107 protein-coding genes (1 of these 107 only partly in view) are annotated in these 115,343 nt (G+C 35.1%); 47 read left to right on the top strand and 60 right to left on the bottom strand.

Annotated features, from left to right (window positions below; translation table 11 throughout):
• Both I5M07_RS08790 and I5M07_RS08795 read left to right on the top strand, forming a co-directional pair.
• Window positions 1–141, top strand: partial view of a SulP family inorganic anion transporter gene (locus I5M07_RS08790; RefSeq protein ID WP_200105933.1) — the end only. Its footprint begins 1,392 nt before the window's first position; only the last 141 of its 1,533 coding nucleotides appear in the window; the start codon falls outside the window, past its left edge; its stop codon occupies window positions 139–141.
• A gap of 2 nt (window positions 142–143) precedes the next feature.
• Window positions 144–818 carry a hypothetical protein gene (locus I5M07_RS08795; RefSeq protein WP_200105941.1) on the top strand — a complete coding sequence of 225 codons (675 nt, stop codon included), beginning with the start codon at window positions 144–146 and terminating at the stop codon, window positions 816–818.
• A 149-nt stretch (window positions 819–967) separates the two neighbouring features.
• On the opposite strand, the gene I5M07_RS08800 is transcribed toward I5M07_RS08795, so the two are convergent.
• Window positions 968–3,982, bottom strand: a complete 3,015-nt coding sequence (locus I5M07_RS08800; RefSeq protein ID WP_200105943.1) for an SbcC/MukB-like Walker B domain-containing protein — start codon at window positions 3,980–3,982, stop codon at window positions 968–970.
• A gap of 11 nt (window positions 3,983–3,993) precedes the next feature.
• Complete coding sequence (gene sbcD / locus I5M07_RS08805) at window positions 3,994–5,205, bottom strand: exonuclease subunit SbcD (protein WP_200105945.1); 1,212 nt, start codon at window positions 5,203–5,205, stop codon at window positions 3,994–3,996.
• Between the two features lie 204 nt (window positions 5,206–5,409).
• Between sbcD and I5M07_RS08810 the strand changes: the two genes are divergently transcribed.
• Window positions 5,410–7,839: a TonB-dependent receptor gene (locus tag I5M07_RS08810; protein WP_200105947.1), complete on the top strand. Its 2,430-nt coding sequence runs from the start codon at window positions 5,410–5,412 to the stop codon at window positions 7,837–7,839.
• A gap of 59 nt (window positions 7,840–7,898) precedes the next feature.
• Here the strand turns inward: I5M07_RS08810 and fumC are convergent, their stop codons facing one another.
• Window positions 7,899–9,284, bottom strand: a complete 1,386-nt coding sequence (gene fumC, locus I5M07_RS08815; protein ID WP_200105949.1) for a class II fumarate hydratase — start codon at window positions 9,282–9,284, stop codon at window positions 7,899–7,901.
• A 265-nt stretch (window positions 9,285–9,549) separates the two neighbouring features.
• Between fumC and I5M07_RS08820 the strand changes: the two genes are divergently transcribed.
• On the top strand, window positions 9,550–9,723 hold the full coding sequence (locus tag I5M07_RS08820; protein WP_200105951.1) for a hypothetical protein: 174 nt from the start codon (window positions 9,550–9,552) through the stop codon (window positions 9,721–9,723).
• 66 nt (window positions 9,724–9,789) lie between these two features.
• Here I5M07_RS08820 and I5M07_RS08825 read toward each other — a convergent pair whose 3' ends face one another.
• Together I5M07_RS08825 and arsC are read right to left on the bottom strand one after the other, a co-directional pair.
• Window positions 9,790–12,285 carry an outer membrane beta-barrel family protein gene (locus tag I5M07_RS08825; RefSeq protein ID WP_200105959.1) on the bottom strand — a complete coding sequence of 832 codons (2,496 nt, stop codon included), beginning with the start codon at window positions 12,283–12,285 and terminating at the stop codon, window positions 9,790–9,792.
• A 98-nt stretch (window positions 12,286–12,383) separates the two neighbouring features.
• Window positions 12,384–12,731 (bottom strand): arsenate reductase (glutaredoxin), encoded by a 348-nt coding sequence (gene arsC / locus I5M07_RS08830; protein WP_317191318.1) that lies wholly within the window; start codon window positions 12,729–12,731, stop codon window positions 12,384–12,386.
• Between the two features lie 104 nt (window positions 12,732–12,835).
• Between arsC and I5M07_RS08835 the strand changes: the two genes are divergently transcribed.
• Complete coding sequence (locus I5M07_RS08835) at window positions 12,836–13,759, top strand: CPBP family intramembrane glutamic endopeptidase (RefSeq protein ID WP_200105961.1); 924 nt, start codon at window positions 12,836–12,838, stop codon at window positions 13,757–13,759.
• Between the two features lie 14 nt (window positions 13,760–13,773).
• The gene (locus I5M07_RS08840; RefSeq protein WP_200105963.1) at window positions 13,774–14,826 is read left to right on the top strand and encodes an AMP-binding protein; all 1,053 of its coding nucleotides are present in this window, start codon (window positions 13,774–13,776) and stop codon (window positions 14,824–14,826) included.
• A gap of 34 nt (window positions 14,827–14,860) precedes the next feature.
• Here the strand turns inward: I5M07_RS08840 and I5M07_RS08845 are convergent, their stop codons facing one another.
• From I5M07_RS08845 to ald, 4 genes are all read right to left on the bottom strand, one after another.
• On the bottom strand, window positions 14,861–17,362 hold the full coding sequence (locus tag I5M07_RS08845; protein ID WP_200105965.1) for a heavy metal translocating P-type ATPase: 2,502 nt from the start codon (window positions 17,360–17,362) through the stop codon (window positions 14,861–14,863).
• Between the two features lie 86 nt (window positions 17,363–17,448).
• Window positions 17,449–18,009 (bottom strand): helix-turn-helix domain-containing protein, encoded by a 561-nt coding sequence (locus tag I5M07_RS08850; protein ID WP_200105968.1) that lies wholly within the window; start codon window positions 18,007–18,009, stop codon window positions 17,449–17,451.
• Window positions 18,010–18,846 (bottom strand): DUF3347 domain-containing protein, encoded by an 837-nt coding sequence (locus tag I5M07_RS08855; RefSeq protein WP_200105971.1) that lies wholly within the window; start codon window positions 18,844–18,846, stop codon window positions 18,010–18,012.
• A 148-nt stretch (window positions 18,847–18,994) separates the two neighbouring features.
• Window positions 18,995–20,116 (bottom strand): alanine dehydrogenase, encoded by a 1,122-nt coding sequence (gene ald, locus I5M07_RS08860; protein ID WP_200105973.1) that lies wholly within the window; start codon window positions 20,114–20,116, stop codon window positions 18,995–18,997.
• Between the two features lie 202 nt (window positions 20,117–20,318).
• Between ald and I5M07_RS08865 the strand changes: the two genes are divergently transcribed.
• On the top strand, window positions 20,319–20,777 hold the full coding sequence (locus I5M07_RS08865; protein WP_200105975.1) for an Lrp/AsnC family transcriptional regulator: 459 nt from the start codon (window positions 20,319–20,321) through the stop codon (window positions 20,775–20,777).
• 70 nt (window positions 20,778–20,847) lie between these two features.
• Here I5M07_RS08865 and hemL read toward each other — a convergent pair whose 3' ends face one another.
• Genes hemL through I5M07_RS08885 form a run of 4 tightly spaced genes read right to left on the bottom strand, consistent with a single transcriptional unit; the run spans window position 20,848 to window position 24,285 of the window.
• Window positions 20,848–22,134, bottom strand: coding sequence for a glutamate-1-semialdehyde 2,1-aminomutase (gene hemL / locus I5M07_RS08870; RefSeq protein ID WP_200105977.1), 1,287 nt, complete (start codon window positions 22,132–22,134; stop codon window positions 20,848–20,850).
• Window positions 22,135–22,164: 30 nt separating this feature from the next.
• Window positions 22,165–23,058: a glucosaminidase domain-containing protein gene (locus I5M07_RS08875; protein ID WP_200105979.1), complete on the bottom strand. Its 894-nt coding sequence runs from the start codon at window positions 23,056–23,058 to the stop codon at window positions 22,165–22,167.
• Window positions 23,051–23,947, bottom strand: coding sequence for a 1-aminocyclopropane-1-carboxylate deaminase/D-cysteine desulfhydrase (locus I5M07_RS08880; protein WP_200105981.1), 897 nt, complete (start codon window positions 23,945–23,947; stop codon window positions 23,051–23,053). Before I5M07_RS08880 ends, I5M07_RS08875 begins: the two co-directional genes overlap by 8 nt.
• A gap of 11 nt (window positions 23,948–23,958) precedes the next feature.
• Window positions 23,959–24,285: a hypothetical protein gene (locus I5M07_RS08885; protein WP_200105983.1), complete on the bottom strand. Its 327-nt coding sequence runs from the start codon at window positions 24,283–24,285 to the stop codon at window positions 23,959–23,961.
• A gap of 99 nt (window positions 24,286–24,384) precedes the next feature.
• Between I5M07_RS08885 and I5M07_RS08890 the strand changes: the two genes are divergently transcribed.
• The 7 genes from I5M07_RS08890 to I5M07_RS08920 all read left to right on the top strand — a co-directional run bounded on the left by I5M07_RS08890 (window position 24,385) and on the right by I5M07_RS08920 (window position 31,323).
• Window positions 24,385–24,561, top strand: a complete 177-nt coding sequence (locus I5M07_RS08890; RefSeq protein ID WP_200105985.1) for a DUF5522 domain-containing protein — start codon at window positions 24,385–24,387, stop codon at window positions 24,559–24,561.
• Window positions 24,562–24,588: 27 nt separating this feature from the next.
• Window positions 24,589–26,574 (top strand): urocanate hydratase, encoded by a 1,986-nt coding sequence (locus tag I5M07_RS08895; protein ID WP_200105987.1) that lies wholly within the window; start codon window positions 24,589–24,591, stop codon window positions 26,572–26,574.
• A 36-nt stretch (window positions 26,575–26,610) separates the two neighbouring features.
• Window positions 26,611–27,156, top strand: coding sequence for a DUF4136 domain-containing protein (locus I5M07_RS08900; RefSeq protein WP_200105989.1), 546 nt, complete (start codon window positions 26,611–26,613; stop codon window positions 27,154–27,156).
• A gap of 195 nt (window positions 27,157–27,351) precedes the next feature.
• Window positions 27,352–28,596, top strand: a complete 1,245-nt coding sequence (gene ilvA, locus I5M07_RS08905; RefSeq protein WP_200105991.1) for a threonine ammonia-lyase IlvA — start codon at window positions 27,352–27,354, stop codon at window positions 28,594–28,596.
• A 2-nt stretch (window positions 28,597–28,598) separates the two neighbouring features.
• Window positions 28,599–28,988, top strand: coding sequence for a group III truncated hemoglobin (locus tag I5M07_RS08910; RefSeq protein WP_200105993.1), 390 nt, complete (start codon window positions 28,599–28,601; stop codon window positions 28,986–28,988).
• Between the two features lie 91 nt (window positions 28,989–29,079).
• Window positions 29,080–30,846: an aromatic amino acid hydroxylase gene (locus tag I5M07_RS08915; protein WP_200105995.1), complete on the top strand. Its 1,767-nt coding sequence runs from the start codon at window positions 29,080–29,082 to the stop codon at window positions 30,844–30,846.
• Window positions 30,847–30,957: 111 nt separating this feature from the next.
• The gene (locus I5M07_RS08920) at window positions 30,958–31,323 is read left to right on the top strand and encodes a SpoIIAA family protein (protein WP_200105997.1); all 366 of its coding nucleotides are present in this window, start codon (window positions 30,958–30,960) and stop codon (window positions 31,321–31,323) included.
• 127 nt (window positions 31,324–31,450) lie between these two features.
• Here the strand turns inward: I5M07_RS08920 and I5M07_RS08925 are convergent, their stop codons facing one another.
• Window positions 31,451–32,851, bottom strand: coding sequence for a trypsin-like peptidase domain-containing protein (locus I5M07_RS08925; RefSeq protein ID WP_200105999.1), 1,401 nt, complete (start codon window positions 32,849–32,851; stop codon window positions 31,451–31,453).
• Between the two features lie 132 nt (window positions 32,852–32,983).
• On the opposite strand from I5M07_RS08925, the gene dapF reads away from it, so the two are divergent.
• The 4 genes from dapF (at window position 32,984) to I5M07_RS08945 (ending at window position 36,427) form a co-directional block, all read left to right on the top strand.
• Window positions 32,984–33,766, top strand: coding sequence for a diaminopimelate epimerase (gene dapF, locus I5M07_RS08930; protein WP_200106001.1), 783 nt, complete (start codon window positions 32,984–32,986; stop codon window positions 33,764–33,766).
• Window positions 33,767–33,780: 14 nt separating this feature from the next.
• Entirely contained in the window at window positions 33,781–34,311 is a 531-nt protein-coding gene (locus tag I5M07_RS08935; RefSeq protein WP_200106003.1) for a GNAT family N-acetyltransferase, read from the top strand.
• An 11-nt stretch (window positions 34,312–34,322) separates the two neighbouring features.
• On the top strand, window positions 34,323–35,363 hold the full coding sequence (gene mltG, locus I5M07_RS08940; RefSeq protein WP_200106010.1) for an endolytic transglycosylase MltG: 1,041 nt from the start codon (window positions 34,323–34,325) through the stop codon (window positions 35,361–35,363).
• Window positions 35,364–35,785: 422 nt separating this feature from the next.
• Entirely contained in the window at window positions 35,786–36,427 is a 642-nt protein-coding gene (locus I5M07_RS08945; RefSeq protein WP_200106012.1) for a peptidoglycan-binding protein LysM, read from the top strand.
• Window positions 36,428–36,477: 50 nt separating this feature from the next.
• Here I5M07_RS08945 and I5M07_RS08950 read toward each other — a convergent pair whose 3' ends face one another.
• From I5M07_RS08950 to I5M07_RS08975, 6 genes are all read right to left on the bottom strand, one after another.
• Window positions 36,478–37,158: a hypothetical protein gene (locus I5M07_RS08950; protein ID WP_200106014.1), complete on the bottom strand. Its 681-nt coding sequence runs from the start codon at window positions 37,156–37,158 to the stop codon at window positions 36,478–36,480.
• A gap of 59 nt (window positions 37,159–37,217) precedes the next feature.
• The gene (gene scpA, locus I5M07_RS08955; protein WP_200106021.1) at window positions 37,218–39,323 is read right to left on the bottom strand and encodes a methylmalonyl-CoA mutase; all 2,106 of its coding nucleotides are present in this window, start codon (window positions 39,321–39,323) and stop codon (window positions 37,218–37,220) included.
• Between the two features lie 38 nt (window positions 39,324–39,361).
• Window positions 39,362–40,729: a methylmalonyl-CoA mutase subunit beta gene (locus I5M07_RS08960; protein ID WP_200106023.1), complete on the bottom strand. Its 1,368-nt coding sequence runs from the start codon at window positions 40,727–40,729 to the stop codon at window positions 39,362–39,364.
• A gap of 23 nt (window positions 40,730–40,752) precedes the next feature.
• Window positions 40,753–41,079 (bottom strand): FtsB family cell division protein, encoded by a 327-nt coding sequence (locus I5M07_RS08965; protein ID WP_200106025.1) that lies wholly within the window; start codon window positions 41,077–41,079, stop codon window positions 40,753–40,755.
• A 175-nt stretch (window positions 41,080–41,254) separates the two neighbouring features.
• Entirely contained in the window at window positions 41,255–41,863 is a 609-nt protein-coding gene (gene udk / locus I5M07_RS08970) for a uridine kinase (RefSeq protein WP_200106027.1), read from the bottom strand.
• A 138-nt stretch (window positions 41,864–42,001) separates the two neighbouring features.
• Complete coding sequence (locus tag I5M07_RS08975; protein WP_200106029.1) at window positions 42,002–42,505, bottom strand: DUF6702 family protein; 504 nt, start codon at window positions 42,503–42,505, stop codon at window positions 42,002–42,004.
• Window positions 42,506–42,568: 63 nt separating this feature from the next.
• Here I5M07_RS08975 and I5M07_RS08980 point away from each other — a divergent pair, with 63 nt between their 5' ends.
• The 3 genes from I5M07_RS08980 to I5M07_RS08990 all read left to right on the top strand — a co-directional run bounded on the left by I5M07_RS08980 (window position 42,569) and on the right by I5M07_RS08990 (window position 47,319).
• Window positions 42,569–43,144, top strand: coding sequence for a HupE/UreJ family protein (locus tag I5M07_RS08980; protein ID WP_200106030.1), 576 nt, complete (start codon window positions 42,569–42,571; stop codon window positions 43,142–43,144).
• A gap of 93 nt (window positions 43,145–43,237) precedes the next feature.
• A complete protein-coding gene (locus I5M07_RS08985; RefSeq protein WP_200106032.1) occupies window positions 43,238–45,607 on the top strand; it encodes a M1 family metallopeptidase in 2,370 nt (789 codons plus the stop codon).
• A 191-nt stretch (window positions 45,608–45,798) separates the two neighbouring features.
• Window positions 45,799–47,319 carry a carboxypeptidase-like regulatory domain-containing protein gene (locus tag I5M07_RS08990; protein WP_200106033.1) on the top strand — a complete coding sequence of 507 codons (1,521 nt, stop codon included), beginning with the start codon at window positions 45,799–45,801 and terminating at the stop codon, window positions 47,317–47,319.
• A 154-nt stretch (window positions 47,320–47,473) separates the two neighbouring features.
• On the opposite strand, the gene I5M07_RS08995 is transcribed toward I5M07_RS08990, so the two are convergent.
• The 5 genes from I5M07_RS08995 to dnaA form a co-directional block, all read right to left on the bottom strand.
• Entirely contained in the window at window positions 47,474–48,355 is an 882-nt protein-coding gene (locus tag I5M07_RS08995; RefSeq protein ID WP_200106034.1) for an SDR family oxidoreductase, read from the bottom strand.
• 76 nt (window positions 48,356–48,431) lie between these two features.
• Complete coding sequence (locus tag I5M07_RS09000; RefSeq protein WP_200106037.1) at window positions 48,432–49,559, bottom strand: methionine aminotransferase; 1,128 nt, start codon at window positions 49,557–49,559, stop codon at window positions 48,432–48,434.
• Window positions 49,560–49,597: 38 nt separating this feature from the next.
• Entirely contained in the window at window positions 49,598–50,311 is a 714-nt protein-coding gene (locus I5M07_RS09005) for an SAM-dependent methyltransferase (protein WP_200106039.1), read from the bottom strand.
• A 67-nt stretch (window positions 50,312–50,378) separates the two neighbouring features.
• On the bottom strand, window positions 50,379–50,846 hold the full coding sequence (locus I5M07_RS09010; protein WP_200106047.1) for a low molecular weight protein-tyrosine-phosphatase: 468 nt from the start codon (window positions 50,844–50,846) through the stop codon (window positions 50,379–50,381).
• Between the two features lie 8 nt (window positions 50,847–50,854).
• The gene (dnaA, locus tag I5M07_RS09015; RefSeq protein WP_200106049.1) at window positions 50,855–52,282 is read right to left on the bottom strand and encodes a chromosomal replication initiator protein DnaA; all 1,428 of its coding nucleotides are present in this window, start codon (window positions 52,280–52,282) and stop codon (window positions 50,855–50,857) included.
• A gap of 183 nt (window positions 52,283–52,465) precedes the next feature.
• On the opposite strand from dnaA, the gene I5M07_RS09020 reads away from it, so the two are divergent.
• Window positions 52,466–52,870: an acyl-CoA thioesterase gene (locus I5M07_RS09020; RefSeq protein WP_200106051.1), complete on the top strand. Its 405-nt coding sequence runs from the start codon at window positions 52,466–52,468 to the stop codon at window positions 52,868–52,870.
• 31 nt (window positions 52,871–52,901) lie between these two features.
• On the opposite strand, the gene I5M07_RS09025 is transcribed toward I5M07_RS09020, so the two are convergent.
• From I5M07_RS09025 to ribD, 3 genes are read right to left on the bottom strand one after another with little or no spacing between them, the layout of a single operon-like run.
• Window positions 52,902–53,534 (bottom strand): IMPACT family protein, encoded by a 633-nt coding sequence (locus tag I5M07_RS09025; protein ID WP_200106053.1) that lies wholly within the window; start codon window positions 53,532–53,534, stop codon window positions 52,902–52,904.
• 10 nt (window positions 53,535–53,544) lie between these two features.
• Window positions 53,545–54,147 (bottom strand): HAD family hydrolase, encoded by a 603-nt coding sequence (locus I5M07_RS09030; RefSeq protein WP_200106054.1) that lies wholly within the window; start codon window positions 54,145–54,147, stop codon window positions 53,545–53,547.
• Window positions 54,140–55,186, bottom strand: a complete 1,047-nt coding sequence (gene ribD / locus I5M07_RS09035) for a bifunctional diaminohydroxyphosphoribosylaminopyrimidine deaminase/5-amino-6-(5-phosphoribosylamino)uracil reductase RibD (RefSeq protein WP_200106055.1) — start codon at window positions 55,184–55,186, stop codon at window positions 54,140–54,142. The genes I5M07_RS09030 and ribD overlap by 8 nt, the downstream gene beginning before the upstream one ends.
• Before the next feature lie 179 nt (window positions 55,187–55,365).
• On the opposite strand from ribD, the gene I5M07_RS09040 reads away from it, so the two are divergent.
• Both I5M07_RS09040 and prmC read left to right on the top strand, forming a co-directional pair.
• Entirely contained in the window at window positions 55,366–55,647 is a 282-nt protein-coding gene (locus I5M07_RS09040; RefSeq protein WP_200106056.1) for a hypothetical protein, read from the top strand.
• Window positions 55,648–55,799: 152 nt separating this feature from the next.
• A complete protein-coding gene (gene prmC / locus I5M07_RS09045) occupies window positions 55,800–56,663 on the top strand; it encodes a peptide chain release factor N(5)-glutamine methyltransferase (protein WP_200106057.1) in 864 nt (287 codons plus the stop codon).
• 95 nt (window positions 56,664–56,758) lie between these two features.
• On the opposite strand, the gene I5M07_RS09050 is transcribed toward prmC, so the two are convergent.
• Together I5M07_RS09050 and I5M07_RS09055 are read right to left on the bottom strand one after the other, a co-directional pair.
• Window positions 56,759–57,880: a GTP cyclohydrolase gene (locus tag I5M07_RS09050; protein ID WP_200106059.1), complete on the bottom strand. Its 1,122-nt coding sequence runs from the start codon at window positions 57,878–57,880 to the stop codon at window positions 56,759–56,761.
• A gap of 76 nt (window positions 57,881–57,956) precedes the next feature.
• Window positions 57,957–58,919 (bottom strand): transporter, encoded by a 963-nt coding sequence (locus I5M07_RS09055; protein WP_200106061.1) that lies wholly within the window; start codon window positions 58,917–58,919, stop codon window positions 57,957–57,959.
• A gap of 122 nt (window positions 58,920–59,041) precedes the next feature.
• Here I5M07_RS09055 and I5M07_RS09060 point away from each other — a divergent pair, with 122 nt between their 5' ends.
• From I5M07_RS09060 to I5M07_RS09090, 7 genes are all read left to right on the top strand, one after another.
• Window positions 59,042–59,338: a DUF4834 family protein gene (locus tag I5M07_RS09060; RefSeq protein ID WP_200106062.1), complete on the top strand. Its 297-nt coding sequence runs from the start codon at window positions 59,042–59,044 to the stop codon at window positions 59,336–59,338.
• A gap of 47 nt (window positions 59,339–59,385) precedes the next feature.
• Entirely contained in the window at window positions 59,386–61,821 is a 2,436-nt protein-coding gene (locus I5M07_RS09065) for a YfhO family protein (RefSeq protein ID WP_200106066.1), read from the top strand.
• Between the two features lie 4 nt (window positions 61,822–61,825).
• Window positions 61,826–63,118, top strand: coding sequence for a glycosyltransferase family 4 protein (locus tag I5M07_RS09070; protein ID WP_200106067.1), 1,293 nt, complete (start codon window positions 61,826–61,828; stop codon window positions 63,116–63,118).
• A 23-nt stretch (window positions 63,119–63,141) separates the two neighbouring features.
• Entirely contained in the window at window positions 63,142–64,614 is a 1,473-nt protein-coding gene (locus I5M07_RS09075) for an oligosaccharide flippase family protein (RefSeq protein ID WP_200106069.1), read from the top strand.
• Window positions 64,615–64,704: 90 nt separating this feature from the next.
• Window positions 64,705–65,163 (top strand): SRPBCC family protein, encoded by a 459-nt coding sequence (locus tag I5M07_RS09080; RefSeq protein WP_200106070.1) that lies wholly within the window; start codon window positions 64,705–64,707, stop codon window positions 65,161–65,163.
• Between the two features lie 57 nt (window positions 65,164–65,220).
• Window positions 65,221–66,864: a mechanosensitive ion channel family protein gene (locus tag I5M07_RS09085; RefSeq protein ID WP_200106071.1), complete on the top strand. Its 1,644-nt coding sequence runs from the start codon at window positions 65,221–65,223 to the stop codon at window positions 66,862–66,864.
• A 251-nt stretch (window positions 66,865–67,115) separates the two neighbouring features.
• A complete protein-coding gene (locus I5M07_RS09090; RefSeq protein WP_200106072.1) occupies window positions 67,116–67,415 on the top strand; it encodes a hypothetical protein in 300 nt (99 codons plus the stop codon).
• Window positions 67,416–67,425: 10 nt separating this feature from the next.
• Here I5M07_RS09090 and uvrA read toward each other — a convergent pair whose 3' ends face one another.
• A complete protein-coding gene (gene uvrA / locus I5M07_RS09095) occupies window positions 67,426–70,212 on the bottom strand; it encodes an excinuclease ABC subunit UvrA (protein ID WP_200106371.1) in 2,787 nt (928 codons plus the stop codon).
• A 364-nt stretch (window positions 70,213–70,576) separates the two neighbouring features.
• On the opposite strand from uvrA, the gene I5M07_RS09100 reads away from it, so the two are divergent.
• On the top strand, window positions 70,577–71,161 hold the full coding sequence (locus I5M07_RS09100) for an RNA polymerase sigma factor (RefSeq protein ID WP_200106073.1): 585 nt from the start codon (window positions 70,577–70,579) through the stop codon (window positions 71,159–71,161).
• 48 nt (window positions 71,162–71,209) lie between these two features.
• Window positions 71,210–71,353, top strand: coding sequence for a hypothetical protein (locus I5M07_RS09105; RefSeq protein WP_200106074.1), 144 nt, complete (start codon window positions 71,210–71,212; stop codon window positions 71,351–71,353).
• 98 nt (window positions 71,354–71,451) lie between these two features.
• On the opposite strand, the gene I5M07_RS09110 is transcribed toward I5M07_RS09105, so the two are convergent.
• A complete protein-coding gene (locus I5M07_RS09110; RefSeq protein ID WP_200106075.1) occupies window positions 71,452–72,114 on the bottom strand; it encodes an endonuclease III domain-containing protein in 663 nt (220 codons plus the stop codon).
• An 85-nt stretch (window positions 72,115–72,199) separates the two neighbouring features.
• Between I5M07_RS09110 and bcp the strand changes: the two genes are divergently transcribed.
• On the top strand, window positions 72,200–72,652 hold the full coding sequence (gene bcp, locus I5M07_RS09115; RefSeq protein ID WP_200106077.1) for a thioredoxin-dependent thiol peroxidase: 453 nt from the start codon (window positions 72,200–72,202) through the stop codon (window positions 72,650–72,652).
• Window positions 72,653–72,712: 60 nt separating this feature from the next.
• Here the strand turns inward: bcp and I5M07_RS09120 are convergent, their stop codons facing one another.
• Window positions 72,713–74,164 carry a TonB-dependent receptor gene (locus I5M07_RS09120; RefSeq protein WP_200106079.1) on the bottom strand — a complete coding sequence of 484 codons (1,452 nt, stop codon included), beginning with the start codon at window positions 74,162–74,164 and terminating at the stop codon, window positions 72,713–72,715.
• Between the two features lie 93 nt (window positions 74,165–74,257).
• Here I5M07_RS09120 and I5M07_RS09125 point away from each other — a divergent pair, with 93 nt between their 5' ends.
• The 3 genes from I5M07_RS09125 to I5M07_RS09135 are packed head-to-tail and all read left to right on the top strand — an operon-like array spanning window position 74,258 to window position 75,996.
• Window positions 74,258–75,022, top strand: a complete 765-nt coding sequence (locus tag I5M07_RS09125; RefSeq protein WP_200106082.1) for an MBL fold metallo-hydrolase — start codon at window positions 74,258–74,260, stop codon at window positions 75,020–75,022.
• Between the two features lie 12 nt (window positions 75,023–75,034).
• Complete coding sequence (locus tag I5M07_RS09130) at window positions 75,035–75,535, top strand: hypothetical protein (RefSeq protein WP_200106083.1); 501 nt, start codon at window positions 75,035–75,037, stop codon at window positions 75,533–75,535.
• 35 nt (window positions 75,536–75,570) lie between these two features.
• On the top strand, window positions 75,571–75,996 hold the full coding sequence (locus I5M07_RS09135) for a hypothetical protein (RefSeq protein WP_200106085.1): 426 nt from the start codon (window positions 75,571–75,573) through the stop codon (window positions 75,994–75,996).
• Between the two features lie 39 nt (window positions 75,997–76,035).
• On the opposite strand, the gene I5M07_RS09140 is transcribed toward I5M07_RS09135, so the two are convergent.
• Genes I5M07_RS09140 through I5M07_RS09155 form a run of 4 tightly spaced genes read right to left on the bottom strand, consistent with a single transcriptional unit; the run spans window position 76,036 to window position 80,274 of the window.
• Entirely contained in the window at window positions 76,036–76,680 is a 645-nt protein-coding gene (locus I5M07_RS09140) for an alpha/beta hydrolase (protein WP_200106087.1), read from the bottom strand.
• A 49-nt stretch (window positions 76,681–76,729) separates the two neighbouring features.
• Window positions 76,730–77,056, bottom strand: coding sequence for a hypothetical protein (locus I5M07_RS09145; protein WP_200106090.1), 327 nt, complete (start codon window positions 77,054–77,056; stop codon window positions 76,730–76,732).
• Window positions 77,057–77,062: 6 nt separating this feature from the next.
• Window positions 77,063–78,316 (bottom strand): dihydroorotase, encoded by a 1,254-nt coding sequence (locus I5M07_RS09150; RefSeq protein ID WP_200106091.1) that lies wholly within the window; start codon window positions 78,314–78,316, stop codon window positions 77,063–77,065.
• Window positions 78,317–78,345: 29 nt separating this feature from the next.
• The gene (locus I5M07_RS09155) at window positions 78,346–80,274 is read right to left on the bottom strand and encodes a vWA domain-containing protein (protein ID WP_200106093.1); all 1,929 of its coding nucleotides are present in this window, start codon (window positions 80,272–80,274) and stop codon (window positions 78,346–78,348) included.
• A 137-nt stretch (window positions 80,275–80,411) separates the two neighbouring features.
• Here I5M07_RS09155 and I5M07_RS09160 point away from each other — a divergent pair, with 137 nt between their 5' ends.
• Window positions 80,412–81,539: a lactonase family protein gene (locus tag I5M07_RS09160; RefSeq protein ID WP_200106095.1), complete on the top strand. Its 1,128-nt coding sequence runs from the start codon at window positions 80,412–80,414 to the stop codon at window positions 81,537–81,539.
• Window positions 81,540–81,586: 47 nt separating this feature from the next.
• On the opposite strand, the gene I5M07_RS09165 is transcribed toward I5M07_RS09160, so the two are convergent.
• The 8 genes from I5M07_RS09165 to I5M07_RS09200 form a co-directional block, all read right to left on the bottom strand.
• Window positions 81,587–82,933: a DEAD/DEAH box helicase gene (locus I5M07_RS09165; protein WP_200106097.1), complete on the bottom strand. Its 1,347-nt coding sequence runs from the start codon at window positions 82,931–82,933 to the stop codon at window positions 81,587–81,589.
• A gap of 87 nt (window positions 82,934–83,020) precedes the next feature.
• A complete protein-coding gene (locus I5M07_RS09170; protein WP_200106099.1) occupies window positions 83,021–83,386 on the bottom strand; it encodes a response regulator transcription factor in 366 nt (121 codons plus the stop codon).
• A gap of 25 nt (window positions 83,387–83,411) precedes the next feature.
• Window positions 83,412–85,538: a DUF4838 domain-containing protein gene (locus I5M07_RS09175; protein WP_233622001.1), complete on the bottom strand. Its 2,127-nt coding sequence runs from the start codon at window positions 85,536–85,538 to the stop codon at window positions 83,412–83,414.
• A 57-nt stretch (window positions 85,539–85,595) separates the two neighbouring features.
• Entirely contained in the window at window positions 85,596–86,861 is a 1,266-nt protein-coding gene (locus tag I5M07_RS09180) for a YaiO family outer membrane beta-barrel protein (protein ID WP_200106106.1), read from the bottom strand.
• Window positions 86,858–88,297, bottom strand: coding sequence for a glycosyltransferase family 2 protein (locus I5M07_RS09185; RefSeq protein ID WP_200106107.1), 1,440 nt, complete (start codon window positions 88,295–88,297; stop codon window positions 86,858–86,860). The genes I5M07_RS09180 and I5M07_RS09185 overlap by 4 nt, the downstream gene beginning before the upstream one ends.
• A complete protein-coding gene (locus I5M07_RS09190; RefSeq protein WP_200106108.1) occupies window positions 88,294–89,358 on the bottom strand; it encodes a HEAT repeat domain-containing protein in 1,065 nt (354 codons plus the stop codon). The genes I5M07_RS09185 and I5M07_RS09190 overlap by 4 nt, the downstream gene beginning before the upstream one ends.
• A gap of 117 nt (window positions 89,359–89,475) precedes the next feature.
• The gene (locus I5M07_RS09195; protein ID WP_200106109.1) at window positions 89,476–90,240 is read right to left on the bottom strand and encodes a TIGR02757 family protein; all 765 of its coding nucleotides are present in this window, start codon (window positions 90,238–90,240) and stop codon (window positions 89,476–89,478) included.
• A 61-nt stretch (window positions 90,241–90,301) separates the two neighbouring features.
• Entirely contained in the window at window positions 90,302–90,967 is a 666-nt protein-coding gene (locus tag I5M07_RS09200) for an ABC transporter ATP-binding protein (RefSeq protein ID WP_200106113.1), read from the bottom strand.
• A 131-nt stretch (window positions 90,968–91,098) separates the two neighbouring features.
• On the opposite strand from I5M07_RS09200, the gene I5M07_RS09205 reads away from it, so the two are divergent.
• Window positions 91,099–91,392: a hypothetical protein gene (locus I5M07_RS09205; protein ID WP_200106114.1), complete on the top strand. Its 294-nt coding sequence runs from the start codon at window positions 91,099–91,101 to the stop codon at window positions 91,390–91,392.
• 56 nt (window positions 91,393–91,448) lie between these two features.
• Here the strand turns inward: I5M07_RS09205 and I5M07_RS09210 are convergent, their stop codons facing one another.
• The 7 genes from I5M07_RS09210 to I5M07_RS09240 form a co-directional block, all read right to left on the bottom strand.
• A complete protein-coding gene (locus I5M07_RS09210; protein WP_233622002.1) occupies window positions 91,449–94,223 on the bottom strand; it encodes a T9SS type A sorting domain-containing protein in 2,775 nt (924 codons plus the stop codon).
• Window positions 94,224–94,438: 215 nt separating this feature from the next.
• On the bottom strand, window positions 94,439–94,741 hold the full coding sequence (locus tag I5M07_RS09215) for a DUF6787 family protein (protein WP_200106118.1): 303 nt from the start codon (window positions 94,739–94,741) through the stop codon (window positions 94,439–94,441).
• A 33-nt stretch (window positions 94,742–94,774) separates the two neighbouring features.
• Window positions 94,775–95,203: a DUF6146 family protein gene (locus tag I5M07_RS09220; RefSeq protein WP_200106120.1), complete on the bottom strand. Its 429-nt coding sequence runs from the start codon at window positions 95,201–95,203 to the stop codon at window positions 94,775–94,777.
• 80 nt (window positions 95,204–95,283) lie between these two features.
• On the bottom strand, window positions 95,284–95,841 hold the full coding sequence (locus I5M07_RS09225; protein WP_200106122.1) for a hypothetical protein: 558 nt from the start codon (window positions 95,839–95,841) through the stop codon (window positions 95,284–95,286).
• Window positions 95,842–95,943: 102 nt separating this feature from the next.
• Window positions 95,944–96,894, bottom strand: a complete 951-nt coding sequence (locus I5M07_RS09230) for a D-2-hydroxyacid dehydrogenase (RefSeq protein ID WP_200106124.1) — start codon at window positions 96,892–96,894, stop codon at window positions 95,944–95,946.
• A 204-nt stretch (window positions 96,895–97,098) separates the two neighbouring features.
• Complete coding sequence (serC, locus tag I5M07_RS09235) at window positions 97,099–98,169, bottom strand: 3-phosphoserine/phosphohydroxythreonine transaminase (protein WP_200106125.1); 1,071 nt, start codon at window positions 98,167–98,169, stop codon at window positions 97,099–97,101.
• A 95-nt stretch (window positions 98,170–98,264) separates the two neighbouring features.
• Complete coding sequence (locus I5M07_RS09240; protein ID WP_200106127.1) at window positions 98,265–99,332, bottom strand: acyl-CoA reductase; 1,068 nt, start codon at window positions 99,330–99,332, stop codon at window positions 98,265–98,267.
• A gap of 135 nt (window positions 99,333–99,467) precedes the next feature.
• On the opposite strand from I5M07_RS09240, the gene I5M07_RS09245 reads away from it, so the two are divergent.
• The 5 genes from I5M07_RS09245 to can all read left to right on the top strand — a co-directional run bounded on the left by I5M07_RS09245 (window position 99,468) and on the right by can (window position 103,933).
• Entirely contained in the window at window positions 99,468–99,818 is a 351-nt protein-coding gene (locus I5M07_RS09245) for a 4Fe-4S dicluster domain-containing protein (protein ID WP_200106129.1), read from the top strand.
• A gap of 182 nt (window positions 99,819–100,000) precedes the next feature.
• Window positions 100,001–101,095, top strand: coding sequence for a redox-regulated ATPase YchF (gene ychF, locus I5M07_RS09250; RefSeq protein ID WP_200106131.1), 1,095 nt, complete (start codon window positions 100,001–100,003; stop codon window positions 101,093–101,095).
• Between the two features lie 155 nt (window positions 101,096–101,250).
• Window positions 101,251–101,541, top strand: a complete 291-nt coding sequence (locus I5M07_RS09255) for a hypothetical protein (protein WP_200106133.1) — start codon at window positions 101,251–101,253, stop codon at window positions 101,539–101,541.
• Window positions 101,542–101,618: 77 nt separating this feature from the next.
• Window positions 101,619–103,271 carry a SulP family inorganic anion transporter gene (locus tag I5M07_RS09260; RefSeq protein WP_200106135.1) on the top strand — a complete coding sequence of 551 codons (1,653 nt, stop codon included), beginning with the start codon at window positions 101,619–101,621 and terminating at the stop codon, window positions 103,269–103,271.
• A gap of 26 nt (window positions 103,272–103,297) precedes the next feature.
• A complete protein-coding gene (can, locus tag I5M07_RS09265) occupies window positions 103,298–103,933 on the top strand; it encodes a carbonate dehydratase (protein WP_200106138.1) in 636 nt (211 codons plus the stop codon).
• A gap of 25 nt (window positions 103,934–103,958) precedes the next feature.
• On the opposite strand, the gene I5M07_RS09270 is transcribed toward can, so the two are convergent.
• On the bottom strand, window positions 103,959–105,161 hold the full coding sequence (locus I5M07_RS09270) for an LETM1-related biofilm-associated protein (RefSeq protein ID WP_200106139.1): 1,203 nt from the start codon (window positions 105,159–105,161) through the stop codon (window positions 103,959–103,961).
• A 111-nt stretch (window positions 105,162–105,272) separates the two neighbouring features.
• Window positions 105,273–105,800: a superoxide dismutase family protein gene (locus tag I5M07_RS09275; protein ID WP_200106140.1), complete on the bottom strand. Its 528-nt coding sequence runs from the start codon at window positions 105,798–105,800 to the stop codon at window positions 105,273–105,275.
• A gap of 208 nt (window positions 105,801–106,008) precedes the next feature.
• Here I5M07_RS09275 and I5M07_RS09280 point away from each other — a divergent pair, with 208 nt between their 5' ends.
• The 3 genes from I5M07_RS09280 to I5M07_RS09290 all read left to right on the top strand — a co-directional run bounded on the left by I5M07_RS09280 (window position 106,009) and on the right by I5M07_RS09290 (window position 107,527).
• The gene (locus I5M07_RS09280; RefSeq protein WP_233622003.1) at window positions 106,009–106,428 is read left to right on the top strand and encodes an META domain-containing protein; all 420 of its coding nucleotides are present in this window, start codon (window positions 106,009–106,011) and stop codon (window positions 106,426–106,428) included.
• A gap of 17 nt (window positions 106,429–106,445) precedes the next feature.
• Window positions 106,446–106,961, top strand: coding sequence for a DUF4251 domain-containing protein (locus I5M07_RS09285; RefSeq protein ID WP_200106142.1), 516 nt, complete (start codon window positions 106,446–106,448; stop codon window positions 106,959–106,961).
• Window positions 106,962–107,041: 80 nt separating this feature from the next.
• Window positions 107,042–107,527, top strand: coding sequence for a hypothetical protein (locus I5M07_RS09290; protein ID WP_200106143.1), 486 nt, complete (start codon window positions 107,042–107,044; stop codon window positions 107,525–107,527).
• A gap of 45 nt (window positions 107,528–107,572) precedes the next feature.
• On the opposite strand, the gene I5M07_RS09295 is transcribed toward I5M07_RS09290, so the two are convergent.
• The 6 genes from I5M07_RS09295 to I5M07_RS09320 all read right to left on the bottom strand — a co-directional run bounded on the left by I5M07_RS09295 (window position 107,573) and on the right by I5M07_RS09320 (window position 115,322).
• Window positions 107,573–108,667, bottom strand: coding sequence for a glycoside hydrolase family 18 protein (locus tag I5M07_RS09295; protein WP_200106144.1), 1,095 nt, complete (start codon window positions 108,665–108,667; stop codon window positions 107,573–107,575).
• A gap of 149 nt (window positions 108,668–108,816) precedes the next feature.
• Complete coding sequence (locus tag I5M07_RS09300; protein ID WP_200106146.1) at window positions 108,817–110,628, bottom strand: acyl-CoA dehydrogenase family protein; 1,812 nt, start codon at window positions 110,626–110,628, stop codon at window positions 108,817–108,819.
• A gap of 48 nt (window positions 110,629–110,676) precedes the next feature.
• Entirely contained in the window at window positions 110,677–111,027 is a 351-nt protein-coding gene (locus tag I5M07_RS09305) for a four helix bundle protein (RefSeq protein WP_200106147.1), read from the bottom strand.
• A 125-nt stretch (window positions 111,028–111,152) separates the two neighbouring features.
• Window positions 111,153–112,334, bottom strand: a complete 1,182-nt coding sequence (locus I5M07_RS09310; RefSeq protein ID WP_200106149.1) for a thiolase family protein — start codon at window positions 112,332–112,334, stop codon at window positions 111,153–111,155.
• An 85-nt stretch (window positions 112,335–112,419) separates the two neighbouring features.
• Window positions 112,420–114,810: a 3-hydroxyacyl-CoA dehydrogenase/enoyl-CoA hydratase family protein gene (locus I5M07_RS09315; protein ID WP_200106150.1), complete on the bottom strand. Its 2,391-nt coding sequence runs from the start codon at window positions 114,808–114,810 to the stop codon at window positions 112,420–112,422.
• A gap of 44 nt (window positions 114,811–114,854) precedes the next feature.
• Window positions 114,855–115,322, bottom strand: coding sequence for a MarR family winged helix-turn-helix transcriptional regulator (locus I5M07_RS09320; RefSeq protein WP_200106373.1), 468 nt, complete (start codon window positions 115,320–115,322; stop codon window positions 114,855–114,857).
• Between the last annotated feature and the right edge of the window lie 21 nt (window positions 115,323–115,343).

Below are 115,343 nucleotides of genomic sequence, written 5' to 3' on the forward strand. Positions count from 1 at the left end.
GCGCGTTATGCCAAAGAAAATAAAACCGTGCATTTACGTCATTTAAGTGCCGATTGCCGACAACTTTTAAAAAATGCCGAAGGAATTATCGAAATCAACATACTCGAAGATCCTACGTATAAAGTTGCGGTTAATCCGTAGTTATGCCTTATTTTGAAATGAAAGAGAATACAGAAAAATATTCGACAGAAGAAGTTCTTGAAATTTTCAAAGAACAACATAGACTTTGTAGTCCGCTTGACTGCGAAGCAGACCCGTGGGCAGAAATAACAGCCGAAATGACAATAAGGGAATGGAGATGGGCTAACGACTTATTAGAATGGAAGAAATTAGGTGAATTTCTTAATCAAGAATTCCGAATTGACGTAAGCGAAAAAGAATGGTTTGAAAATTTAGAACCCGCAAAAAGCAGAAAACTAATTGGTATTTGTAAACTAATTTCCAATCACGCAATAAAAGACGATTATGAACCAAAGAAACTATTTGGACAACCTTGTATTAAAGCAGGTGTATTTTTGACGATAAAAAGAAACTTAAAACAAAAAGGTGTTGATGTTTCGGAACTCAAACCTTCTTCAAGTTTGGTTGAATATATGGATAAATATTTTTCACCAGTTTTGGAAGAAATTACTTTGACAGGGACAAGACCAATAGAAAAAATTGAAACGAAAATAAGAGCTAAAACAAGAACAAAAGGATTTTGGAAATCAATTAACATTTTTGAACCTGAAAGGCAAGAATTACTTATCGGAGAAGTGAAAACGTTCCGAGATTTAGTGGAAAAAATAATTGAGGAGAAAAAGAAAAACAAGGCATAACAGCGTTTGGCGATATTGGGGTTTTAGGCTGAATTTAAAAATGGTTTTGTACTTGGAAAATTTCTGTTTAACCGAAAAATCTCGCATCTTTATTCCCCAACCTCGCCAAGCGCCGGAACGTTTAAACAGCTTTTTAAACAAAAATTTCTTTATTCAATTTCCACTTTACTAAAACCGGCACTGGTACGGATGAGTTTTATTTTGGCGCCAATGCGTTCTTTGAGTTCGCCTACATGCGAAATAATTCCGATGGATTTATTGCTGCTGTGCTGCATGTTTTCGAGCAAGGAAATGGCCTGATCCAACGATTCGGGGTCGAGTGTTCCAAAACCTTCATCGATAAATAACGATTCGATGTTGACATTTTTGGCTGCTAAATCGGCTAAACCAAAAGCGAGAGCCAAACTCAGCTTAAACGTTTCACCACCCGACAACGACGAAACGGCGCGTTGCGTATTGCCCATATACGTGTCAATTATCTTTAAATTATCGGCATTGGCATCTACCGCCATTAGGTAACGATCCGAAAAACCTTCTAAACGTTTGTTTCCAAAAGCAATGAGTTGTTTTAAGGTTAAATCTTGCACAAAATTTGAGAATTTTTTACCCGTTGCATCTCCAATTAAAGTGTTCATTTGCAACCATAAATGATAGTCTTTATTGAGTAATTCCAATTGCTCTAACGCTAGTTTTTGTTTTGTTAGGTTGTTTTGGTTGTGTTTTAATTTGTTTTGGTTTTCCCAAATGGATTTTTTTATTTCTTCAATTTCTTTGAAAAGCAAGGCTTGTTGCTGTGTGACTTCTTCCAAATTTAAAGTAGAATCATCGCTTGCTTCGAACTTTTTTAATTCCTCTTGAACGAATTTTTCTTTCGTTTGTAAAGTAGTTTCTTTTTGGTCCATTTCGTTCAGTTGATTTCGAATAGAATTAGCCTCAACTTCTGGAATCAATAAGGCTTCCACTTCTAAAATGTTCGTGTTTAAAGGTTCCAAAATAGCTTTTAAAGCGGCTTCTTGGTTTTTTAATTGCTCAGAAAGACTTTTTTGTTCTTCAAGCAATTGTGATACATCTTTGACTTCCTGCTCAATATTGGTCTCTATTTTCTTTATTTGAACCGCAAACAAATTGCAGTCTTTGTTAAGGTCGTTTCCGTTATAATACTGCTTGCGTTCCTCGGCAACTTCTCGGTGTTTTTGAAGTAAATTTTCTCTTTTTATCAAGTTGTTTTTCAAACCTTCCAATTCGGGTTGTGCCACCATAAAACGTTCCAATTGGTTAATTTGCTCCAACTCAGTTTCAATTTCTTTCAACTTGTTTTCCCAATTTTCAATAGTTTCGAGCTTGTTCCATTGTAACGATTCGCACTTTTCTACAATTTTATTTTCAACTTCGTTAATTTCATTTTTTAGCTGTTGTAACTCTAAAATTTCTTTTTCAAGTAATGAATTAATCGTTTCGTTTGTGGCTTTGAGTTCGGTGTTTTGTCTCTCAATTTGTTTGAATTCGTGTTGTAAATTTTCAAGTTTTTCTTCGAGTAAATCCACTACCAAATGCTGCGGCTCTGCTTGATATGGATGATTTAAAGCACCACAAAGCGGGCAAGGTTCATTGTCTTGTAATTCGGCACGATATGCTTCTAAACTTTTTATTGTTCGAGACGTTTCCCATTTTTGTTTAATGACCGTAATTTCGGGCTCCAATTGCTGCAATTTTTTTTCATTAGCCGTTATTTGCAAACGATTGGCTGCTACATTTTGCTGCTGTTGGGTAATTTTAGTTTCGGAATTTTTAAAATTGCGTGATTGACTATCCCATAATTGGCGATGCACGATTAAATTCGAAGCTTCACTTTTTTGAAGGTTTAGAGTTGTTTTTTTAAGTTGAATTTCCTCGGCAGTATACAAACCGAGTTTTTCACTTTGGACTTTAATTGCTTCGATTTTTTCAACAATTTGTTCCGAAAGAGAGTCGTTTTTTAAAAGAGAAATTCCATTGCGCTGAAGAGTTTGTAATCGTAAATTAATTTGTTCACTTTCGTTTTTTCCATCGTTGATGATTTCCTTTTCTTTTTCAATTAAGAGGTTGACTTTTTGTTGAAAAAGTTCCATTTCCTCGGCAAAATGGGTTTGGTTTATTTCTTTTTGAATAAAAGTAGAAACGGTTTCTAGTGTGGCTTTTAGATCGTTTTCATACGTAGAAAGTTGTGTTTTTTTAGAAATGCTTTGCTTTACATTTAGCTCAAAGTTTTTCTCTAAGATTCGAAAATTGGCAATTTGCTCTTTGAAAATTACAAATTCATCGTGTTTTTTTAAACGGGTTTTAACGGCTTCAAAATGACTTTTTTCGCCATCTAATTGTTCTCTTTCTGCAAATAATATTTTACTATCGGTTTGTAATTTGAGTATGTTTTTTTTTATTTGTTCTTTTTCGTCTACAATCCGTTTTAGGTTGTTTTTTTGTTCCAGTTCCGGTTGTAATTTTGCAATTGTGGTTTCAATTTCGATTACGGCAGCCTCTTCCAACAATTCAATTTCGCCCATTCTAGTTTTCTGATCTTGCACCGCTCTTTCGGCAATTTTAAATCGTTCATAGGTTTTTTTTCCAATATTTCGGTAAATCTTGGTGCCTGTAATCTCTTCTAAAAGGGCATTTCGTTCGTCTTTTTTGGCTAATAATAATTTAGAAAATTGACCTTGAGCCAGTAAAATAGATTGTATGAATTGTTCGTAATTTAAGCCAATAATGCGTTGGTTTTCTTTTGGAACTTCTGAATTACTAGAGGAAATCATTACATCGTTCGTTACATCAAACAATTCGTGCATTCGTTTGGACAAAGTGCCGGTTCGTGTGCGTTTGATGGACCAATTAGAACGATAACGAACGCCGCTTACGCGGTATTCCACTTCTACAAAACAATCGGACGTATTTTTGGTTAACACCACGCCTTCTTCTTCAATAATGGTTTCGGTAATGCTTTTGTCAATTCGAGGAATACGGTTGTATAAAGCCAGTGTTATCGCGTCTAAAAGAGTTGATTTTCCAGAACCTGTAGGTCCTGTTATAACAAAAAGTCCGGCATCGGCTAAAATACCTTCGGTAAAATTTATCGTATGTTCGCCTTTTAGGGAGTGAATGTTTTTAAGCGTAATGGTATTGATTTTCATGTCTTTCGTTTTTAATTTTCCGATTCGTCTAAAGCCGTTAAAAGGGTTTTAAAAGCCGCTAATAATTCGGTTTTATTGGTTAAAGCCGTGTCTTGTTCGAGTCTTTTTTCAAACATTTCGATGGGCTTAAAATCGGTTATTTCTTCTCCATTTCGCAATAACGAACCTGTGTTTTGCAAACTGTTTGTAAAGGATATTTTTCCTTTAACGATTTGGTAATCGGCGTGGTTTTCTTGACTTAACAATTCTTCTAAAGCATTAATTAAAACCACGCTTTCGTTTTCTTCTTCAATTTGAATTTCGATTAAATCGGTTAACGGGGTTTGACTTTGGTAGTCACTTAATTTTTTTTGAACTGCTTCCAATGTTCCCGCAAGGGTAATTAGTTTTCGGAAACTCGGAATTTCTTTTGTTTCTATTTGAAGTTCATTATTCGCTACTTCTATAAGTATTACTTGTTTTTTATCTTCGCGTTCACTAAAACTAAGCGGAATAGGGGAGCCGCTGTATCGTGTGTTTTGGTTGCCAATTTGTTGCGGTTTGTGAATATGTCCCAACGCCACATAAGCTGCATGAGTACCGAAAATTCGGCTTTCAATTCCGGCTTGATTCCCAATTTGAATTTCTCTTTCGCTCTCACTGGTTTCGGCATTTTGAGCAAATAAATGTCCCATAATGATCAACGGAACATTCGGATGATTTTCCAGGTAATGCTGGTTCACTTGCTCAAAATAGGATTCCATTCCTTTTTTAATTTGCATGATTTTATCGTCATAGGATTCGCCTGCTATGGTTTCGCGAATGTCTTTATCTCGTAAATACGGAATGGCCGCAACAACCACTTTTTGATTATCTTTTTCAAAAGTGATAAAAGCATCCGAAAGTTCTTCGGGCGCTCCACCTATAACATGTACATCGAGCACGCTCAAAAGGGCTTTTGGCGCATTTAAAACAGCGGTACTATCGTGATTGCCTCCAGTAATAATTACTTTGCATTGCAGCGGTAAAAGCGATTTTAAAAACTGATAGTATTGTGTTAAAGCGGGTTGCGAAGGATTGGCCTGATCAAACAAATCGCCCGACATTAGCAGGATATCTACTTTTTCGGAAACGAGGGTTTCCCGTAACCAATCAAAAAATAAATCCATATCGGCATGTAAATCTGTTTTTAATAATTGTTTACCCAAATGCCAGTCGGAAGTATGTAAAATTTTAATACTCATGTTGTTTTAAGTTGAAGTGCCCTTTTTTTTCGGTTAATGCCTTGTGAAAAATAGGGTCAACAAGGTAGCTAATTTTAGAATTAATAGTCAAATAGAAACCCGATTTTTTAATTTATTCTTTTATTTATTTAGAATAATTAAAAATAATTTGCACGTATGAAAACCACCACTTACTTTTGCACAGAATTTAAAACCCAACCAAAAATGAAATTAGTTTTTAACCTTCAAAAGGTCTTTTTAGTCCTTTCTTTATTTATATCGTTAACTGTTTTAGGGCAGGGAACGGGTAAAATAAATGGAAAAATCTTATCGAGTGATAACGCTCCGGCAGAAAGTGTTGCCATTGCACTTAAAGGCACTCGATATTCGACTTTTACCAATGCATCAGGACAATACGAAATAAAAAATGTTGCGCCTGGCAATTATACCTTGGTCGTGCAGGGTATGGGAATCAAAAATATTACCGAAAGTATTTCTATTAAAGCAGGTCAAACACTTACCAAATCATTCACTTTGTCTGCTAACCAACAAGAATTGAATGAAGTGGTTATTTCCAAAAACAAATACAAACAAGACAAACCTTCGGTGTCTTTGCGTTTGAATACACCCGTTTTGGAAATTCCACAAAACATTCAAATAGTAAGTGCCCAAACATTAAAAGACCAGCAAATTACCAGTATGAGCGATGGCGTAATTCGTAATGTGAGTGGTGCAGTACGATTGGAACACTGGGGCGATTTATATACCAATATTACCATGCGTGGCTCTCAAATTCAGGCTTTTAGAAATGGTTTTAATGTGGTTTCTTCTTTTTGGGGACCTTTAACCGAGGACATGAGTTTTGTAGATCATATTGAATTTGTAAAAGGACCAGCTGGCTTTATGCTTTCGAGTGGAGACCCAAGCGGTTTGTATAATGTAGTGACGAAAAAACCAACCGGAATTAGCAAAGGCGAGGTGAGTTTAATGGGAGGAAGCTTTGATTTTTACAGAGCCAGTGTGGATTTAGATGGAAAATTGGATAAAAAAGGAAAACTGTTGTATCGTGTGAATGCGATGGCTCAAAACAAAGGCTCGCACCGTCATTTCGAACACAACGATCGTTATGTAATTGCACCTGTTTTGTCTTATCAATTAAATGATAAATCTAAAATAACGTTAGAATACAACGGTCAGTTTGCCAACATGACCGAAGTTGGTTCGTACTACGTTTTTGGTCCAACCAATGATGGGTACGCTACGATGCCTGTTGATTTTACGATGACGCAGCCTGGATTACCCGATACCAAAATTAGTGATCACAGTGGGTATTTGATGTTTGAACATAATTTTGATAGTAATTGGAAATTGACTGCACAAACCAGTTATTTTAAATACTTACAAGACGGTTATAGCTCATGGCCATCGGCAGTTGGTCCGGTTAGCGTGGATACGAACAACGATAATGAAGTGGATACCGAAGTATTATCTTCGGGCGAAATTATTCGTAATGTTGGCATTTGGGATGCCGAAAGTAATATGTATTTGGGACAGATTTTCTTAAACGGAAAATTTAATACCGGATCGGTTTCGCATAAATTTTTAGGAGGAATTGATTTAGGAAGCAAAGATTATATGGCCGATTGGAATCAATCTCATGATTTGGATACTCTTGATAACCCTTTTAATGTTTTAAACCCTTATTATGGTACACCTGCGAACGGACTGCCTAATTTTGATGAAACCACTCCATTAAGCCAACGTGCGAGAGGTATTTACGGCTCGCAATATGCCGCTGGCTATGTGCAAGATGAAATCGGGTTTTTAGATAATAAATTGCGTTTGACACTTGCCGGACGTTTTACATGGATTGAGCAAACAAACTATTACAGCGATCCCGCTTCAGATAGTCATTTTACACCTCGTGTTGGTTTGAGTTATTCTATTATGCCTTCTTTTGCCGTTTATGGTTTGTACGATCAAGCTTTTATACCCCAAACAGGTGCTATTAAAAATGGCGAAAGCGTAAAACCATTAACGGGTACCAATAGAGAAATTGGAATTAAAAAAGACTGGTTTAATGGAACTTGGAGCACCACGCTTTCGGCTTATAGTATTTTAAAACAAAATGAATTAACCTCAGATCCAAATAATTCGCCCAATCAAAATTACAGTGTGGTTTTGGGTGAGAAAAAAGCAGAAGGTATCGAAGTGGATTTAAGAGGAAAAATTGTTGATGGATTGAATTTAATTGCCAATTATGCTTTCACCGAATCTAAAGTAACCGAATCGAATGTCGATTATATTATTGTAGGGAGTACTGTTCCAGGTTTTTCGAAACATACAGCTAATGCTTGGTTAAATTACACCGTTCAAGGTGGGGTATTAAAAGGTTTTGGTGCTTCGATTGGTGGAACTTATTTAGCAGGTCGCCAAACCGATACTTGGAGTGTAGGATTGGAAAAATTACCTAATTATTTTAAAATGGATGGTGGTTTATCTTATGAAACAAATAAATTTAAAGTAACGGCGAATGTCTTTAATTTGTTGGATGAATACTTGTACAGCGGTTCATATTATTCTTATTTAAAATCTTATTATTGGCAAACAGAAGCTCCACGTAATTTCAGAGTTGGAGTTACTTATAAATTTTAAAACGAAGAACGACATAATCAAAAAAAAGAAGCCTGCGAGAATATCGCAGGCTTCTTTTTTTAAACCATATCTTCGGGTTTTACCCATTCATCAAATTCTTGTGGGGTTACGTAACTCAAACGTACCGCTTCTTCTTTTAAAGTAGTCCCGTTTTGGTGTGCGGCTTGCGCTATTTCGGCGGCTTTGTAATACCCAATTTTAGTATTTAATGCCGTTACAAGCATTAAAGAATTAGCCACCAATTCGGCAATTCGTTTTGGATTGGGCTCGATGCCGCTAGCGCAATGTTCTTCAAAAGACAAACACGCATCGGCCAAAAGCTCAGCCGATTCTAAAAAATTAGCAGCCATTACAGGTTTGAATACATTTAGTTCAAAATGACCTTGCATACCGCCAATAGTAATGGCAGTATCGTTTCCGATTACTTGTGCACAAACCATCGTTAAGGCTTCGCATTGGGTTGGGTTGACTTTTCCAGGCATAATAGATGAACCCGGCTCGTTTTCTGGAATGAAAATTTCGCCAATTCCAGAGCGTGGGCCCGAGGCTAATAACCGTATATCGTTTGTTATTTTGTTTAACGAAACTGCGATTTGTTTTAAAGCACCGTGCGATTCCACAATAGCATCGTGAGCGGCTAAGGCTTCAAATTTGTTTTTGGCGGTGACAAAAGGATGTCCGGTAAATTTGGAAATGTATTCGGCTACTTTTTTAGCATATCCTTTTGGCGTGTTCAAACCGGTTCCTACAGCAGTTCCTCCTAATGCTATTTCGGCAAGATGAGGTAAGGTGTTTTGCAAAGCTTTTATTCCGAAATCGATTTGGGCCACATAGCCCGACAATTCTTGGCCGAGTGTAATGGGAGTTGCATCCATTAAATGGGTTCTTCCAATTTTGATTACATCCTGAAAAGCAACCGCTTTTTGATGCAGGGTATCGCGTAAATGTTGTAACGACGGAATTGTATGTTCTGCGACCGCTTGATAAGCGGCAATGTGCATGGCAGTGGGAAAAGTATCGTTAGAGGATTGCGATTTGTTGACGTCGTCGTTGGCTTTAATAAAAGAGTCGGTTGCGCCCAAAGTTAATCCTTTAAGAACTTGTGCTCGGTTGGCAATGACTTCATTTATATTCATATTGCTTTGGGTACCCGAACCAGTTTGCCAAATAACGAGTGGAAATTGATCATCGAGTTGTCCGGTTAAAATTTCATCGCAGACTTGGGCAATAGCATCTCGTTTTTCGAGTGGTAAAACGCCTAATTCGTGATTGGTATACGCTGCAGCTTTTTTGAGAATGGCAAAACTGTAAATGATTTTTTTGGGCATGGAGGCGGCTGGACCAATTTTAAAATTATTTCGGGAACGCTCGGTTTGCGCTCCCCAATATTTATCGGCTGGGACTTGTACTTCGCCTAGGGTGTCTTTTTCTATTCGGTAATTCATTTTTGTTTGTTTTATGGATTTTTTGAAAAAGCTTTCTATAAAATGCAAATTTCTAGCCCTGATAGCAGCGGAATCCTTTTGTGGCTTTCTTTAAGCCATAAAAGATAGAGCGGATAGCAGGAAATAGCTTCTGATATCAAAAAAAGTATTTTTAATTACTTTAAATATACGGATAAATGTATTTTTATAAAAATTGAGTGCTATTTTATTGCTAAGAAAAAAAAATCGGTTTACATTTGTGGCTACATTCAAAATTCCGGAAAACATGTTTGAATTTTCACAGTATTTAGGCTTCTTACTTTTCTTAACCATCCTTACTATGGGATTTTGGTTGATGTTTTTCTTAGTAAGCTTCGTATCGTATTGGGTAGGAGGTGCTACTTGGGAAATGTACAAGGAAAAAAGAGCAAAAAAGAAAGCAGAAAGAGAATCAATTTAATTTGATTTTTTGCTATAAAAAAAGGACCCGTTATACGAGTCCTTTTTTTTGTTTGTTGGTGATGGGTTATCCAGGGAAACCACCACCATCGTCATTATTTTCTCTTGGTGCATTTTTATCTCTATCGGTTTTTTTCTTGTTGAAACGATAGGTAAACGATAAATTAAATTGTCTTTTACGCCATTGAAATTCGCTATACGATTCTACTGTTGGTAAATAGGTTTCGTTTTTCATTTTACGCGAATTGAAAACGTCGCTAATGTTAAAAGCAATAGTGGCTTTGTCTTTTAAAACGTCTTTGCTTAGAGCAGTATTAATTCCGATTTGACCTAAGCTTTTTCCCTGCGCGGTATTGCGAGGTCCCATATACATGGCGGTAGCTTGCCAATCAATTTTAAACGGAAGGGTTAAACGCGAATTCACACGTGAAAACCATGAAAAAGCATCGTTATCTAAATCTTGTGTAATTACTTCGCCAGCAGTGTTGGTGTACGTATTTTCTCCAGTGGTATTGCTTTGTGCTAAGTTGAAACTAGCATTTAATTTCCATATTTTAAACGGGTTGTAATTGACATTAAACTCAAAACCAAACTGATCTTGTTCGGCTAAATTGATTGGTGTATTTAAAATTACTGGAGTTCCATTTACAAACTCGCCTGTTTCCAATCGCACAAACGAGAAAACATCGGTAGTATGTTCGTAGTAAAAAGAAGTGCTTAACGTAAGTTTATCCCAACGTTTTAAATAACCCAAGTCAAATTTATTACTAAAAGAAGGATCTAAATCGGGGTTACCTCTAAACAAGTTAATGTTACTCGAATAGTTGGTTGCTGGGTTTAAGAAACGACCTCTAGGGCGCGATAAACGTTTGCTGTAACTTAAAGAAAGACTGCTTTCGTCCGACAATTCATAATTGATGAAGGCACTTGGAAATAAGTTGTTGTATTTCTTTTTGTTAAAATCTTGCGTGTCCAAAAGGTTTACATCAATATTGGTGTCTTCCCAACGCAATCCAAATAAATACGAAAATTTATTCATTTTAAAACCATATTGCGCATACACCGCATTGATGCGTTCTATATAATTTAAAGTATTGGTCAATAAATCATCAATGGCATTTCCGTTTTGATCGGTTGTTACATTGTAACGGTTGTCTAAGTTGGTGTAGTTGCCTTTATAACCCGCTTCAAACTGACTGCCTTCGCCTAATGGCAATACGTAATCGGCCTGAAGTTGCATTTGTTTTTGGTATTCGTTGTTAAAGGTTGTGTTGATAACGGCGGGATCGCTGCTTCCAATAGTTTCATCGGTGATAACTGAATTTTCGAAATCGTCATTACTAGTTACCGAAAAATCGACTGTTAACTTATGGCCTTCGTCGTTAAAGTTTTTTAAGAAATTCGAGTTGTACTCAAAATCAGAACTATTGTCATCGCCATTACTCAAACGGTAACGCGTTGAAGTAAAGATATTATTGGCATCGAAATTATTGTAAGTAACCAAATCTTTATTTGTTCCGCTATTATCTCGATAACTAATAGAGTTGGTCCAGTAAGTATTTGGGGCAATGGTCCATTCGAATCCGGTTTTAGTGGAAAAGCCTTTGCGCAAGCGTTCGGTATCACGATCCTCGTTGATATAGCCCGTAATGGCACGAGTATCTTTATCTAGATAGGTAGAGTTGGTTAAACCCGTTCCTTCGGTTGTACGGTAATTGTAACCCGAGTTCGTGAAAAAATTGATTTTTTTGGTTTTGTAATTCAAATCGGCACTCAAACCATAGGTTTCGGGAATTCCAGTCGAAGCAATTACCGAACCGTTAAAACCTAAGTTTTTACCTTTTTTCAAGATAATGTTCAAAATACCAGCACCTCCTTCGGCATCGTAACGAGCCGATGGATTGGTAATTACTTCCACTTTATCAATAGCATCGGCTGGAATTTGACGCAAAGCTTCGGCCATATTTAAAGCATTTGAAGGTCGTCCGTCAATAAAAATACGCACGTTTTCATTTCCGCGTAAGCTTACATTTCCTTCTACATCTACCGAAACCGAAGGCACATTTTCAAGCACGTCGCTTACAGTTCCTCCTTTTACCAGCATATCTTGTCCTACGTTGTATACTTTTTTATCCAATTTGATTTCGACCGTCGATTTTTCGGCACGAATAACAACTTCGTTCAATTCATTCGCATCCTCAGATAAACTAATATCTCCTAAATTGGTGTTTTCAGTAATCGATTTTCCTTTAATTTCAAGCGCTTTAAAAGAAATGAATTCGATTTTTATATCATAAGTTCCTGGAGCTGTCTCTACACTAAATTTACCTTTTTCGTCCGAGATTCCGCCCGAAATGGCTTTAGGATTTTTAACGTTGGTCAACGTAATGGTGGCATAACCAAGGGGCTGTTTGGTTGCTTTTTCGATAACCGTTCCCGTCACTTTTAGCTTGGGTTGTGTGTTTGGATTTCCGTTTCTTCCTCCTTGTGGTTCTCCTTGTGCGAAAGTAAATACAGTCGCTAAAAGAAAAAGTAAAGTTAGGATTAAGTGGTTTTTCTTCATTAGGTGGTCTTTATTATGTTTGTGCTTTTAGACCACAAATGTAGTGCTAGGTTTAACGGGTAAACTCACAAAAAAATGTTAATTAAACCTTTTTTACTTTAACCCAAAAAAGACTCCAATTGCTCTAAATCTCTACCAATAATGGCTTTGTTGTTTTTGATAACGATAGGTCTTTCAATCAAAATAGGGTTATCTGTCATGGCCTGAATGATTTGCGAATCGGTTAAAGCTTTGTTCTTGTAATTTTCTATCCAAATTTTCTCTTTCGTACGGACTAATTCGATGGGTTTTATGTTTAATTTTTGAATTAAATTTTCAATGTCTGTATACGATGGATTGTCGGTTAAGTATAAAACGGTTTCGTAAGGGATATTTTTAGCCTCTAAAAAAGCCAAACAATTCCTTGATTTTCCGCAACGAGGGTTGTGATAGACAGTGAGCATCATTTTATTTGAATTTTTGCGTGGTACTTTATTTAAAAAAAATGTAATTTAGAGAAGTAAAAATACAGTTTATTGCTCGGAATGAGTTAAAATTAAACACAAAATTTATGTTTTTAGAACAAGCCATTAAGCCCGAAAATCATTTTGTAAAATACATTTTAGGTCTTTTTATCATTTTTTTAGCCTCGCTAATTGGGCAAATTCCGCTTTTGGTTGCCATTCAATACAAAACGATGAACAGTGATATGGCTAGCCCAGTAACACAAGAGGATCTTTTTAAGGTATTCGATTCGAATATTATGTTGGTTTTAATGTTGCTTTCATTTGTTTTTGTGTTGGTAGCCACGCTTTTGGTTGTTAAATATTGGCATCGTCAACCGGTACTTACAATTATAACGAGTCGGAAAAAAATCGATTGGAAACGCATCCTTTTTTCTTTTTCAATTTGGGGATTTTTAACCACTTTTTTTCTAGTTCTATCCTATTGGATGGAGCCTTCTAATTTTATCATCAATTTTGAATGGAAGCCTTTTTTAATTTTAGTGGTTGTTGGTGTAATTTTTATTCCCATTCCAACCACGGCTGAAGAATTGGTTTTTAGAGGGTATTTGATGCAAGGTTTTGCCAATTGGGTTCCTAATCGTTGGTTTCCGTTGTTGATGACATCGTTGGTTTTTGGTGCTTTACATTTTTATAATCCAGAGGTGGCCAAAACCGGAAATGTAATCATGATTTATTATATAGGAACCGGATTGTTTTTAGGAATTCTGACTTTAATGGATGAAGGAACCGAGTTAGCACTGGGTTTTCATGCTGCTAATAATTTATTTGGTGCTTTGCTGGTTACTTCAACTTGGACGGCATTTCAAACACATTCCGTTTTAAAAGCAATAGGGGAGCCTTCCCTAATTTGGGATATTTTAGTCCCGGTTTTAATCATTTACCCAATTTTGTTATCTATCTTTAACCTAAAATACGGCTGGAAAAGTTGGAAAGAAAAACTAACCGGAAAACTTTTTTTGAATAAATAAACACACGAACTACTATGACTACAACACAAACTATCACTAATAAAAACGTACATAACAAATTTAAACTGAATGGTTTTCATTTAAATGCCGCCGATTTATCGCGAGTGGCTTACAGTTACATCAAAGAAGGCGATGACTTTGAAAGACCAATAGGCGAATTTTTGTTGGATTGGCTGGATCAAAAAAGTTATGTCAATATTACTACTTCGGGTACTACCGGAACACCTAAAGAAATTCAATTACCAAAACAAGCCATGATTGCCTCTGCTTTGGCAACGGGTGATTTTTTTGGATTACAACCTGGAGATAAAGCTTTACATTGTTTGTCGGCTGATTTTATAGCCGGAAAAATGATGATTGTACGTAGCTTGATTTTGGGTTTGGATTTGGATTTTGTCAATCCAAGCGCAAAGCCTTTGGATAAAAATACTACCGTTTATGATTTTGCGGCAATGGTTCCGTTACAGGTACAAAATTCTATTTCGGCTTTAAAAAATGTCAAAAAAATGATTGTAGGAGGTGCCGCAATGAGTCCCGAATTAATTGAAAAAACCAAGAATCTTAAAACCGAAATTTACGAAACCTACGGTATGACCGAAACCATCACGCATGTGGCTGCCCGCAGGGTTTCGGAAAAATATTTTACGGTTTTGCCCCATATTCAAATTCATAAAGATGATAGAGGTTGTTTGGTTATTGAAGCGCCAAGTATAACCGATTCTGCCGTTGTCACCAATGATTTAGTTGATATTGCCAACGAAAACCAATTTTTGTTTTTAGGTCGAATTGACAATGTAGTTAACAGTGGAGGTGTAAAATTGATTCCGGAAGTAATTGAGAGCAAATTATCTGGTAAAATTAACGGCCGATTTTTTGTAGTTGGAATTCCTGACAACACCTTAGGCGAAAAATTAATTTTAGTCATCGAGGGAGTGCAACAAGAAATAGACCCTACGATATTTGATATTTTAGACAAATATGAAAAACCCAAAGAAATTCGATTTGTTACTAAATTTAAAGAAACCGAAAACGGAAAAATAAAAAGAAAAGAAACTGTTTTGAATTAACAAAAAAGAGGCTGAAAGAAGCCTCTTTTTTTATTTATAAAGTTGTATTTCGTAAACGGAGTGCATTTAAAATAACCGAAACCGAACTAAAACTCATGGCTACTGCTGCCAACATGGGCGATAATAAAATGCCGAAAAAAGGATATAAAATACCTGCTGCTATCGGAATACCTAATGCATTGTAGAAAAACGCAAAAAACAGATTTTGTTTGATGTTTTTCATCACGGCTTCGCTTAATTTTTTTGCTTTTACAATACCTTGTAAATCGCCTTTTACCAACGTTATTTTGGCGCTTTCTATTGCAACATCGGTACCGGTTCCCATTGCAATTCCGATATCCGCTTGAGCCAAAGCAGGTGCATCGTTAATTCCGTCTCCCGCCATAGCAACAATTTCTCCTTTTTCTTGTAAATCTTTAATAAAAGATTGTTTGTCCTGAGGCAAAAGTCCCGCTTTAAAATCGGTTAAACCCAATTGTTTTGCTACCGATTGGGCTGTGTTTTCGTTATCTCCCGTAAGCATCATAACTTGCATGCCTTCTTTTTGTAAATTTTGAATGGCCGATATACTCGTTTTTTTAAGGGCATCTACAATGGTAATAAACCCCACCAATTTTGTATTTACCGCGATATACGAAACCGTTTTGCCTTGTTTTTGTTCGGTTTCAATTTGCGTTTTTTGAGCGCTTTCAATTGTAATTCCCAATTGCGACATGAGTTTTTCGTTTCCTAAAGCGATTGTTTTATTTTCAACATTTCCCGTAACCCCTTTTCCGGTGATGTTTTCAAATTGAGTAGTAGAAGAAAGCGCACTATTTTTTTCTTTTGCAAAATGGACCATGGCAGCTGCCAAAGGATGTTCGCTCGATTGATTTAAAGAACCAATAAGTTGAACTAAATCTAGAGGCTGATTTTCTTCAAATGTGACTATTTTTTCCACCACAGGTTTACCTTCTGTAAGGGTTCCGGTTTTATCGGTTACCAAAACAGTTGCTTTGTTTAGAGTTTCTAATGCTTCGGCATTTTTAATTAAAATTCCAGATTGCGCCCCTTTACCCACACCCACCATAACCGACATTGGAGTTGCCAAACCCAAAGCACAGGGACAGGCGATAATCAAAACGGCAATGGCATTTACCAATGCGTAAACAAAACGCGGTTCGGGTCCCCAAAATTGCCAGACTACAAAAGTCAGAATCGCAATTAAAAGAACAATGGGAACAAAATATTTTGCAATTGTATCGGCTAATTTTTGAATGGGTGCGCGCGAACGGCTGGCATCACTTACCATTTGAACAATTTGTGATAAAAGTGTTTCCGAACCCACTTTTTCGGCCATCATTACAAACGATTTATTGCCGTTAAGTGTTCCGGCACTAACCAAGTCGCCTTCCTTTTTATCAACGGGTATTGGCTCGCCGGTAATCATCGATTCATCTATTGCGCTGTTTCCTTCCTTTATTTTTCCGTCAACCGGAATTTTTTCGCCTGGTTTCACTCGAAGTAAATCGCCTTTTTGAATTTCTTGAATGGCAATAACTTCTTCTTTTTGGTTTTTTAATAAGGTCGCTTCTGTTGGGGCTAATTGTAGTAAGGACTGAATGGCGCCACTGGTTTGTTGGTGTGCTTTTGCTTCGAGCAATTGTCCTAATAAAACCAAAGTTAAAATGACAGTTGCCGATTCAAAATACAAGTGAATATTGCCGTGATGTGATTTGAATTCGTCCGGAAAAATTGCTGGAAAAAACAAGCCAACTAAGCTAAAAATAAAAGCCACAGCCGTTCCAATTCCGATTAAAGTAAACATGTTGAGTTGTAGCGTGACAATAGATTTCCAAGCTCTTTTGAAGAAAATCCATCCCGCATAAAACACAACCGGCAGCGATAAAAGCAACTGAATCCAATTCCATTTTTCTAAAGGTAAAATCTGGTATAATGGATTATTGGGGAGCATGTCGCTCATGGAAATAATAAATATAGGAAGCGTGCAAGCCACCGCAATTTTGAATTTTTGTAGTAGGTTTTGATAGGTTTTATTCTCGGTAGTTGCTGTGGGTTGTTGCGCAACTAAATCCATTCCGCATTTTGGACAACTTCCCGGCGAATCGGAAGTAATTTCTGGATGCATCGGGCAAGTGTAAATGGCTTTTTGATGCAAAATAGGTTGTTGTACCAAGTCCATTCCGCAAACAGGACAATCTCCAGGTTGGTCGTAGACCTTTTCTCCTTCGCAAAACATGGGACAGTAATATTTTCCTTCGGGAACAGCAGGGTGGTGGTGATGAGATGTATGTTGGTGATGGTGATCCTTGATTTCTGTCTCTTTTTTGAGGTCATCTGTAATCGAATACGAGCCTACGGAATGCAGTTTTTCCTGTAATTCTTCCAACTGAATTTCGTGGCTCATGCTAAGTTTGGCCACAGGTGGCTCTAAAGTGACTTCGGCCTCATTACCCTCTATTGCATTAAGTGCTTTTTCAACTTTTGTTCTGCAACCGTTGCAAGACATTCCGTTTATATGATAGCGTTTTTCCATTACTTTTCTTTTTAAGATTAGTAATACAAAATTACGCATTAGATAACGGGTAGCTATTGTAAAATTTTGGGAATGAGTTGTAAAATTTACAAAGTATCAATTTGTTGTCGTTTCTTTTCTTTCAGTTTTTTGTAGTAAGAAGGAGAGAAACCGGTGACTTTTTTAAATTGATTACTTAAATGAGCCACACTGCTGTAGTGTAATAAATCGGCAATTTGGCTTAAAGTAAGCTCATCGTAAAGTAGCAATTCTTTTACTTTTTCGATTTTTTGAGCAATGAAGTATTTTTCAATCGTAGTGCCTTCTACTTCCGAAAAAAGATTGCTCAACGTATTGTAATCTTGCGGAATATGTTGCGTGAGATAATGGGATAAGTTCAGCGATAAAGCATTATTTTTATGGTGAACCAAATCGATAATTAAGGTTTTAATTTTGTCGATGAGCTTGCTTTTTTTGTCATCCATTAATTCGAAACCCAAAGCCTGTAAACCATTACTTAATTCGGTTTTTACAAGATCAATGTTATTTTCTTCTAATTCTATTTCACCTAATTCGACCAAAAGAGGGTGAAGCTTGTGTTTGGCTAACTCTAACTTCACCATCATTTTGCAACGGTCGCACACCATATTTTTGATGTAAATTTTCATTTAATTGATGACTTCGTTCACTCCTCCGCAATTCATCATTTCAGAACCATAATACGGATTGCGAATTTCTTTTTCGGTACTTAACCAATTTCCACCTTTACCATTATTGGCCATTGGGCAGTATTGGTAGTAAACAGGCGCTCCATTTTTGGTGATTTTCATTAAGTTGTACATGGCTGGAGATAAAGTAGTAAATGCGCTACGTTGTTTTACAATATCTTTAGCATTGGCAATAGTATTGGCATCTGCTTCTAACGATTTTACCGTTTTCATCCACTCGGTATGTACTTTTGGTTCTAAATCAGACATTTTAACTGCCTTGATTGAAGTTACTAAATTTTTAGCTTTGGCTGCGGCTGTATTAGCATCGGTTTGTACCAAGGCATTTTTAACTTCGAAATAAGCAGCATAAACGGGTGACAGCGGATTGTCTTTTGAAAGCGCTACTGGTGTAGTAGTGGTTGCTGATTCTGAAGAGGGTGTATGACTGGCTTTCGGGTTGCGTTCGTATTGGCAACAATCGGTCAATTCTTTGTATGCTTCGTTAGTAGCCAAATGATTTTCGCTATCGTAACCCGACATCGCAATTCGTTTTAAAATATCTTCTTTGTTGGTTAAAGTCGAATCAAAAGTTATAGTAGCTATTTTGGTTTCTTTGTCCCAATCAACAGCAGCAACTTGGTCTACATTTCCTGCTTTTTCTATTGTTTTTTCGCACATTTCACAATTGCCATAAATTTTGGCCGTTTCGGTTTTGGCGTTTTTTATTTTAGCGTCGCAAGCGGCCAACGAAAAAAATAATGAAAGTGCAAATGCAGTTTGTAATACGGATTTCATGAGCGTTATATTTATATGAATTTTTAAAGAAATTGAAGGTTAAAGGTACTAACTTTTTTAGGATACTTTCTTATTCTGATTTTAAAAAAGAAAAGCCCGTCAATGAAGACGAGCCTTTATAAAAGTGTTAGTAAGCACTTATTTAATATCAGAAATTAGGTTCTAATACTAATTCTTCATCAAATGGTAAGTTCCAAGCTTCGGCAACTTCTTTGTATACAATTTTACCATTTGCAATATTCAATCCTTTTTTAAGTTCGGCGTTCTCGGCACATGCTTTTTTCCATCCTTTATTTGCCAATTGTACAGCATACGGAAGGGTTGCATTCGTTAAAGCCAAAGTTGAAGTGTACGGTACTGCACCAGGCATGTTGGCTACACAATAATGTACAATGTCATCTATAATAAAAGTTGGATTTTCGTGTGTGGTAGGTTCGCATGTTTCGATACAACCTCCTTGATCTACCGCAACGTCTACTAAAACAGTTCCTGGACGCATGTCTTTTAACATTTCGCGGGTAATTAAATTCGGTGCTTTTGCCCCCGGAATTAATACCGCACCAATAATTAAATCGGCTTCTTTAATAGCATTTTGAATGTTATAACTATTAGATATAATGGTCATAACATTGGCAGGCATGATTTCTGAAAGTTGACGCAAACGTGGTAAACTCACATCCATAATGGTAACTTGAGCTCCCAAACCAGCAGCCATTTTAGCGGCTTGTGTACCTACAATTCCACCGCCTAAAACCAATACTTTGGCCGGAGGAACTCCTGGAACACCACCTAATAAAATACCTCTACCTTTTAAAGGTTTTTCTAAATATTTAGCACCTTCTTGAATAGACATTCTGCCCGCTACTTCCGACATCGGAATTAACAATGGTAAACTTCTATCTGCTTTTTCAACTGTTTCGTAAGCCAAACATATCGCTTCACTTTTGATCATCGCATGGGTCAAAGGTTCTGATGAGGCAAAATGAAAATAGGTAAATACCAATTGGTCTTTTCGAATTAAATTGTATTCCGAAGCAATTGGTTCTTTTACTTTCATAATCATTTCGGCTACAGCATAAACCTCTTCAATTGTTCCCAAAATCTGAGCACCATAGGCAATGTATTCTTGATCGCTAAACCCACTACCTTCTCCGGCAGCAGTTTGTACATATACTTCGTGACCGTTTTTTTTCATTTCGGCAACTCCAGCAGGAGTAAGTGCCACACGGTTTTCGTTATTCTTAATTTCTTTTGGAACACCTATAATCATAATGAAGCGTTTTTAGTTGTTATAGGACAAATGTATGCATACCGAAGATACTAACGATATTTGCAGTGGAATTAAGAAAATATTAATTTTTTTTAATATTTTTGAATGAAAAACTTCTTTTTTTTGGGTTATTTGTAATGAATTAAAGAAAAAATAACTGTTAAGAAACGCCTCGAGGAGCTAATCCTAAACCCAGTATACTATGATTTTAGATGAAACCGACAAAAAAATCTTACGCCTCCTGCAAGAAGATGCACATTTGACTTTGAAAGATATTGCAAACCGAATAAACCTTTCGCTAACACCAGTTCATGATCGCGTTAAAAGATTGGAAAAAGAAGGTATTATAGAAAAATATGTTTCCATTTTGAACAAAAAAAAACTAGGCAAACATTTAACGGTTTATTGTCAGGTTACTTTAAATAAACAAACCTATGATATTTCGGAAGCATTCAACAAATCGATTCTGAATTTACCCGAAGTAGTGGAGTGTAATTTTGTTTCGGGAAATTTTGATTATATGCTTAAAATTGTCCTTCCGGATATGGAAAGTTACCATCATTTTCATCAGAAAAAATTATCCATTTTACCCGAAGTTTCGACCATTAATACTGTTTTTGTTATTTCAGAAGTAAAAAGCACGACGGTTTTAGCGGTTTAAAAAGAACAAAAACGAAACAAAAAAAGGTTTGAACGAATTCAAACCTTTTTGTTGTAGCAATGTTTTTGTTTTATAAACCTTGCGCCACTTTTTCGATAGCGGCAATAGTAAAATCCAGATCTTCGTAAGTTAAAGCATCGGTTATAAACCAGGTTTCGTAAGCAGAAGGAGCAATGTAAACGCCTTCTTCTAACAAACCGTGGAAGAATTTTTTAAAGGTTTCGTTGTCACCATTTGCAGCCGATTTAAAATCGGTAACCGGATTGGAATCAAAATGAACCGAAATCATCGAGCCAACTGAATTTATGGTAAATTCAATTTTAGCTGCTTTTAAAACAGTATTAATTCCTTTGGCGAGATAAGCTGTTTTTTCGGCCAAACGGTCAAAAATTGCCGTATCATTATTCAGTGCTTCTAGCATAGCCAAACCTGCTGCCATTGCCAACGGATTCCCAGATAGGGTTCCGGCTTGGTAAACAGGGCCTAAAGGAGCCAAAAGATTCATGATTTCGTTGCGGGCCGCAAAAGCACCAACTGGCAATCCGCCACCAATAACTTTTCCGAAACAAACAATATCGGCATCAATTTTTAGCAATTCTTGTGCGCCACCTTTAGCCAATCTAAAACCTGTCATGACTTCATCAAAAATCAATAAAATTCCGTTTGCAGTACACAGCGTTCGTAAGCCTTCTAAAAAATCTTTTTGAGGAGGAATACATCCCATATTACCAGCAACCGGTTCGATAATTATGGCTGCAATTTCATTTGGATTTGCTTCTATTACCGTTTTTACATTCTCTAAATTATTATAAGAAGCCAATAAAGTATCTTTTGCGGTACCTTGTGTTACACCTGGGCTGTTAGGACTACCAAAAGTTACAGCTCCGCTACCAGCTTGGATTAAAAACGAATCCGAATGACCGTGATAACAACCCGAAAATTTGATGATTTTGTCTCTTTTTGTATAACCTCTTGCCAATCGTATTGCGCTCATACAAGCTTCTGTTCCCGAATTTACAAAACGTATTTTGTCAATATTGGGTACCATCGAAACAGCTAAAGCGGCAATTTGGGTTTCTAAAGCAGTGGGCGTTCCAAAAGAGGTGCCGAGTTTAGCACGTTCGGTGACCGCAGTTACAACCGGTTCGTAAGCGTGACCTAAAATCATAGGTCCCCAAGAGTTAATATAATCGATGTACCGATTTCCATCTTCGTCGTATAAATAGGCTCCTTTTGCGCTTTTTACAAAAATGGGAGTTCCACCAACGGCTTTAAAAGCTCTAACGGGCGAATTTACTCCTCCGGGAATTACTGCTTCGGCTTCAGCAAAAAGCTGGCTACTTCTTTGATATGTCATTCTGATTGTACTTTTATTAAAAGAATGGGATTATTTTACAATCAATTTTTGTCCGATTGAAAGTGTATTATCCGATAAGTTGTTGTTTTTTTTGATGTCGTCTATCAGTATATTGAATTTTTTTGAGATAGAGTACAAGGTATCTCCCTTTTGTACTTCATAATAAGAAAAATTCGGGTTGTTTGGTGTGCTTTTATAAGCGGCAAGAACAGCTTGACTCTGACTTACATCGTATTTTTTTCCTAAAACTTGCGCATCGTATTGGTGTAATTGGTACCGCTCAATATAACTCATTAACTTGTCTGGGTATCGTGGGTCGGTGGCATAACCTGCAGCACGGAGCCCTTTAGCCCAAGCTTTGTAGTCGTCTTTTTCGTATTGAAATAATGATGCATATCTTTTTTTACCAGTCAAGAAAAGGGCATGGTCTCTAAACGATTCAGATGCGTCGTTGTATTTTCTAAAACATTCTTGCGATGCATCATCGTCATGGCGAACACTTTCGCCCAACCAATCGTTGTGGCATTTTATCCCGAAATGATTGTTAGCAGTTAAGGCCAAATCGCCTTTACCTGCACCCGATTCTAAAATACCTTGCGCCAAAATAATACTAGCCGGAATGCCATACGTTTTCATATTACCCATAGCGACGTCTTTATAAGCGGCTATATAATGGTCAATAACGTCGTTAGAAACCACCGTTCTCGAAGTAGATTCTATAACTTCTGTAGTAGTTTGATTTTGATTTTTTGTAGAGGCGGGAATGTTGGATTCTGATTTAGAATAGGTCGGTTTTTTTGTTGTTTGTACCACCGATCTTTGCTTTTGCGAAGTCTGACTTTTACTGGTTACAATGGTAGGTTTACTAGCGTGGCAGCTTACCAAACTAATGGCAATTAACAGTAGAAGAATTTTGCTATACATTGGTTAAAAGTATTGGAGATTTCTTGTTTTTTAATTTTTGATTCATGCCTTGTATACCTTGCAAACCGCCTGTATGAACAAGTAGTATTTTGGAATTGGCTTTGAAAAAACCGTTGTGGATTAAATCAATAACGCCAAAAACCATTTTTCCGGTATAAATGGGGTCTAGTGAAATTTGAGTTTGTTGGAAAAAAGCATTAATAAATTGAATTAATTCGATATTTACTTTGCCGTAACCTTCAAAATGATATTCATTTATCAATTTCCAGCCCTCTTTTTTTGCAAAAATACAAATTTCATCTTGTAAAAAGTCACCTTTTAGCGCAGGAAATCCTAAAACTTGTTGATGAGGCAATGCGCTGTTGATAATTCCGGAGATGGTTCCGCCCGTTCCAACGGCACAACAAACAAAGTCAAACTCCGTATCTTCGGGGGTTAAAATTTCTTCACAACCTTTTACTGCCAAAGCATTTGTTCCTCCTTCGGGTATCATATAAAAAGTGCCAAATTGGGCCGAAATACGATTTAAGAAATCCGGATTGGTTTTGTCTCGATAGACTTCTCTCGAAACAAAATGTAGGCGCATACCGCATTCTTGAGCAAATTGTAAAGTTGGATTTTCTGAAATTTTCGAAACCAATTCTTGCCCGCGAATAATGCCAATTGTTTTAAAACCGCCCTCTTTTCCGGCATACGCCACCGCCGCAATATGGTTGGAAAAAGCCCCGCCAAAAGTCAATAATGTGTCTTTGTTTTGCTTTTTTGCTTCAATGAGATTGTATTTTAATTTCCGAAATTTATTACCCGAAACAAAAGGATGCAGCAAATCCTCTCGTTTTATTTCGAGCGAAATTCCGTGAGGAAAAGCAATAGGTATCTTTTGATTCAAGTGTTGTTTTTTTAAATGTATTCGGTAAATTGAAAAAATTTTCGCTTTTTCAAATAGTCAAAATCGGTCTCGTTATAATAGGCTTCTTTTTCAAAACTAATATTACGATAACCTAAATGAAAATTTCTAAACTTCATCCAACGCCATACAAACTCCAATATGTACCAAATAAAAAAAGGAACAATGAGCATTTCAAGTTGTTGTCTTAAATGTATTTTTTCGTGATTAATGAAAATGGCATTGGTTTTATCTTGTTTGTATTTTATCAAAACAAAGGGATAAAGCGTAAGGCCGCGGTATCCTTTCGGAATTAAATATTTAGTATGAATAAGATACATTGGTAGTAAAGTTTGTAAATTTGTGTATAAAAATCATAGCTAATTAGCGAAAAATACAATTTATGGTTTTTCAAATGTCACCAAAAGTTATGTCAATTAATGAAAGAACAAAGTAATGAAAATAAATTAATCGAAGGGGAAGATTTTTACTATACACCCGAAGGTTATAAATGTTTCACCGAAAAATACCATTTAAAACGTGGATATTGCTGTAAAAGCGGATGCCGTCATTGCCCGTATGGTTACGATAAACGAACCAATAGATTGCGAAAATAATTTCAAAAACTGTTAAAAAACGCCTAAATGAATTTTAAAGATCTAATTCAACAAGGAATTCCAGCTGTTTTACCAGCCAAAAAACCGTTCGATATTACGGTTAATCACGCTCCAAAACGTAAAGAAATTTTAAATGAAGAAGAACAAAAACTAGCTCTTGCCAATGCGTTGCGCTATTTTGAAGCCCATCAGCATGCCGAATTACTTCCGGATTTTAAAGAAGAATTAGCGCTGTACGGCCGGATTTACATGTACCGTTTTCGACCTGATTATGGCATGTATGCGCGACCTTTAACAGAATATCCCGGAAAGTCGGAGCAAGCCAAAGCCATCATGCTTATGATTCAGAATAACTTGGATCCTGCTGTGGCACAACATCCACATGAATTAATCACTTACGGCGGTAATGGTGCTGTATTTCAAAATTGGGCGCAATATTTGCTTACCATGCAGTATTTATCCGAGATGACAAACGAGCAAACTTTGGTCATGTATTCCGGTCATCCCATGGGATTGTTTCCGTCTCATCCTAATGCGCCTCGTGTGGTTGTGACTAACGGAATGACTATCCCCAATTATTCCAAACCCGATGATTGGGAAAAAATGAATGCTTTAGGGGTTTCGCAATACGGGCAAATGACCGCAGGAAGTTATATGTATATTGGACCACAAGGAATTGTTCACGGTACCACAATTACGGTTTTAAATGCTTTTCGAAAAATAAAAAAAGAGCCACAAGGCCGTTTGTTCGTTACATCTGGATTGGGCGGAATGAGTGGTGCACAGCCCAAAGCAGGAACTATTGCCGGTTGTATTACTATTTGTGCCGAGGTGAATCCGAAAATTACAAAAATTCGCCATGAACAAGGTTGGATTGATGAAATTTGCAGTTCGATTACCCAATTATTGGAGCGGATTAAAGTTGCTCAAGCCAAAAAAGAAGTGGTTTCGATAGCCTATTTAGGAAACGTAGTCAAGGTTTGGGAGGCTTTTGCCGATCATAATATCAAAATCGATTTGGGTTCCGATCAAACTTCGTTGCATAATCCTTGGGCGGGCGGTTATTATCCGGTTGGTTTGAGTTTTGAAGAAGCCAATCAAATGATGGCCGATAACCCTGAATTGTTTAAAATAAAAGTACAAGAATCTTTACGACGCCAAGCCGAAGCAATTAACAAACATACCGAAAAAGGAACTTATTTTTTTGATTATGGTAATGCCTTTTTGTTAGAAGCTTCGAGAGCGGGAGGAGCCGTTATGGCCGAAAACCCTACTTTAGGTCGAGAGTTTCGTTATCCTTCCTACGTGCAAGATATTATGGGGCCTATGTGTTTTGATTACGGATTTGGTCCTTTCCGTTGGGTATGTACTTCTGGAAAACCCGAAGATTTAGCCAAAACCGATGCTATTGCTTCTCAGGTTTTAGAAAAACTTGCCCAAGAGTCACCGGCGGAAATTCAGCAACAAATGGCGGATAATATCAAATGGATTAAAGGCGCTCAAGCCAATAATTTGGTTGTCGGTTCGCAAGCCCGAATTTTATATGCCGATGCACAAGGTCGTATTCAAATTGCCGAAGCGTTCAATCAAGCAATTGCTCGTGGCGAAATTGGGTACGTTGTTTTGGGTCGCGATCATCATGATGTTTCAGGAACCGATTCGCCGTATCGCGAAACTTCTAATATTTATGATGGCTCACGATTTACAGCCGATATGGCTATTCAAAATGTAATTGGGGATAGCTTTAGAGGAGCTACTTGGGTTTCGATACATAATGGTGGTGGAGTAGGATGGGGAGAAGTAATTAACGGCGGATTTGGTATGGTTCTTGATGGTAGTAATGAGGCTTCAATGCGCTTAAAATCAATGCTTTTTTGGGATGTAAACAATGGTATTTCCAGAAGGAGTTGGGCTAGAAACGAAGGAGCTATTTTTGCGATTAAAAAAGCGATGGAAGCAGAGCCATTATTAAAAGTAACCTTACCTAATTTAATCGATGAAAATTTATTGTAATTTTAATAATTAACTGCTTGTTTAATTCCCATTATTATGAAAACATTTAAACTTTTTTCCGTTTTTTTTGTAATGCTTTTGGCTTCTTGTAGCTCCATTAGTGTTTATTCTGATTATGATAAATCGGTCAATTTTTCTCAATTTAAAACCTATGCTTTTTATAAACCAGGAGTGGATAAAGTCGAAATTTCCGATTTAGATAAAAAAAGAATTTTGCATGCAATCGAAAATCAAATGGCTGCCAAAGGATTTACCAAAAGTGATAATCCCGATTTGTTGGTTAATATTTTTACCAAAACTCGTGAAGAAGTGAATGTAAATCAGTTTAGTGCTGGTTGGGGTTACGGCTGGGGTTATGGATGGAATCCGTATATGATGTACGGTTGGCCTTCTACATCGGTTTCAACTTCTACGCAAGGCACTTTGTTTATTGATTTTGTCGATGCTAAAAAGAAAGAATTGGTTTGGCAAGGTGAAGGTATTGGCGAACTTACCCGAAACATCGATAAAAAAGATGAAAAAATTGCCGATTTTGTAGCACAAATTTTAGCGCAATATCCTCCGCAAGTTTCTAAAAAATAATACTTTTTTAAAATTGAATTTTAATTTTAGAGTGTTATTTTTGTAACAGAAATCAACGTGAAGATAATTTATATAACAAAGAATATTTTCGATTAGTCCTAATCAACTCCGAAGTTATGTACTTTATTTATAGAAATTATAGATTGTTAACCTCCATTTCAAAACGGAGGTTTTTTCTTTTAAAAGCCCATACAAATGAACTTATTTGACGAAATACAACTTGCCAGCGAACAATTAAAAGGGGTGGTGAGTCTTACTCCGCTTACACAAAATCTGAATTTATCGGATGAATTTGATGCTACTATTTTACTTAAAAGAGAAGATTTACAAATGGTTCGTTCGTATAAGATTCGGGGTGCCTATAACAAAATGAGTGCCTTAACCGATGACGAAAAATTGCAAGGCATTGTTTGTGCCAGTGCCGGTAATCATGCGCAAGGTGTGGCCTATTCCTGTCATTTACTTCAAATAAAAGGAGTAATTTATATGCCTAAAACCACTCCGAAACAAAAAATTAAGCAAGTACAATTGTTTGGAAAATCGTATGTGGAAATTGTTTTAACCGGCGATACTTTTGATGATGCGTATGCTTCGGCAGTAGAAGATAAAATAAAAAATGATCGGGTGTTTATTCATCCATTTGATGATATAAAGGTGATAGCAGGGCAGGGGACTATCGGACTCGAAATTCTGTCCTCAACTCCTAATCCGATTGATTATGTTTTTGTGCCTATAGGTGGCGGCGGTTTGGCTGCCGGATTATCAGAAGTTTTCACTCGATTGAGTCCGAAAACCAAAATAATTGGAGTGGAACCTTTGGGAGCGCCTTCGATGCAAACCGCAATCGAATCAGGAAGTAATGCACCGTTGGTATCGATTGATAAATTTGTAGATGGAGCCGCGGTAAAACAAGTTGGAAAATTAACTTTCGAAATTTGCAAAGACCGCCTGGCTGATATTGTATTGGTGCCCGAAGGTAAAGTATGTACCACGATTTTACGTTTGTATAACGAAGAAGCTATGGTGGTAGAGCCAGCGGGTGCTTTAACCATTGCAGCACTCGACTTTTATAAAGAAAAAATAAAAGGTAAAAACGTGGTTTGCATTGTGAGCGGAAGCAATAATGATATTGAGAGAACCGCCGAAATCAAAGAACGGTCGTTGTTGTATGAAGGATTGATGCATTATTTTATGGTGCAATTTCCGCAACGGCCGGGTGCGCTTAAAGATTTTGTAAACTTTATTTTAGGGCCCGAAGATGATATCACGTATTTTCAATTTGCTAAAAAAAACAGTCGCGAAATGGGCTCGGTTGTGGTGGGTATTGAATTGAAAAACAAAAAAGACATTGTCAATATCAAAACCAAAATGATTGAAAATGGTTTTGATTTCAATTATTTAAACGATAAACCCGATTTGTTCACGCAGTTAATTGGTTAAATATGAAAAAGGATATTCAAACCTTGCCCGACATTGAGTTGATGGTGAATACGTTTTATGAAAAAGTGCAACGCGACGATTTAATTGGACCTATTTTCAACGCTAAAATTCAAAATCGTTGGCCGGAGCATCTCGAAAAAATGTACCGTTTTTGGCAAACTATTTTATTAGAAGAGCATACCTATTCCGGAAGTCCTTTTCCGCCACACAAACAGTTAACGGTTGATCAGGCACATTTTGATCGATGGATGGAGCTTTTTACTCAAACCCTTACTGATTTATTTGAAGGTGCCGTTGCTGAAGAGGCCAAAATGCGGGCAGCTAATATGGCCTATATGTTTATGTATAAAATTGAGTATTTCCGAAATCCAGAAAATTTCAATAAAAAGTAATAAAGGCTTCTTTTAGTTATTTGATTTTGAGTTTTTCTCAAAATGTAGGCAAAATTTTGTAAATTTAAAGAGTAATACTTACTAATTTACAATGGAGCCTACTATTGAAACCAATCCGCTTTTGGATCGTTTGCCACAACACTTAAAACAATTTATAAAACCGCAAGTTTATAGCGATTATACCCCTATAAATCACGCGGTTTGGCGTTATGTAATGCGTAAAAATGTGGCCTATTTGGCGCAAGTAGCGCATCATTCGTATCAAGAAGGATTACGCAAAACCGGAATAGAAATTGATCGAATTCCGAGTATGTACGGCATGAACCGTATTTTGGCCGATATTGGTTGGGCTGCGGTTGCGGTGGATGGATTTATTCCACCGAATGCTTTTATGGAATTTCAAGCTTACAATGTCTTGGTTATTGCTTCCGATATTCGACAATTGGAGCATATCGAATATACACCCGCTCCCGATATTATTCACGAAAGTGCCGGTCATGCACCAATTATTGCCAATCCAGAATATGCGGAATATTTACGACGTTTTGGCGAAATTGGCTCCAAAGCAATTTCTTCTAAAAAAGATTATGAAATTTACGAGGCTATTCGATGGCTTTCTATTGTCAAAGAGGCCGAAAATACCTCGCCCGAAATCATTGCCGAAGCTGCTAAAAAAGTAGAGGAACTTCAAAACGATACCAATTCTCTGTCAGAAATGGCTCAAATTCGGAATTTGCATTGGTGGACAGTAGAGTATGGTTTGATAGGTACTTTAGAAAATCCTAAAATTTATGGAGCGGGTTTGCTTTCCTCTATCGGAGAAAGTGCGCATTGTATGACCAATGCGGTTGCCAAAATACCGTATGATATTTCGGCTGCACAGCAAAGTTTTGATATTACTCAGTTGCAACCGCAATTGTATGTAACGCCTACATTTGCTCATTTGAGTTTAATTTTAGAAGAATTTGCCAATAAAATGGCTTTACGAACGGGCGGTTTTTCCGGCGTTCAAAAATTGATTGATTCGGGAGCCTTAGGAACGATTGAGTTGAGTACGGGATTACAAATTTCGGGTGTTTTTACGAATGTTTTAGCAGAATATGGCAAACCGATTTACATACAAACCACCGGAAAAACCGCTCTTTCATATCGAGAGAAAGAGTTGGTTGGGCATGGTACTGGTGCTCATAAAGAAGGTTTTGGTAGTCCGATTGGTAAATTGAAAGGATTTAATTTGGCTATAGAAGACATGAGTCCGATGGATTTAAATGCCTATAAAATTGTCGAAAACGAAACGGTTTGTTTGGAGTTTGAAGGAAATATTACCGTTAAAGGAGAAATTATTACGGGTAAACGAAATTTACACGGCGAAATTATTTTGATAAGTTTTAAAAATTGTACTGTTAAGCACAATGATACTATCTTATTTGCTCCCGAATGGGGAATTTACGACATGGCGGTGGGTAAAAAAGTGGTTTCGGCATTTTCGGGACCGGCTGATAATACCAGTTTTGATTTGATGGAGCAACTGCCTTCTAGTAAAACGATAAAAGCAGATTTTGATTTGCATCGAAAAAAAGTAGAAACACTTTACCAACAAGTTCGGGATATTCGAGAAAATCGAGATATGAAGACCAATCTCAAAACAATTTTTACCGAATTGCAACAATTAGATCCAAAAGATTGGTTGTTAGCGGTGGAAATTTTTGAATTGGCTTTTTTACAAAAGGATTTTGAATTGGTTGCCGAGTTAAAATTATATTTAGAAAAGCTTCAAAATCAAAGACCCGAAGTGGCGCATTTAATTTCTTATGGAATAGCACTAGTGGATTCTAATGTTGCCAATAACCCTCTTTAATAACTGTTAATGTAGGAATTATATAAACTTTCACTTAATATACATAAATCTCATTCGGTCTTCTGGTTTTATTTTTGTGACAACGTTTTGTAACCCTCAAATTTTACTATTATGATTGTACGTATAAATGAATTACCTGCTAATATGATTGGATTTAAGGCTGTTGGCGATTTGTTAAAAGCCGATTTTGATGTTATTATAGAGGAATTGAAAGACTATATTAATACCAACAAAAACGCCAATTACTTGTTGCTATTTGAAAAAGCACCCACTGATTTTGCGCTTGGAGCGTGGTTGCATGAAGGATTGGTTCGCATAAAAAATTCGGTGGATTGGTCTCGTGGTGCTTTGGTTACCGATTCCGAAAGATTAATTCGATATGCGTTAGAATTTGATAAAACCATTTCGGGTGAATTTAAATCGTTTTTAAAATCGGATTACCGGGCAGCGATTGATTGGACTGCTGAGAAAATTTAGTCGTTTCTTAAATAGAAAATTTCAAATAAGAATTTAATTGAATTAGTAAAAATTAAAATTCATAATAAAAAAGCTGTTCAACACGTATGTTGAACAGCTTTTTTTATTGGAATAAATCGCAAGAGATTTAAATAATCACGCGCATGATTTCTCCGTTTTTATTAATCATTTCAATACGTATGCTTTGGTTATCGTCTTTGTTATTCAAAATTTTCGAAACCGTTTCCACATCGGTAGCTTTTACGTTATCAACACTCAAGATAATATTACCTTCTAATTCATCGGCATATTGAGCCAAATTTTCATTGTTTATGGATTTGATTTTAACGCCATAATTCAATCGAAATTTTTTCTTATCGGTAGCATTGATGTTTTCCAATTCGATTCCTTTAAATTCGGTCGAATAAAATTCGTTTTTGCTTAAAGTTACTGGGGATACTTTGGTTTTTCCATCACGTAAATAGGTTACTTGTACCACATCATTAGGGCGTTTGGTATTAATATATCCCGATAAATCGGCATAAGAATGGATATTTTGCTCGTCTAATTTGATGATAATATCACCTTTTTTCAATCCTGCTTTTTCGGCTCCCGATTTAGTTGAAACTGCATTAATGTAAAAGCCTTCGGTTTGCGAAACGCCTAATTCTTTAGAAACGGATGCGTTTAATTCGCCACCCTGCACACCTAAAATACCACGTTGCACGTTTCCGTATTCCATAATATCTTCAATAATTTTTCGGGCAATATTAGAAGGAACCGCAAACGAATAGCCAGTGTAACTTCCGGTTGGAGACGAAATCATCGTGTTAATTCCAATCAATTCGCCACGAGTATTCACTAACGCACCACCACTGTTTCCTGGGTTAACGGCCGCATCAGTTTGTATGAAGGATTGAATCCCATCACCGCCCATACTTCTGGCTTTTGCCGAAACAATTCCAGCGGTAACGGTCGAGGTTAAATTATACGGATTTCCTACTGCCAAAACCCATTCGCCCACTTTTACATTATCCGAATTGGCAAAAGTAGTATAAGGCAGTTTATCGGAAGTATCGATTTTTAAAAGGGCAATATCCATTTTAGAATCGGTTCCAATTAATTTTGCTTTATATGATTTGTTATTGTTTAGCGTGATTTCGAGTTCCGAAGCATCTTTAATTACGTGGTTATTGGTTACTATATAACCATCTGCCGAAATAATGACTCCCGATCCCGTTCCGACTTGTTCTTGCTGTTGACCGCCTCCGTAGCCATAAAAATATTCTAACATCGGGTTGGTTACGGTTCTTCTCGAAACATTTTTTACGTGAACCACTGTATGTACGGTTTCGTTGGCAGCCGCCGTAAAATCAACTGCATCGGCAGGTAAGCCCACATTTTTGGTATACGAATTTGGGGCTACCGTTACAATCGATTTGTGATTTCCAAAAAAGGAATCGTTGTTTTCAAATAATAACTTGTAGGCACCAAGCGTCATAGTACCACTAAAAAGCGATACTAAAAATAAGGTAGATAATCGTTTCATGGTTTTGTTCATATTTGATTTATTGATAGTAAAATTAAGGCAAAAAATAATTCCATAAAACGGTTTAACGCTCTTTAACGATGATTAACATATCATTAATAGTTTGTATTTTTGTATTTCAATTACAAAAAAATGCTGATAGAATTTTATAAATACCAAGGAACAGGAAACGATTTTGTTATGATTGATAATCGTAGTGAATTTTTCCCCAAAGAAAATGTACAAATTATTGAACGTTTGTGTGACAGACGTTTTGGAATAGGCGCCGACGGACTTATTTTACTTGAGAACGATTCGAATACCGATTTTAAAATGGTGTATTACAATGCCGACGGAAACGAAAGTTCGATGTGTGGTAATGGCGGACGTTGTTTAGTTGCTTTTGCCCAACAATTGGGCGTGATTAATAGTAAAACTATTTTTATTGCCACAGACGGATTACATCACGCATCGGTTGATCAAAATGGCTTGGTTGCTTTGCAAATGATTGATGTTCCTGAAATTGATTTTCATGAAAATTATACTTTTTTAAATACTGGTTCACCACATCACGTTGAGCTAGTTCCTGATTTAGAACAATGTGATGTAAAAGGGAAAGGTGCCCAATTACGTTATAGCGATTTGTATGCTCCAAAAGGAAGTAACATTAATTTTGTTAAGAAAATTAACGACAATACATTTGCTTTGCGTACCTATGAGCGTGGCGTAGAAGATGAAACCTTGGCTTGTGGAACAGGGGCTACAGCGGTTGCTATTGCCATGAATGCAACGGGACAGACCAATGAAACCAAATTAAATATGAATGTGGAAGGGGGTCAATTAGAAGTGTATTTTGAAAAAAGAGGCGCTAGTTATACCAATGTCTTTTTGAAAGGTCCTGCGCAATTTGTATTTAAAGGCACAATCGAAATTTAAAATTAGCTCACTTGATGAAACCCTTGAAAGGCGATACTATTTTTCTTAGAGCACTCGAACCTCAGGATTTGGAGTTTATTTATGCTATAGAAAATGATGTGGATATTTGGGAAGTAAGCAATACACAAACTCCTTACAGTCGTTTTTTAATCAAGCAATACCTCGAAAATGCCCATCAAGATATTTACGAAGCCAAACAACTTCGGTTGGCCATTTGTCAAGATGATGAATTTCCAGCAATTGGGTTGATAGATTTGTTTGATTTTGATCCTAAAAATAACCGCGCCGGAATAGGGATTGTTATCCATACTTCTAAAAACCGAAATCAAAGTATTGGTACAGAGGCGTTAAGCGTTATGATTGATTACGCATTTTCTCATTTAAATTTACATCAATTATTTGCAAATATTGGTATTCAAAATAAACCAAGTATGGCTCTTTTTGCTAAATTTGGTTTCGAAAATATCGGAGTAAAAAAAGATTGGATTTTAGTAAACGGAAGGTATCAAGATGAAGCTATTTTTCAATTAATCAATAAAAAATAAATTATAAGATTTTGAATATCAAAAAAATAATTTCAACCGTTGCAGTTGTTGTAATTGCTGTTTTGTTGCTTTACGGGTCGTATTTGTTGGTGCAAATTTTTAGCAGTAACACCAAATTTGAAGAAAACGAAGTTTATGTTTACGTACCCACAGATTCTAATTATGAAGACGTAAAAAAGATATTAGAACCTTATGTGAAAAATATAGATCGCTTTGAAATGGTTGCGAATAAACGCAGCTATCCAGAAAACGTAAAAGCGGGCCGTTTTTTACTTAAAAAAGGAATGAATAATATCGATTTGGTTCGTGCCATGCGATCTAATATTCCAGTAAAATTGGCATTTAATAACCAAGAACGTTTGGAAAATTTTGCAGGCCGAATTGGTTCTGAAATTGAAGCCGACAGTACTTCGTTGGTTGCGGCCATTACGGATTCTGTTTTTATGAAAGAAAACGGTTTTACGAAAGACGATGTTTTTAGTATGTTTATTCCCAATACCTACGAAGTATATTGGAATACCTCGGCCATTAAATTCCGAGATAAAATGATTAAGGAATACCGTATTTTTTGGACAGATGAACGCGTTGCCAAAGCCAAAGCACAAGGGTTAACACCAGTACAGGCAACTATTTTAGCATCAATTGTTCACAAAGAATCCGTAAAAAAAGATGAAAGACCCCGAATTGCAGGCGTTTATTTAAACCGTTTGCGATTGGGCATGCCGTTACAAGCCGATCCCACCGTAATTTATGCAATTAAGAAAAAAACAAATGATTTTGACCAAGTTATCAAACGTGTTTTTTATAAAGATTTGACAATGTCATCTCCTTATAATACGTATATGAATGTTGGATTACCTCCAGGACCTATCGCCATGCCCGATATTACGGCTTTAGAAGCAGTTTTAAATCCCGAGAAAAATGATTTTATTTATTTCTGTGCCAGTGTAGATCGTTTTGGTTACCATGAATTTGCTTCTACTTTAGCTGAGCATAATGTTAATGCCAAAAAATATGCCGACTGGATTAATGCGCAAGGAGTGAACAGATAAATTAGTCTTAATTCAGTTTTTTCCCATTTATAAAACCAGTGCATTTCATGTTACTGGTTTTTTTATTTTAATAATCACGCCTAGTTTGAAATTGGTTTTGAGCAATTGCTAGTATATAATTGTCTTTTTATTTATAATCCTAGCAAAATATTCTTTTTGGAAAACGTTTAAAAGATAGATTTTTTGTTGCTTTTTAAGTCGAAAATTGATGTAAATATCATTTTAGTTAAACAGTAGTAGATCTGTTTTATTTTTGAAAAATGAGTTTGTTAGTTTGTAGAATCCACTATCAACGAGTAAGTTAAAGTCTTATTTTTGACTTTGGCTTATGTTTAACAAATTGATTTTCAGTTTTATAATATATATTGTATCTTTGCGCGCAGAAATTTTTGAAAGTGACAGTTTCAAAAGAAAAACAATTTATGATAAAGAAATGGCATTTTTATTCCACTTTGGCAATTATAGTTGCCTTTTTAAGTTTAGGTTTTAAACCTTTTAAATTAGAAACCAGTCCTTGGTTTTTGACCGAAAAAAATTCTGAATCTGATTATTTGTTTCCTTCAGAAAAACAAGAAGATTATGTAAGTTTAAATATTCCTTATGTAGGAAAAAGGTTAAACGGTTTTAAAGAAGCGCTCGCTTTAAAAGAATCTCAAGGTCACTATCGGAAAGTAAATTCATTGGGTTATATGGGGAAATACCAATTTGGTTCGGAAACACTACGTACCGTTGGTATAAAAAACGACAGCAAATTTTTGCATAGTCCCGCTTTGCAAGAAAAAGCGATTTTAGCTTTATTAGCTCAGAATAAATGGGTTTTAAGAAACGAAATTGAAAAATATTGCGGTAAAATTATCGGAGGCGTAACTATTACCGAATCGGGTATTTTGGCAGCGGCACACTTAGGCGGTGCTGGATCGGTAAAACGATTTTTTAAAAATAACGGTAAAAAACGACTTCGCGATGCCTACGGAACTTCAATACGAAGTTATATGAAAAAATTTGGCGGTTATGATTTGAGTTTTATAACGGCAAATAGTAGGGCTACTGTCCATGATATGTAAAAAAAATACCTGCCAACGAGCAGGTATTTTTTTGTCTTTTTTTCAAATTATTAATTGGTTAAATTGAAAACCAAACCACCTCCTAAAGTAAATTGGTAGATGGAAGAATAAGAGCTTAATCCTGTGCTTACTCCTCCAGTTCCAAAATAGACACCACCTCCTACAGATTGTGTTACCGATAAAAGTTGTGCTTGCATTTTGATTCCTACTGCCGAAGATGCCCAATACGTCATACCTCCTTTAATTCCCCATGCGAATTTTGTAGCAGAATCCGAAAAATTAGTTTCAGGGTTATCAATTCCGATAATTCCGATACCTAACATCCCACCGATAAAACCTTCAACAGGAGATCCAGCTCTTCTAAAGGATTGATTACCTCCAACCATAAGGTAGTTGGTAGCTACGTCAAAATCAGCATATTTATCAAAAAAACCACCATTGTAATATTGAGTTGGCGCATTCGAATCCATACGTTGGTATGATATTTCTACAAAAGAACCTGGTTTTACTTCAAATTCTACTCCAGCTCCATACATAAAACCACCTTGTAATTGTCCTTGGTAGTAATCTCCTAAATCATAATACGAGTCAAAACTGTCTTCAAATGCATAAGCACCGTAGAGGTTGATTCGAACTTGTTTTTTGTAACTTCCTGTATTAAATTGTTGAGCACTAAGCGATGAGGCAAATAAAAGCGCAATTGCACCCATCAATAAATTGATTTTTTTCATGAAACAATAGTTTAAGTAAATGATGGTTAAAATTCGTTAAATTTATTGGAAGTAAAAAGTTAATCCAATAGAATTTTCAAAATAATTTGTGCGGTTTCACTTAGTTTTGTTCCCGAATCAAAAATGGCTACAACGCCTTTCTCAAACAAAAAAGGATAATCTTGTTTGGGAATCACACCGCCCACAATTACCATTATATCCTGTCTATCTAATTTTTTTAACTCCTCAATCACTTGCGGAACTAAAGTTTTGTGCCCTGCAGCCAAAGAGGAAATGCCTAAAACATGTACATCGTTTTCTGCGGCTTGTTTGGCCACTTCGGCTGGCGATTGAAATAACGAGCCAATATCCACATCAAATCCCATATCGGCATAGCCAGTAGCCACTACTTTAGCGCCACGGTCATGGCCATCTTGCCCCATTTTGGCAATCATAATCCGAGGACGTCTGCCTTCTTGTTTTGCAAATGCAGTCGCCATTTTTTTTGCTTCTTCAAAATTCGGATCGTCTTTAATTTCATTACTGTACACCCCGCTAATCGATTTACTGGTTGCTTTGTATCTTCCAAAAACTACTTCTAAGCTTTGGGTTATTTCGCCCAATGTGGCTCTGTTTCTAGCTGCTTCAACAGCTAGTTCTAGTAAGTTTCCTTCGCTAGTTTTGGCGCAATAGGTTAGTTTTTGTAAACTTTCCTGAACTTTTGCTTCGTTTCTTGACGCTTTTAACTTTTGTAATCGTTCAATTTGTTGTTGTCTAACTTTTTTATTGTCAATTTCGAGGGTATGAATGATTTCTTCTTTTTCTAAAGAAAATTCATTAACGCCTACAATTATATCTTGTTTGCTGTCAATTCGGGCTTGTTTTTTGGCTGCAGCTTCTTCAATGCGCATTTTCGGAATTCCGGCTTCAATTGCTTTAGTCATGCTACCAAAATGCTCAATTTCTTCAATTAAAGTCCAAGCCTTTTGCGCAATTTCTTCCGTTAAATATTCTACATAATAACTTCCGCCCCAAGGATCAACCGTTTTAGTTATTTTGGTTTCGTATTGTAAAAACAACTGTGTATTTCGAGCTATCCTTGCCGAAAAATCAGTTGGCAAAGCGATGGCTTCATCGAGAGCATTGGTATGTAATGATTGCGTGCCACCACAAATAGCAGCAGCGGCCTCTATTGTAGTTCGGGCTACATTATTAAAAGGATCCTGCTTGGTTAAACTCCATCCGCTGGTTTGACAATGCGCTCGGAGCACCAACGATTTTTCATTTTTTGGATGAAAATCTTTTATGAGCTTGGCCCATAACATACGAGCAGCTCTCATTTTAGCAATTTCCTTAAAATGGTTCATGCCGATAGCCCAGAAAAAAGACAAATGTGGCGCCAATTCGTCAATTGTCATTCCTGCTGCAAGTCCGGTGCGAACATATTCCAAACCATCGGCTAAAGTATACGCCAATTCAATTTCGGTTGTGGCACCCGCTTCTTGCATGTGATAACCGGAAATGGAAATAGAATTGAATTTGGGCATTTTTTTGCTCGTATATTGAAAAATATCGGCAATTATTTTCATCGAAGGTACTGGCGGATAGATGTAGGTATTGCGAACAATATATTCTTTTAGGATGTCATTCTGAATGGTACCCATCAATTTTTCGGAACTAACACCTTGTTCTTCGGCAGCAACTATATAAAATGCCATAATAGACAAAACAGCTCCGTTCATGGTCATGGAAACCGACATTTGGTCGAGCGGAATTTGATCGAACAGAATTTTCATATCTTCTACCGAATCAATCGCTACGCCGGCTTTTCCGACATCCCCAATCACGCGTTCATGATCTGAATCGTAACCCCGATGTGTGGGCAAATCAAAAGCTACCGAAAGTCCTTTTTGCCCCGCATTTAAATTCCGGCGGTAAAAAGCATTGCTTTCTTCTGCAGTCGAAAATCCAGCATATTGTCTAATTGTCCAGGGTTTGGTTGCATACATGGTCGTATAGGGTCCTCTTAAAAAAGGCGCAAAACCAGCTCCAAAATCCAAATGTTCAGCATCTTCAATAGCTTTAAAAGAAATGCTTTTAAATTCGGATGTCGAGTCAGACTCAGCATTTTTTCTATTTGCTTGGATGGATTGTAGGGTAATATGTTGCAGATTTTTTCTGGCCATCGTGGGTTGTTTTTTGCCTTTTTAGAACAATTTAAAAATTATTTTTCGGTATTTAAACGTTGTTGCTCTTGTTTTTCAGCAAGTCTTTTTTCGATTATGGGTGTGATAATGGTTTTTCGCGGTTTGATTTTTACAAAAGGTAATAAGGTAATGGTTTCTTTCATCCGATCGGAAGCATTTATGAATTGATTGGTTCCTACAGCAATTTCTTTTTGAGAGTCAAATAAATTTTGTTCTTTGGCTGCGCTCTCTTGAATTTTAGTTTGAATTGAACCGAGCTTTAATTGTTTTAAAAAGCCGCCTTTTTGTTCAATTTCTTTGCATAATAATAACGCTTTTTCGGCTAATTGTGTGGTAATACTTTCGATGTAATAACTTCCTTCAACTGGATTGGAAATAGCGTTAACATCGCTTTCATTTTTTAAAATTAACAGTTGGTTGCGCGCAATCCTATCTGCAAATTCGTTTCGTTTATGATAAATTTCGTCGTAAGGCAGGTTGATAATGGTGTCGGCTCCGCCTAAAATTGCCGACATACATTCGGTGGTAGTACGTAATAAATTAACATTAAAATCGTACACTGTTTTGTTGCGTTTACTTGGAACACCTACAATATGGCACTTTAATTCGGGCTGAAATTCGGCTGCAATGCCTTCAAAAAGAAATCGCAATGCGCGAAGTTTGGCTATTTCAAAAAAATAATTTCCGCCAACCGCCATTTCAAAAACGATGGTTTTTTGGTAAGAAGGAACGGAATTCAAATATTCGATGGAGTGAGACAAACAGTAGGCAATTTGTTGTACCATGTTGGCACCGGCATTTTGGTACAATGTGCCGTCAACCGAAATCAAATTGATAAATTTGTTTTTTTGAGCAAGTAATTCTAATTCTTCAAAATTGTTTCTATTTTGGGTTGCAAACCAATTTCCTTCACGAGCCAAATTTCCAATAGGGTCAAGGTTGATGTAAAATTCGGCCTTTTTTTCAATTGCTATTTTTTCGAGTTGGGTTACGAAATCGATTGAAAGAAATTTTAAATGAAAGAAAATGTTTTTTTTTTCGATAGCAATAGCACCTAATAATTCTTGAATGTTGCAATCGCTTTTTGGAATTGTAAAATACAAGGATTCTGCCCCTCTTTTGAGTGCATCGTTGGCTTTTTGTATCGATTTAGCAACATCGAAAACAAAAATGGGTTGCCCTATTTGAAAAGGTGTTTTCGGGTTTGAGATGGGCAATGAATTGCTTTTTTCGTCTCGGTGATAAAACGGTTTTACCTTGATTCCTTCGGCCGATTCCCACAGTAATGTTTGGTTATAATCGGCACCATTCAACTCAAATTGAATTTTTTGTTTCCATTGTTTGGATGAGATGGGATCGAAAGAATCAAAAAGCGTTTTAGTCATGGTTGTGTGTTATCGGATTCGAATTACTGGACTGTTTCGGTAGAATCATTTTCAAACTCAATGATGTAAATATCTTCGCTGTCTTTTTTCATAAAGTACTTTTCGCGAGCATATTTTTCTACCTGTTCCATGTTGTGCAAGTCTTTAATTTGTTTTTTATCCTTATCAATTTCTTGCTGATAGTACGTTTTGTTGTCTTCTAATTCTTCAATTTGCTCGTCTAAAAAACGGTGATCAAAATAAGAATAATTGTCTAAAAAAATCATCCAAACCAAAAAACACAACAATACCCAAATGTATTTGTTGCTTAAAAACTTAAACCAAGCTTTGTCTTTGTAAGGATTCTTCATTTTTGGTTTTTTTAGTTTGGAGGTATTGGTTTTATTTTTTAAAAGTTTAAAATTCAGTTTTCGGTTTAACGAAAATACAATTTTAAAATGGAATTTATTTGAGTTTAAGTATCTTCTAAAATCAAGTTTAAAAAAAGAAATAACTACTCTACTTTTTTCTTTATTTAAAATAAGGTTATAAAATACGTTGGTTGATTACGGCTCGCACCACATCGATGGCCACAGTATTATATCGATCGTTTGGAATTATAATATCGGCGAACGCTTTGGAGGGTTCGATAAATTGCTCGTGCATCGGTTTTAATGTATTTTGATAACGGGCTAAAACTTCGTCAAGGTCGCGACCTCTTTCGGCAATATCTCTTTTTAAACGGCGTATCAAACGTTCATCAGAGTCGGCATGTACGTAAATTTTTATATCAAATAAATCGCGTAATTCGGGATTAGTCAAAATCAAAATACCTTCAACAATCATCACTTTTCGAGGATGCGTGCTCACCGTATCGGCGGTTCGGTTGTGTTTGATGAACGAATAAACCGGTTGCTCGATGGTGTTGCCTGCTTTTAATTCTTTTAGGTGTTTGACCAAAAGATCAAAATCGATGGCACGAGGATGATCAAAATTAATTAACGCTCGTTCATCATACGAAAGATTGTCGTTTTGTTTGTAATAAGAATCTTGAGAAATGATACCAACTTCGGCCTCGGGTAATTCGTTTAAAATTTGATTTACAACAGTAGTTTTTCCGCAACCTGTTCCGCCTGCAAGCCCTATAATTAACATAAAATTTGATTAAAAATGAGTATACAAAAGTAAAGATTAAAACCGTTTTTTTAGCCGTTTTAATCATTAAACTTGTTCACAATTTTCAATATAAGATGATTCTTTTAAAAGCGATAAGGCTCACTTTTTTTACTGATATTAAAATTCTTGCTTCAAATAGCGATTAGGATAATTTAATTTTTCGCTTTTTCGCACGCCGTTTAAAATGATGTGAATGATGTTCATTTGATCATCAAAAAGATTGTATAAAAAACTTACCGACGTTTCTATTTTTTTAGGATTGTTAACGGTTTCTGATTCAAGAAAAAGGTCAACACTTTCGTTATCTTCTTCATAACCTATAAACTTAACTTTTACAAATTGATTGTTCACTTTTAGTTTTAGCTGTTCTTCGCTGTAGTTTTTAAGAACTTCTTGTAGTTCTTTTTCGTATTTTTTATCAAGGAAATGAAGGTTTTTTCCGGTTTTTTTGTTGATGGCATTTTCCAAGTCATCCATAAAAAAACGACCTGTTATTTCGAATGTTTTGGTTTTTTTATTGAGGTTAAATTCTACAGAACCAACATGATAAGGGTGAAAATCGAAGGATGTTAAGCAAAAAATTACAAGGAAAGCAAAAAATAAGGTGCCAAATTTCTTCATTAGGAGGAAAATTAAAATCAAAATTAATGATTATTTTCGTGCTTCTTCTATAAAAAAAATGCGATGCAAGATTTTATTTTTTTTCTAAAACTAGGTTGGGAACATATCATTTCGTTAGATGCTTTAGATCATCAACTTTTTATACTCGCATTGATTGCGGTGTATTCTTACAAGGACGTAAAGAATATTTTGATTCTTGTGACTGCTTTTACCATAGGGCATTCGGTAACTTTAGCAATGAGTGTTTTAGATGTGTTTAGAGTACCAAGTGAATGGATAGAATTTTTGATTCCGTTAACTATTGTAATTACGGCTTTGGGTAATATTTTGATGAAAAACAATCATAAAAATCTAATGACGACGAATTACTATCTGGCCATGATTTTTGGCTTGATTCACGGAATGGGTTTTGCCAATATAGCGAGAATGACAATGGCAAAAGAACAAAGTTTATTAGTTCCCCTTTTGGGATTCAATATAGGCTTAGAGTTGGGGCAGATTGTTGTAGTTGTTATAATTTTAACGGTCTTATTCGTTCTCCTCAATTTTTTAAAAGCAAACCGAAAAGATTGGATTCTTTTTGTTTCTTCTGCTGTTTTTGCTCTTTCTTTACAAATGGTGTTAGAAAGGATTCCTTGAAAAATTATAATTAAAATATTAAATTCTTCGAGTTTTTAGTAACAATTTTTTAAATTTCGGAACTTATTGTTGTGATCATCTAATCTTATAAAAATGAAGTTAAAAGTTTTGGGACTTTTATTTTGTTCAGCTATAGTTTCTGCGCAGAATATACAAAATAATCCGGGTAGCAATCACGGAAACAAATTCGAGCAACTCGGCACTATTCTTCCTACGCCTAATGTTTACAGAACAGCATCTGGAGCGCCAGGTCAAGGCTATTGGCAACAACGAGCCGATTACGATATTGAGGCATATTTAGATGAGGATAAAAGAAATCTAAAAGGTGCTGAAACCATTACCTATTATAACAATTCGCCAGATAAATTGGATTATATTTGGCTTCAATTGGATGAAAATGAACAATCTTCTATCAAAAATGCTGATTATCCTTCTTCATCAATATTGCCGAAAAAAACCACAATAGAAAACTTCAAACCTACCCAATTACCAATTACAGATAATGGTTACGGAGTAAATTTAGAAAAAGTTACCGATGCGAATGGAGTTGCTCTCAAATATGTGGTGAATAAAACCATGATGAGAATTGATCTTCCTAAAGCAATTAAAAAAGGAGAAAAATTTATTTTTAAAATCAATTGGAATTACAATATCCCCAACCGTATGGAAATGGGTGGAAGAGGAGGATATGAAAATTTTCCAGAAGATGGTAATGATCTCTACACAATGGCACAATGGTTTCCGAGAATGTGTGTGTATAGTGATTTTCACGGATGGCAGAATCATCAATTTACAGGAAGGGGAGAATTTGCTTTAGTTTTTGGAAATTATAAAGTAAAAATGAATGTACCTGCAGATCATATTGTAGGAGGAACAGGAGAATGTAAAAACTATGAGCAAGTACTTTCTTCAGAACAATATGAGAGATATAAAAAAGCAGAGAATGCTAGTGAGCCAGTAGAAATAGTGACAATAGACGAGGCTAAAAAAGCAGAAAAAAAGCATTCTAAAGAAAGAAAAACTTGGATTTTTGAAGCTAATGATGTGCGTGATTTTGCATGGACATCTTCAAGAAAATTTATTTGGGACGCTATGCGTGTTACAATTCCAGAAAACAATAACAAAGTTATGGCAATGAGTTTCTACGGAAAGGAAGCTTATAGGCTATACCGAAAATTTTCTACAAAGGCTGTGGCGCACACTATAAAAACATATTCAGAATTTACAATTCCATATCCTTATCCTGTGGCGCAATCTATTGAAGCCGCTAACGGAATGGAATACCCAATGATTTGTTTCAATTACGGAAGAACAGAAAAAGACGGAACTTATTCGGAAGCTATTAAAAACGGAATGCTAGGGGTGATTATTCACGAAGTAGGGCACAATTTTTTTCCGATGATTATCAATTCAGACGAGAGACAATGGACGTGGATGGATGAAGGACTTAATACTTTTGTAGAATATTTAACAGAGGAAAGATGGGATAATAAATTTCCGTCTAAACGTGGTCCGGCTTGGACAATTGTAGATTACATGAAGCTTCCTAAGAATGAGTTAGAGCCAATCATGACTAATTCAGAAAATATCATAAAATTTGGCCCTAACGCTTATGCCAAACCTGCAACAGGACTTAATATATTGCGTGAAACCATTATGGGGAGAGAGCTTTTTGATAAAGCATTTAAAACTTATGCAAAAAGATGGGCGTTCCGTCATCCTGAGCCAGCGGATTTTTTCAGAACTATGGAGGATGCGAGTGGTGAAGATTTAGATTGGTTTTGGAGAGGTTGGTTTTACGGAACAGATCCTGTAGATATTTCAATTGACAAGGTAACTATAGCTACAGCAGATTTTGATGGAACTCCAAAATCCGAGGATGTAAAATATACAGTAGACAAACCTTTGCAAAATGAATTTGAAGATGTTTCTAAAATAAAAAATAGAGAAGATAAATCGATCAAATTCTATGTTGATAGTGATAAAGATGTTCAGGATTTTTATTACAGATATGATCGTAATCAGGAAAAAGTTAATGTCTCGAAAGAATATGTTATAACTGCTGGTGATAATCTAGAGAAAGTTTCTAATAAAGACATTGCCAAGAATCAGAACTTAATAGCTTATCAGATTGATTTTTCTAATAAAGGTGGATTAGTAATGCCAATTATATTAGAGTTTACTTTTGAAGATGGTTCAAAACTTAATGATAAAATTAGTGTACAAATTTGGAGAAGTAACGAGCAAAAAGCTTCTAAAACCTATTTTTTTGAGAAGAAGTTGAAATCGGTTCAATTGGACCCTATGCGAGAAACAGCTGACATTAATACGTCTAACAATCTTTGGACAGCAACTTCTACAGAAACAATAAGTAAGTTTCAAGTTTTTAAACAAAAACAAAAAGACGTAAGAGGTGCTTCTAATGGAAAAGTAAACCCAATGCAAGCAGCCGGAAAAAAGTAAGAGATGATAAAAACAGGTGTGTAATATGGCTTCTATGTTTTTATTAAATGGCATCTAAACATTAGCTGAAACAACATCTTTGAATATAAAAAGCATAACTTCTTAAAGTTTTGCTAATACCATAATCATGTAAGATTTTATTTAATAGATTTGAAATCATCAATCAAGTCTATTAAATAAAATCACACTTAATGAAGGGAATTTTTACACAAAAAGCACTCTTTAAATCATTGTTTTTTTTAGTTTTTTTCCAATCAGGAATTGCACAAAATATCACCGGTAAAATTACAGATTCAAAAACCGGTGAAATTATTCCGTATGCCAACATTCAGGTTAATTCTTCTGAAAGTATAATATCGAACGCTGAAGGTTATTTTACTTTGGCTGAAAAAAATAGTAGCGATGAGACGCTACTAATTATTTCTTATTTAGGTTATGTACCGCTACAAATAAGTGTAGCAGATTTAAAAAAAGTTCAAAACAATATTAAATTAACTCAAGGAATTGTTGAGTTGGATGATGTTGATATTTCTAACGAAAAACCAGATGCAGCCAAAATTATGGCTAAGGTAAAAGAAAACTTAAATAAGAATTACAAAAACACTCAGGCCAAAAAAGACTTGATTTTTGTGAGACATTCTTCTTCTTTCAATCCTAAAAAATTTGATTTTGAAATTGATAAATCGACCGTATTATCTGCTAAAGCCTTAAAAAAAACCAATGATGAATTAAATACATTTACCAAATTATTAATAGCACACCCTCCACAACAATTTACTGATTATCTTTGCAACTATTATACTATTGATACAAAAAAAGAAGACAAACCTACCGTCTTATCAAAACTGGAAGTACTAAAAGCAACTATTCTAAAAAACGAAAACAGATCGGCTTCTTTGGATGATTTAGAAAAAAAATTCACCGATATTATTCTGCATAATTTAGATACTACCAAATATTACCGAGTAAAAAGTGGTCTTTTTGGCTCACACGATACCATTTCATTAGGAAATAAAAAGAAAGGGAAAGAGAAAAAAAAGCAATTGAATTCGTCGAAAGCTTATCTTGATAATTACATCAGAAGAAATAATATTATTGATGCTAAAAGGCTCAACTTTATCAACAAACCCGAAATGTATGACTACAGTTATGAAGGTGCAACCTATTCTTCAGAAAATAAATTTGTCTACGTAATTAGTTTCAAACCCAGAAAAAGCAAAGCAAAATACAGCGGAAAAATTTACGTATCAGAAGATGATTATGCCGTTTTAAGAACCGATTATACTCTAGAAGAAGGTGAAAAAGAAGCTAGCTTTAACATGAAATTATTATTGGGAGTAAAATTTTCGGTAAACCAGAGTAAAGGCACACTTATTTACAAAGAAAATCCAATTGGCGAAGGTTATTGCATGCAATACGCCTCATTAGAAACAGGCCAATATTTCTATTTTAATCGTCCTATAAAATTTATAGAATTGGCAAAAGGCGAAAAAGATGTAGTGAAATTTGATTTGAAAATTGAAGGAAGTTCAAAAGACAAAAATGAATTTATGAACATTAAACGGGAGGAAACATCAAAAGCAACCATCGAAAATTTTAAGGAAGAAGATTTTAAATTTATAAATATTAAAAAATACGATCCAACCATTTGGAAAAATTATAGTGCTATTGAACCTCTGCAAGAAATGAAACAATTTAAAGAAGTAAATTAATTTTTATCTAATTAATTCTTTCAAATCGCTCTTTTACTTGGAAATATAATACGATAAAAAATTAACAGTTATAATAAAAAAGAGGCTGTCTAAAAAGACAGCCTCTTTCGTGCATTTAGATTTTAAATATTCTAAATTTAGTAAGCACTTGTAATTATTTGTTTTTTTTGGATTTTATCATTTGTTCTAACTGATCCCATAATTCTTCAGGAATAGCTTCCAATAAATTAAATTGTCCGGCACCTTTCAACCATTCACCTCCATCAATCGTTATTACTTCTCCATTGACATAAGCAGAAAAATCAGACACTAAGTAAGCAGCCAAATTGGCTAATTCTTGATGATCCCCAACACGTTGTAAAGGAACTTTTTTGGCCATATCAAATTTCTCAGCCAAATCACCAGGTAATAATCTTTCCCAAGCACCCTTAGTGGGGAATGGTCCTGGAGCAATAGCATTGGTTCTAATGCCGTATTTAGCCCATTCAACGGCTAAACTTCTTGTCATAGCTAAAACACCTGCTTTTGCAGTAGCACTTGGCACCACATAAGCAGAACCTGTCCAGGCATAAGTTGTTACGATATTTAAAATGGTGGACGAAGTTTGGTTACTGTCAATCCAATGTTTTCCGAAAGCCAATGTACAGTTTTTGGAACCTTTTAAGACAATGTCAATTACGGTATCAAAGGCATTTGCCGATAAACGTTCGGTTGGCGAGATAAAATTTCCAGCTGCATTATTAAGCAAAACATCTACCTTTCCGAATGTTTTAAGCACTTCTTGCAACATATTTTCTACTTCTTCATAATGCCGTACATCGCATTGCACGGGTAAACAGGTCCCTCCAGTAAGTTGTTCTAATTCAGATGCGGTGTTTTTAAGTTTTTCTAAGTCCCTTGAAGTTATAGCTACTTTAGCACCCAATTCCATAAAATATTGGGTCATCGCTTTGCCTAAACCGCTTCCGCCTCCCGTTACTACAATTACTTTGTTTTGTAACGCATCTTCTTTGAGCATTTTTTCGGTATAATTCATACAACTTAATTTTTATAACAAAAATAGTTATAAAATTATATGCACGCATATTATGTTGTGTTAATTTTGGCTTTAGCTAAAGGGATAAAAGCTTTTGCGCTGCTTTTTCGAGGGTTTCGTTGTCTTTAGCAAAACAAAATCGAATCATTTTTAAATCGGTATTGTTTTTATAAAAAGGAGAAAGGGGAATAGCAGCTACGCCTTGATTTTTAACTAAATTCTCGCAAAATTGCACATCATTTTCGTTTGATATCGAATGGTAGCTTGCCACTTGAAAATAAGTCCCTTTGCAAGGTAATAATTCAAAAGGAGTGGGGTGTAACAGTTTTCTAAAATAATCCCTTTTTTCTTGGTAAAAAGCTCCAAGACCTGGAAGTTCCACTTCATCTAAATAGTGATTAATGGCTACTTGAGCAATGCTATTAACGCTAAAAACCAAGAATTGATGCACTTTTTTTATTTCCTTCATCAAATGTTCCGGCGCTACCAAATAGCCAATTTTCCAACCCGTAATATGAAAAGTTTTGCCAAAAGAGGATACGGTAATACAATGGTTACGTAATGACTTTCGGGTGTGCGCCGAAAGGTGTTTTTCTTCAAAAGTAATGTATTCGTAAACTTCGTCGGAAAGCACGATTAGGTTCGGAAATTTCGAAATAAGAAATTCTAAAGCAATAAAATCAGCTTCGTTTAAAATGTTACCTGATGGATTATGCGGATTATTAATGATAATCATCTTGGTTTTATCCGAACAATTTTTGGCAATTAAATTCCAGTTTGGACAGAAATTTTCATCAAGCGGAATGCGAATGGGTTTTCCGTTTGCTAATAAAACGGCTGGTTCGTAAGAATCGTAGCTCGGGTCTAAAATAATCACCTCGTCGTTAAAAGCAATCAAAGCCTGCAAGGTGACATAAATCCCTTGTGTTGCACCGGCAGTGATTAATATTTCTTTTTCGGGAGTGATTTTTCGCTGGTACGATTGGAGAAGGAGGGAGGCAATTTTTTCTAATAGAGGAGGATAACCTGCAGAAGGCATATATTGATGAATGTCTTCGGTTGCCGTTTGCGATAAAATCTCAACCAATCGTTTGTCTATCGGGAAATTTGGAAATCCTTGCGAGAGGTTGATGGCATCATATTGATTGGCTAAACTCGTCATTTTACTAAAAATGCTAGTGCCTGTTTGAGGTAGTTTTGTCATGCAAGCGACTTTTTTGTGAAAAAGATAAGTACTACTTTTTACATTTTATGGATAATAAAAATAGTTGGCCGATTGTGTAAATCGACTTTTAATTTTTTCCAGTCTGAAATGCGCATCGTTTTAATGAATTCGGTAGGCAAAGTAATGTCGGTTGCAATGCAAAGATGGGTGGATGGATTTAAAATTTGCACTAAATCGTCAACCAATTTATTGTTGCGATAGGGAGTTTCAATAAAAATTTGCGATTGATTTTTATCTTGTGAAATTCGTTCAAAATATTTTAAAGCTGTCTTTTTTTCGTCTTTATCAATGGGCAAATAACCGTTAAAAGTAAAACTTTGTCCGTTCATACCCGAAGCCATCATTGCTAATAAAATAGAAGAAGGGCCTACTAAAGGCACTACCTGAATGCCTTTTTCGTGTGCCAATTTTACTATTACGGCTCCAGGATCGGCAACGCCGGGGCAACCCGCTTCGCTCATTAAGCCCATGTTTTGACCTTCTAATAAAGGTTGAATAAAGCTTAAATGTTCGCTGGATTCGGTTCTTTTATTCAGTGTAAAAAGGACTAAATCAGATTGTTTTTTTTCGGGTAAAACGGCTTTTATCGATTTTCGAGCTGTTTTTTCGTTTTCCACAATATAATGATTGATTAGTTCAATACTTCTTTTTACCGTTTGGGGTAAAACATCCATCGGGTCGCTTTCGCCCATCGTAGTCGGAATTAAGTAAAGTTTTCCTAATTGTTTCATTTGTTGTGATATTATAGTAAAAAAAAAGTATTTCAATTGATTGGCTACAAGTGAAATACGATTTGGTTTAGCTGTGTTTTTGTATTAATTTTTTAGCAATGTTATCGGTCGATTCATTTAGCATTTCGTAAACCGAATCAAAACCATTAGTTAACCCAAAATATGGGTCGGGCACGTCAACATTTTCACCGGGGAAAATCTCATCTAAAATTAAACGAACTTTGTTTTTATGTGTTTCGTTTTGTGCTAAAGCCAATACATCTGAGAAATTATTACTATCCATGACGTAGATGTAATCAAACTCGTCAAAATCATTTGCACTAAATTGGCGGCCTTTTTGATGCGAAATATTAAGCCCGTTTTTTTGAGCTACGGCAATAGAACGTTTATCGGGAGAATGACCTACATGCCAGCTTCCGGTTCCCGCCGAATCTACGATGAATTTATCTTTAGGTAGTTTGGCTGCTAGGAGACCTTCCGCCAAGGGTGATCGGCAAATGTTTCCTAAACAAACCATTAAAATTTTTACAGGCATTTTGCTTTTTATAGCGTTAACTTTTTATTGATGTCGTCAACAAATTTTTTAAATTGTTTGTCGGTAGAGACTAAATTATCAACCGTTTTACAAGCGTGCAATACAGTAGCATGGTCCCGGTCGCCAATTTGCGAACCAATATTGGCTAAAGATGCTTTGGTGAATTTTTTAGCAAAAAACATAGCTAACTGGCGGGCTTGTACCACGTGTCTTTTACGTGTTTTTGATTGTAAGGTTTCGATATCGAGTTGGAAATAATCGGATACGATTTTTTGAATATAATCGATTGATATTTCGCGTTTTACATTTTTAACAAATTTTTCAACTACACTTTTAGCAAGCTCGATAGTTACTTCCTTTTTGTTGAAAGAAGATTGTGCAATCAACGAAATGATGGCACCTTCTAATTCTCTAACATTGGTTTTAATGTTTCGGGCTACGTATTCAATAATATCTTCGGGCATATCGACACCGTCTCGATATAAAATATTCTTCAAGATAGAAATACGAGTTTCGTAATCCGGTTGGTGCAATTCAGCCGAAAGTCCCCATTTAAAACGAGATAACAAACGCTGCTCAATGTCCTGCATGTCAACAGGTGCTTTATCCGAAGTTAAAATAACTTGTTTTCCGTTTTGATGCAAGTAGTTGAAAATATGGAAGAATACGTCTTGCGTTCCCGATTTTCCAGATAAAAATTGAACATCGTCAATAATTAAAACATCAATTAATTGGTAAAAATGGATGAAATCGTTTCGGTTATTTTTTTTCACCGAATCAATATATTGTTGGGTAAAAATTTCGGCAGAAATATACAAAACGGTTTTCTCGGGAAATTTTTCTTTTACTTCAACTCCAATGGCATGCGCCAAATGCGTTTTTCCTAAACCAACACCTCCAAAAATTAAAAGCGGGTTAAAAGAAGTTCCGCCGGGTTTATTGGCAACGGCCATTCCTGCAGAACGCGCCAGTCGGTTTGAGTCACCTTCTAAGAAATTGTCAAAGCTATAACTGGAGTTTAATTGCGATTCAATTTTTAAATTGCGAATTCCCGGAATAACAAATGGATTTTTTAACTCGGGATTTAAATTTTTAAATGGTGCATCAACTTCTTGCGGTTTTACAGGCGTTCGGTTCGAGCTTGGCAATTGTTCGGTAAAAGGTTGTTTATTGCCATAAGTATTCTCCATTTTAATTTTATAGAGTAACTTTGCGTTTTTTCCGAGTTCTTTAGTAAGGGCAACTTTTAATAACTTTACATAATGCTCTTCGAGCCATTCGTAGAAAAATTTACTTGGAACTTGAATGTATAATGCGTTGTCGGTTAGTTCAACTGATTTGATTGGTTCAAACCAAGTTTTGTATGCTTGGTCTTGAATATTGTCTTTTATGAAAGACAAACAGTTTTCCCATACCGATTGAGCAGTTTTAGTCATAGATTCAAATAAATTTATGTTTTGATAATATTTCTCTTGCTAAAAGAGACTGATTTTTTGTCGTTTTTCAGGATAACAAATATGTGAACAAAAATCGTTAAAAAAAAATATTTTGGGTTGGATTTTTCCAAAAAAAAGTTGTAAGGGCTAATCTAAAATTAAAAATTTAATAACAAAAAAATAATGAAAAATCACCAAGTAAAAGTACGTGTTCGTTACTCCGAAACCGATCAAATGGGAGTGGTCTATCATGGTAATTATGTGCCATATTTTGAAATTGGTCGAGTGGAATGGCTTAAAAATCAAGGAGTTTCGTATAAAGATATGGAGTTAAGCGGAATTGGATTGCCAATTGTTTCCATGACTATCAATTATAAAAAGTCGGCTCGATACGATGAACTTCTTACGGTTCATACCAACTTTAAAAGTCAAACTTCTGTTAAGATTGAATTCGATTGTGCGATTTATAACGAGGCAAATGAGTTATTAACAACAGCCTCCTTTTTGTTGGTATTTGTATCGTTAAAATCAGGTCGTCCGATAGCTCCGCCAGATTATATTTTGGATATTATTAAAAAGCTTCAATAATTCTAAAAGTGAATTGATTTTTTATTAAAATTCAATTGCGTTTTATGTTAATTTCGAACATCGAATTAAAAGTGTCGAAAACCATTTCGGCATTTTTTTTTCTGATTTTGATGCCAATTTTGCCAATCGGTTTTTCGGTTTCAGGTTCTATTTCCATTTCTTGAGAAACAATAGAAATGTTTTTTTCCTTAATCACACGCATCACTTTATTCATGTTTTGATAGTCAAAAGTGATTAAAAAAGGAATATCGATGGTTTTTTCAACAATTTCACAAATTGCTAGTGTTTGTTGGGCGGTATTTCGGTACGCTGCTATTAATCCGCCTACGCCCAATTTAATGCCGCCAAAAATACGAACTACTACTACTAAAATGTTTGTTACATTATAGGATTGTAATTGTCCATAAATGGGCATTCCGGCGCTATTACTGGGTTCTCCATCGTCGTTAGCTCGGTAACTTATATCGTTTTCTGTACCCAATTGGTAGGCATAACAATAATGCACTGCGCTAGGATGCTGTTTTTTTAAAATTTCAATTATCGGTTTTACCTCCTCTTCCGAATTGATTGGAAAAGCATAACCGTAAAATTTACTACCTTTTTCTTTGTAGATGATTTCTTCTGATGGTTCGTCGATGGTGCTGTACGTATCTGTTGCCATCATTAATTGGATTTTAAATTCTATTTTTTTCTAATAATTCTGTTACATCTTCTTTTCCGACTTGTAAATTCCAAACCTGAATTCCTAAGGATTTAGCCGAGTCGGTGTTGTCGGTTCTATCGTCTACAAATAAAGTTCGCTCGGGAGAAAGTTGATGGTTGTGAAGCAATTGTTTGTAAATTTCGGGATCGGGTTTACGTAAACCCATATCAAACGAAAAATAGACTTTTTCAAAACACTCGTAAAAAGCTTTATAAAACGGTTCGCCTACCTTTTTTTCGAAAGTTTCGATGTGGATTGAATCGGTATTGCTTAATAAGAACAATCGGTATTTTTGAGAAAGTGTTTGTAAAAAATCCAATCGATATTGTGGGAAATCTAATAAAACAGCGTTCCAAGCTTCTCTTATGGCTTCGATAGAGGCATTGGGCATCTGCTTTTGAAATCCTTCTAAAAAAGTGGCAGCTGAAATGGCACCAATTTCAAATTGAATATTCAAGTTGTCCAATTCCGCATTCCATTCTGTTAATCCTAATTGCTTGAATTTTGTAATCGGAGCTTGTTTGTCGAGGTTGATGAAAATATCACCAAAATCAAAAATGATAGTATCAATCATGTTTTTTTATTAAATAAAGTTGGTCGCCTTCAATGTTTTTTAAAATGGTTTTTATTCCGTTAATTTTTGGTGCAGGAATACCGTTTCCAAAACTCGATTTCCCAATAAATACTCGCGCTTCATCCCAAAAATATGCATCAATAAAGGATTGCAAAGTATGCAATCCGCCTTCGATTATGACCGACTGAATTTGATAGTCGTATAATTTAGATAGTATTTGCTGCACGGTATTTTGACTAAAGTCAATGGTTTCATAAAAGGTGTTTTCTGTAGAAAAAGTGTTGTTTTTGCTAGAAAAAATGATGGTTTTGATGGTGTTATCTACCAAATGGCTGTCTGTCGGAATACGATGATTTTGATCAATTAACACCCGAACCGGATTGTTGCCAAACCAAGTTCTGGCATCTAATTTTGGATTGTCGGTCACAGCGGTTTGTGTTCCTACCAAAATTGCCTGTTCTTCGGTACGCCATTTATGAACCAATTGTCTCGAATAAGAATTGGTAATCCAAACAGGAGCTCTTTCGCTATTTTTTGTTAAAGGAGCCAAAAATGAATCGGCTGTTTCTGCCCATTTTAAAATGATGTAAGGTCTTTTTTGGTTGTGATAGGTAAAAAATCGTTTATTGAGTTCGTAACATTCTTTTTCCAAGATTCCCACAGTTACTTTTTTTCCGGCAGCAATTAATTTTTTAATTCCATTGCCAGCTACTTTTTCATTCGGATCAACAGTTCCGATGACAACATTCGGAATTTCGTTTGCAATAATCAAATCGCAACAAGGGGGTGTTTTTCCAAAATGACTACATGGTTCTAAACTCACATAAATGGTTGCCTCTTTTAATAACGATTTGTTTTTTACTGCATTTACGGCATTCACTTCCGCATGGGGTTCGCCTGATTTTTTATGCCAACCTTCACCAATAATACGATTGTTGTGTACAATTACGCTTCCTACCATCGGGTTAGGATAGGTCGTGCCTAAACCATTTTTGGCAATTTCTAGACAACGTCGTATGTATTTTTCATTTTTTTCCACCCTGCAAAAATAAGAATTTTGATGGGTTCAAGTCGTATTGAATGAGTATTTGGTTTTCCTTTTTCATTTTACATTTTAAAATAGTTCGTTGATTTTAGTAATCATATTAATTGATTTTTGTTATTTTAGTAGCACTTTATCAATTAATTGACGGTTTTAGTTAAATATGTAAGATTTTTATGGGTGAAATTATTAAAAAACTAAAATTCAAAGATGTAGCCGTTGCGATAGATGCTCCTGAAAACTACCAAAATAAGTTTTTAACTCACGAATTTGCCCTTGACTTTAAGAATGATGTCACTCATTTTAATGTCTTGGTTTTTATAAAAGACAAAAGCTCGTTTTTAAATTTTATGCAACAAAAAATGCATCAGATTGCTTATGATGCGGTATTGTGGTTTGCTTATCCCAAAGGTACTTCAAAAGTTAAAACCGATATTAATCGGGATAGCATGTGGTAATTAGCTCTCGATTATCAGTTGCGACCTGTAAGTGCCATTTCAATTGATGCAACTTGGAGTGCTTTGCGTTTTAGACCCTTAGATTGTGTTGGTAAATAAGTTCATTTTATAGCTTTTAAAAAGATAATTTTCCCCATTTTAAACTGAATGTTATGCGAATTAAAACGTATCGAACTCATTTTATTCAAGAATTGTTGCCAATTTACGATGTACTCGAAGCCGAAAGTTTTTTTTATTTAATACTGGAAGAAAAACACCATTTGAAACAAATTCATTTGGCCTTAAATCCTGATTTAGAATTGAATGAATCGGATGTGGAAGTTTGGGAAAACCTATTGAAAGAACTCAAAAAAGAAATCCCTATTCAATATTTATTGGGTAAAACCCATTTTTTTGGGTTGGATTTTGAAGTAAATTCAAACGTTTTGATTCCGCGTCCCGAAACGGAAGAATTGGTACAATGGATTATCGATACGGTAAATAAAGAATTTCCATCTGATAAAAAAATAAACATATTGGATATAGGTACTGGCAGTGGTTGTATTGCTGTTTCATTAGCCAAAAACATTCCGAATGCTAAGGTTTTTGCTTTGGATGTGTCAAACGAAGCTTTAAAAACGGCCAAAAATAATGCCCGATGTAACGGGGTTAAAATTCAGTTTTTGCATAAAAATATTTTAGAAACTACTTGTTTTCAAGAAGAGTTTGATATTATAGTTTCCAATCCGCCTTATGTTCGTAATCTGGAAAAAGCCGAGATAAAAAACAATGTTTTGCAACATGAGCCGCATTTGGCTTTGTTTGTAGACGATTCGGATGCTTTGATTTTTTATGAAAAAATCAGTCAGTTGGCCGAAAATAATCTTACTGAAAAAGGAAAACTTTTCTTTGAAATCAATCAATATTTAGGAAATGAAATGGTGGATTTACTTCAAAATAAGAAATTTAAAAATATAGAGCTGAAAAAAGATATTTACGAAAACAACCGAATGATTGCCTGCGAAGTAATCAAATAACCAATTTGCTTTTATTTCTTTTTGAAAGAATATTTATTTTAGATCACAAAACCTATTAAAACAAAAAATCCAGTAGAATCACTGGATTTTTTGTTTTAATTTAAATCTTTTCGGAATGTTTTTCGGTCGCAATGCAATCTTGGTTCGAAGTTTTTCCAAAGCAAATGAATCGAATTGTTTTCTAATAATTCGGGTGTACGGATACAAGTTTCAATTTTATTCTTTTTAAAAACTTTATAATATTCTTCAAAAATTAAAGCTGTAACGCCCTTATTTTGATATTCGGGTTGTACGCCGATAAGGTAAAAAAGTACCGATTTGCTGTGTTTTTTAGCCCATAACAAATGCAAAAATCCAAAAGGAAAAAGTTTACCGTTGGCTTTTTTTAAAGCTTTTGATAAACTTGGCATCACAATGCTAAAAGCCACCATTTTATCGTTTTTATCGACTATATATTTGATGTATTCTGGGTTTATTAACGGCGCGTATTTTTTCTTGAAATATTCTTTTTGTCTATCTGAAACGGCTACAAAAGAAGCTAATTTTTCATAAGAAGTATTAAATAAATCGAACATTTCATCAACACGACTCATGATTTGATCGGTCGTTTTAAAATCAAGTACGCGCAAACCAAAACGTTGTTTAATGATTTTGGTAGCTTTTAAGAAAAATTCGGGTTTAACATTCGAAAACGGAAAAACACTTTCTATAAATTGTTTTTCGACAACAAAACCCAATTGTTCTAAATGGTGTACGTAATATTCATAATTGTACCACGTAATCATGGTGCCCATTTCGTCAAAACCTCGGGTCAACAAACCCACTTTGTCTAAATTTGAAAATCCCATTGGACCTTCGACATGATCCATTTGGTGTTGGCGACCTAATTCGTACACTTTTTCGAGAAGTGCTTTGGAAACTTCAATATCATCGATTACATCAAACCAACCAAAACGAACTTTCTTTTTGCCTTGTTGGTTGACTTCTTGCCAGTTGATGATGGCTGTAATTCGCCCCACCATTTTACCGTTTTTATGTGCTGTGTAAAAATAAGCTTCGGCATTTTCAAAAGCCGGATTAATTTCTTTATCAAACGTTTCTAATTCATCAGCAATTATTGGTGGAATCCAGTTTGGATTGTTTTTATACAAATCAAAACTAAATTGAATTGATTCGGTAAGTTCTTGCTTTGTTTTGGCTTCTTTTATGGTAATCATTTTGATTGAAAAGTTTGTTTTTTGAGCAATTTAAAAGTGTGCAAGGTCAGAAAATAAAAGCGAATTATCAATTGGTTTATTCGTATTTGGCTTTTCTTTGACGTTCGATAGCTTGCGAATCCATTTCTTTTTTGTTCTTTTTCTTTTTGCTTTCTTTTTCAAAAGTCATGGTTTGTACTTCCTTGTAACGTCCGTCGTATCGCCAAGAAAATCCAATTCCGCCATATAAAACGGAAGGCGTATCTTTAAAATTGGTGGTTAAAGAAGCATCAATTTGCATGTTTTTTCCTAAGAGATAAGCTGCACCGCCACGAACTAAAGCATCGCTATAAAAATCGCTTTTATAGCCTTGGTTTTCAATAAAACCAGACCATTTATCATTGAATCCGCGAGTTAAAGTTAAAACATAGCCATAACTTGGGTAATCAGTAGTTAGATAATCGGCAATGATGTTGGTTACAAAAACCCATTTTCCGTCTCCAAAATGATTTTGCGTAATCAACATGATTTTCGGAGAAACACTGGATTCGGGCGAAAATGAGTAGGGGTTTCCCGAAAAAACAACATTGGCTCCCGCAAAAATAGAAACAGCCGGAATTAATTGATTCCAGTTGAATTTATGATTGGCTTTCCAGCTGTAAATGTTTACTTTTTTTGGTCCGTTTTTAAAAGGGTCATAAAGCAAGTATTTGGCTCCAAAAATGGTTTGTTTAAAGTCATTTTTTTTGATGCTACTGTACGGATAATCTACATTTTCCATTTGGTATTGTAAATCAACAATAAATTCTAATTCTTCTAAAAAAGCACCATAACGAAGGGTTAAATCCATTCCGAATCCTGCCGCATCGTAATTTAGTAAATCGTGTTTTTCTTGAATGCCAAAAATCCCAGTTTCGGCTTGAAAAACGGTTTTTCCAACGGCAAAAGAAGACATGGTTTCGCCTGGTCGGTTTGAATTAATTACATCGGTATATTGTGCAAAAAAAAGTTGGGGAAGTAATAAAATAGATGCAAAAAATACGTTTTTAATGAAATTCATAATTTTTTTATTTATAATGTAGGTTATAACGCTTTTCAAATGTACTTATTTTATTAATTATTTAAGATTCAATTTTTATTTTTAAAAAATGGATTTAGTAATTTTGAAAAAATTTTATAGTTATGCAAGAAGCATCTTTTTCAGGACTTTTACGATCTATTGTTTACATTATCGCTTTTTATTACATTTTTAGATTTGTAGCAAAATTGCTTTTTCCGATTGTAGTAAAAAAGGTAGTTAATAAAGCAGCCGAAAATTTTCAACAGCAACAACAGTATTCACAACAATATCGTCAGGATAATTCATGGCAAAAAACACAGAATAATAAAGACGAAATTATCTACAATACCGCCAAATCCAAATACCCACACGAAACCAAAAAAGTGGGTGAGTACGTTGATTACGAAGAAATAGACTAAATTTGTTTGCAATAAACAAATATCATCCATAACCAAACCCAACCACTTTGAAAATAATAAATAAGTTTTATCCGCATGCCCTTGTTATATTGGGTTTTGTAATCGTTTCTTTAATTTATTTTTATCCTGTTTTACAAGGAAAACAAATTTATCAATCCGATATTGCACAATATACCGGAATGGCTAAAGAGCAAAATGATTTTAGAGCGCAAGAACACGAGGAACCATATTGGACAAATGCTGCTTTTGGAGGAATGCCAACCTATCAATTAGGAGCCAAATATCCACACGATTATATCGGTGCTTTAGACGATGTTTTGCGTTTTTTACCACGTCCTGCTGATTATTTGTTTTTATACTTCCTAGGTTTTTACGGACTCTTGTTAGTGCTTAAAATAGACCCGCTTAAAGCTTTTGTGGGTGCGTTAGCTTTCGGATTTTCCACCTATCTCATTATTATATTAGGAGTAGGTCACAATGCCAAAGCACATGCCATTGCCTATATGCCTTTGGTTATTGCTGGTGTAATTTTAGTTTTTCAACGTAAATATGTTTGGGGAGGTTTATTAACGATGTTCGCAGCTGCCTTAGAGATGAATGCGAATCACTTTCAAATGACCTATTATTTACTGATTTTTTTATTGGTGCTTTCAGTTTATTTTATTTACGAAAGAATAAAAGAAAAAGACTTTAAAGCGTTGGGTTTTGCCTTCGGTACATTTGCGGTTGCCGCTATTTTTGCAGTAGGTTCTAACGCTACAAATTTGATGGCAACATCTGAATATGCAAAGTTTAGCACACGCGGTAAAGGGGAGCTGACATTTAATCCGGATGGTTCCAGAATTACAGAAAATTCCGCGTTAAGTAGAGCGTATATAACCGAATACAGTTACGGAATTACAGAGAGTTTTAATTTAATTGCTGCACGGATTTTTGGTGGTTCTAATCATGAGAATATTGGTACAGATAGTAAAATGTATGAATTCATGGTTCAGCAAGGTGTTCCGGCTGTTCAAGCGCAAGATTTTGTTTCAGGTATGCCAACCTATTGGGGAGATCAACCAATAGTTGCTGCTCCTGCTTATATTGGAATTGTCGTTTTCTTTTTAGCTGTTTTGGCTTTGTTTATTGATGATAGAAAAATAAAATACGCTTTTGCTATTGGTGCTGCGGTATCTTTAGTATTATCTTGGGGTAAAAATTTCTCTGTTTTAACAGATTTTTTCATTGATTATGTTCCCATGTATGATAAGTTCAGAGCGGTTTCTTCTATACAAGTTATCTTAGAACTTTGTTTTCCGGTTTTAGCGATTATGGGTTTGCAATCTTTTTTTCAATTAAAAGAAAAAGAAATTGCCAAAGCGCAAAAAGGATTAATAGAGTCGGGTGCTTTGTCCTTAGGTATTATAATAATTCTATTTCTTTGCAAAAGTATGTTTAGCTTTACAGGAGCGAGTGATGGGTACTTTTTAGAAAGTTATGGCCCTGGTTTTGTAGATGCTTTAAAAGAAGATAGAAAAACTTTGTTTTCTGCCGATTTACTTCGTTCTGCTTTTTTTATAGTAGTAGTGTTTGGCGTTTTTTGGTTTTTTATAAAAGGGAAAGTAAGTTCAACAGTAGCGCTGACGGTTGTTAGCATCTGTATGATTTTTGATCTGTTTTTTATTGATAAAAAATACGTTTCTAGTAAAGATTTTGTTTCTAAACAAGAAATCGAATATCCTTTTCAACAAACTCCTTCGGATACAAAAATTTTACAGGATACAACCCAGTACCGCGTTTTTGAAGTTAATGGAAATATGTCCAGTGCAAGAGCTTCTTATTTTCATCATTCATTGGGAGGATATCATGCTGCCAAACCTCGTAGAATGCAACAATTATTTGATTATCAAATTGCACAGAATAATGTAGAAGTGCTGGATATGTTAAATGTAAAATACATTATTCAGACTGATAAAGAAGGAAAAGAATTTCCAACAATTAATCCCAATGCCAATGGAAATGGGTGGTTTGTAGAGGGCTTAAAATTGGTTACTTCTCCTGATGCGGAAATGAAAGCATTAGGTAACTTAAATACCAAAAAAGTGGCTATTTTCAACATTCATGAAAATGCTGAAAAATTTAAAAAAGCCCGTTTGCGTAAAAATTGGGATGCACGCGGTACGATAACATTGCAAGTGTATAAACCCAATTATTTGAAATACCAATCGGATAATTTGCAAGACGGAATTGCTGTTTTTTCTGAGATTTATTACGAAAACGGTTGGAATGCTTATATAGATGGGAAATTAACCAATCATTTCCCGGTTGATTATGTTTTGCGAGCAATGGAAATTCCAGGCGGAAAACATACAATTGAGTTTAAGTTTGAACCTAAAGTAATTCAAACCGGAGGAACCATTACGTTGTTAAGTTCGGTTGGTATGTTACTGTTATTGGTTTGCGGCATTTATTTTGAACAAAAGAAAAAAGTAGCGAAGTAATATTTTGGAACCAAAAAAGCTTTTAATTATAACCTATTATTTTCCGCCAGCGGGTGGTCCAGGTGTTCAGCGGTGGTTGAAGTTTGTAAAGTACTTGCCCGAATTTAATATTCAGCCCATTGTTTATGTTCCAGAAAATCCGACTTATCCAATTGTAGATGAAAATTTAGTCGATGAAATTTCAAATCAAGCCATAATTCTTAAAAAGAAAATTGTTGAGCCTTATCAATTAGCTTCCGTTTTTTCGAAGAATAAAACCAAAAAAATTGCTTCAGGCATAATTCCGAATAAAAAAAAACAATCGTTTTTAGACAAAACTTTTCTTTGGATTCGCGGTAATTTGTTTATCCCAGATGCTCGTGTTTTGTGGGTAAAACCTTCAGTGGCGTATCTTACCCAATACATTCAAGAAAATAAAATTGACACCATAGTTACTTCGGGACCGCCACATAGCTTGCATTTGATAGGTTTGGCTTTAAAAGAAAATCTAAACCTAACTTGGTTAGCCGATTTTCGTGATCCGTGGACAACGATAGGATATCATAAAGCATTGCGTTTATCGAATTATGCTTCAAAAAAACACAAAAAGCTTGAACACCAAGTGCTAAATTCAGCGGATAAAATTATTGTTACCAGCAAAACAACCAAAAAAGAATTTGAATTACTTACTTCTAAACCGATTGAAGTAATTACGAATGGTTACGATAATGAAAATGTTGCCTCACAAAGTCTAGATACCAAATTTTCGATTGCTCATATTGGTTCGTTTTTATCCGAAAGAAATCCGAGATTATTATGGGAAAGTTTAGCCGAATTAGTGAATGAAGTTCCCGACTTTAAAACTCATTTTGAATTAAAATTGATAGGTGCTGTTAGTCAGGAAATTTTAGATACTATTAAACAATATAAACTAGATTCCTTTTTGAATAATTTGGGTTATGTTTCGCATAATGAAGCGATTGCTCACCAACGAAAATCACAGGTTTTACTGTTGATTGAAATTAATTCGAAAGACACCAAAAGTATCATTCCAGGAAAATTATTTGAATATATGGTTTCGAACAGAACTATTTTGGCTATTGGGCCCGAAGGTTCTGATTTTGCCGAAATCATTACTTCTACTAACACGGGCAACTTTTTTACTTATACCGAAAAAGATCGATTAAAAACTGTAATTTTGGCGCAGTTTAATCAGTTTTTGGAAGGGAAATTGCAAGCCTATCCGGTTGGATTGCAACAATATTCTAGAAAAAATTTGACAAAGCAATTGGTTAAATTAATTCAATCGGAAATCTAAAATTTACAATCTACAATCACGTAATGGGAATTGTACTCAATCAATCTTTTAAAAATACAATCATTACCTATTTGGGTTTTGGTATCGGAGCTATTAATACCTTGTATTTGTACCCGGTTTTCTTGGGCGCAACCTATTATGCGGTAACAAATTATATATTGTCGGCAGCCAATGTAATCATGCCTTTGTTTGCTATTGGAATGCAAAATACCTTGGTTAAATTTTATTCGCAAAACAAAACTGAAGACGAGCGCAATCAGTTTTTGTCTTTTACGGTCTTGTTTCCGTTGCTTTTGTGTATTCCGTTGTTGATTATCGGATTTGTCTTTTTGGATGATATTACGGCTTTTGTAACTAAAAAAAATCCAGTTGTTGAGGAATTTATTTTGCTGATTCCATTTACCGGATTGTGCATGGCATATTTTGAAATTTTTTATGCTTGGGCACGTGTTCACATGCATTCGGTTTTTGGAAATTTCATCAAAGAAGTCGGTCTTCGCTTGTTTTCTTCCATAGCGCTTATAGGGCTGTATTTTAATTGGATAAGCTTAGTTGAGTTTGTTTATGTTACAGCAGCAATTTATTTTTTGGCGCTTTTGGTTACGATGGCTTACGCTTTTTATATTAAAAAACCACATTTTCAGTTTGCCATTCCCTCTAATGTGAAAGATATTTTAGTATATACTTTTTACATAATCTTGTCGGGAAGCGTAGCTAATTTATTGTTGGATGGCGACAAACTGATGTTGAACCAATATATGGTAATCGAAAATATTGCCTATTATTCGGTGGCAACTTATATTGCTTTGGTTATTTCGGTACCGAGTCGCGCCATGCATCAAATTGTATACCCCATTACGGCTAAATTAATGCACGACAATAAACACGACGAATTGAATGATTTGTATAAAAAGTCATCTATAAACCTTCAAATTGTCGGCGGATTTGTCATGCTATGCATTTTTGTAAATATTAATGAATTATACGAATTAGTTCCGAAAGAATATGCTGGCGGAATTCCAGTTGTTTTCATGATTGGTCTGTCAAAGTATTTTGATTTGATTTTAGGAAATAACAATGCGATCATTTTTAACTCCAAATACTACCGAATGGTACTCTTTTTAGGACTTATTTTGGTGTTTTTAACCGTAGTTTTAAACATGATTTTTATTCCGCTATACGGTATTTTTGGTTCGGCATTTGCCACTTTACTGTCGATAACGTTGTATAGTTTAGCCAAATTGCTTTTTGTGGTAAAACGAATGCATTTGTATCCGTTTACCAAGCAAACAATCGAATCTATTGTATTAACTACCGTACTCTTTTTACTTTTTTATTTTTGGGAATTTCCTTTTCATCCGATTATCGGAATTGGATTAAAATCAATTTTGGTGACAATTGCGTATGTGTATTTGAATTACCGTTTCAAAATTTCGCTCGAAATTAACCAGGTCATCGATTCGATTATCAAAAAAATGCTGCCTAAAATTAGATAATGTAATTCAAATTTTTACTCTTTTATTGTCAGTTTGATTCGTTATATTTGTAAGAATTAAAGCAAAAATTTCGTTTACAATCAAGCTATTATGACAAACCAATCGATTCCCGCTGCAACGACTGCCATGATGATCCGAAAACCTGTCGATTTGGTTTTTAATGCATTTGTAGATCCAGCTATAACATCGCAATTTTGGTTTACAAAAGGCACGAATAAATTAGTCGAAGGACAAGTAGTCATTTGGACGTGGGAAATGTATAATGTTGAAATTCCAGTTACTGTACTTACTATTGTTGAAAACCAGAAAATTGGGATTGAATGGGGTAATTACCAAGAAAAAACAATAGTCGATTTTGAATTTAAAGTTTTGAATAATGATAAGACTTTTGTTACCATTACAAATTATGGGTTTCAAGGAACTTCTGATACGATTATCAAAAATATTACCGACTCTGTAGGCGGATTTACGTGGGTTTTAGCAGGTTTAAAATCATATTTAGAACATGGTTTGAATATGAATTTTATTGCAGACCGTTTTCCAAAATAATTATCCTAAATCAAAAAATTGGTAATTTTAATATTTAGCCAAAATTTTAAAGTAAATATGAAGAATAAAATAATAGTTTTTTTGTTGCTACTACTGCTGTCTTTTTCTCAACAGGTTCTATGCCAATCAAAAAAGCAAAAAAACATCAAAAAACAAAATCTTGTTGAACAAGCCAAAAAAGATTCGATTTATAACGCCAATCTAAAAGGATTTCCTGTTGCGCCTTTTAAAGATACCCTTTTTTATATCTACCATAGAGTAGGTTCTTTTTCTGCCGAAAACAGAGCTAATTTGATTTCAGAAAAAATTAGATTTTTATACAACGACGATTTTTTTATTTCTGATTCCATCAAAATTATGCCTTCCGAATTAGGAAATGATATTATTTATAAAGGAGACAATATCATAATGTCGGTTTTGAATGTCGATACCATTCAGCAAAAAATGACAGTAAAGGAAATGTCTGAGCAAAATTTAAAGCTCATTTCAAAAGCGGTTAATGAAGAAAAAATCAAGTATTCTACTCCCAATTTATTAAAACGCATTGGATTAACATTCTTGGTTGTTTTCTTTATTTTCCTTGTATTGTATTTGGTCAATAAAGGATTTGTAAGCGCAACGAATACATTAGTTGATAAAAATCCTGGTTTTTTTAAAGGGTTTAGAATAAAAAATGTAGAAATTCTTTCCCCCTTAAAACAAGAAATTTTAGCCCGAAGAATCGTCACAGTCATAAAGTGGATTTTATCATTTATGATTATCTACTTTTCTTTACCCATTATGTTTAGCTTTTTCCCTTCAACCGAAGCGTATGCGGATACGTTGTTAAATTGGGTTTTTACTCCGGCTAAATCGGTTTTTATGGGCTTTGTAAGCTTTCTTCCAAACTTATTTTCCATTATTGTCATTGTGGTCATTTTTAGATATGCCATTAAGATTTTGAAGTTTTTTGTAGATGAAATAAAACGAGGAAACATTCATATTGACGGTTTTTATAGTGATTGGGCATTGCCAACATTTAATATAGTACGCGTATTGTTGTATGCGTTTATGGTGGTTATTATTTTTCCCTATTTACCTGGTTCAGATTCACCTATTTTTCAAGGGGTTTCGGTTTTTATCGGAATTTTATTTTCGTTAGGGTCATCGAATGCGATTGCAAATATGGTCGCAGGTCTGGTCATTACCTATATGCGTCCTTTTAAAATTGGTGATTTTATTAAAATTGGCGATGTGAGTGGCGAAGTTATTGAAAAAACGGCCTTAGTAACTCGTGTTCGAACAACAAAATTTGAAGATGTAACCATTCCAAATGCTACGGTTTTATCGAGTACTTCTACCAATTATTCGGCCAATACACAAAATAATATTGGAGGATTAGTCATTCATACGACCATTACAATTGGGTATGACGTTCCTTGGAAAGACGTGCATAAAGCTTTAATTGCCGCAGCAAACAGAACCGATTTTGTTCAAAAATTACCCGAACCCTTTGTGCTTCAGACCAGTTTAGATGATTTTTATGTGGCTTATCAAATAAATGCTTATACGCGCGAACCCAATAAGCAACCTCGTATTTATTCTTCACTGCATCAAAATATTCAGGATTGTTTTAACGAAGCGGGTATCGAAATTATGTCGCCTCATTATCGTGCTACACGTGATGGTAGTCAGATTACCATTCCGCCCAATTATTCCTGAATTCTTAGTTTATTGGGATTATAAAAGAAAAATGTCGAATTTTAACAGTTGTCTAATTCGTAATTTTTTTCAAGCAATTTAATGGTTTACTGATTAATTTTCAGTGTTTTGCGTTTTTGAGTTAATATTTTTTAGATAGAGTCAAAATATCACTAAATGTAGGTATTGCTGTAAGTAAGAAGTTTCAGTAAATTTGAGTTGTTGATTAAATTTTTTAAAACAAGGTTTAACTTACATTAAATAAACTGTTTATGAGTACCCATCAACTGGCCCAAACCGATAACTTACAGGTGTTTTCAAATCTTATTTCAAATAAATTGAATAATGGTTTTGTATTAGAAGAGCGTAATGATGAATTGTTTTTTGCCGTTTTATCCAAAGGCGGAAAAGTAATTGATCATAGTTTTAATTTTGTCATTTTTATTTTTACTTTAGGTTTGTGGTCTATAGCTTGGCTATACCTCACCTTAGAATATTCAAAACCAAAGAAGATTTTAGTGGCTATCGATGAAGATGGAATTCCGTTTGAAGAAAAATGTTTTGTAGCGTAGCGTAACTTTTTTAAAGTTTCTCTTTCAAATATTTTCCGGTAACGGATTTTTTTATTTTAACAATTTCTTCGGGGGTTCCTTCAGCTAGTAAGTAACCTCCGTTTTCTCCTCCTTCAGGACCTAAATCAATAATCCAATCGGCACATTTTATGAGGTCTAAATTGTGTTCAATTACAATTATGGAATGGCCTTTTTCTATTAAAGCATCAAATGATTTGAGCAATTTTTTAATATCATGAAAATGCAAACCAGTTGTAGGTTCATCAAATATAAAAAGTGCTTTGTCTTTGGTCGTTCCTTTTACTAAAAAAGAGGCCAATTTGATGCGCTGCGCTTCCCCTCCAGAAAGTGTAGAGGATGACTGCCCAAGTTGCACATAACCCAAACCAACATCTTGTAAGGGTTGTAATTTTTGCACTATTTTAGCTTGATTAGTATCTTTAAAAAACGAAATGGCATCATCAATAGTCAAGGTTAAAACATCATTTATGTTTTTTCCGTTAAAATAAACCTCCAAAATTTCCTTTTTAAATCGTTTGCCATTACAGGTTTCACAAGGTAATTGTACATCGGCCATGAAAACCATTTCTACATTGATGGTTCCTTCTCCTTTGCAAGTTTCGCAACGACCACCATCCACATTAAACGAAAAATGTTTGGCTTGATAGCCTCTCACTTTTGAGAGTTTTTCTTTAGCAAAAACATCACGGATATCGTCGTAGGCTTTAATATAAGTAACCGGATTTGAGCGGGAACTTCTTCCAATCGGATTTTGGTCGACATATTCAATGTGTTTGATATGCGAAAATGAACCCTTTACGTCGGTTAATTGACCTATTTTTTCCGAAGCCAAATCTAGTTTTTTCTGAACTGCGGGAAACAATAATTTCTTGATTAAAGTACTCTTACCACTTCCAGAAACACCGGTAATAACCGTTAAAATATCTAACGGAAATGTTACATTTATGTTCTTTAAATTGTTTTCGCGTGCCCCAATTATTTCGATATGATTTTTGAATTTTCGGCGTGTTTTCGGAACTTCTATTTGAAGTGTATGGTTAAGGTATTTCGAAGTTAAAGAAGTTGCTTTCAAAATTTCGGCATACGTTCCTTGAGCTACCAATTCTCCTCCATAACTTCCTGCTTCGGGGCCAATATCAATAATCATATCAGCTGCTTTCATGATATCTTCGTCGTGCTCCACAACTATTACTGTATTGCCCAAATCGCGTAATGAAAGCAAAACAGTAATCAATCGCTCCGAATCTTTTGGGTGAAGACCAATACTGGGTTCATCTAAAATATACATGGAACCTACTAAACTACTTCCTAAGGATGTGGCCAAGTTTATACGTTGCGATTCACCTCCTGATAAGGTCGCCGAATTTCGATTAAGTGTTAAATAATCCAAACCGACCTGACTTAAAAAGGCCAAGCGATTGTTTATCTCGATTAACAAACGTTTGGCTACTTGTCTCTCGTATTCATTAAGTTCGAGGTCTTTAAAAAAATCGGCTAAATTTTTAATTGGTAAATCGACTAAATCCGAAACCGTTTTGCCGTTAATTTTAACATAAGATGCTTCCACCCGTAAGCGTTTACCTTTGCAGGTATTGCATTTGGTTTTGCCTCTGTAACGAGACAACATCACTCGGTTTTGAATTTTATAATTTTTAGCTTCTAATTCTTTGAAAAAATCATTTAAACCTTCAAAGTATTGATTACCCGTCCATATAAGTTCTTTTTGCGCATCAGTTAGTTCAAAATAGGGTTTATGAATAGGAAAATCAAATTTATAAGCACTGTTAACCAATTGGTCGCGATACCAACTCATGCTTTCTCCTTTCCAGGGATAAATAGCATTTTCAAATACAGACAAGGAGGTGTTTGGTACTACCAAATCGGCATCAATTCCGATGATATTTCCGTAACCTTCACAAGAAGGGCAAGCTCCATACGGATTATTAAAACTAAAAAGATGTACATTGGGTTCTAAAAAAGTGATACCATCCAATTCGAAATTATTAGAATAACTAAAACGCTTGTTAGAGTTTGCTTCTTGTAAATAGCACAAACCTTTACCTTCAAAAAAAGCAGTTTGAACCGCATCGGCTAAACGATTGTAAAAATCTTCTTCGTTTTTAACTACAATTCGATCAATGATCAACAACATTTCTTTGCCTTTCGTAGGATTTTGTAAAAAATCATCAATACGAATGGTTTCGTTGTCTAATAAAATTCTGGAAAAACCTTGTTGCAAAAGAATATTGAGTTTTTCTTCCGTTTTTCTTCCTTTTTCAATATGTATGGGAGCTAAAAGTAACCAGCGGCTGTTCAATTCGAAATTTTTAACGTCATTGACTACATCGGTTACCGTGTTTTTTTTAACTTCTTGACCCGAAATGGGCGAAAAAGTGCGGCCAATTCGAGCAAATAAAAGTTTCATGTAGTCGTAAATTTCGGTGGAAGTACCTACGGTAGAACGAGCATTAGTGTTGTTGACTTTTTGTTCAATGGCTATCGCAGGCGCAATTCCTTTGATATATTCTACTTTTGGTTTGTCTAATCTCCCTAAAAATTGACGTGCATACGAAGACAAACTTTCCACATAACGGCGTTGCCCTTCGGCATATAGCGTATCAAATGCAAGGCTTGATTTTCCAGAACCCGACAAGCCTGTAATTACTACCAATTTGTTGCGCGGAATAACCACATCAACATTTTTTAAATTGTGTACTTGAGCACCCTTGATAATAATATTTTGTTTAGGATCTATTTTCGAAAAGTCAACTTGCATAAAAAAATCAATTTTTACAAAAGTACGCATTTTTGCTAAGTTTTGTTAGCTCAAAAGGGGAGTGTATTTAAATCTCTTTACCGTAATTAAGAAGAAAAAATCACTTTTTTGTGTTTTAACAATCCACTAACAAAACCTCTTATATTTTTCCTGTAAGCAGGTGGTAATCGTGTAAAATTTAATTTTATTGTGTAACATTTAAGAAAAAAACCTATTTTTTAAATTTTTATACCATATTAATTTGTTTATTAGAATAAAATTTTGTTAAATTTGACCAGTTAACCTTTAAAAACAAGAAGCCTATACATCAAAATTACTTTTTTAGAAACCCCAAATTTTAAAATTAAACTAAAAAGTAAGTATTATGGCTCATCTGAATATTCCAGACGCTTTATTAGTCAAAAATTACGTCGAAGGCGACGAAAATGCTTTGGCTTCATTAATTAAAAGGCACGAATCCAAAATCTACGGATTTATTTATTCTAAAGTAAATGATAGAGATGTATCGGATGATATTTTTCAAGATACATTTATAAAAGTAATTCGAACTTTAAAAAGCAATTCCTATAATGAAGAAGGTAAATTTTTACCTTGGGTAATGCGAATTTCTCATAATTTAATAGTGGATTACTACCGCAAAAACAAAAAAATGCCCATGCATCGTGAGACCGAAGAATTCTCAATTTTTTCGATAATGAGCGATAATTCGTTGACCATTGAGAACCAAATGATTTTGGATCAGGTTGAAGTGGATTTAAAAAAATTGGTAGCCGAATTACCCGAAGATCAAAAAGAGGTTTTAATAATGCGAATGTATCAAGATATGAGTTTTAAAGAAATATCTGAATTGACGGGAGTTAGTATTAATACCGCTTTGGGTAGAATGCGTTATGCCTTGATGAATTTGAGAAAAATAATCGAAAAACATCAAATTGTTTTAACCAACTAATACTAAAACTAGTTCATGTGCGTTATACTATTATAAAAATAGGGAAGCATGGCAAAAATTTACTCAAAAAAAACAGTAGTTACTAAAAATTTGAAACCTAAAAAAGAAGTGGTTTCCTTTTTATTAAATTATTCAAAAGCCTTAACTGTTGTTAAAACAGCTGATAAAACTTTCGAAATGATAGCTAATTAATAAGTACAAATTTTAACTTATTAAAGAACGAAAACCAAATTAATTCAATTGATTTGGTGATAAAAATCACTAATTTTCCATACGAATTAGTGATTTTTTTATTTTAAACCTTGCTTTTTACGGTAGTCGTCAATTACCGATTGTCGACCAATAGTGTTGGTTATAATATCCCGTTCTAAATTCCACCCTCGAGCAGGCGAATAGTCACGACCATACCAAATAATTTGTAGATGCAAGTCATTCCATAATTCTCTCGGAAAAAGTCTTTTCGCGTCTTTTTCAGTTTGCTGAACATTTTTGCCATTGGTTAAATTCCATCGGTACATCAATCGATGAATATGGGTGTCAACCGGAAAGGCAGGTACTCCGAATGCTTGCGACATCACCACGCTAGCAGTTTTGTGGCCTACAGCGGGCAGAGCTTCTAAGGCTTCAAAACTTTGTGGCACTTCTCCATTGTGTTTTTCGATTAAAATTTCAGATAAACCGTGAATTCCTTTTGATTTCATGGGTGACAAACCGCAAGGACGAATAATTTCTTTTATTTCTTCTATCGACATTTTAACCATGTCATGCGGATTATCGGCCTTAGCGAACAATAAGGGTGTAATTTGGTTAACACGTACATCGGTGCACTGTGCCGAGAGCAAAACGGCGATAAGTAAAGTATAAGGGTCTTTATGATCTAGTGGAACTGGAATAGTAGGGTAGAGTTCTTTTAACGTATTTATAACAAATGTGACACGTTGTTCTTTATTCATTTCTGTAATTTTAGGCAGTAAAAATAAGAATTAAATTTAGGATGTTCTAAAATGAATGTTTTCTAAAAAAGGAAAGTAAAGATATATGAAAAATTTACAAATTGGAGATAAAGCACCTGCGTTTTCAGGAGTAGATCAAGATGGGAAGTTGCACCAATTAAGTGATTATGCAGGAAAAAAATTGGTAGTATTTTTTTATCCGAAAGCCAGTACGCCTGGTTGTACAGCTGAAGCCTGTGATCTACGAGATAATTTTGAACGTTTTAAAGCATTGAATTATGAGTTGTTAGGAGTAAGTGCCGATAGCCAAAAAGCGCAATCTAATTTTAAAACCAAACAAAAATTACCCTATGATTTGATTGCTGATGAAGATAAATCAGTTATTACTGCTTTTGGTGTTTGGGGACCTAAAAAGTTTATGGGTCGGGAATATGATGGCATTCACAGAACTACTTTTGTAATCGATGAAAAAGGAATTATTGAAGATATAATCGAAAAAGTAAAAACCAAAGAACACAGTAATCAACTTTTAAAATAAATTCAATTAAAAAGCCAAGTTATAAATCAAACTTGGCTTTTTAATTGGTATTAGTGTTTTTTAGCTAATCACTTTGTCAGGAGTGTAACCAAATAAGTGGTGTTCTTTGATAATTTCGGCAATTCCAGAAGGCAACATCGGTTCCCAACCTGGTTGTCCTTGACTAATCATTTTGAGTACTTCGCGCGAAAAGACAGTTAAGTTTTCAGGATCGTAATCGGTGATATCTAATACTTTTCCGTTGAATTTAAAGAATTTATACAATTCTTTCATTCGAGGGTGTACTTTCAAATTGTTTGAATCCATTAAAGTGCCATCTTCATCCAACATGGGGTATAAAAAGACTTTCATGTCACGGTAAAATAATTTTCCAAAAGCTTCTAAAATGCCACCACTTAAATGGCGGTAGTACTTTTCGTCAAAAATATCGACTAAATTGTTTACCCCCATGGCCAATCCCATTCGGGCTTTGGTGTAATTGGAGAAATATTCGACTACTTTGTAATATTCCTGAAAATTCGAAATCATTACCGTTTGACCAAGTGAGCATAATAATTCGGCGCGATCCATAAAATCACGCTCATCGATTTCACCATCCGAACGTAAATTGGATAAGGTTATTTCAAAAATAACTAAGGTATTGTCTTTATCTACTTTGTTTTCTTCTTCAAACATGCGTAGCGATTTCTCGTACATGTCCATGTTTACTTTGGTTACGGGTCTAAAACTACCGCGCAAAGCCAATAAGTTTTTCTTATATAAAATAGACGCAGGCAAAATATTTTTACCTTCAGGATTAAACATCACCGCATCGGTCATGCCGTTTTTAACCAATTGCAAACTCATTAATCGGTTGTCAACATCAGCAAAACGAGGACCCGAAAAGTTAATGGTATCAATTTCAAGCTGATCCTTGTCTAAGTGATCGTATAAATATCGCAATAAACGTTTGGGATCGTTGTATTTATAATAGGCGCCATAAATAAGATTTACTCCTAAAATCCCCAATGTTTCTTGTTGCAATCGGGCATCTGTTTCTTTAAAACGAATATGAAGAATGATTTCGTTATACGCTTCGTCGGGTTCAATTTGATAGCTAATTCCAACCCAACCGTGCCCTTTATATTGTTTCGCAAAATCGATAGTTGCTACAGTATTGGCATAACTAAAAAACATTTTGTTGGGATGCTTTTCGCGACTCAAACGTTGTTCAATCAGATTAACTTCGTGCGAAAGCATTTTTTTTAAGCGACTTTCGGTTACATAACGGCCATCAATTTCAACACCATAAACGGCATCGCTAAAATCTTTATCGTAAGCGGACATCGCTTTTGCAATAGTTCCCGATGAACCTCCCGATCTAAAAAAATGTCTAACAGTTTCTTGTCCTGCACCAATTTCGGCAAATGTTCCGTAAATGTTTTCATTTAAATTGATGCGTAGTGCTTTATCTTTTATAGAAGGGATGGTTTCGATAACGCGATCACCCTTAAGTTTTATTTCTGTACCCATTTGGTCAAATATGGCTTATTTGTTACAAAGTTAATAAATTCGCCTTCTAATGAAAGAGAATTAATGCTATTTTTGTAAAAAAACAAAGTTAAATTGAAGGTATATTTTTTAGGAACAGGAACTTCGCAAGGCATACCAATTATAGGGGTTGATCATCCTGTTTGCAAAAGCACTGATGCTAAAGATAAGAGACTCAGAGTGGCAGTTTGGATAACTTGGGAGGACTATTCTTGCGTGATTGATTGCGGTCCCGATTTCAGACAACAAATGTTGCGCTGTGGTTGCACTCATATCGATTCTATTTTGTTTACCCACGAACATGCCGATCACACGGCTGGTTTAGATGATATTAGGCCTTTTAATTTTCGTCAAGGAGCTATTCCGGTTTATGCTCACCAACGTGTCATTGCCAATTTAAAAAAACGGTTTGATTATGTTTTTGAAACCGTAAATAAATATCCTGGCGCTCCTACCGTTGCTACCATTGAAGTTGTCAATAATCAACCGATTTTGTTGGGAAATAAGAAAATTATCCCGGTAAATGTCATGCACGGCGATTTACAAGTTTTTGGTTACCGTATTGATGATTTTGCCTATTTAACCGATGTGAAAACCATTGCCGAAGAAGAAATAGCGAAACTAAAAAATCTAAAAGTTTTGGTTGTGAATGCTTTACGCGTAGAGCCACACAATACGCACTTTAATTTGCAAGAAGCACTTGATTTTATAACTTTGGTGCAACCAGAAAAAGCGTATTTAACGCACATTAGTCATGTTCTCGGTTTTCATGAAGAAGTCGAAAAACGACTTCCTGAGAATGTTTTTTTGGCTTATGATAATTTAGAAATTACCCTATAATTTTTTTACCCCATGAAAAAATCTTTAATGCTGTATTTGTTTATTTTGGCTTTGTTAATGAACGTTTTTACGTATATGTTTTTGAGTAAAGAAGTACAATTTGAGCAAAATCGTTACGAAAAAACGACTAAAAAATTACGTGACAGTATTGCTTTGGTAACCAATAAATTATCCGAAGCTGATTATTTTTCGTTACAAAATAACCAAAATGCGCAAAATTATTTTGACTCAGGCGATGGCGAAAAATTCATTGCTTACGAAAAATTAATTCCGGTGGTAACCGAAAAATTACTCGATTTTAATGCCAATCCAAAAGGCAATCCGTATACAGGTCAAGATCAAATCGGGCCAAATAAATTTGTGATTAACAAAGTAAAAATACTCAATCACCGTTGGATTATTGCCGATTATAGTAACGGTGAACTTTGGGGAGAAGTACTATTAAAATATTTTGTAAATGAAGATGAAAGTATTGCTTTTGAAGTAAATCAAACCTTGTTGTATCAAAAATAAAGGGTATTTTTAGTGGTATTTAAAAATGTAATGCCATGAAAAAAACATTTATTTTCTGTACCGTTTTGGGTTTACAACTTCTTTCATGTGGTCATAAACCTGAAAAATCCACTCCAGAAATACCTAAGGATAAAGAGCAAAAAGTTGGAGCCGATCTCGATAAACATGATTGTAAAACTTCTGCAGGTTACACTTGGTCGGAATTAGAACAAAAATGCATTCGACTCTTTGAGGAAGCGAAACCTTTGCAACCATTCGAAAACAGCCAATCGAATACCACTCTAGGTTATGTTTTGTTTAAAGGGAATAAAGCAGAACTTTTTTTGGAGTCGGAACCAAATTCAATTCTTTTAGAAAGAAAATCGGAAGGTCAAGCTTGGGTTAATAAAGAGTATGAATTATTTACTTGGAAAGGATATGTTTTGAAAAAAAAGGGAAGCATCATTTACACAGCCAATTAAAATTTAAAAGCCGTTCCTTTTTCAGAAACGGCTTTCATTTTATTGTAATAACCAATTTTTAAAATCGTAAAAATTCTGAGGAGCTACACCATGCCCAACAGGATATTCTTTATACGTAATAGGGATAGCAAGTTGCTCTAAAATAGGAGGTGTTTTTCTAGCCCATTCTACCGGAATTACTTGATCGACTGTACCATGTGACGCAAATATTTTCAAGTTATGGAAATTATTACTTTCAAAGTTTTCTTTAATAATATCGGAATTGAAATAACCGCTTAACGCAATTATTTTTTGTACTTTTTCCGGATACGAAAGGGCTACCGCATAACTCAAAATAGCGCCTTGACTAAATCCGATGAGGGTAATATTTGAAGCATCTATAGGATAATTTGCTACTAATTCGTCAATAAATTGCACAATGGTTTCTCTAGAATTTTTGGCTTGTTCGTTATCCGAAAATTTGTTTTGGTTGGCATCAAAATTTATGGCATACCAAGCGTAACTACCAAATTGCAAATCGTAGGGCGCTCGTGCAGAAACGATGTAATATGTATCGGGAAGTTCGCTCGCAAAAGAAAATAAATCGGCCTCGTTGCTTCCGTAACCATGCAGTAAAAGTAAAAGCGGATTTTTATCTAAAATAACTTTAGGTTCTTGTATTTTATATTCAAGTGATAAATTCATGTGGAGGTTGCTTTTTGTAATGTAATATTAAGAAGGCATTTTTTCGGAATTAACCGATATTTTTAAACCATTTTTGAAATAAATTTCCCAAAATTGGAATAGGAGTAGTTTCGCCCTTAATGGCTGAAGTTATTCCGAAAACCCATAAAACCGAAATTCCAATCCACATGGGGAAAGTGATAAAAAAACTATCAAAATTACTAATGATTGCGCCTAACGAAATAAAGGTGAGCGATAAACCCAATGCCTGACGAATATGAAATGCCGCAAATTTATTTTTATCTTCTGAATTCATCGACATCGCAATTAATACGCCAATGATTAAAATGTACGCTGTTATGGCAGCTGTTTTACCGTTTTCGGTGGGAGTGTTCATTTTTAATTATTTTAAAATCAATTGTTTTTGATTGTAAATTCCGTAAACTGTTCCGTTTTGTAAAGTGCCTAAAAAGGCCGAATTTTTCGACTTTGAAAGAATGTTTTCTTTTGAAAAAGTGGTGCTTCCTTCTGGATTAAAAAGAGTTAAATTGGCTTTCGCTCCTTTTTCAATAATATGATTTTCGATAGAAAAAAGATTTTTTCCTGAAGTCAATTTAGCGATAACGGTTTCCAAAGGCAAAACCGAAAGTAAAGCACCAAAAGCACTTTCGAGACCAATGGTTCCATTTTTAGCATTATCAAATTCCATTTTTTTGAATTCAATATCAATCGGATTATGATCGGAAGTTATCAAATCGATAGTGTTGTCCAAAACGGCTTCTACTAAGGCTTGTCGGTCGGTTTCGGTTCTTAAAGGTGGTGTTACTTTGTATCGGGTATCAAATCCTTCTAAAACGGCATCGGTTAAAACCAAGTGATGCACGGCTACACTGCACGTTATATTTAATCCTTTTGCTTTTGCTTCACGAATTAAAGCGACAGATTTTGCAGTAGAAATAGTCGGGATATGCAGTTTACCTCCCGTATATTCTAATAAAAATAAATTTCGAGCCACTTGTAATTCTTCTGATAAATTCGGAATTCCTTTCAATCCCAATCGTGTCGAAACAATACCTTCATTTACTACTCCGTTTCCTTTAATTGTGGCGTCTTGCGAGTATGCAATAACCAAACCGTCAAAATCTTGTGTGTATTGCAAACCAATTTTCAACAAATTGGCATTTTCAATTGTTTTGTTGAAATCGCCAAAAGCAACAGCTCCAGCGTTTTTCATGTCGAATAATTCGGCTAAATCTTTTCCTTCGCTACTTTTGGTTAAAGCTCCAATCGGAAACAATTCGGTAGCAAAACCTAACGCTTTGTTTTTTACAAAATTCACCTGCGATTGGTTATCAATAACCGGATTAGAATGGGGTTGTAATGCAATTGCTGTAAAGCCACTTTTGGCGGCCACCATAAGTCCGTTGCTTATGGTCTCGCGTTCTTCATAACCAGGTTCGCCAAATGACACACTGCTGTCAAACCAACCTTGCGAAAGGTGTAAATTGGGAAGGGTAATTTCTTGAATTTCTGAATTATTGGGAATAGCATTTCCTATTTGGGCTATGAAACCATCTTCAATTAATAAATCAACGGTTTGATTGTGAAAAGTACTAGTTGAGTCAATAATTTTAGCATCTCTGATGATCATGTTCATAACGTAACGTTTTAAGAATTGCGGTAACTTTATTTTACCAGTTTTATAATGGCCATTTCTACCAATAAAAACAACAGTGCAAAGATAACAAACCATTTCCAAATTTGATTATCGGTTCGTTCGGTTTGCAAGGTGTTAAATAGTGTCGAAATAGTATGCTCGGTGTTGTATTTGCGTAATAAATCGGTGCTGACTTGCGTTAGGTTGCTCTCGGTTCTCGGATAGTTAAAACTAATATTTTCGAGACGTTCTTTTTGATTAAAAATAGTGTAATTGCCCGCTATTTCGGGCGAATCATGAAAATGCATTTGTACCTTATTGTACAATATTTGTTGCTCCGGAATAAATTGCTCTTCGGTTCCTTTTACTTCTAAAATACCTTCTTTACTAAGTTGCGTTTTAACCGAAAATGCGTCATTAGCTCCGATGGTCAAAGCCGAAATCGATGATTTTTTTCCGAATTGTGCCAATTGATAAAAAACAGGTACAATTAAAGGGGATTGCTGAAAATTGGCATTTTTGGTATTAATTGGCGCTGTAAAAACAGCCAAATTGGTATTTGCTTTTTGAATTATAGTTAAAAATGACGTTTGGTCTTCAAAACGTAAAACCGACGGGTAAGGATTTTGAACTGTATAAGTAAGTTTGGTTTTTGGGTATTGAAAATTAGCAATTTTACTTTCAAAAACACCTTTAAAAAGCGGGTGATCAAAATTGATTTTGGTAATTAATTTTTCGGATGAATTGGCTGTTTTGAATTGCATTTTTCCAAAGTTCCCTAAAAAAGAATTTAAATTTTGAATCCCAATTTTTTCAGAGGGGATCACAATAAGATTCCCCCCTTTATTTACAAACGATTTTAAAGTAGTTTGTAATGCTTGCGGAATTTCATCTAACTCATTTAATACTACGGCGTCCTGTAATTCAAGTAAGTTGTAGTTCAAATTTTCGAGCAGAAAATTAGAATAATTAAACTCGGTTGAGGTATAAATTCGACTTAAAAAAGTTGCCTTTTCCGCTTGTCCAATACTTATTACATTGGTTTTTGGCATTTCCGAAATGCTAAAATAAAGGCGCTTGTCGTATGGTAAACTTTTATCTTCGAGGCTTACATAACCATGAAATTTCGCTTTCGGAATAGTAAAATGCAGTTCTTTTTTATTCGAATTGAAATTCGATACCGTTTTGGCAATTAATTTATCATTATTGTATAAAGCCACCGGAATAGCATCAAAATCATTTCCAAACGCACTAAATTGAATTCCGATGTCATAGAAATGATCGAGCGTTTGGCTGATGAAAACAGTATCTATTGAAATGTTATTTTTTTGCTCGGCCTCCGGAATTAAAAAGTAGGTTTTGGAATCTAAATTGGCTTGATCCAATTGTTTTTGAGTCAAGCCAACCGCATCGGTAATCACGATAATATCTTTTTGCGATTGTGGTTGGTGTGCGCTTAATTTGGCCATACAACTCTCTATTTCAAAAGCAGAACTGCTGTATTTTAAATTTTGTAATTCGTTTCTAATCGATTTAATGTCGGTATTCCAATAATTTTCGGAGTTGGTTAAAAGTGAAAAAGTTAGGTTTTCAGGAACATTTTCTAATAATTCTTGAATGGCTCTTTTAAGTAATTCACCTTTTTTTCCCTGCGCCTGCATACTAAACGAATTGTCTAAAATGATATACGTGGCATTTGCAGCATTTTGATTGTCTTTTGCTTCAAAATAAGGTTGCGCAAAGGCCAAAACGATACAAATTAAAAGTAAAATTCGAGTAGCTAATAAAAGCCACTTTTTTATTTTAGAGCTTTTTCGGGTTTGAATAACAAGTTGTTGTAAAAACCGAACATTGGTGAAGTACGACTTTTTAAACCTTCGGAATTGAAATAAATGCACCAATATAGGCACGAGTATAACCAATAAAAAGTATAAAATCGCCGGGTTTTTAAAGTGCATTCTTGAGTTGAATTTGTCAAAAATACAAATTTGCAGGCAGTTTTTGCTGTAGTTTTAGTTTTTTTTGAAAGAAAGGAGCCAACGGTATTAAATTGTATTTTAGCATTTCTAAAAAACTAAAAAACATAATAAATCGAATGAAAAAAATGACCATTTTAGCTGTTATGCTAAGTATCTGGAGTTTAAAAGCTCAAAAAAACAAATTGAATTTATTAATTGGTACCTACACCACAAGTTGCGAAAGTAGCGGTATTTACAACTATCTTTTTGATACAGAAACAGGAGAATTATCCTTTAAAAGTGAATCAGAAAAAGTAATTAATCCGAGTTATCTAGCCGTGTCGGAAGATCACAAAAGAGTATATTCGGTTAACAAACGTATTTATTCGGTTAACGAAGGCGGAATGGAAAGTTACATTAGCGCTTTTGATTATGATGTAAAAACGGGAAAATTTAAGTTTTTGAACAAACAAAATTCTGGCGGAGCCAACCCTTGTTATATTATTACCGACGATGAAAATGTTATTACCGCCAATTATACTGGTGGAAGTTTGGCTGTTTTTAAAAAGACAGCTACCGGAATTTCGGAGACTAAGCAAGTACTTCAGCATGTTGGCAAAGGAAGTAATCCCGAACGTCAGGAAGCGCCTCATGTTCATATGGTGTATTTTTCGCCTGATAAAAAATACGTTTTATCTAACGATTTAGGTTTGGATAAAATTTTCATTTATGAGTATCATCCTAAAGCGGAGAAAGAAATTTTAACTTTAAAAAAGGAAGTTTCGGTTAAAGCAGGTAGTGGGCCAAGACATTTAATGTTTGGTAAAAATGGCAAAAATGTTTATTTATTAAATGAGTTGAACGGTAGTTTGTTTGTCTTTGATTATCAAAATGGAGAGTTACAACTTATTCAAGAAACCACTGTTGTAAGTCCTGATTTTAAAGGAGAGGTAAGTGCAGCAGATATTCACATTTCACCCGATGGGAAATTTTTATACGCAACCAACAGGGGAGAAGCAAACGATGTTACGGCTTTTAAGATTGAAAATAATGGCAAATTGCAATTTGTACAGCGAGTTAGTACGGGAGGTAAAGGGCCACGTAATTTTACAATTGATCCAACAGGAAATTTTTTGTTGGTCGGACATCAATATACCAATGATATTGTGCTTTTTGAACGAGATAAAAAATCAGGGAAATTAAAACAACGGGATAAAAAAACACCTTTGTGTTCGCCAGTGTGTTTGGTTTTCTTAAACGAATAAATTTTTAAAAAAAAAGCCTTCAAATTTGAGTTTTGAAGGCTTTTACTTTATTTCTTTTTTTTCTTCGCTGCTCTGTTTTTTAGCATATTTCGGTTGACAGAGCCGTGTGTTTTTTTCTTTGTTTTAGAAGGTCCACCTAAATTCACTTTGGTATTTTTCTTGGCCTTTTCGTGAAAAGCGCCTTGCGTTTCCATTTTTGGTTTTTTGGTCAAAAACTTTATCGCTTGCCTGTCTTTTTCAGGTTCAATTAATTTGGACGAAATTTCTACTTCTTCCGGAAAAGGAGCAATTTCTAACTCGGTATTCATTAAAAGTTCGGTTTCAATTTTGCGCTCTTCTTCTCGAGGTGCTACAAAACTAATAGCCGTTCCTTTAGCATCGGCTCGTCCCGTTCTACCAATACGGTGCATATACAATTCAGGAAGTTCAGGCATTTCGAAATTAATAACATGCGAAATATTCGAAATATCAAGACCTCTGGCCATAATATCGGTCGTTATTAGTCCACGGAGATTTCCTTCCTGAAATTCGGCCATTGTACTCAAACGGAAATTTTGTGATTTATTGGAGTGAATTACGCCAAATTCGCCTTCAAAAAGGTCTTCCATTCGGTTATGCAACATATCCGAAATCTTTTTGTTGTTTACAAAAATCAATACCCGCTCCATGTCGCTGTTTTCCTGTAATAAATGGGCTAAAAGATTGACTTTTGTATTAAAATTAGGAACATTATAAGTAATTTGTGTAATGTTTTCAAGAGGTGTCCCCGATGCGGCTAAAGTTACTTCTTCCGGAAAATCAAAATAGTCATTTAATACGCCATCAACCTCTTCGGTCATGGTAGCCGAAAATAAAATATTCTGGCGTTTGTTGCGCATCATGGCTAAAAGTGAAGTGAGCTGAGGTCTAAAACCTAAATTCAGCATTTCATCAAATTCGTCGATAACCAATTTTTGTGTTTCATCAAAACGAACAACAGCATCCAATGCCAAATCCATCATTCGGCCAGGCGTTCCTACCAAAATATCAACTCCTTCGTAAACGGCTTTTTTTTGTGTATTAATGTTTACACCCCCAAAAATCCCCAAAATGCTAACCGACATGTATTTGGTCAATTTTTCAATTTCATCGACTACTTGTACAACCAATTCGCGCGTGGGAACTAAAATCACGATTTTGGGTGTGTTGGTCGGTGTAAATTTGTATTGTTTAAGCAACGGCAACAAGTAGGCAAAGGTTTTACCAGTACCTGTTTGCGCAATTCCCATCATATCTCTTCCGGACATAATTACAGAAAATGATTTTTCTTGAATAGGAGTTGGGGTTACCAATCCTAATTCATCAATTGCTTTTTGTAAAGATTTTGGAAGATTGAATTTTTCGAATGTGCTCATTGCATTAAATTTTGTGCAAAGATAACATTAAAAATAAGGAAAAACTGCAACAACTAAACAAGTTTCAGTCTTTTGATTTTCAATTAGTTATTTTAGGTAGCGTTTCGCGCGTAATAACAATTCTTTTGGATTGAAGGGTTTTGCAATAAAGTCATCTACACCCAAATTAAAAGCATCGGCAACGGTAGCTTCTTCTTCTCCCAACGAAGATAGTGCCATTACGGGCATAGTAGGATAATTGGTTTTTATAAATTGTATGATTTCCAATCCCGATTTCATGGGTAAAAGAATATCCGTAACAACAAGGTCGGGCAGAATTTCAGGTATTTTTTCAATGGCATCTAGACCATCTTTAGAAACATAAACATCATATTTTTCTTTGGTGAATATGAATTTTAAAATTTCAATGGTCATGTTGTCGTCTTCGATAATAAAAATTTTTTTTGAATTCATTAACAGTAGTTTTAGGGAGAACTAGTTAGTTGAAACAAATTTCATCTATCATCAGCATGTGTTTTTTGTTCTTTCTTGCACGCCAGACAGGAAGTTTCAGTTCTGGAATTAGGATAATTTTTATATTCTCAAATTTACTAAAATCAGAACGGTTGTATTTGAATTTTATTATATTTTTTTCGTAATTTTCTGTTAATTCCTTAGATTTTTGTTCGTGCAATTTTTCCCATTTTTGATTATGTTCTCCCCAAATTTCGATTTTTGTGGGCAGGAAAATCCAATGACGTTGGTCTTCTAAACAATTAAATTCGATTGAATTAAAAATTGCTTTATTGGTTTTTATCACAATTTCGGCCGTATTGCCGTACCAGCCTGTCCAGTTAAAATTGAAATTGTTGCTTCCTAAGATGCCATCTTGCAAGCCTTTTTCTTTTTTAAAATTGTATTCGGGAGCCGGTTGCGTGTTAAAATGAAAATCCATTTTTTCGCCTTGGTGTTCTATTACATTGTTTTGAGCAATTTCTAGCCATTGTTTAAGATAATCATCGGGACTCAATCCGCCTTCACTTAGTTCGTAAATGCCGTTTTTATTGCAAATTTCTACAAAATGGCGCACACGAGGTTCAAGATTTTTTTTAACTACAAATTTTCCGTTGACTTTTTCGTACATTCCATGAGGCTCTTTTCCGTAAAATTTGGCTTGTTCAAAATAAACGTATTCCAAGTCCAATCGTAATTTCTGAATTCGTGGTTTTACAACCAAATCGTTAGCTACTGACTTTTCTGCTTTTGAAAGTAAAATATCATATTGGCTCATGTTTTCGGGCGATAAAAACGAACTAATTTGCATAATCGGATTATCATAAATATCTAAATATTGGTTTTTTTCCATTTGATTTTTCACCAATAGATGAAGGTAATCCAAAACAAAAGGAGCTGCATTGCCATAATATAAAGTAACAAATTCGGCTGTGGTTGCCTCTACGCTCGTTTGCGAGTTCCATAAAAGTTTCGCTAAAAGATATTGCTTTAATTCGCTAAAACTTCCGGGAACATCGGCATAACCCTGACTAAATATGCCTTTGATTCCCTTTTTTTGAAAAATAGTATAATTCGATTCAAAACTTTGCCAATTTGGAAACGGAGCCATATAATTGGTAAACTCGACTGTGTAATCCCAAAAAAGAATGTTTTTCGAAATTGCTGTCCATCTGTCGAGGGTCTTTTCTATGGGTTTGTTTCTTCCTTCATTAAATGCTTTGGCTCGGTTGGCTTCAATTGGGCAAAACATGGGATATAAATTGGGAGCCAATTTTAAATTTTGAGGCGGTTGATAACTAAACAAATACGCCAGCGAGACTATTTTGGTTTCCGGAAAAGCATGCGCTACTTTGTTTATAAAATAATAATGCGCTCCTTGTGGACTTCCGTATTTTTGATTTAGTTTTTGACAATCTGCACATTCGCAATAGATTACATCGTCATTTTGACTAACCGAAAAATAAATGGCTTCGGGTTTAGTAGCTATTATTTTAGAAAGATTATCTTTTAAAACCGCAAAAACAGTATCGTTTGAATAACAAATTGATTCTGGATTTCGGTTGTGATTGTACAAAGCAAACATTTCGGGATGAGGCTTAAACCATTCTTTGGCCGGAACTAATTTGTAAAACGAATGTCCCCAAATGCCAAAATCATCCAAATACCAGTTTAATTTATGCCATTTCCGAAACGATTCATCGTATGAACCCGGATATAAAAGCCCTCGAAATTCAAAAGCCGCTTGCTCGTGCTTGCTGGTGTTTTTTGGAAATTGAATCGTTTTCGGCTCTGGGAAAAAAGTGTAAGTGGAAGTTAATTTTCGAATTCCGAATTGTTCTAATAAAGATGTAGCAGCGTATTCTAAATACAATCCTGAAGTGGCTTTAAGAGTGATTTGATTGTCGTTTGAGAGAATTTCGAAATAATCTTCCGATTTTTTTTCTATAATTTCTAAAAATATTCCGTTGCTTTTCTGGGTTGTTTGTACTTCAAAAGGAGCTGTCGAAATTGGGTCTAAATGTTTTTTCAAGAGTTGCACAGCGGGCAAACAATTGGAATCGGTATAACTAATTTGCGCATGGGCTTTATCAAAAACGATTGTTTGTGCCATTATTTTACAACTGATTAAAAGGAGAAATCCGATTACTTTTAGACCTTTTGACATACTTTAAAATTTATATTGAAGTGACAGCATCAATTCGTATTCGTTTTGTCTTTTATCGGCTACATATTCTTGATTGTTATATAAAAATTGACAGCCAACAATATAATGTGTTTGTATGGTTTTGCTAATTCCGACACCCATTCTATAGGAGGATAAACTCACCCTATTTTCGTAAAGACCTGCAGTGGCATCGTCATCGGGCGAGGTTCCGTAACCCAAAATGCTGTACAAATAATCGAATCGAGAACCAAAATAATAGCGGGTGGTTAAGTTAAAAGCTGGGTTAACTTTGTCTTGATCTATTTGATAAAAAGAACTCAAATTAAACCAAAATGCTTTGTAATATACGCCTGTTCCTAGGGCGATTGAGGTAAAGTTTTCGTTGGTAGTTTGCGTAAATCGTACACCCGCATTCATTTCCCATTTAGAGCTTAAGTTAAAATAATAACTACCACCCAAACGGTATTTAGGATAAACTTTGTTATTGCTAAAGGCAGAATTGACAAAAACATAATTGGTTTTGGTGGTAAAAATATAGGCCGAGGCTTCAAATTGCATACCGTTTACATCGGCTTCGTTAGCCGATTTTCGATTCATGGTATTGATGTTTGTAACCAATGTTCCCCATTTTCTAGACCGAATATACTGCAACACAAATTGGTTCCAAGGGCCATAACCGTCTCGATTAAAACTGGTATTGAAGTACTGAAAACCAATTCGATCATTTTTGATTTTATTCGCCAATAAAATGTAGCGGTCTTTCATGAATTTATCTTCAGAACCCGAGTTTAAGAGTTTTTCTAAAAGCTCAATTTCGGCCTTTTCATCTCCTTGAGCATTGTAAATACGTAATTTTTTTTCGTCGTAGTAGCTCGCTTTTTCGGGATACGTAGTTTTGGCCTTTTCTATAGTCGAAAAAGCAGCTTCATATTGTTGGTTGGTTATTTCCGAATTGATGAGGTAATTGTAAACTTCGGGATATTTATCGGTATTTTCGATTACTTTTTTGAAGTAAAACTGAGCACTATCAACAACGGGAATTCGTTCGAAATTTTGTCCCATAACCACATAATAATCCCAATATTCGGGCGCTATTTTTAGAGCTTGATGTGCTTTATTAATTATTTCTTGCGGATTTTTTTGGTCTCTCGTATCGGCTACTAATGCTACTATCAAACTATCGGTATTAATACTTTGGGCATGCAAATTTTGTACTCCGAAATAAGGCGTTAATAGAAGTATTGAGATGTAAATTAAACCGTTTTTCATTTTTTAGTAGTAGGATTTTCAAAACCTTTGCGGGTCATAACGCCCCAATTTTGTTCTTTTTGATTAAAAAAATGCCAATAACCTTTAAGGGCAGCAAATAAACATAACGGATGATAAACTAAAGGTTCTATAATGGCTACACCAATTAATTTTATAAGTTCTGAAGCCGAAGCGTATGTTTTATATAAAATTTCATCAATTGCAATAGATATGAATGTGATTAATAAATAGAACAAATATACGGTTAACGACATCCATAATAAATTTTCGATATTAAGTAAATTGAAAACGAGTGAAATTAGGATAACCAAAATGCCTGTAACTTCTAGAATTGGGACTAAAAATTCGAAAAAGAAAAAGTAAGGTAAAATTAAGAAACCCGTTTTCTCATAATGTGGATTAAAAAACATTTTTCGGTGTAAATAGAGCGTTTGAATTAACCCACGAGCCCAACGTACACGTTGTCGTATTAAAATGGTTTTTGTTGAAGGCACTTCGGTCCAACAAAGTGATTCTGGGATATAACGTATCAAAAACTTCTGATTGCTATCGTACATGTATTTACGCATTCGGGTAATTAATTCCATATCTTCGCCTAAAGATTTGTGCCAATAACCGCCTGATTTTACGGCAATTTCTTTATCAAACATCCCTAAGGCTCCCGACACTAATAGCAAACCGTTAATTTTACTCCAAGCCATTCTGCCAAATAAAAAGGCTCTGACATATTCCAATTCTTGAAAACGTGGCAACCATTCTTTTGGATAATGCACTTTTATCAAAAAACCATCTTTAACTTCGCACGAGTTGGATATTCGAATACCAGCTCCCGTTGCAATAACACGTCGGTTGTGTTCCATAAAGGGTTTGGCCAGTTTTAAAATAGTGTCTTGTTTTAAAATACAATCTACATCGGTACATAAAAACAAGGGATATTTGGAGGAGTTTATGCCGGCATTTAAAGCATCGGCTTTACTCTTTCTGTTTTCCTTATCCACTACTAAAAGTTTGGCGTAAATTGGATTTTTAGATTTGTAATGTCCCCTGACTTTAGCGGTTGGAATCTCTTCTCTATAATAAAAATTGACTTTAACCAAATCAAATTCGGTAATCAATTTACTAAGTGAATCATCGGTGCTGCCGTCATTTACGATGATGACTTCAAATTTGGGATAGGTTAATGATAAAAGTGAGTGTACATTATATACAATATTTAAGCCTTCGTTAAAGGCCGGTGCCACCACCGAAACCCCCATTAAATGATTGGATTTAAAAAGCGTTCGTTCTTCGAGGTATTTTTGAAATCGAATGTGTTTTAGAATTGCCGCATACGAAAAAATAGCTAGCAAAAGATACACCAAGATATAAGTACTAGAAAAATACAGTATAAAAATTTCGTAGCCTTTAAAAATATAGCTAATAATTTGCTCCATCATACAATATAAATATCGGTTACGTGTTCTAAAATTTTTTTAGCATCAGGATTTAAGATACTCACTTCGGTCATGGTTTCGGGACTTAAACTTTGTAAAGTGTCAACGGCCAATAATTTTAAAACCGAATTGGTTTCGTACAAAATAAGTTGTTTTAAAAAAGCAATGGTTTTTTCGGAGCCAATTTGTTTTAAGGCTCTAAGTATTTCTTTCCTATTTTTATCCGATTCATGCAAATAGAGTGAAATTAAAGGATTTTCGGATTGGGGTATGAATAATTCTTTGCAGGCTAAAATGGCTTCGCTACGTACTATTTCTTCCTCCGAATGTAACAGCGTAACAATCATATCTTCCTGATTTTTATAATTGTAGAATACCATTGTTTTGATTCCTAATCGAACCACCGATTTGTTAGGTGAGTACAACCATTCGTCAATATTGGTCGGAATTATTATTTTTTTCTCATGTAATAATTCCATCAATTTAATGATGTTTAATAGTGAAATTTCCCGAGGAATTGTGGCTAATTGCTCTACTTTTCCTTCCGATAAAGACAAATAACAAGCATAGGCATTGGATCGTATGATGTCATTTTTGTGTTTCAAATACGGTTTTACTACTTTTTTAGCAGGTTTATAATCAATGTGTTGTAATTGGTATAATCCTTCTAGTTTTTGAAAAAAGCGAAAATTGGTTAGTAATTTTATCGAAAATAAATGCAAGTCGAGTTTTTTATAGAGCTCAATTACTATTAAACTAGCATCTCCTTTTAAATTTTCTTTAAACCAAATCATTTCGTTGATTAGCATTTTTTTGCACCAATTTTTATGAAACGGAATTTGATTTTTAAGCAAAACTATTTGCTCGTTGACTTTAATTTCGTTTTTAGAAATAAAAATTAAAGAAGTTAAAAACGAATGGATACGCTCCGTTACGTGTTGCTTTTTTTTGTTATGAAAACTAAAAAGATACCGTTTAAAAGCAATAAATGCCATAAGCAAAACCAACCCAAAAACTAAAATAGGTAAAAAATAGTGCTTAATATAAAAAAGAAATGGAGGCATTTGGAAAGACTTTTTCAACCTAAATATAACAAAATAAAGTTGTAAAATCACCCCGTTTTGTTTAAAAGGCTATTTAAGTTTGAGATTAAAAGAGCAAATTCCTTGATTATGTTATATTTAAAGTCCTTCAAAAACGCCCAATCCAAATAAAGCAAAATCGTATTTAACAGGATCGTTTGGGTCTAGTTTTCTAAGCGCATTGTCCAGTTCGGCTAGAGCTTTAGCGTCATTTTGTTTCCTATGTAAAAGCCCCAGTTTGCGTGATACATTTCCAGAATGTACATCTAAAGGGCAAGAAAGTTTTGATGGTGCAATAGTTTTCCAAATACCTAAATCAACCCCCATATTATCTTGTCGACACATCCACCTTAGGTACATGTTAATCCTTTTTGCTGCGGAGTTATTCATTGGGTCTGAAATGTGTTTTTGAGTTCGGGGTAAATGGTCTATTTCGAAAAATATTTTTTTAAATTCCGAGATGCTTTTTTGTGTTGAATTGGCTTCTAAATTTTTAGCAAAAACGGCTTCTAAACCGTTGTGGTTTTTGTAAATATGCTGCAATCCTTTGATAAAACCAATCAAATCTTGACCATTAAATGTTCGGTGGACAAAAGAAGCTAAACCTTCCAAATGATTTTCGGAATGCGACATTACAAAGTCATAAGGCGAATTTCCCATAAATTCCATCATTTTATGCGAATTCTTAATAATCATTTTTCGGTTGCCCCAAGCTATCGTTGCACTCAAAAAACCAGCAATTTCAATGTCTTCCTTTTGTGAAAACAAATGTGGAATTTGTACGGGGTCACTTTCTATGAAATCTAGTGTATTGTATTGCAGTACTTTTGCATCAAGAAAATCTTGAAGTTCGGATGGATTCATATAAGATTTAGGTGAATGAAACGGAATTATTTGTTTACGAAAAACTAAAACGTCAGTTTTTTTATGGATTACTAATTTGTCCGTCTACCATTATTAATTTTCGGTCGGCCATATTGGCTAATTCTTCATTATGGGTTACAATCACAAAAGTTTGACCAAATTCATCTCGCAATTTAAAAAACAATTGGTGTAGATTTTCGGCCGAAGCGGTGTCTAAATTTCCCGAAGGCTCATCGGCAAAAATAACATCGGGTTTGTTAATTAAAGCGCGGGCTACTGCCACTCGTTGTTGTTCTCCTCCCGAAAGTTCGCTTGGTTTGTGATGAATTCGGTGCGATAAACCCAAGTAGGAGAGGAGTTTTTTAGCCTCGACTTCGGTCTCCGTATTTTTTTTTCCCGCAATATAAGCCGGAATACAAACATTTTCAAGAGCTGTGAATTCGGGTAAAAGTTGATGGAACTGAAATATGAATCCTAAATTTAAATTTCGAAACTTAGATAATTCTTTATCATTTAGTTTTAATATGTTTTCTTGATTGATAATCAACGAAGTGTTTTCGCTTTTTGAAGGTTTGTCTAAGGTGCCTAAAATTTGCAAAAGTGTTGTTTTACCGGCTCCCGAAGCACCTACAATTGATACAATTTCTCCTTTTTTAATATGTAAATCAACTCCTTTTAAAACTTCTAACTGGTCGTAAAATTTGCGAATGTTTTTTGCTTGTATCATTTGGTAAAACTGTTTTTACAAAGAAACAAAAGTTTAATGCGATTTTAAAACGGCTTTGGCATAAATTTAGCTTTAACTGGGTTTTGTTGAAATAATTACAAAATGACTATCTTTAAATAAATTAGGAAACAATGAATGAAATACAATCAGATGTATCGTTTAGAAAAGAAAAAAGAAACAAATTATGGTTGGGTTTATTGTTTGACTTGATCGGGATGTTGTCTTTTTCGGTTTTTGGTTTGGGTGAGTTTACCGATATTATTTGGGCACCTCTAGCCGGTTTTTTGATGAACCGAATGTATAAAGGAAGAGTAGGTAAAATTGCAGGTATCTTGACTTTTTTAGAAGAAATAATTCCATTTACCGATGTCATTCCGTCTTTTACTTTAACTTGGTTTTATACCTATTATTTTAGTAAAGTGTAAAAAAAAGGCAACTGTTTAAGTTGCCTTTTTTGTAAAATATAATGTTGCAACTCCAATTAACGGACTATTATTTTTTGAGTTTGAATTACTTTTTTAGAGCTGTTGTCTGTTAATTTTACAACGAAAATTCCTTTTGAATGCAAACTGATATTCTCGGTGGTTTGATTTTCAATTTTTCTCTTCAAAATAGTTTTTCCGGTCAAATCAATAATGCTTAATTCGGCATTTTGAATTGGATTTTTAAACGAAATGGTAAAATTACCGTAATTGGGTACCGGCCATAAAGTATAAGATGCTGAATTGGCTTCTGGTTTTTCAACGGATAACGAAGCTACATAGCCACTAAGAATGTTCACTTTTCTTGTCATAGTCGCTCCTTCGGCATCGGTTACGGTAAATTCAAACGAACCTAAACCAGTGGTATTTGGAGTAAAATCAACCTGGTTGGATTCTAATTTGGTGCTTCCATTAACTGTATTAGAAAGGGTATAAACAGGATTGTTGGTAAATCCTCTTGAAAGTTTCTGTATATCAATTGTGATTTTTTCTCCGTTTTCCGAATTGTAGTGTGGTAAAGACATCCACTGTAAATACAGATCTAAATTGGTATATCCGTCATTGTCGTTGTCTGCATTCGAATCTGAAAAATCGCCAATAGCCGAATTAGTATTGGTTCCTATGATGCTTTCCCACCAATTTGGAAGTCCGTCTTGGTCGGTATCCCAATTGGCATCACGAGAAATAACGGGATAAATTTCAAATCCACCAACATCTGATTCGTTATCAGGAAATCCAGGTTTTCCGGTTTTGCTACCCGAATACGTATACGTTCCGTTTAACGTTTCGGTAATAATTCGCTGGTCGTGATCGTCAAACTCAGGTTGCGTACAACCTACATCTGAAAGGACAATTTTATAAGCCGTTTTGGCTGATTGAGTTGAAACATACGATGGGAAAAACGGGCTGTCTACAAAGTTGTCATAGGTATTAGTTGCTCCATTTTTATAGGTTGCTCTTCTCCCAATAGCTTGGTTGCTTTCGTCAAAATATCCAGGCATTACATTTCCTTTAAAATAACATTTCTGAGTGCCTGTTCCGACATTTTCGTTGTCGGCACTAAATGCAACAAATATTTTAGACCCTGCTCCCGGTTTGTAGTAATTGTTTACAAAATTGACTTCTTTTGTTCCTCCATCTGTGGTACGACTTCCCCAGTTATACACCACATTGTTGGTAATGTCCATTCGTCCAGTATAAGCGCCACTGCCATCAAGACCTCCTCCTAAACTCCAATTGCGGCCATAACAATGTGCAAGTAAATTATGGTGAAAACTACCAATATCGCCACCAATTGTTGCGGCATAACCGTGCTCAGTTCCATCAGGATAATTTTGATGCCCCGCAGCATTTAGCGCTTCGGATATTAATGTTTTTTGTAAAGTAATGTTTTTTCCTGAACGCGAACTAAAGGCTTCGTCAATTGTCCAGCTAATCGAACAATGATCTATTATACTATTATCAGCACCTGTTAATCCCATTCCGTCAAAAGTAGGACCTCCGCCAATTCTAACACGTAAATTTTGTACTATAGCATCGTTTCCTGTAATGCCAAAAGGAGCCGATTTGATGGTAATTCCTTTTCCAGGTGCAGTTTGACCCGCTATTGTAACATAAGGTTGACTCAATACCAACCGCGACTGCAATGGTATGATTCCCGATACATTAAAAACAATGGTTCTTGGGCCAATATCATTCGTAACAGCCTCTCTCAAACTGCCAGGGCCGCTATCGTTTAAATTGGTAACGGTAACTATTTTTCCACCTCTACCGCCACGCGCAAAACGGCCGTAACCTTCCGCTCCTGGAAAAGCCAATTGTGCGGGTCTAAATCGCCAAGTATTTCCTTTTTCGATGATGCCATTAGCTAAAACTTCGTCAATTCTCCAATAATAGGTTGCTCCAGTATATAAAGCAGTCACGTTAAAATTGGCTGTTGCTAAATTTTGATTTCCTTTAAATTCAGAAGAGCTGGTAGTGGCTTGCTCTACAGCAGAAAGACTCGTTCCAAAATAGACATTGTGGGATACTGCCTTTGTTGCAGCCGTCCATTGTAAATTAATAGAACCAGAATTTAGTTCGACATGTTCGTTATTATGTGATGGAATAGGATTTACAGCCTGATTGAAAATATTAGGTGTATTTAATTCGATACCGTTTAGCATGAAGTTTTTAATAGTTTCAGTACCGGATGTTTCGGCGGCAAATAAAATGATGACATCTGTTCCTTCGGTAGCCTCAAATTTTAAATAGGCATTTGCAGCATCCGCAGTTTTTAATGCTCTTACAGTCGGAGCCAAATTATCGATAACTAGATTACTATTCACGTAGATGTCAATTGGGCTAAATGTATTGTTAGTTGGGCTATCAACTGCATTAAAAAAGGCCATTAAGGAATGTGTTCCTGTTGCCAAACCGCTTATTTTTAATTGAATTTGAGCGCCTTGATTGGCTGTGCCATCTTTAACGGTTACGCCATCGGATATGAGTCGCGCATATGAAGGCGATTGAATACCGGTTTTGTACCAATTTGTACCCAATACATCGCCTTTATCGCCAGCTTTGCTGAGGGTAAAGGTTACACCATTTATTGTTTTAGTTGCCGTAGTGACAGAGACAATTACCCATGGCGTGTATTCGGGTTCATTGACTTCAGCCGCTTGTCTACCTGATTGATCAAAGTCGATCTTTACAATTGGATTTTGTGCTAACAGTGGCATGCACCACCAACTCAGTACCCCGAAGAGTACTTTTTTTGAAAATTGAATTAGCATTGTATTGTGGTTAAGGTTAGTAAGTTAACAGTAAAATTGTGCAATACTAAAAACAATAGTATCCTGCAGTATCCTGTGCTGTTCTGAATGTCATACAGAACAGTTCTTAAATAAGAAGCTGGTAATTCTGAATTGGTTTTTCGGAATGGGAGAGGATTGAAAAGAAAGAGGAATTACAACTAATGAAGGAATAGTTAAAAAAGGCAGTTGTTTTCTTATCTTTTAAAAAGGAAACCAAATCCCATTGCTTTTAGCATTTTTTTTTCGAAAGCCCAAAAAAAAGTAAACTGGCCAAAAAGAGTACCAATAGCTACTAGTAAAACTTGATAAATGGGAAAAATAAGGAGTAAGCGAAGCGGTGTAAACCAAAAGCCCACATTTTCTTTGCTAATACCCAGCCAAACACAAAATGGTTTAGATAACCAAGCTGAGGCCGATCCGGTAAGGGCAAAAACTATAAATATGATGGTTAGTTGTAGGTTTGAAGTTACGCCCCAACGTTCTTTTAATCGCTTCATTTTTATTTGTAATGATTACAAATATAAGAACAATTACCGCAAAGGCACGTTGCCGGCTAACTTTTGTTTGTACGTATTTTGAAAATAAACCATGTAGTTGTAAATCAAGTAATTTACTTCATACCCATAATTAATATTAGGGTTGTAATTAATGCTTAATTCGTATAAATTAGGGTCATATCGCTGCGGTTGTAAAACCCGATTATTCCATTCTAAAACGTAAAGTTGGTTTTTGGTTTCTAAATAAGGTTGCGAATAATATCCTCTCGGATACGCTCTCGAAGCCAACCAAGTGGCAAAACCATTATCAATGATAATTACTTCGTATTCTAAAGAGTCATTTGCTATCCGAATGGTATCGTTTACAGCTTTTGTCTGGGTAGTTAAAGTGATGTTTTTTTGTGAAGTAGCACATCCTATAATGAAAATCAATACGATTATAATGAAGCCGATTTTTTTCATAAAATAAGAGTTTGCTTTTTCATCATAAAATATACAACGAGTCGTTTATAAAAAATTACAACCGACTCGTTTTTAAAGATTTATTTCCCGAATAATTTACCAAAAATACCTGCTAAACCTCCTTTTTTAGAGAGTTCGGCGGCATCTTCTAAATCTACTTTTCCGTCGGCATTTTGATCCAATCCAAAATGAACGCCGTAAGTAGATATCGCTTCCATAATACCGTTATTTTGAGCCGTATTTCCACCGGCTAAAGCGCCAAGTAAATCTGATATAGAAAAGCTACCGTCTTTTGGATCATTGGCTTTTCCAATTAAGGAACTTAAAATTTGCGGAATCATACTGCTTGCGGCTCCGTTGGAAACGTCTTGTGATAATCCGAATTTTTCGCTTAAAGAACCCGAAACGTTTTGTGTGATTTGTTGAACTAAAGGATTGTTTTGATCAAGGTTTTTTGCTTGTAACAAACCCGCAATTTGCGACATATCATTTTGAGAAGCTAAATTTTTTAAACTCTCAAAAATAGAATTTCCGGTTTCGTTTAAAACTGCATCATTATGCTCGTTCGGAATTGCGTTGTTTTTAACAACAGCATCACTTCCGTATTGCTGTATTATTTGGGTTAATTGCTCCAACATGTTTTTTACGTTTTAGTTAATACTCAAAGTTAATTAAAAAAGAAAAAGGATTTAGTAAAATACGTTACTAAATCCTTTTCTAAATTATTTTAAGTTAGCTGATTAACTTAATAAACTAATGATTTGAGATGCTAACTCAGTTCCAATTCGGTCTTGAGCTTCTCCTGTTGCCGCTCCGATATGAGGTGTCAACGATATTTTTGAATGCATCAAAAGTGCCATTTCTGGTTTTGGCTCGTTTTCGAAAACATCCAATCCAGCAAAAGATACTTTCCCTGAATCCAATGCTTTTACAAGTGCAACTTCATCAATTACACCACCGCGAGCACAGTTTACAATTCCAACACCATCTTTTAAAAGTTCAAATTCTTTTTCTCCTAAAATATAACCGTTTTGAGCTGGAACGTGTAAGGAAATAAAGTCAGCCTCTTGAAAAAGCGATTCTAACGATTGTGTTTTAATAGTGGTAGTAATAGATTGTCCGTCAAAAAATTCCACTTTAACATCTACTTCAGGGATAAAGCTATCGGCAGCAATTACTTTCATACCTAAACCAAGAGCCATTTTAGCGGTAGCTTGACCAATACGTCCAATACCTACAATTCCTAAAGTTTTTCCTCTTAGTTCTCTTCCGTTTGCGTAGGCTTTTTTCAAACCATCAAAATTAGAATCTCCTTCTAAAGGCATGTTTCGGTTAGAATCATGTAAAAAACGAACACCATTTAATAAATGTCCAAAAACCAGCTCAGCCACAGATTCTGAAGAAGAAGCCGGCGTGTTGATTACATGAATTCCTTTGCTTTTTGCGTAATCAACATCGATGTTATCCATACCAACACCACCACGACCAATTACTTTTAAGCCTGGACAAGCGTCAATAATGTCTTTACGAACTTTGGTTGCACTACGAACTAATAATACTGCTACGTTGTTTTCGTTAATGTAATTGGCTACTTGCTCTTGTGCTACTTTTGAAGTAATTACTTCAAAACCACCTTTTTCCAAGGCCTCAATTCCACTTTTTGAAATTCCGTCGTTTGCTAATACTTTCATGTTTTTATTAAATTACGAGGTTTCCCTCAAATTAATTGAATGTTTTAGAAGCTGTTTCCCGCTATCAGTTTCAATCTTGCGTCGGCGTAGATGTCTGCTTCCACAAGGTTTTCCACTTCTATCGGGGCTAGAGCCTCTGCTAGCGAAGAAGTTTAAGTTTTTCTTGAAATTAATTCAAATGAAAAGTCTTTAATTCTTAAAAATTTAGATTGCTTTTTCTAAAGCTTGCATTACATCAACCAATACCTGAACACTTTCGATAGGCATAGCATTGTAAATTGAAGCTCTGTAACCACCCACAGAACGATGTCCTGGTAATCCAGAAACACCAGCTTCTTTCCACATTTTGTCAAATGTTTCCGCATGCTCGGGGTTAGTTAGTAAGAAAGTTACGTTCATGTTCGAACGGTCTTCTACATTGGCAGCACCTTTAAATAATGGATTACGGTCTATTTCGTTGTATAACAATTCGGCTTTTGCATTATTTAGTTTTTCAACAGCAGGAATTCCGCCTTTTTCTTTAATCCATTTTAAAGTTAAAAGAGAAGCGTATACCGAGAAAACAGGAGGTGTGTTAAACATACTCTCTGCTTTAATGTGCTTAGCATAATCCAACATACTAGGAATAGTACGACCGTTTTTTCCTAAGATTTCTTCTTTAATAACCACCAAAGTAGTTCCTGCAGGACCCATATTTTTTTGGGCTCCGGCATATATAATGTCAAATTGAGAAAAGTCAATATCACGTGAAAAAATATCCGAACTCATGTCGCAAACCAAAGGAACATTGGTTTTAGGAAATGTTTTCATTTGAGTACCAAAAATGGTATTGTTACTTGTACAGTGAAAATAATCAGCATCAGCCGGAATTTCATATCCTTTTGGTATGTACGTATAATTGTCTTCTTTTGAGGAAGCTACAATAACGGTTTCTCCAAATAATTTAGCTTCTTTAATAGCTGCTGAAGCCCATGTCCCAGAATCTAAATATGCGGCTTTACCATTTTCTTTCATTAAGTTGTAAGGAACCATTAAAAATTCTAAACTGGCTCCACCAGCAAGAAATAATGCTTGATATCCTTTGCCTTCTAATCCTAATAAATTTAATACAAGTGCTCTCGCTTCATCCATAACAGCAACGAAATCTTTGCTTCGGTGCGAAATTTCCAAAATTGATAAACCGGAATTGTTAAAATCTAAAATAGCCTGAGCTGATTTGTCAAAAACTTCTTGTGGTAAAATACAAGGACCTGCGCTGTAATTGTGTTTTTTCATGGTTATAGTTAATGCGAAAATTTTTAAAAACGCAAATTTCGGTAATAGGTAGCGAAAAAGCGTTAAAAATTTCGCAATAATTGTAAACTTTTTACTTATGTTATTAACAAAAACGATATAGTATCCACATTGTCGGCATAATCCCATAATTGAGGCTGTTGTGTTTGGCCAAAAGCAATGCTGTTTTCAACTAAATTATTGCTTACAATACACTGAACTTGATCAGATTCTGCCGTTAATTTGGCTTGAACTTCTTCCAAACTTTCGTAATATTCATAAAAAACACTCGAAATAGGAGAGGCGTAACTAGTATCTTCTTTTAATGTTAAAAAACCATTATCTAAAAGTTTAAAATTACTCATTAAAAACACAGCTTTGTTATAGTCGTAATTGTTGGCGTATTTTTCGTACTGAATGACATCTTGGTACTTGAAAATAGCATTGAAAAAGGCATCAAATGAATATCCTTTTGGAATTAAAAGTTTGGAAACATTGCGACAACCTAATCCGAAGTAGCGAAAAATATCTTCGCCTAAGGCAGTGAGTTGTTCGGGTGTTTCTTTTCCATTTAAGACAGCAACCGAATTTCTGTTTTTTCGGATGATAGCTGGTTTGTCTTTAAAGTAATATTCAAAATAACGAGCGGTATTGTTGCTTCCGGTGGCAATAACGGCATCAAAATGGTCTAATTTTCCTTCAGAAAAAGTGATGAATTCTTTCCATTCAGCATCAAGTGCAATTAAATATTGAGCTAAAAAAGGAAGTAGATGTTGGTCGTTAGAAGATGTTTTGACCACGACACGATGACCAGTTACCAAAACACATAAAAAATCATGAAAACCCACTAACGGAATATTGCCAGCTAAAATCAATGCAATGGTTTTAGGACTTCTATTTTCCTTATTTACTTCGGGATAGTGGTCGAGCCATTTGGTCAAATTAGCTTCTGTTAGAGCATTTGCCCAAGATTGAACGGCAAAAAAAACCTGCTCTGGCGTATACCAACCATTGTGTGATTGCGATAAGTAAATTAATTTTTCAAATTCTTCATAAAAGGATTCGTTGCACAAAACTTCTGGCTTTTTGATACTATTATGCTCGTCAAATTGGCTTAAAAACTGGCCAAGAGCTATAAAAGATTGAATTTTTTTGTTTTGTAGCATAAGTAATTTGTTTATGAATTGTTTTGATTGTAATTTTGCACAAAAATAAAGATATCTAAGTTATAAGTCAAAATACAAAAATACGATTCATTTTTCGTTTTTATTTATAACTTTTAACCAGTAACTAACAATAAAATGGCTATTATAATAACCGACGAATGTATTAATTGTGGTGCTTGCGAACCAGAGTGCCCAAATACAGCAATTTATGAAGGTGCAGATGATTGGAGGTATAAAGATGGAACTGCATTGGCTGGAACCGTAATTTTGCCAGATGGAACTGAGGTGGATGCGGATGAAGCACAAACACCTATATCTGACGAAATTTATTATATCGTTCCAGGAAAATGTACCGAGTGTAAAGGTTTTCATGATGAACCTCAATGTGCGGCAGTTTGCCCCGTAGATTGTTGCGTGCCAGATGATAATTATGTAGAAGACGAAGAAACGTTATTAAATCGCCAAGCGTTTTTACATAACGAATAGTATAATATTGCAATATATTTTTAAAAATCCCGAGTTTTGCTCGGGATTTTTTGTTGAGTGAGCTAAAAAATAGTTCCTTAAGCTCGTTTTAAATCTTATATTTGCACACTTTTCAATAAAATAATTATAAAACATAGGCTCCTTAGAGATGGATGTTTTACATAAAATAAACTTAACTACAGATGAAAGCAGGAATTGTAGGATTACCAAATGTTGGAAAATCAACTTTATTTAATTGTTTGTCTAACGCAAAAGCGCAAAGTGCCAATTTTCCGTTTTGTACTATCGAACCAAATATTGGAGTTGTAAACGTACCCGATCCGCGTATCAATAAATTAGAAGAATTGGTAAAACCAGAACGTGTGCAAATGGCAACGGTTGATATTGTAGATATTGCCGGGTTGGTAAAAGGAGCTAGTAAAGGTGAAGGTTTAGGAAATCAATTCTTAGGCAATATTCGCGAGTGTAATGCAATTATCCACGTATTGCGTTGTTTTGATAACGACAATATTGTACACGTAGATGGTAATGTAAATCCAATTCGTGATAAAGAAACGATTGATATCGAATTGCAGTTAAAGGATTTAGAAACAGTTGAAAAACGTTTGGAAAAAGTAAATCGCGCTGCCAAAACAGGAAATAAAGAAGCGCAAGCAGAAAAAGCACTATTAGACCGAATAAAAGAGGCTTTGTTACAGGCAAAATCGGCCAGAACCGTTGAACCACAAAATAACGATGAAGTGGTTTTACTAGAGGCATTTCAGTTAATTACAGCTAAACCGGTTTTATATGTTTGTAATGTGGATGAAAGTTCGGCCGTTTCGGGTAATAAATATGTAGATCAGGTTCGTGAATTAGTAAAAGATGAAGATGCTGAAGTAATTGTACTTTCGGTAGGAGCAGAAGCTGATATTACCGAATTAGAAAGTTACGAAGAACGTCAGATTTTCTTAGCCGATATGGGACTTGAAGAGCCGGGTGCTTCTGTTTTAATTCGCGCCGCTTACAAATTATTAAAACAACAAACGTATTTTACAGCTGGTGTAAAAGAAGTTCGCGCATGGACTGTTCCAATTGGAGCAACTGCGCCACAAGCAGCAGGAGTAATTCATACCGATTTTGAAAAAGGATTTATTCGTGCCGAGGTAATTGCCTATGACGATTATGTTGCTTTTGGATCAGAATCAAAAGTAAAAGAAGCAGGAAAATTACGTGTGGAAGGAAAAGAATACATTGTTAAAGATGGCGATGTAATGCATTTCAGATTTAATGTATAAGCATTTATTGCATTCAAAAAAAAGTAAGGTTGGGCTATTGTCTAACCTTTTTTTATGAAATTTTGCCCCAAATTAAATTTAAATTGTTACTATTTTAAGAAATTTTAAATAAGATTATTTTTTTTGTAGCGTTTTAAAGTTATAATTTTACGGTTATGAAAGGTTTTGCTCAAATATTATTAATCGTTTTTGTGATGTCGTTAACAGCGCCTACTATTGTTACGATTATAAAAAAGGACTATCCCCGAACGATTTCTTTCAACCTTTCCGAAGAGGAGCAAAAACACAAAGACTGTAAAGTTTTGACTTCTCATAACAACGCAGTAACTACTGATTTTTTGTCCTTTTGTTTGCATGAAATTTCAAAAATAATTCTTTACGAAAATTTATCCCGTCACGATAACGTAGCGGCTACTATTTTTTCGCCACCACCCAACCGACTTTAATTTTTTAGAAATAATAATAGACATTCACTAATCTAGGATTAAGTGAATGTGTTTTTAATTTATTTATTTTAAAAGTTATGTCAAATAAAGTCAACCTTTTTGCTAACCTAAAGACAGATTTTGCTTCAGGATTAGTTGTTTTTTTAGTAGCATTGCCGCTTTGTTTAGGAATTGCAATGGCTTCGGGAGCTCCCTTGTTTTCAGGAATTATCGCTGGTGTAGTGGGCGGAATTGTAGTTGGGGTTTTGAGCCAATCTCATATTAGCGTTTCGGGACCTGCTGCGGGTTTAACTGCAATTGTTTTAAAAGCCATTACCGATTTTGGTGCTTTTGATATTTTTTTAATGGCGGTACTAATTGCTGGAATCATTCAATTGCTATTAGGGTTTTTAAAAGCAGGAAGCATTTCCAATTATTTTCCCACAAATGTGATAGAAGGAATGTTGGGCGGTATCGGAATTATCATTATTCTGAAACAAATACCGCATGCTTTTGGGTATGATTCCGATTACGAAGGTGATTTAGCTTTTGTAGAAAATGATGGAAATAATAGTTTTACAGCCCTTTTTGATGTTTTCAATCATGTACAATTAGGAGCAATAGTCGTTTCGCTAATTTCATTGGTCATTTTAATCATGTGGTTAAAAGTTCCATTTTTAAAAAATTTAAAATTAATTCCAGGAGCTTTAGTTGCGGTAATTATAGGCGTTTTGTTAAACGAATTTTTTATACAATCGGGAAGTTCACTTGCAATTTCTAAATCACATTTGGTTTCCTTGCCTGTTCCTGAGTCTTTTGATGATTTGAAGCGTATTTTAATTCTCCCTAATTTTTCAGCCATTACCAATCCACAGGTTTGGATTGTGGGTGCTACTATTGCTATTGTGGCTTCTATCGAAACCTTATTGTGCATAGAAGCGACCGACAGAATGGATGTTCAAAAACGATATACCAATACTAATGTCGAATTAAAAGCGCAAGGCGTGGGTAATATAATCAGTTCTTTATTAGGTGGTTTGCCCATGACTTCGGTAGTGGTTCGTTCATCTGCTAATAACAATGCCGGCGCTAAATCAAAATTATCCACTATTATTCATGGTGTATTGTTGGTTATTTGTGTGTTAACAATTCCAGCGATTTTAAATAAAATTCCGCTAGCTACCTTGGCAACGATTTTAATTTTAGTGGGTTATAAATTAGCAAAACCGGCTACTTTTCGTCACTTTTGGAATCAAGGAAAATACCAATTTATTCCGTTTATTGCTACTTTGGCAGGAGTAGTTTTGACCGATTTGTTAAAAGGCGTTTGCATCGGAATTGTAATTAGTGTTATTTTTGTATTAAGAGGTAATTTGAAGCGTGCGTATATCTTTAAAAAAGAAGAATATGAAGATGGAGACATTATTCATATTGATTTGGCTCAAGAAGTTTCTTTTTTGAATAAAGCGGCAATTAAATTAACTTTGAACCAAATTCCAGAGAATTCGAGAGTCATCATTAATGCCCAAGATACGGTTTATATTGCGCACGATGTGTTGGATTTGATTAAAGAATTTAAAGAAACAAGAGCTCTTGATCAAAATATAAAAGTTGATTTAACAGGATTTAAAGAAGCTTATGATTTGGAAAATTCTCCCGAAGTGAACAATCATGTTACTTTTGAACATTATTTTGATGCCACTAAAAACAAAGTAATCAAACGAGAAAAAATAATAGAAGACGCTAACTAAATTTTAATTTTAACTACTATATACTAATGAAAGATTTTTATAAACAAATATTAGATAATAATAAAGAATGGGTTGCCGAAACGTTAGAGCAAGATCCTCATTTTTTTGAAGATTTAGCAAAAGGCCAACAACCACCACTTTTATGGATTGGCTGTTCGGATAGTCGTGTGCCAGCAAACCAAATTATTGGAGCAAAACCAGGTGAAGTTTTTGTGCACCGTAACATTGCTAACATGGTAATTCATTCCGATATGAATATGTTGAGTGTGTTGGACTATTCGGTTAATGTCTTGAAAGTGAAACATATTATTGTTTGTGGTCATTATGGCTGCGGAGGGGTAAAAGCGGCAATGGGTAATCAATCAATTGGAATAATAGACAATTGGATTAGACATATTAAAAATGTTTACCGCTTGCATAAAACGTATTTGGATAGTATCGAAGACGAAACCGAACGTTTTAATGCTTTTGTTGAGGTAAATGCGAAAGAAAATGTATTGGACTTGGCTAAAACTTCGATTGTACAAAATGCTTGGAAAAACGGACAAGATTTACAATTGCATGCTTGGGTTTACGGATTAAATTCGGGTTATGTAACCGATTTGGGAGTAAACTTAAGTTCGAACCAAGATTTACCAGAAGGAGATCAATTGAGTTTATAAAAAAATCGCCGAAAGGCGATTTTTTTTATTCTGTTTCGTCTAAATTTTCATTAAACGCCGAGGGTAATAATTTCGGGATAAATTTGATTAAAATGGGTAATAATAATCCGCCACCAGGCAATAAAAAGATGGTGAGAGAAGGAATGGTTTTACAAATGTCTAACAAATGTTTTTTGACTTTTTTCTTTTCTTTGGCATCTAAATCTCGAACGGTTGAATAAGCCAGAAGTTTCATCAATTCCTTACTTTGTAGAATTTCTTTAACCAATCGGTTTTTATTTCGTGTTACCAATGTAATCACGTTATTGGTCGTTTGATCGTAAAAATGTTTAACCGGATTTGAATAATTAAAATACGGAATTTTTTTTCGGTGCTTGTTTATAAAGCTATTAATGTCGGTAATGCTTTCGCGCGTAAAATCATCGCTTACGTTCATTAATTTTGATAAGGAATATAAAAAGTAAGCTTCTTCATTTTCAATTTTTCCATCACTCCACAACGCCATTCCGGCCATGTCAATAAAATAATAATGTTCCAATTCGTACTCAAAATAATCAAACTGCAAGGTTTCGATAGTTTCAATAGTCGCTTTAGAAAATTTACTATACCGAATAGAGGATTCAAAAAGTTTGATTAATAAATCGTCGTGTATGGATTTTACCGTTTTGGTTTTTAATGCTATGGCCACAATACTCATGACCATTTGCTCTATTTTTTTGAAATATTTCTCTGGAATTTCGCCATGAATTAAATATTGACGAAAAGCCAAAACATCAATAAACAATAAAGCATTGGTTACTAAATGCGAAAAACTTTTGTTTATTAAGCTATCATTGGTTTGAACACGTTCGTCAATGATATTTTCTAACGTAAGTGAATTGGAGTTTTTAGGTAAAATAAGTTTGAACAAATTAAATCCTTCCGGATTCATTTCCTTATAAAAGATAACGGCTTTATTTACAAAATCGTCGGTATTGATGCTTTTTTCGGTAAGTCTATACATCCCGAACAAGGTGTTTAAAAGCGCGAGTTTAGAAATTTCGGTAGGAAACCAATTTTTGCTTAAAATAGGTGAAGGCGTGTCAAATCCGATAATGTGGCCGTAAATGAAACCCGTATTTCTAACTTTTAAATAATAAGAAAGCGAGGTATCGTTTAAAGCGTCTTCGGTAAACTTTTGTTCACTAAAAAACTTATCTATCCAGCCAAAAGCAGAAGGGTTGATCATTCAATCTTAATTTGAAAATACAAAGCTAGGATTTTTTATCATTTGCTACTTAAATTAAAATAAATAACCGCCATTATTTTGTGAAAGTGGCGGTTATTTATTTGTAATAATTTATTTGATTATGGCAGAGCAAGCAACTCTAGCTCCAGCATTTCCGGCTGGTTGTGAGGTATAATCATCGGCTTCTTGATGTACAATAAGACCTTTTCCTAAAATATCTTTTTTATCATCACCACAACCAATGCACCATTCATCAGTAGTTAAGGTAACAGTTCCTTTTCCATCTTTATCGGCAGTAAAATTACCTATATCTCCTTTATGATACGAATCAGATCCCCATTTTCCGTGTTTTTGAAAAGTCGGATTCCAGTGCCCTCCAGCCGAACTTCCATCTGCCGCCGAACAATCTGATTTTTCATGAATATGAATGGCATGTACACCAGGTTTTAATCCTGCAATTTTAGCTTCAAAAGTCACTTTACCTTCTTTTTCTACAAAAGTGGCAGTTCCAGTTACCGTACTATTACTTTTTGGTTCTAATGCAATAGTTAATTTTTTAGAATCATTCGATTTTGTATTGGTTTTACAACTACTTACGAGTGAAGCTATTATAGCTAGAGAAAAAAGAATTTTTTTCATAATTTATGATTTTATGTTAAAGAATTACGTAAAGTTAGGCTAAAAAATGCAAAAAATTGCCTTGAAAAACGAAAATTAGTGCTTTTTTAAATTCTAAGTTTATCTTAAAATTAAAATATTTGCGAGGAAAAATGCGTATTTTAGTAGGTAATTTAGTAGCATTGAAGCTACAATTTAATTTAAAATTCCAATTATGTTCAAAAAATGTATGTTATTCGTAGTATCTGTAGTAATGTTTTCATGTAGTGCTACCAAAAATAATGAGGATAAAAGTTTGTCGAATTTAGAAGGTTCGTGGCAGTTAAATTATATTTCTGGACCTCGAATCGCTTTTGATCGTTTGTATCCCGATGCAAAACCTACTATCGTTTTTAACACCAAAGAAAACCGAGTTTCGGGTAACAACGGATGTAATTCGTATTCTGGGAGTTTAAATGTTTCGGGAAATACAATTGATTTTACCCAACCCATGGTAGCAACTAAAAAAATGTGCCTTAATGGGCAACAAGGCGAACAAGTGTATATGAGTACGTTACCTAAAATAAATCATTACTCGGTTTCGGAAGATGGAAAAACATTGACTTTTTTAGTAGATGATGTGGCGATGATGCGTTTTGAAAAGCAATAATTTAGTAGAAAATGATCATGAAGAATAAACCTTTTTTAATTGTTTGTACCCTCTTTTTTTTGTGTGTGCAAATGAATATGGCTCAGGAAAAATCTAAAAAAGAAATTAAAGCCGAAAAAGAACTTCAAAAACAAAAAGAAATTGAAACTTTGGTACAATCCAAAACATTTGAGTTTGATGCCAATTTTGTGCAACCTTTAGGGCGAAGAGATCTTAATATTCAGGGTGAGCAATATGTTGTTGAATATAAACCTGCAGAAATTAAAAGTTATTTACCCTATTTTGGAAGGGGCTATAATGTGGGTTATGGTGGTGATACTGGCTTGAAGTTTACTGGAAAACCGGAAAATTTTACCATAGAAAAAAAGAAAAAATATTATTTAATTAAGACTACCGTAAAAGGTGAAAATGATGTTTTTAATTTGTCTTTATCGGTCTATTTTCAAGGTAGTGCCACCCTCACGGTAACCAGTAATCAACGTGATGCAATTAGTTATACCGGAACGATTGAAGTTTTAAAAACAAAAGAATAATTTTCTTTAATGAATGTTGTAAAGGTTTTATTTACAGTCAATTTAAAAACGAACCAATTATAAATTTTAAATAAATAACAATGAAAAAAATGATTTTATCTGCCATTTTTGGTTTTATGGCAATGGGTATGATGGCACAAGAAACATCGGCTAATGATGATATGGCAATTTTGCAAAGTGTTTACGGGAAATCTAAAACAGATTTAGTAAACGAATATCTAAAATTATCTGATACTCAAAAAACGGCTTTTCAAAAAGTGTATGATGACTATGAAACTAAAAGAAAAGAAATTGGACTAACCAAAATGAATTTAATCAACGATTATGCAGATAATTATGCCAATCTTACCGATGAAAAAGCTAATGAATTGGCAAAAGCTGCCTTAAAGGCGAACAGCGACTTAGATAAGTTGTATTCTAAAACCTATTCGAAAGCTAAATCGGCTATTGGTGCTACCAATGCTGCTAAATTTATTCAACTTGAAGAATATCTGCAAACGATAATTAAAAGTACTTTACAAGAAAATATCCCGTTAATAGGGGAATTGGATGAGAAAAAAATCTAAAAAAAACGAAAGCCGAATCAAAATCCTGATTCGGCTTTTTTTGGGTTATTGTTTTTTGCTTTCTTTATAAATTTGGTCTAAAAGTCCATTTTGAGGAGTGTCAAGTGTTAATTCCCAAAACATGATGCCACCCAATTTTTGCTTCTTTGCATATTTTGTTTTTTCAATTACAGAAGCAACATCATCTCCTGTAGCAAATTTTTTCTCTTTTGCATTGTACCAATAAGCGGCTTTGGCTTTTTCATCCCAAAAATAGTTCCATCCTTTTTCTTTGGTAAATATCGAGGCGTATTCCTTAAAATTGACACCAGCAATATGATGACCTGACTGATACAATCCATTATTATTGTTACTTACATTTTCCCAAATTCGAGTATAAAAAGCGCAACCAATTACTAATTTTTCAGCAGGAATACCTAATTTTAAAAGGTACTCTACCGCTCTATTTGTAGACTCTGCCGATTCAATTCCGCTATATAAAGGCGTTTGATGGCCTGTAATAGTGGCATAACCATTTACCAAATCGTAGCTCATGATATTTACTCGATTAACTAAAGGCATAATCTCTTTCCAATTTACCGATTTATCTAAGTAAAGTTGAAAACCGCCAGCAGCAAAACTCAATTCGGGTTTTTTACCTAAAGTTTTGCGTAAAATTTTAATGAGCTCTGAAAAATTTTGTTTATCAGAATCTTGATACAAATGTCCCGGATGCCCTTCAATAGTGGGGTATTCCCAATCCAAATCGATACCATCGGTTTTAAAATAATCGTTTATTTCTTTTACAGAGGTAGCAAATTTTTGGCGTCCCGCAGCAGTAGAAAATGCTTCGGAACAAGGTGCACAACCTCCCCAACCACCTAAGGAAAGCATAATTTTTAAATGCGGTTGTTTCGTTTTTAAGCCAACTAAATGTTTAATAGTCAAGGAATCTTTAGGAGAATCAACACTCAGTTTTCCGTCTTTTAAATGACAAAAACTAAAGATGATGTGACTGAGTTTAGTAGTGTCGTAATTTTTTATTTGTTCCGAATCACCTACATAATAAGCAATTATGTCAAGCGGTTTGTTTTTTTGGGCATGCACTTGCCCAAGTAGTAAACAACAAAGTGCTGTTACTAGCATTGTACATTTTTTCATTTTGTATGTTTTTGAGTTTTAGAAAGCTAAATGTACTATTTTAAACCAGTTTTTAAAAAGTAATTATTTTTAATAAAAAAAACCGCCTTGTTTTCGGGACAAGTGCGGCTTTACAAACAAATTAAAATTAGCTAAAAACTATCGTGATTTTAATAGCAGTATTGATTTTCTGCTACTAATTTAGAAGTAATAATTTCACGTAAACCAATCACATTTGGCATATTAGTGTATTTGGTAAAACGTTTTAAACCCATTAACATCATGCGTTGTTCATCGCCTTCAGCAAAGGAAACGATACCTTCTTTACCTTTGGTATTGATAATGTCGGTAGCATGATACAAGTACAATTGTGCCATGGCAATTTGCTCTTTTATGTTTTCTTGACCTTTTGATTTGGCTAATTTTTCAGTACGTAAAATAGTCGATTCGGCCATATAAATTTCAATCAACATGTCTGCAGCGGCCATTAATAATTGTTGGTGTTTGTCTAAATCGGGACCATATTTTTGAACGGCCGATCCAGCCACCATTAAAAAGGCTTTTTTCAATTTGACAATCATTTCTTTTTCTTCTGCAAATAATTCCGAATAATCAGGAGTGTCAAATGATGGAATTCCCATTAATTCTTCGGCTACTTTCATTGCTGGGCCTAACAAATCAACGTGGCCTTTCATGGCTTTTTTAATTAACATTCCTACCGAAAGCATTCGGTTAATTTCGTTTGTACCTTCGTAAATACGAGCGATACGAGCATCACGCCATGCACTTTCCATTGGAGTATCTTCGGAGAATCCCATTCCTCCAAAAATCTGAATACCTTCATCTGTACAATTTTGTACGTCTTCTGAAACCGCTACTTTTAAGATAGAACATTCGATTGCAAATTCTTCTACGCCTTTTAGTTCAGCATCTTGATGCGAATTTCCTTCTGAAACACGAGCGTTAATTCGGTTTTCGATACTTCCTGCCGCACGATACGAAGCACTTTCACCAGCATAACAAGATGTAGCCATTTCGGCCAATTTTGAACGAATAGCACCAAATTGTGCAATCGGAGTGTTGAATTGCATTCTTTCGTTAGCATAGTTCACAGCACCCGTAATGGTACGGCGTTGCGCATCCAAACAAGCGGCTGCCAATTTAATTCGACCCACATTTAAGGCATTCATGGCAATTTTAAATCCTTCACCACGACCAGCCAACATATTTTCTACTGGGACAATAGTATCGTTAAAAAATACTTGGCGGGTAGAAGAGGCACGAATTCCTAATTTATGTTCTTCCTCACCCAGTGTAATCCCATTTGGATTAGCAGGATCATATTCTACAATAAATCCCGTAATATTTTTATCGTCTTCAATGCGAGCAAAAACAATCATTAAGTGACAAAATCCAGCATTGGAAATCCACATTTTTTGACCGTTAATTGTGTATGTTTTGCCATCTGCAGAAAGTTCGGCTTTGGTTTTACCCGAGTTAGCGTCGGATCCAGCACCTGGTTCCGTTAAGCAATAAGACCCAAACCATTCGCCACTTGCCAATTTCGGAACGTATTTTAGTTTTTGTTCTTCGGTTCCATACAATGTAATTGGCATAGTTCCAATTCCGGTATGAGCACCAAATGCAGTAGAAAAAGAACCTGTTGCACCAGAAATATAATCGCAAGTGAGCATGGTGTTCACAAAACCCATGCCCAATCCGCCATAAGCTTCGGGAACGGCAACACCTAAAAAACCGAGTTCACCTGCTTTTTTCATGGCTTCTTCGGTGTAGGCATAATCTTTTTTCTCAAAACGATCTTTGTTAGCCCACAATTCTTTGTCAACAAATTCTTTTACCGAATCGCGCATCATCAATTGCTCTTCCGAGAAATCTTCTGGTGTGAAGATATCTTCGCTTTTTGTTTCTTTAACTAAAAACTGACCACCACGGGTTATGTTTTTTTCGATTGTATCTGTCATTTTGTTTTGTTTTATTTTATGAAAGATGAAAGAGTCAAGAAGAAAGATTTAATCTAACTTAGTTATGAATCCAGTAGTCATCTTTTGAAATTCAATTATTTTGTTCTCTATTTCTTCTGTTTTTGTCTTAGTTAGATATTCATTTTGAAAAGCTATCAGTAATTGTGTTTGTAATTCAAATGACGAACCTAAACTAATATTCAAATAATGCTGAAAGTGTTTATTTCCTCTGTTAGAGCCTTCAGCAATATTAGAAGGCATTGAAACAGAACATCTATTCATTTGACTTATTGAACTATAAGTTTCTGACTTTGGAAAAGTGGCAGTCAGCTTATAGATATCATTAGCAATTTCCATAGCTAAAATCCAAATTTTCAAATTCTTAAAATTGTGTCTCATGTTTTTTGAGGTAAGATAAGAAGAAAAATTAAAAGTAAGTTTTTGGCTACTTTTAAGATTTTGTTTTCAGAAAATATTCATTACAAAATCAAGTCTTGCTTCTTGCTTCTTTCCTCTTAAAAAAACTACAATACCTCAAAAATCCCTGCTGTTCCTTGTCCTGTTCCTACACACATGGTAACAATACCGTATTTGTTACCTCTGCGTTTCATTTCGTCAAACAATTGAACCGAAAGTTTGGCTCCTGTGCAACCTAGCGGATGCCCTAATGCGATGGCTCCACCATTTACATTTACAATATCTGGATTCAATCCTAATTCTCGGATAACAGCTAAAGATTGAGAAGCAAAGGCCTCATTTAATTCAATCAATTCGATATCGTTTAAAGACATTCCGGCTTGTTTTAACGCTTTTGGGACAGCTTTAATAGGGCCGATTCCCATAATACGTGGTTCAACGCCTGATGAGGCATAGTTGACCAAACGAGCAATCGGTTGAAGGTTGAGCTCTTTTACCATTTCTTCACTCATAATCATCACAAAAGCAGCGCCATCACTCATTTGCGAAGAATTTCCGGCTGTGACACTTCCGCCATCAGCAAAAACAGGGCGCAACCCAGCCAATGCTTCTAAAGACGTACCAGCTCTTGGTCCTTCATCTTTATTTACTACATACGATTTGGTTTCTTTTTTACCTTTTTCGTTAATAAAAGTTTGTTCAACGGAAATCGGTACAATTTGATTGTCGAATTTTCCTTCTGCTTGCGCTTTTAAGGCTTTCATGTGCGAATTATAAGCAAACTCGTCTTGATCTTCGCGTGAAACATTGTATTTATTGGCAACTGCTTCGGCCGTTAGACCCATTCCCCAATAATAATCCTCGTGACCTGCAGCGGCAATTTTGTAGTCGGGTGTGGGTTTATAACCTCCCATCGGAATATAACTCATGCTTTCGGCACCACCAGCAATGATACAATCGGCCATTCCCGACTGAATTTTTGCTGTTGCCATTCCAATTGTTTCCAGACCAGAAGCACAGTAACGATTCACAGTAACTCCAGGAACATCTTCAATTTTTAATCCCATTAACGAAATCAAACGCCCCATGTTTAAACCTTGTTCGGCTTCGGGCATGGCATTACCAACCATGACGTCATCTATTCGTTTTTTATTAAAATCAGGCAATTCATTCATTAAAAACTGAATAGTTTCGGCTGCTAATTCATCGGGTCTTTTAAAACGGAATACTCCTTTTGGTGCTTTTCCAACTGCAGTTCGATATGCTTTTACTATATAGGCTGTTTTCATTTGTTTTGTTTTTTAAGAGTATAGAAGATAGAGTATAGAAAATAGACTTTACAAAGTCTTACATCTATATTCTATTTTCTTTGTTCTAATTTCTAAGTGGTTTACCTTTGGTTAACATGTATTGAATGCGTTCTAATGTTTTGCGTTCGGTGCAAAGCGATAAGAAAGCTTCACGTTCCAAATCGAGTAAATATTGTTCGGATACTAAAGAAGCTTCGGATAAATCACCACCGGCCATCACATAAGCCAGTTTGTTGGCAATTTTTTTGTCGTGTTCCGAAATGTATTTTCCAGCTTCCATTTGATCTGTTCCTACTAAGAACATCCCCAAAGCTTGTTTCCCTAGCACTTTAATATCATTTCTTCTGATGGGCTGTGTATACCCGGCTTCAGCCATCAACAAAGCGTGTTTTTTAGCTTCGGCAATCTGACGGTCTTTATTCACTACGATAATATCTTTTCCATGTTGCAGAAGTCCCGTGTCAAAGGCTTCGTAACCCGAAGTAGATACTTTTGCCATAGCAATGGTTAAGAAATACTCTTGAAGCACATTCAATTCCACATCGTTTTTGCGGAATAAATCGGAAGCTCTTAAAGTCAATTCTTTAGATCCACCACCACCGGGGATAACTCCAACTCCAAATTCAACTAATCCCATATACGTTTCTGCCGCAGCAACCACTTTATCTGCGTGTAAGCTCATTTCGCATCCACCACCAAACGTCATTCCGTGAGGCGCCACTACAACTGGAATAGAAGAGTAACGAACGCGCATCATGGTATCTTGGAACATTTTGATCGCCATGTTCAATTCGTCGTATTCCTGTTCTACAGCCATCATAAAAATCATTCCGATATTGGCGCCAACAGAAAAATTAGCGGCTTGATTTCCAATAACCAAACCTTGTTGCTCTTTTTCGGCCAAATCAATAGCTTTGTTAATGGCGGTTAAGACATCACCCCCAATAGTATTCATTTTAGATTGGAATTCTAAGTTTAAAATGCCATCACCTAAATCCTGAATAATACCTCCTGAATTGCTCCAAACTTTTTTGCTTTCGCGAATGTTATTTAAGATGATAAAGGCATCTTGTCCTGGAACTTTTACTTGCGATTTGGATTGGATATCATAGTAATACGTGGCGCCGTCTTTTATGGTATAAAAAGTAGTGTTGCCCGAAGCTAACATTTCGGTTACCCAGTTTGCAGGTGCAACACCTTCGGTTTTCATCATTTCAATTCCTTCGGCAATTCCAATCGCATCCCATATTTCAAACGGTCCATTTTCCCAGCCAAAACCAGCTTTCATGGCATCGTCAATTTTATATAATTCTTCTGAGATTTCCGGAATTCGGTTCGAAACATACGCAAATAAACCAGCAAAACTTTTTCGGTAAAATTCGCCTGCTTTGTCTTTTCCTTTTACCAACACTTTAAAACGATTAATTGGTTTATCAATCGTTTTGGTCAATTCTAAAGTGGCAAAAGAAGCTTTTTTGGCCGGACGATATTCTAACGTATCCAAATCTAAAGAAAGAATATCTTTGTCGACTTTTTTGTAAAAACCTTGTTTGGTTTTGCTTCCCAACCATTTATTTTCCATCATTTTGTTTACAAAATCCGGAAGTTTAAAGAGCTCGTGTTGTTCGTCGGTAGGGCAATTTTCATAAATTCCGTTGGCAACATGAACCAAAGTATCCAATCCAACAACGTCTACCGTGCGGAAAGTAGCTGATTTTGGACGACCGATAACTGGTCCTGTCAATTTATCAACTTCTTCAATCGTCAATCCCATTTCTTTTACCAAGTGGAATAAACTCTGGATTCCGTAAATACCAATTCGGTTCCCAATAAAAGCCGGAGTATCTTTAGCAACAACTGAAGTTTTTCCTAGAAATTTTTCTCCGTAATTATTCAAGAAATCCAATACTTCATTTGAGGTTTTTGGTCCCGGAATAATTTCAAATAATTTTAAGTAACGTGCTGGGTTAAAAAAGTGTGTGCCACAAAAGTGTTGTTGAAAATCTTCGCTTCTTCCTTCGCTCATAAAATGAATCGGAATTCCCGAAGTATTCGACGTAATCAACGTACCTGGAGTTCTGTATTTTTCAATTTGTTCAAAAACCAATTTTTTGATATCCAAACGTTCCACTACTACTTCAATAATCCAATCTACTTTTGCAATTTTGGCCATATCATCGGTTGTATTTCCGGTGGTAATTCGGCTAGCAAATTTTTGACTGTAAATAGGAGAGGGTTTCGATTTTAAAGCGGTGGCCAAGTGATCGTTTACAATTCGGTTCCGAACAATTGGACTTTCAAGAGTTAAGCCTTTTTTGGTTTCGGCTTCTGTTAATTGATTGGGTACAATGTCTAGTAGTAAAACTTCGACACCAATATTAGCAAAATGACAAGCAATTCCTGAGCCCATGATTCCAGACCCAATTACAGCGACTTTTTTAATGGTACGTTTCATAAATATATTTTTTGGCGAAATGTTTCTGAAGGATTTTGATTCATTCAGAATTTAATTTCATTTTCTTTTTTCTCTGAAGAATTAAATATGTTTTTTTCTTGAATTAATTCGTTTATAATTTCAACAACCTCAAAAAAATGTGTCAGTTGTTCTTCTGATACATGTTGTTTTATGGTTTCGTTAAATTTTAAAACTGTAGATTTTGATAGTTCTCGTTTTTCTTTTCCTGCTTCGGTTAAGTATATAAGTACACCGCGTCCGTCTTCTGGGTTTTTTTTTCGAACAATAAACCCTCTGTCTTCCATCGATTTTAATGTTCGGGTGAGGCTGGTAGCTTCCATTCCCATCCTAGGGCCTAAAGCAGTTGAAGGAGTTCCCTCTTCTTTATCGATACTTAGCAAGGCAAAACCGGTTGCCATAGTTGCATCGTATTTGGCAGCTTCCTCATTGTACATTCTGGAAACAGCTTGCCAAGTGGCTCTTAAAACATAATCGATCGTTTTATCTTTCATCATCGGCTTACTATTAAGTAA

It is taken from the genome of Flavobacterium agrisoli (assembly GCF_016522065.1).
Lineage (GTDB): Bacteria > Bacteroidota > Bacteroidia > Flavobacteriales > Flavobacteriaceae > Flavobacterium > Flavobacterium agrisoli.

Excerpts from the sequence above, each read along its gene's own strand:
- I5M07_RS08795 (WP_200105941.1), top strand. The coding sequence starts at position 144 with ATGCCTTATTTTGAAATGAAAGAGAATACAGAAAAATATTCGACAGAA.
- I5M07_RS08800 (WP_200105943.1), bottom strand. The coding sequence starts at position 3,982 with ATGAAAATCAATACCATTACGCTTAAAAACATTCACTCCCTAAAAGGC.
- sbcD (WP_200105945.1), bottom strand. The coding sequence starts at position 5,205 with ATGAGTATTAAAATTTTACATACTTCCGACTGGCATTTGGGTAAACAA.
- I5M07_RS08810 (WP_200105947.1), top strand. The coding sequence starts at position 5,410 with ATGAAATTAGTTTTTAACCTTCAAAAGGTCTTTTTAGTCCTTTCTTTA.
- fumC (WP_200105949.1), bottom strand. The coding sequence starts at position 9,284 with ATGAATTACCGAATAGAAAAAGACACCCTAGGCGAAGTACAAGTCCCA.
- I5M07_RS08820 (WP_200105951.1), top strand. The coding sequence starts at position 9,550 with ATGTTTGAATTTTCACAGTATTTAGGCTTCTTACTTTTCTTAACCATC.
- I5M07_RS08825 (WP_200105959.1), bottom strand. The coding sequence starts at position 12,285 with ATGAAGAAAAACCACTTAATCCTAACTTTACTTTTTCTTTTAGCGACT.
- arsC (WP_317191318.1), bottom strand. The coding sequence starts at position 12,731 with ATGATGCTCACTGTCTATCACAACCCTCGTTGCGGAAAATCAAGGAAT.
- I5M07_RS08835 (WP_200105961.1), top strand. The coding sequence starts at position 12,836 with ATGTTTTTAGAACAAGCCATTAAGCCCGAAAATCATTTTGTAAAATAC.
- I5M07_RS08840 (WP_200105963.1), top strand. The coding sequence starts at position 13,774 with ATGACTACAACACAAACTATCACTAATAAAAACGTACATAACAAATTT.
- I5M07_RS08845 (WP_200105965.1), bottom strand. The coding sequence starts at position 17,362 with ATGGAAAAACGCTATCATATAAACGGAATGTCTTGCAACGGTTGCAGA.
- I5M07_RS08850 (WP_200105968.1), bottom strand. The coding sequence starts at position 18,009 with ATGAAAATTTACATCAAAAATATGGTGTGCGACCGTTGCAAAATGATG.
- I5M07_RS08855 (WP_200105971.1), bottom strand. The coding sequence starts at position 18,846 with ATGAAATCCGTATTACAAACTGCATTTGCACTTTCATTATTTTTTTCG.
- ald (WP_200105973.1), bottom strand. The coding sequence starts at position 20,116 with ATGATTATAGGTGTTCCAAAAGAAATTAAGAATAACGAAAACCGTGTG.
- I5M07_RS08865 (WP_200105975.1), top strand. The coding sequence starts at position 20,319 with ATGATTTTAGATGAAACCGACAAAAAAATCTTACGCCTCCTGCAAGAA.
- hemL (WP_200105977.1), bottom strand. The coding sequence starts at position 22,134 with ATGACATATCAAAGAAGTAGCCAGCTTTTTGCTGAAGCCGAAGCAGTA.
- I5M07_RS08875 (WP_200105979.1), bottom strand. The coding sequence starts at position 23,058 with ATGTATAGCAAAATTCTTCTACTGTTAATTGCCATTAGTTTGGTAAGC.
- I5M07_RS08885 (WP_200105983.1), bottom strand. The coding sequence starts at position 24,285 with ATGTATCTTATTCATACTAAATATTTAATTCCGAAAGGATACCGCGGC.
- I5M07_RS08890 (WP_200105985.1), top strand. The coding sequence starts at position 24,385 with ATGAAAGAACAAAGTAATGAAAATAAATTAATCGAAGGGGAAGATTTT.
- I5M07_RS08895 (WP_200105987.1), top strand. The coding sequence starts at position 24,589 with ATGAATTTTAAAGATCTAATTCAACAAGGAATTCCAGCTGTTTTACCA.
- I5M07_RS08900 (WP_200105989.1), top strand. The coding sequence starts at position 26,611 with ATGAAAACATTTAAACTTTTTTCCGTTTTTTTTGTAATGCTTTTGGCT.
- ilvA (WP_200105991.1), top strand. The coding sequence starts at position 27,352 with ATGAACTTATTTGACGAAATACAACTTGCCAGCGAACAATTAAAAGGG.
- I5M07_RS08910 (WP_200105993.1), top strand. The coding sequence starts at position 28,599 with ATGAAAAAGGATATTCAAACCTTGCCCGACATTGAGTTGATGGTGAAT.
- I5M07_RS08915 (WP_200105995.1), top strand. The coding sequence starts at position 29,080 with ATGGAGCCTACTATTGAAACCAATCCGCTTTTGGATCGTTTGCCACAA.
- I5M07_RS08920 (WP_200105997.1), top strand. The coding sequence starts at position 30,958 with ATGATTGTACGTATAAATGAATTACCTGCTAATATGATTGGATTTAAG.
- I5M07_RS08925 (WP_200105999.1), bottom strand. The coding sequence starts at position 32,851 with ATGAAACGATTATCTACCTTATTTTTAGTATCGCTTTTTAGTGGTACT.
- dapF (WP_200106001.1), top strand. The coding sequence starts at position 32,984 with ATGCTGATAGAATTTTATAAATACCAAGGAACAGGAAACGATTTTGTT.
- I5M07_RS08935 (WP_200106003.1), top strand. The coding sequence starts at position 33,781 with ATGAAACCCTTGAAAGGCGATACTATTTTTCTTAGAGCACTCGAACCT.
- I5M07_RS08945 (WP_200106012.1), top strand. The coding sequence starts at position 35,786 with ATGATAAAGAAATGGCATTTTTATTCCACTTTGGCAATTATAGTTGCC.
- I5M07_RS08950 (WP_200106014.1), bottom strand. The coding sequence starts at position 37,158 with ATGAAAAAAATCAATTTATTGATGGGTGCAATTGCGCTTTTATTTGCC.
- scpA (WP_200106021.1), bottom strand. The coding sequence starts at position 39,323 with ATGGCCAGAAAAAATCTGCAACATATTACCCTACAATCCATCCAAGCA.
- I5M07_RS08960 (WP_200106023.1), bottom strand. The coding sequence starts at position 40,729 with ATGACTAAAACGCTTTTTGATTCTTTCGATCCCATCTCATCCAAACAA.
- I5M07_RS08965 (WP_200106025.1), bottom strand. The coding sequence starts at position 41,079 with ATGAAGAATCCTTACAAAGACAAAGCTTGGTTTAAGTTTTTAAGCAAC.
- udk (WP_200106027.1), bottom strand. The coding sequence starts at position 41,863 with ATGTTAATTATAGGGCTTGCAGGCGGAACAGGTTGCGGAAAAACTACT.
- I5M07_RS08975 (WP_200106029.1), bottom strand. The coding sequence starts at position 42,505 with ATGAAGAAATTTGGCACCTTATTTTTTGCTTTCCTTGTAATTTTTTGC.
- I5M07_RS08980 (WP_200106030.1), top strand. The coding sequence starts at position 42,569 with ATGCAAGATTTTATTTTTTTTCTAAAACTAGGTTGGGAACATATCATT.
- I5M07_RS08985 (WP_200106032.1), top strand. The coding sequence starts at position 43,238 with ATGAAGTTAAAAGTTTTGGGACTTTTATTTTGTTCAGCTATAGTTTCT.
- I5M07_RS08990 (WP_200106033.1), top strand. The coding sequence starts at position 45,799 with ATGAAGGGAATTTTTACACAAAAAGCACTCTTTAAATCATTGTTTTTT.
- I5M07_RS08995 (WP_200106034.1), bottom strand. The coding sequence starts at position 48,355 with ATGAATTATACCGAAAAAATGCTCAAAGAAGATGCGTTACAAAACAAA.
- I5M07_RS09000 (WP_200106037.1), bottom strand. The coding sequence starts at position 49,559 with ATGACAAAACTACCTCAAACAGGCACTAGCATTTTTAGTAAAATGACG.
- I5M07_RS09005 (WP_200106039.1), bottom strand. The coding sequence starts at position 50,311 with ATGAAACAATTAGGAAAACTTTACTTAATTCCGACTACGATGGGCGAA.
- I5M07_RS09010 (WP_200106047.1), bottom strand. The coding sequence starts at position 50,846 with ATGCCTGTAAAAATTTTAATGGTTTGTTTAGGAAACATTTGCCGATCA.
- dnaA (WP_200106049.1), bottom strand. The coding sequence starts at position 52,282 with ATGACTAAAACTGCTCAATCGGTATGGGAAAACTGTTTGTCTTTCATA.
- I5M07_RS09020 (WP_200106051.1), top strand. The coding sequence starts at position 52,466 with ATGAAAAATCACCAAGTAAAAGTACGTGTTCGTTACTCCGAAACCGAT.
- I5M07_RS09025 (WP_200106053.1), bottom strand. The coding sequence starts at position 53,534 with ATGATGGCAACAGATACGTACAGCACCATCGACGAACCATCAGAAGAA.
- I5M07_RS09030 (WP_200106054.1), bottom strand. The coding sequence starts at position 54,147 with ATGATTGATACTATCATTTTTGATTTTGGTGATATTTTCATCAACCTC.
- I5M07_RS09040 (WP_200106056.1), top strand. The coding sequence starts at position 55,366 with ATGGGTGAAATTATTAAAAAACTAAAATTCAAAGATGTAGCCGTTGCG.
- prmC (WP_200106057.1), top strand. The coding sequence starts at position 55,800 with ATGCGAATTAAAACGTATCGAACTCATTTTATTCAAGAATTGTTGCCA.
- I5M07_RS09050 (WP_200106059.1), bottom strand. The coding sequence starts at position 57,880 with ATGATTACCATAAAAGAAGCCAAAACAAAGCAAGAACTTACCGAATCA.
- I5M07_RS09055 (WP_200106061.1), bottom strand. The coding sequence starts at position 58,919 with ATGAATTTCATTAAAAACGTATTTTTTGCATCTATTTTATTACTTCCC.
- I5M07_RS09060 (WP_200106062.1), top strand. The coding sequence starts at position 59,042 with ATGCAAGAAGCATCTTTTTCAGGACTTTTACGATCTATTGTTTACATT.
- I5M07_RS09075 (WP_200106069.1), top strand. The coding sequence starts at position 63,142 with ATGGGAATTGTACTCAATCAATCTTTTAAAAATACAATCATTACCTAT.
- I5M07_RS09080 (WP_200106070.1), top strand. The coding sequence starts at position 64,705 with ATGACAAACCAATCGATTCCCGCTGCAACGACTGCCATGATGATCCGA.
- I5M07_RS09085 (WP_200106071.1), top strand. The coding sequence starts at position 65,221 with ATGAAGAATAAAATAATAGTTTTTTTGTTGCTACTACTGCTGTCTTTT.
- I5M07_RS09090 (WP_200106072.1), top strand. The coding sequence starts at position 67,116 with ATGAGTACCCATCAACTGGCCCAAACCGATAACTTACAGGTGTTTTCA.
- uvrA (WP_200106371.1), bottom strand. The coding sequence starts at position 70,212 with ATGCAAGTTGACTTTTCGAAAATAGATCCTAAACAAAATATTATTATC.
- I5M07_RS09100 (WP_200106073.1), top strand. The coding sequence starts at position 70,577 with ATGGCTCATCTGAATATTCCAGACGCTTTATTAGTCAAAAATTACGTC.
- I5M07_RS09105 (WP_200106074.1), top strand. The coding sequence starts at position 71,210 with ATGGCAAAAATTTACTCAAAAAAAACAGTAGTTACTAAAAATTTGAAA.
- I5M07_RS09110 (WP_200106075.1), bottom strand. The coding sequence starts at position 72,114 with ATGAATAAAGAACAACGTGTCACATTTGTTATAAATACGTTAAAAGAA.
- bcp (WP_200106077.1), top strand. The coding sequence starts at position 72,200 with ATGAAAAATTTACAAATTGGAGATAAAGCACCTGCGTTTTCAGGAGTA.
- I5M07_RS09120 (WP_200106079.1), bottom strand. The coding sequence starts at position 74,164 with ATGGGTACAGAAATAAAACTTAAGGGTGATCGCGTTATCGAAACCATC.
- I5M07_RS09130 (WP_200106083.1), top strand. The coding sequence starts at position 75,035 with ATGAAAAAATCTTTAATGCTGTATTTGTTTATTTTGGCTTTGTTAATG.
- I5M07_RS09135 (WP_200106085.1), top strand. The coding sequence starts at position 75,571 with ATGAAAAAAACATTTATTTTCTGTACCGTTTTGGGTTTACAACTTCTT.
- I5M07_RS09140 (WP_200106087.1), bottom strand. The coding sequence starts at position 76,680 with ATGAATTTATCACTTGAATATAAAATACAAGAACCTAAAGTTATTTTA.
- I5M07_RS09145 (WP_200106090.1), bottom strand. The coding sequence starts at position 77,056 with ATGAACACTCCCACCGAAAACGGTAAAACAGCTGCCATAACAGCGTAC.
- I5M07_RS09150 (WP_200106091.1), bottom strand. The coding sequence starts at position 78,316 with ATGAACATGATCATCAGAGATGCTAAAATTATTGACTCAACTAGTACT.
- I5M07_RS09155 (WP_200106093.1), bottom strand. The coding sequence starts at position 80,274 with ATGCACTTTAAAAACCCGGCGATTTTATACTTTTTATTGGTTATACTC.
- I5M07_RS09160 (WP_200106095.1), top strand. The coding sequence starts at position 80,412 with ATGAAAAAAATGACCATTTTAGCTGTTATGCTAAGTATCTGGAGTTTA.
- I5M07_RS09165 (WP_200106097.1), bottom strand. The coding sequence starts at position 82,933 with ATGAGCACATTCGAAAAATTCAATCTTCCAAAATCTTTACAAAAAGCA.
- I5M07_RS09170 (WP_200106099.1), bottom strand. The coding sequence starts at position 83,386 with ATGAATTCAAAAAAAATTTTTATTATCGAAGACGACAACATGACCATT.
- I5M07_RS09175 (WP_233622001.1), bottom strand. The coding sequence starts at position 85,538 with ATGGCACAAACAATCGTTTTTGATAAAGCCCATGCGCAAATTAGTTAT.
- I5M07_RS09180 (WP_200106106.1), bottom strand. The coding sequence starts at position 86,861 with ATGAAAAACGGTTTAATTTACATCTCAATACTTCTATTAACGCCTTAT.
- I5M07_RS09185 (WP_200106107.1), bottom strand. The coding sequence starts at position 88,297 with ATGATGGAGCAAATTATTAGCTATATTTTTAAAGGCTACGAAATTTTT.
- I5M07_RS09190 (WP_200106108.1), bottom strand. The coding sequence starts at position 89,358 with ATGCCTCCATTTCTTTTTTATATTAAGCACTATTTTTTACCTATTTTA.
- I5M07_RS09195 (WP_200106109.1), bottom strand. The coding sequence starts at position 90,240 with ATGAATCCATCCGAACTTCAAGATTTTCTTGATGCAAAAGTACTGCAA.
- I5M07_RS09200 (WP_200106113.1), bottom strand. The coding sequence starts at position 90,967 with ATGATACAAGCAAAAAACATTCGCAAATTTTACGACCAGTTAGAAGTT.
- I5M07_RS09205 (WP_200106114.1), top strand. The coding sequence starts at position 91,099 with ATGAATGAAATACAATCAGATGTATCGTTTAGAAAAGAAAAAAGAAAC.
- I5M07_RS09210 (WP_233622002.1), bottom strand. The coding sequence starts at position 94,223 with ATGCTAATTCAATTTTCAAAAAAAGTACTCTTCGGGGTACTGAGTTGG.
- I5M07_RS09215 (WP_200106118.1), bottom strand. The coding sequence starts at position 94,741 with ATGAAGCGATTAAAAGAACGTTGGGGCGTAACTTCAAACCTACAACTA.
- I5M07_RS09220 (WP_200106120.1), bottom strand. The coding sequence starts at position 95,203 with ATGAAAAAAATCGGCTTCATTATAATCGTATTGATTTTCATTATAGGA.
- I5M07_RS09225 (WP_200106122.1), bottom strand. The coding sequence starts at position 95,841 with ATGTTGGAGCAATTAACCCAAATAATACAGCAATACGGAAGTGATGCT.
- I5M07_RS09230 (WP_200106124.1), bottom strand. The coding sequence starts at position 96,894 with ATGAAAGTATTAGCAAACGACGGAATTTCAAAAAGTGGAATTGAGGCC.
- serC (WP_200106125.1), bottom strand. The coding sequence starts at position 98,169 with ATGAAAAAACACAATTACAGCGCAGGTCCTTGTATTTTACCACAAGAA.
- I5M07_RS09240 (WP_200106127.1), bottom strand. The coding sequence starts at position 99,332 with ATGCTACAAAACAAAAAAATTCAATCTTTTATAGCTCTTGGCCAGTTT.
- I5M07_RS09245 (WP_200106129.1), top strand. The coding sequence starts at position 99,468 with ATGGCTATTATAATAACCGACGAATGTATTAATTGTGGTGCTTGCGAA.
- ychF (WP_200106131.1), top strand. The coding sequence starts at position 100,001 with ATGAAAGCAGGAATTGTAGGATTACCAAATGTTGGAAAATCAACTTTA.
- I5M07_RS09255 (WP_200106133.1), top strand. The coding sequence starts at position 101,251 with ATGAAAGGTTTTGCTCAAATATTATTAATCGTTTTTGTGATGTCGTTA.
- I5M07_RS09260 (WP_200106135.1), top strand. The coding sequence starts at position 101,619 with ATGTCAAATAAAGTCAACCTTTTTGCTAACCTAAAGACAGATTTTGCT.
- can (WP_200106138.1), top strand. The coding sequence starts at position 103,298 with ATGAAAGATTTTTATAAACAAATATTAGATAATAATAAAGAATGGGTT.
- I5M07_RS09270 (WP_200106139.1), bottom strand. The coding sequence starts at position 105,161 with ATGATCAACCCTTCTGCTTTTGGCTGGATAGATAAGTTTTTTAGTGAA.
- I5M07_RS09275 (WP_200106140.1), bottom strand. The coding sequence starts at position 105,800 with ATGAAAAAAATTCTTTTTTCTCTAGCTATAATAGCTTCACTCGTAAGT.
- I5M07_RS09280 (WP_233622003.1), top strand. The coding sequence starts at position 106,009 with ATGTTATTCGTAGTATCTGTAGTAATGTTTTCATGTAGTGCTACCAAA.
- I5M07_RS09285 (WP_200106142.1), top strand. The coding sequence starts at position 106,446 with ATGAAGAATAAACCTTTTTTAATTGTTTGTACCCTCTTTTTTTTGTGT.
- I5M07_RS09290 (WP_200106143.1), top strand. The coding sequence starts at position 107,042 with ATGAAAAAAATGATTTTATCTGCCATTTTTGGTTTTATGGCAATGGGT.
- I5M07_RS09295 (WP_200106144.1), bottom strand. The coding sequence starts at position 108,667 with ATGAAAAAATGTACAATGCTAGTAACAGCACTTTGTTGTTTACTACTT.
- I5M07_RS09300 (WP_200106146.1), bottom strand. The coding sequence starts at position 110,628 with ATGACAGATACAATCGAAAAAAACATAACCCGTGGTGGTCAGTTTTTA.
- I5M07_RS09305 (WP_200106147.1), bottom strand. The coding sequence starts at position 111,027 with ATGAGACACAATTTTAAGAATTTGAAAATTTGGATTTTAGCTATGGAA.
- I5M07_RS09310 (WP_200106149.1), bottom strand. The coding sequence starts at position 112,334 with ATGAAAACAGCCTATATAGTAAAAGCATATCGAACTGCAGTTGGAAAA.
- I5M07_RS09315 (WP_200106150.1), bottom strand. The coding sequence starts at position 114,810 with ATGAAACGTACCATTAAAAAAGTCGCTGTAATTGGGTCTGGAATCATG.
- I5M07_RS09320 (WP_200106373.1), bottom strand. The coding sequence starts at position 115,322 with ATGAAAGATAAAACGATCGATTATGTTTTAAGAGCCACTTGGCAAGCT.